General features: G+C 61.6%; 110 protein-coding genes, 1 tRNA gene and 1 riboswitch (2 of these 112 running past the window's edge). Of the genes, 56 read left to right on the top strand and 55 right to left on the bottom strand.

Translation table 11 applies throughout. From position 1 onward, the window contains the following. A protein-coding gene (locus HY17_RS08730) for a hypothetical protein (RefSeq protein ID WP_034765925.1) crosses the window boundary here: on the top strand, positions 1–582 show its 3' portion. 363 nt of this gene lie to the left of the window's left edge; 582 of the gene's 945 nt are visible here — the last part of the coding sequence; its start codon lies off the left edge, out of view; the stop codon is at positions 580–582. Between the two features lie 18 nt (positions 583–600). Here HY17_RS08730 and uvrA read toward each other — a convergent pair whose 3' ends face one another. Continuing rightward, positions 601–3,642 (bottom strand): excinuclease ABC subunit UvrA, encoded by a 3,042-nt coding sequence (gene uvrA, locus HY17_RS08735; protein WP_034765928.1) that lies wholly within the window; start codon positions 3,640–3,642, stop codon positions 601–603. Between the two features lie 159 nt (positions 3,643–3,801). Beyond that, a complete protein-coding gene (locus HY17_RS19340; protein WP_051599857.1) occupies positions 3,802–4,899 on the bottom strand; it encodes a phosphatase PAP2 family protein in 1,098 nt (365 codons plus the stop codon). Positions 4,900–5,182: 283 nt separating this feature from the next. Between HY17_RS19340 and ssb the strand changes: the two genes are divergently transcribed. From ssb to queA, 6 genes are all read left to right on the top strand, one after another. Continuing rightward, positions 5,183–5,665, top strand: a complete 483-nt coding sequence (ssb, locus tag HY17_RS08745) for a single-stranded DNA-binding protein (protein ID WP_034765930.1) — start codon at positions 5,183–5,185, stop codon at positions 5,663–5,665. A gap of 11 nt (positions 5,666–5,676) precedes the next feature. After that, positions 5,677–6,516, top strand: coding sequence for an OXA-1090 family carbapenem-hydrolyzing class D beta-lactamase (blaOXA, locus tag HY17_RS08750; protein WP_081813059.1), 840 nt, complete (start codon positions 5,677–5,679; stop codon positions 6,514–6,516). A 147-nt stretch (positions 6,517–6,663) separates the two neighbouring features. Beyond that, the gene (gyrA, locus tag HY17_RS08755; protein ID WP_051599859.1) at positions 6,664–9,456 is read left to right on the top strand and encodes a DNA gyrase subunit A; all 2,793 of its coding nucleotides are present in this window, start codon (positions 6,664–6,666) and stop codon (positions 9,454–9,456) included. A gap of 41 nt (positions 9,457–9,497) precedes the next feature. Continuing rightward, the gene (gene coaD, locus HY17_RS08760) at positions 9,498–9,995 is read left to right on the top strand and encodes a pantetheine-phosphate adenylyltransferase (RefSeq protein ID WP_034765932.1); all 498 of its coding nucleotides are present in this window, start codon (positions 9,498–9,500) and stop codon (positions 9,993–9,995) included. Positions 9,996–10,148: 153 nt separating this feature from the next. After that, complete coding sequence (locus HY17_RS08765) at positions 10,149–11,021, top strand: peptidylprolyl isomerase (RefSeq protein WP_034765934.1); 873 nt, start codon at positions 10,149–10,151, stop codon at positions 11,019–11,021. 54 nt (positions 11,022–11,075) lie between these two features. Further along, positions 11,076–12,131, top strand: a complete 1,056-nt coding sequence (gene queA / locus HY17_RS08770; protein ID WP_034765942.1) for a tRNA preQ1(34) S-adenosylmethionine ribosyltransferase-isomerase QueA — start codon at positions 11,076–11,078, stop codon at positions 12,129–12,131. On the opposite strand, the gene HY17_RS08775 is transcribed toward queA, so the two are convergent. From HY17_RS08775 to HY17_RS08790, 4 genes are all read right to left on the bottom strand, one after another. Then, a complete protein-coding gene (locus HY17_RS08775; RefSeq protein WP_034765944.1) occupies positions 12,120–12,608 on the bottom strand; it encodes a PaaI family thioesterase in 489 nt (162 codons plus the stop codon). The two genes, queA and HY17_RS08775, sit on opposite strands and share 12 nt — an antisense overlap. Continuing rightward, complete coding sequence (locus HY17_RS08780; RefSeq protein ID WP_034765946.1) at positions 12,605–12,976, bottom strand: tRNA-binding protein; 372 nt, start codon at positions 12,974–12,976, stop codon at positions 12,605–12,607. Before HY17_RS08780 ends, HY17_RS08775 begins: the two co-directional genes overlap by 4 nt. A 7-nt stretch (positions 12,977–12,983) precedes the next feature. Beyond that, on the bottom strand, positions 12,984–13,748 hold the full coding sequence (locus HY17_RS08785; RefSeq protein ID WP_034765948.1) for an SDR family NAD(P)-dependent oxidoreductase: 765 nt from the start codon (positions 13,746–13,748) through the stop codon (positions 12,984–12,986). A 99-nt stretch (positions 13,749–13,847) separates the two neighbouring features. Then, entirely contained in the window at positions 13,848–15,527 is a 1,680-nt protein-coding gene (locus HY17_RS08790) for a DUF262 domain-containing protein (protein ID WP_051599860.1), read from the bottom strand. A gap of 111 nt (positions 15,528–15,638) precedes the next feature. Here HY17_RS08790 and HY17_RS08795 point away from each other — a divergent pair, with 111 nt between their 5' ends. The 14 genes from HY17_RS08795 to HY17_RS08860 all read left to right on the top strand — a co-directional run bounded on the left by HY17_RS08795 (position 15,639) and on the right by HY17_RS08860 (position 30,066). After that, complete coding sequence (locus HY17_RS08795) at positions 15,639–16,472, top strand: fumarylacetoacetate hydrolase family protein (RefSeq protein WP_034765950.1); 834 nt, start codon at positions 15,639–15,641, stop codon at positions 16,470–16,472. 16 nt (positions 16,473–16,488) lie between these two features. After that, positions 16,489–17,223, top strand: a complete 735-nt coding sequence (locus tag HY17_RS08800) for a hypothetical protein (protein WP_034765952.1) — start codon at positions 16,489–16,491, stop codon at positions 17,221–17,223. A 354-nt stretch (positions 17,224–17,577) separates the two neighbouring features. After that, positions 17,578–18,807 (top strand): EAL domain-containing protein, encoded by a 1,230-nt coding sequence (locus HY17_RS08805; protein WP_034765955.1) that lies wholly within the window; start codon positions 17,578–17,580, stop codon positions 18,805–18,807. Positions 18,808–18,893: 86 nt separating this feature from the next. Next, positions 18,894–19,379: a hypothetical protein gene (locus HY17_RS08810; protein ID WP_034765957.1), complete on the top strand. Its 486-nt coding sequence runs from the start codon at positions 18,894–18,896 to the stop codon at positions 19,377–19,379. A 32-nt stretch (positions 19,380–19,411) separates the two neighbouring features. Beyond that, positions 19,412–20,275 (top strand): TIGR01459 family HAD-type hydrolase, encoded by an 864-nt coding sequence (locus HY17_RS08815; protein WP_034765959.1) that lies wholly within the window; start codon positions 19,412–19,414, stop codon positions 20,273–20,275. A 56-nt stretch (positions 20,276–20,331) separates the two neighbouring features. Beyond that, positions 20,332–20,763 carry a MaoC family dehydratase gene (locus tag HY17_RS08820; RefSeq protein ID WP_034765961.1) on the top strand — a complete coding sequence of 144 codons (432 nt, stop codon included), beginning with the start codon at positions 20,332–20,334 and terminating at the stop codon, positions 20,761–20,763. Next, positions 20,764–21,687: a riboflavin biosynthesis protein RibF gene (ribF, locus tag HY17_RS08825; RefSeq protein ID WP_034765963.1), complete on the top strand. Its 924-nt coding sequence runs from the start codon at positions 20,764–20,766 to the stop codon at positions 21,685–21,687. 85 nt (positions 21,688–21,772) lie between these two features. Then, positions 21,773–22,333: a YbjN domain-containing protein gene (locus tag HY17_RS08830; RefSeq protein WP_034765965.1), complete on the top strand. Its 561-nt coding sequence runs from the start codon at positions 21,773–21,775 to the stop codon at positions 22,331–22,333. Between the two features lie 113 nt (positions 22,334–22,446). Beyond that, positions 22,447–22,959: a hypothetical protein gene (locus tag HY17_RS08835; protein ID WP_034765966.1), complete on the top strand. Its 513-nt coding sequence runs from the start codon at positions 22,447–22,449 to the stop codon at positions 22,957–22,959. A gap of 178 nt (positions 22,960–23,137) precedes the next feature. After that, positions 23,138–26,116, top strand: a complete 2,979-nt coding sequence (gene ileS, locus HY17_RS08840; protein WP_034765968.1) for an isoleucine--tRNA ligase — start codon at positions 23,138–23,140, stop codon at positions 26,114–26,116. 58 nt (positions 26,117–26,174) lie between these two features. Further along, positions 26,175–26,705 (top strand): signal peptidase II, encoded by a 531-nt coding sequence (lspA, locus tag HY17_RS08845; RefSeq protein ID WP_051599861.1) that lies wholly within the window; start codon positions 26,175–26,177, stop codon positions 26,703–26,705. A gap of 21 nt (positions 26,706–26,726) precedes the next feature. Next, the gene (locus HY17_RS08850; protein ID WP_051599862.1) at positions 26,727–27,221 is read left to right on the top strand and encodes a DUF3035 domain-containing protein; all 495 of its coding nucleotides are present in this window, start codon (positions 26,727–26,729) and stop codon (positions 27,219–27,221) included. Between the two features lie 45 nt (positions 27,222–27,266). Further along, entirely contained in the window at positions 27,267–28,637 is a 1,371-nt protein-coding gene (locus tag HY17_RS08855) for a pitrilysin family protein (protein ID WP_034765970.1), read from the top strand. A gap of 1 nt (position 28,638) precedes the next feature. Next, entirely contained in the window at positions 28,639–30,066 is a 1,428-nt protein-coding gene (locus tag HY17_RS08860) for a pitrilysin family protein (protein WP_034765972.1), read from the top strand. Position 30,067: 1 nt separating this feature from the next. Here the strand turns inward: HY17_RS08860 and HY17_RS08865 are convergent, their stop codons facing one another. Together HY17_RS08865 and HY17_RS08870 are read right to left on the bottom strand one after the other, a co-directional pair. Next, on the bottom strand, positions 30,068–31,015 hold the full coding sequence (locus tag HY17_RS08865; RefSeq protein ID WP_034766339.1) for an NAD regulator: 948 nt from the start codon (positions 31,013–31,015) through the stop codon (positions 30,068–30,070). Beyond that, positions 31,015–31,632: a YfbR-like 5'-deoxynucleotidase gene (locus HY17_RS08870; RefSeq protein ID WP_081813061.1), complete on the bottom strand. Its 618-nt coding sequence runs from the start codon at positions 31,630–31,632 to the stop codon at positions 31,015–31,017. Before HY17_RS08870 ends, HY17_RS08865 begins: the two co-directional genes overlap by 1 nt. A gap of 179 nt (positions 31,633–31,811) precedes the next feature. Between HY17_RS08870 and HY17_RS20215 the strand changes: the two genes are divergently transcribed. Next, positions 31,812–31,964 carry a hypothetical protein gene (locus HY17_RS20215; RefSeq protein WP_155839937.1) on the top strand — a complete coding sequence of 51 codons (153 nt, stop codon included), beginning with the start codon at positions 31,812–31,814 and terminating at the stop codon, positions 31,962–31,964. Positions 31,965–31,996: 32 nt separating this feature from the next. On the opposite strand, the gene HY17_RS08875 is transcribed toward HY17_RS20215, so the two are convergent. From HY17_RS08875 to HY17_RS08910, 8 genes are all read right to left on the bottom strand, one after another. Then, positions 31,997–33,118, bottom strand: coding sequence for a beta-ketoacyl-ACP synthase III (locus tag HY17_RS08875; protein ID WP_034765975.1), 1,122 nt, complete (start codon positions 33,116–33,118; stop codon positions 31,997–31,999). A 102-nt stretch (positions 33,119–33,220) separates the two neighbouring features. Then, the gene (locus tag HY17_RS08880) at positions 33,221–33,529 is read right to left on the bottom strand and encodes a hypothetical protein (RefSeq protein ID WP_034765977.1); all 309 of its coding nucleotides are present in this window, start codon (positions 33,527–33,529) and stop codon (positions 33,221–33,223) included. After that, positions 33,526–34,134 carry a DNA-3-methyladenine glycosylase I gene (locus HY17_RS08885; RefSeq protein WP_034765979.1) on the bottom strand — a complete coding sequence of 203 codons (609 nt, stop codon included), beginning with the start codon at positions 34,132–34,134 and terminating at the stop codon, positions 33,526–33,528. The genes HY17_RS08880 and HY17_RS08885 overlap by 4 nt, the downstream gene beginning before the upstream one ends. Continuing rightward, the gene (locus tag HY17_RS08890) at positions 34,103–34,915 is read right to left on the bottom strand and encodes a folate-binding protein YgfZ (RefSeq protein ID WP_034765981.1); all 813 of its coding nucleotides are present in this window, start codon (positions 34,913–34,915) and stop codon (positions 34,103–34,105) included. Before HY17_RS08890 ends, HY17_RS08885 begins: the two co-directional genes overlap by 32 nt. A gap of 13 nt (positions 34,916–34,928) precedes the next feature. Further along, a complete protein-coding gene (locus tag HY17_RS08895) occupies positions 34,929–35,474 on the bottom strand; it encodes a biotin transporter BioY (RefSeq protein ID WP_034765983.1) in 546 nt (181 codons plus the stop codon). An 89-nt stretch (positions 35,475–35,563) separates the two neighbouring features. After that, positions 35,564–35,935, bottom strand: a complete 372-nt coding sequence (locus tag HY17_RS08900; protein ID WP_175354485.1) for a GtrA family protein — start codon at positions 35,933–35,935, stop codon at positions 35,564–35,566. A gap of 126 nt (positions 35,936–36,061) precedes the next feature. After that, the gene (locus tag HY17_RS08905) at positions 36,062–36,595 is read right to left on the bottom strand and encodes a VOC family protein (RefSeq protein WP_051599863.1); all 534 of its coding nucleotides are present in this window, start codon (positions 36,593–36,595) and stop codon (positions 36,062–36,064) included. 2 nt (positions 36,596–36,597) lie between these two features. Next, positions 36,598–37,242, bottom strand: a complete 645-nt coding sequence (locus HY17_RS08910) for a carboxymuconolactone decarboxylase family protein (RefSeq protein ID WP_034765987.1) — start codon at positions 37,240–37,242, stop codon at positions 36,598–36,600. Between the two features lie 132 nt (positions 37,243–37,374). Between HY17_RS08910 and HY17_RS08915 the strand changes: the two genes are divergently transcribed. From HY17_RS08915 to HY17_RS08935, 5 genes are all read left to right on the top strand, one after another. Continuing rightward, a complete protein-coding gene (locus HY17_RS08915) occupies positions 37,375–38,715 on the top strand; it encodes a dihydroorotase (protein WP_034765988.1) in 1,341 nt (446 codons plus the stop codon). Continuing rightward, on the top strand, positions 38,712–39,302 hold the full coding sequence (locus HY17_RS08920; RefSeq protein ID WP_051599864.1) for a hypothetical protein: 591 nt from the start codon (positions 38,712–38,714) through the stop codon (positions 39,300–39,302). Before HY17_RS08915 ends, HY17_RS08920 begins: the two co-directional genes overlap by 4 nt. Then, positions 39,299–40,084 (top strand): ion channel, encoded by a 786-nt coding sequence (locus HY17_RS08925; protein WP_034765990.1) that lies wholly within the window; start codon positions 39,299–39,301, stop codon positions 40,082–40,084. The genes HY17_RS08920 and HY17_RS08925 overlap by 4 nt, the downstream gene beginning before the upstream one ends. A 33-nt stretch (positions 40,085–40,117) precedes the next feature. After that, positions 40,118–41,986, top strand: a complete 1,869-nt coding sequence (locus tag HY17_RS08930) for a feruloyl-CoA synthase (RefSeq protein ID WP_034765992.1) — start codon at positions 40,118–40,120, stop codon at positions 41,984–41,986. Positions 41,987–42,065: 79 nt separating this feature from the next. Beyond that, the gene (locus HY17_RS08935; protein WP_034766342.1) at positions 42,066–43,613 is read left to right on the top strand and encodes an acetolactate synthase large subunit; all 1,548 of its coding nucleotides are present in this window, start codon (positions 42,066–42,068) and stop codon (positions 43,611–43,613) included. A gap of 6 nt (positions 43,614–43,619) precedes the next feature. Here HY17_RS08935 and HY17_RS08940 read toward each other — a convergent pair whose 3' ends face one another. Further along, positions 43,620–45,641: a lytic transglycosylase domain-containing protein gene (locus HY17_RS08940; protein ID WP_034765994.1), complete on the bottom strand. Its 2,022-nt coding sequence runs from the start codon at positions 45,639–45,641 to the stop codon at positions 43,620–43,622. Between the two features lie 104 nt (positions 45,642–45,745). On the opposite strand from HY17_RS08940, the gene dapA reads away from it, so the two are divergent. Both dapA and smpB read left to right on the top strand, forming a co-directional pair. Continuing rightward, positions 45,746–46,627: a 4-hydroxy-tetrahydrodipicolinate synthase gene (gene dapA / locus HY17_RS08945; RefSeq protein ID WP_034766343.1), complete on the top strand. Its 882-nt coding sequence runs from the start codon at positions 45,746–45,748 to the stop codon at positions 46,625–46,627. Between the two features lie 9 nt (positions 46,628–46,636). Continuing rightward, a complete protein-coding gene (gene smpB, locus HY17_RS08950; RefSeq protein ID WP_034765996.1) occupies positions 46,637–47,116 on the top strand; it encodes an SsrA-binding protein SmpB in 480 nt (159 codons plus the stop codon). A 4-nt stretch (positions 47,117–47,120) separates the two neighbouring features. Here smpB and HY17_RS08955 read toward each other — a convergent pair whose 3' ends face one another. Then, positions 47,121–47,777, bottom strand: a complete 657-nt coding sequence (locus HY17_RS08955; protein WP_034765998.1) for a uracil-DNA glycosylase — start codon at positions 47,775–47,777, stop codon at positions 47,121–47,123. 71 nt (positions 47,778–47,848) lie between these two features. Here HY17_RS08955 and recQ point away from each other — a divergent pair, with 71 nt between their 5' ends. Then, a complete protein-coding gene (recQ, locus tag HY17_RS08960) occupies positions 47,849–49,681 on the top strand; it encodes a DNA helicase RecQ (RefSeq protein ID WP_034766000.1) in 1,833 nt (610 codons plus the stop codon). Here recQ and HY17_RS08965 read toward each other — a convergent pair. After that, complete coding sequence (locus HY17_RS08965) at positions 49,678–50,478, bottom strand: DUF1109 family protein (protein WP_139068768.1); 801 nt, start codon at positions 50,476–50,478, stop codon at positions 49,678–49,680. The two genes, recQ and HY17_RS08965, sit on opposite strands and share 4 nt — an antisense overlap. Positions 50,479–50,697: 219 nt before the next feature. Here HY17_RS08965 and HY17_RS08970 point away from each other — a divergent pair, with 219 nt between their 5' ends. The 4 genes from HY17_RS08970 to HY17_RS08985 all read left to right on the top strand — a co-directional run bounded on the left by HY17_RS08970 (position 50,698) and on the right by HY17_RS08985 (position 55,347). Then, a complete protein-coding gene (locus tag HY17_RS08970) occupies positions 50,698–51,306 on the top strand; it encodes an ATP-dependent Clp protease proteolytic subunit (RefSeq protein ID WP_034766004.1) in 609 nt (202 codons plus the stop codon). A 108-nt stretch (positions 51,307–51,414) separates the two neighbouring features. After that, positions 51,415–53,043, top strand: coding sequence for an ATP-binding protein (locus tag HY17_RS08975; protein ID WP_034766006.1), 1,629 nt, complete (start codon positions 51,415–51,417; stop codon positions 53,041–53,043). Positions 53,044–53,190: 147 nt separating this feature from the next. Continuing rightward, the gene (locus HY17_RS08980; RefSeq protein ID WP_034766008.1) at positions 53,191–54,921 is read left to right on the top strand and encodes a tetratricopeptide repeat protein; all 1,731 of its coding nucleotides are present in this window, start codon (positions 53,191–53,193) and stop codon (positions 54,919–54,921) included. A 54-nt stretch (positions 54,922–54,975) separates the two neighbouring features. Then, positions 54,976–55,347: a DUF983 domain-containing protein gene (locus HY17_RS08985; protein ID WP_034766011.1), complete on the top strand. Its 372-nt coding sequence runs from the start codon at positions 54,976–54,978 to the stop codon at positions 55,345–55,347. Between the two features lie 52 nt (positions 55,348–55,399). On the opposite strand, the gene HY17_RS08990 is transcribed toward HY17_RS08985, so the two are convergent. The 6 genes from HY17_RS08990 to HY17_RS09015 all read right to left on the bottom strand — a co-directional run bounded on the left by HY17_RS08990 (position 55,400) and on the right by HY17_RS09015 (position 61,978). Next, positions 55,400–56,887: a cobyric acid synthase gene (locus tag HY17_RS08990; protein WP_034766021.1), complete on the bottom strand. Its 1,488-nt coding sequence runs from the start codon at positions 56,885–56,887 to the stop codon at positions 55,400–55,402. Next, positions 56,884–57,645: an ABC transporter ATP-binding protein gene (locus HY17_RS08995; protein ID WP_034766023.1), complete on the bottom strand. Its 762-nt coding sequence runs from the start codon at positions 57,643–57,645 to the stop codon at positions 56,884–56,886. Before HY17_RS08995 ends, HY17_RS08990 begins: the two co-directional genes overlap by 4 nt. After that, positions 57,638–58,627, bottom strand: coding sequence for an iron ABC transporter permease (locus HY17_RS09000; RefSeq protein ID WP_034766025.1), 990 nt, complete (start codon positions 58,625–58,627; stop codon positions 57,638–57,640). Before HY17_RS09000 ends, HY17_RS08995 begins: the two co-directional genes overlap by 8 nt. Beyond that, positions 58,624–59,442, bottom strand: coding sequence for an ABC transporter substrate-binding protein (locus HY17_RS09005; protein ID WP_233348729.1), 819 nt, complete (start codon positions 59,440–59,442; stop codon positions 58,624–58,626). The genes HY17_RS09000 and HY17_RS09005 overlap by 4 nt, the downstream gene beginning before the upstream one ends. A gap of 32 nt (positions 59,443–59,474) precedes the next feature. After that, complete coding sequence (locus HY17_RS09010) at positions 59,475–61,232, bottom strand: TonB-dependent siderophore receptor (RefSeq protein WP_233348731.1); 1,758 nt, start codon at positions 61,230–61,232, stop codon at positions 59,475–59,477. A gap of 255 nt (positions 61,233–61,487) precedes the next feature. Beyond that, a riboswitch (cobalamin riboswitch) is annotated at positions 61,488–61,676 on the bottom strand. 225 nt (positions 61,677–61,901) lie between these two features. Then, positions 61,902–61,978, bottom strand: a tRNA-Met gene (locus HY17_RS09015). 242 nt (positions 61,979–62,220) lie between these two features. Here HY17_RS09015 and HY17_RS09020 point away from each other — a divergent pair. Then, on the top strand, positions 62,221–62,988 hold the full coding sequence (locus tag HY17_RS09020; protein WP_034766031.1) for a hypothetical protein: 768 nt from the start codon (positions 62,221–62,223) through the stop codon (positions 62,986–62,988). A gap of 33 nt (positions 62,989–63,021) precedes the next feature. Here HY17_RS09020 and trxB read toward each other — a convergent pair whose 3' ends face one another. Beyond that, positions 63,022–63,990 carry a thioredoxin-disulfide reductase gene (gene trxB / locus HY17_RS09025; protein WP_034766033.1) on the bottom strand — a complete coding sequence of 323 codons (969 nt, stop codon included), beginning with the start codon at positions 63,988–63,990 and terminating at the stop codon, positions 63,022–63,024. Between the two features lie 108 nt (positions 63,991–64,098). Beyond that, on the bottom strand, positions 64,099–64,950 hold the full coding sequence (locus HY17_RS09030; RefSeq protein ID WP_051599866.1) for a cation diffusion facilitator family transporter: 852 nt from the start codon (positions 64,948–64,950) through the stop codon (positions 64,099–64,101). A gap of 288 nt (positions 64,951–65,238) precedes the next feature. Between HY17_RS09030 and HY17_RS19350 the strand changes: the two genes are divergently transcribed. Beyond that, positions 65,239–65,955, top strand: a complete 717-nt coding sequence (locus HY17_RS19350) for a VOC family protein (protein ID WP_051599868.1) — start codon at positions 65,239–65,241, stop codon at positions 65,953–65,955. Here HY17_RS19350 and HY17_RS09040 read toward each other — a convergent pair whose 3' ends face one another. After that, the gene (locus HY17_RS09040; RefSeq protein WP_081813065.1) at positions 65,956–67,890 is read right to left on the bottom strand and encodes a gamma-glutamyltransferase family protein; all 1,935 of its coding nucleotides are present in this window, start codon (positions 67,888–67,890) and stop codon (positions 65,956–65,958) included. It abuts the gene before it with no gap. Between the two features lie 134 nt (positions 67,891–68,024). After that, a complete protein-coding gene (locus HY17_RS09045; RefSeq protein WP_034766035.1) occupies positions 68,025–68,408 on the bottom strand; it encodes a VOC family protein in 384 nt (127 codons plus the stop codon). Between the two features lie 101 nt (positions 68,409–68,509). Here HY17_RS09045 and soxR point away from each other — a divergent pair, with 101 nt between their 5' ends. Together soxR and HY17_RS09055 are read left to right on the top strand one after the other, a co-directional pair. Next, on the top strand, positions 68,510–68,959 hold the full coding sequence (gene soxR, locus HY17_RS09050) for a redox-sensitive transcriptional activator SoxR (RefSeq protein ID WP_034766037.1): 450 nt from the start codon (positions 68,510–68,512) through the stop codon (positions 68,957–68,959). Then, positions 68,956–69,414: a DUF123 domain-containing protein gene (locus HY17_RS09055; RefSeq protein ID WP_197020253.1), complete on the top strand. Its 459-nt coding sequence runs from the start codon at positions 68,956–68,958 to the stop codon at positions 69,412–69,414. Before soxR ends, HY17_RS09055 begins: the two co-directional genes overlap by 4 nt. 6 nt (positions 69,415–69,420) lie before the next feature. Here the strand turns inward: HY17_RS09055 and HY17_RS19355 are convergent, their stop codons facing one another. Continuing rightward, positions 69,421–69,918 carry a TIGR02301 family protein gene (locus tag HY17_RS19355; protein ID WP_051599869.1) on the bottom strand — a complete coding sequence of 166 codons (498 nt, stop codon included), beginning with the start codon at positions 69,916–69,918 and terminating at the stop codon, positions 69,421–69,423. On the opposite strand from HY17_RS19355, the gene HY17_RS09065 reads away from it, so the two are divergent. Next, positions 69,892–70,794, top strand: a complete 903-nt coding sequence (locus HY17_RS09065) for a D-2-hydroxyacid dehydrogenase (RefSeq protein ID WP_051599870.1) — start codon at positions 69,892–69,894, stop codon at positions 70,792–70,794. The genes HY17_RS19355 and HY17_RS09065 overlap by 27 nt on opposite strands. 17 nt (positions 70,795–70,811) lie before the next feature. On the opposite strand, the gene HY17_RS09070 is transcribed toward HY17_RS09065, so the two are convergent. Beyond that, complete coding sequence (locus HY17_RS09070; protein WP_034766038.1) at positions 70,812–71,795, bottom strand: nitronate monooxygenase family protein; 984 nt, start codon at positions 71,793–71,795, stop codon at positions 70,812–70,814. A 413-nt stretch (positions 71,796–72,208) separates the two neighbouring features. On the opposite strand from HY17_RS09070, the gene HY17_RS09075 reads away from it, so the two are divergent. After that, positions 72,209–72,523 carry a hypothetical protein gene (locus HY17_RS09075; protein ID WP_034766350.1) on the top strand — a complete coding sequence of 105 codons (315 nt, stop codon included), beginning with the start codon at positions 72,209–72,211 and terminating at the stop codon, positions 72,521–72,523. A gap of 76 nt (positions 72,524–72,599) precedes the next feature. Here the strand turns inward: HY17_RS09075 and HY17_RS09080 are convergent, their stop codons facing one another. From HY17_RS09080 to HY17_RS09090, 3 genes are all read right to left on the bottom strand, one after another. Continuing rightward, positions 72,600–73,385, bottom strand: a complete 786-nt coding sequence (locus tag HY17_RS09080; protein ID WP_034766039.1) for an SDR family NAD(P)-dependent oxidoreductase — start codon at positions 73,383–73,385, stop codon at positions 72,600–72,602. Positions 73,386–73,452: 67 nt separating this feature from the next. Then, positions 73,453–73,893 (bottom strand): NUDIX hydrolase, encoded by a 441-nt coding sequence (locus HY17_RS09085; protein ID WP_034766041.1) that lies wholly within the window; start codon positions 73,891–73,893, stop codon positions 73,453–73,455. Continuing rightward, on the bottom strand, positions 73,890–75,161 hold the full coding sequence (locus HY17_RS09090; RefSeq protein WP_051599872.1) for a class I SAM-dependent RNA methyltransferase: 1,272 nt from the start codon (positions 75,159–75,161) through the stop codon (positions 73,890–73,892). Before HY17_RS09090 ends, HY17_RS09085 begins: the two co-directional genes overlap by 4 nt. A 72-nt stretch (positions 75,162–75,233) precedes the next feature. Here HY17_RS09090 and HY17_RS09095 point away from each other — a divergent pair, with 72 nt between their 5' ends. Next, positions 75,234–76,238, top strand: coding sequence for a patatin-like phospholipase family protein (locus tag HY17_RS09095; RefSeq protein ID WP_034766042.1), 1,005 nt, complete (start codon positions 75,234–75,236; stop codon positions 76,236–76,238). Here the strand turns inward: HY17_RS09095 and rsmD are convergent. Beyond that, complete coding sequence (gene rsmD, locus HY17_RS09100) at positions 76,235–76,795, bottom strand: 16S rRNA (guanine(966)-N(2))-methyltransferase RsmD (protein WP_034766043.1); 561 nt, start codon at positions 76,793–76,795, stop codon at positions 76,235–76,237. The genes HY17_RS09095 and rsmD overlap by 4 nt on opposite strands. Before the next feature lie 107 nt (positions 76,796–76,902). Between rsmD and HY17_RS09105 the strand changes: the two genes are divergently transcribed. The 3 genes from HY17_RS09105 to HY17_RS09115 all read left to right on the top strand — a co-directional run bounded on the left by HY17_RS09105 (position 76,903) and on the right by HY17_RS09115 (position 78,926). Further along, positions 76,903–77,685, top strand: coding sequence for an enoyl-CoA hydratase/isomerase family protein (locus HY17_RS09105; protein WP_051599873.1), 783 nt, complete (start codon positions 76,903–76,905; stop codon positions 77,683–77,685). Continuing rightward, on the top strand, positions 77,682–78,146 hold the full coding sequence (locus HY17_RS09110; RefSeq protein ID WP_233348733.1) for a nucleoside deaminase: 465 nt from the start codon (positions 77,682–77,684) through the stop codon (positions 78,144–78,146). The genes HY17_RS09105 and HY17_RS09110 overlap by 4 nt, the downstream gene beginning before the upstream one ends. A 102-nt stretch (positions 78,147–78,248) precedes the next feature. Then, positions 78,249–78,926 carry a crotonase/enoyl-CoA hydratase family protein gene (locus HY17_RS09115; protein WP_034766044.1) on the top strand — a complete coding sequence of 226 codons (678 nt, stop codon included), beginning with the start codon at positions 78,249–78,251 and terminating at the stop codon, positions 78,924–78,926. Here HY17_RS09115 and HY17_RS09120 read toward each other — a convergent pair. Both HY17_RS09120 and HY17_RS09125 read right to left on the bottom strand, forming a co-directional pair. Continuing rightward, positions 78,923–79,855, bottom strand: a complete 933-nt coding sequence (locus HY17_RS09120) for a LysR substrate-binding domain-containing protein (protein ID WP_034766045.1) — start codon at positions 79,853–79,855, stop codon at positions 78,923–78,925. The genes HY17_RS09115 and HY17_RS09120 overlap by 4 nt on opposite strands. 120 nt (positions 79,856–79,975) lie before the next feature. Then, positions 79,976–80,722, bottom strand: a complete 747-nt coding sequence (locus tag HY17_RS09125; protein ID WP_034766048.1) for a sulfite exporter TauE/SafE family protein — start codon at positions 80,720–80,722, stop codon at positions 79,976–79,978. A 148-nt stretch (positions 80,723–80,870) separates the two neighbouring features. On the opposite strand from HY17_RS09125, the gene HY17_RS09130 reads away from it, so the two are divergent. Next, positions 80,871–82,172, top strand: a complete 1,302-nt coding sequence (locus tag HY17_RS09130; protein ID WP_051599874.1) for an acyl-CoA dehydrogenase family protein — start codon at positions 80,871–80,873, stop codon at positions 82,170–82,172. A 77-nt stretch (positions 82,173–82,249) separates the two neighbouring features. On the opposite strand, the gene HY17_RS09135 is transcribed toward HY17_RS09130, so the two are convergent. Both HY17_RS09135 and HY17_RS09140 read right to left on the bottom strand, forming a co-directional pair. Beyond that, positions 82,250–82,855 carry a 2-hydroxychromene-2-carboxylate isomerase gene (locus HY17_RS09135; RefSeq protein ID WP_034766049.1) on the bottom strand — a complete coding sequence of 202 codons (606 nt, stop codon included), beginning with the start codon at positions 82,853–82,855 and terminating at the stop codon, positions 82,250–82,252. A gap of 68 nt (positions 82,856–82,923) precedes the next feature. Next, positions 82,924–85,113, bottom strand: a complete 2,190-nt coding sequence (locus HY17_RS09140) for a sugar-binding protein (protein WP_139068833.1) — start codon at positions 85,111–85,113, stop codon at positions 82,924–82,926. Positions 85,114–85,377: 264 nt separating this feature from the next. Here HY17_RS09140 and HY17_RS09145 point away from each other — a divergent pair, with 264 nt between their 5' ends. Beyond that, positions 85,378–86,049, top strand: coding sequence for a hypothetical protein (locus tag HY17_RS09145; RefSeq protein WP_139068832.1), 672 nt, complete (start codon positions 85,378–85,380; stop codon positions 86,047–86,049). Here the strand turns inward: HY17_RS09145 and HY17_RS19910 are convergent. The 4 genes from HY17_RS19910 to HY17_RS09170 all read right to left on the bottom strand — a co-directional run bounded on the left by HY17_RS19910 (position 86,046) and on the right by HY17_RS09170 (position 89,114). Then, positions 86,046–86,827, bottom strand: a protein-coding gene (locus tag HY17_RS19910; protein WP_197020254.1) for an IS5 family transposase whose coding sequence is annotated in 2 segments (ribosomal slippage) — positions 86,046–86,488 and positions 86,488–86,827 — 783 coding nt in all. Because the reading frame shifts where the segments join, the coding sequence is not laid out codon by codon here. The two genes, HY17_RS09145 and HY17_RS19910, sit on opposite strands and share 4 nt — an antisense overlap. Positions 86,828–87,262: 435 nt before the next feature. Beyond that, positions 87,263–88,486: a Na+/H+ antiporter NhaA gene (gene nhaA, locus HY17_RS09160; RefSeq protein ID WP_051599876.1), complete on the bottom strand. Its 1,224-nt coding sequence runs from the start codon at positions 88,484–88,486 to the stop codon at positions 87,263–87,265. A gap of 202 nt (positions 88,487–88,688) precedes the next feature. Then, complete coding sequence (locus HY17_RS09165) at positions 88,689–88,898, bottom strand: hypothetical protein (protein ID WP_034766053.1); 210 nt, start codon at positions 88,896–88,898, stop codon at positions 88,689–88,691. 33 nt (positions 88,899–88,931) lie between these two features. Beyond that, positions 88,932–89,114 (bottom strand): hypothetical protein, encoded by a 183-nt coding sequence (locus HY17_RS09170; RefSeq protein ID WP_065382915.1) that lies wholly within the window; start codon positions 89,112–89,114, stop codon positions 88,932–88,934. A 103-nt stretch (positions 89,115–89,217) separates the two neighbouring features. Between HY17_RS09170 and HY17_RS09175 the strand changes: the two genes are divergently transcribed. After that, the gene (locus tag HY17_RS09175; RefSeq protein WP_034766058.1) at positions 89,218–90,153 is read left to right on the top strand and encodes a LysR substrate-binding domain-containing protein; all 936 of its coding nucleotides are present in this window, start codon (positions 89,218–89,220) and stop codon (positions 90,151–90,153) included. Positions 90,154–90,690: 537 nt separating this feature from the next. Here the strand turns inward: HY17_RS09175 and HY17_RS09180 are convergent. After that, entirely contained in the window at positions 90,691–91,047 is a 357-nt protein-coding gene (locus tag HY17_RS09180; RefSeq protein ID WP_034766061.1) for a VOC family protein, read from the bottom strand. Between the two features lie 137 nt (positions 91,048–91,184). On the opposite strand from HY17_RS09180, the gene HY17_RS09185 reads away from it, so the two are divergent. Next, the gene (locus tag HY17_RS09185) at positions 91,185–91,883 is read left to right on the top strand and encodes a YafY family protein (protein ID WP_034766064.1); all 699 of its coding nucleotides are present in this window, start codon (positions 91,185–91,187) and stop codon (positions 91,881–91,883) included. 27 nt (positions 91,884–91,910) lie between these two features. Here HY17_RS09185 and ttcA read toward each other — a convergent pair whose 3' ends face one another. Then, positions 91,911–92,804 carry a tRNA 2-thiocytidine(32) synthetase TtcA gene (gene ttcA, locus HY17_RS09190; RefSeq protein WP_139068834.1) on the bottom strand — a complete coding sequence of 298 codons (894 nt, stop codon included), beginning with the start codon at positions 92,802–92,804 and terminating at the stop codon, positions 91,911–91,913. Between the two features lie 112 nt (positions 92,805–92,916). Between ttcA and HY17_RS09195 the strand changes: the two genes are divergently transcribed. Further along, a complete protein-coding gene (locus HY17_RS09195; RefSeq protein ID WP_034766066.1) occupies positions 92,917–93,699 on the top strand; it encodes a transglutaminase family protein in 783 nt (260 codons plus the stop codon). Here the strand turns inward: HY17_RS09195 and HY17_RS09200 are convergent. The 4 genes from HY17_RS09200 to rnhB form a co-directional block, all read right to left on the bottom strand. Further along, the gene (locus tag HY17_RS09200) at positions 93,696–94,118 is read right to left on the bottom strand and encodes a GIY-YIG nuclease family protein (RefSeq protein ID WP_051599878.1); all 423 of its coding nucleotides are present in this window, start codon (positions 94,116–94,118) and stop codon (positions 93,696–93,698) included. The two genes, HY17_RS09195 and HY17_RS09200, sit on opposite strands and share 4 nt — an antisense overlap. A 52-nt stretch (positions 94,119–94,170) precedes the next feature. Further along, complete coding sequence (locus HY17_RS09205) at positions 94,171–94,533, bottom strand: nuclear transport factor 2 family protein (RefSeq protein WP_034766067.1); 363 nt, start codon at positions 94,531–94,533, stop codon at positions 94,171–94,173. Continuing rightward, complete coding sequence (locus HY17_RS09210) at positions 94,530–95,777, bottom strand: NAD(P)/FAD-dependent oxidoreductase (protein WP_034766069.1); 1,248 nt, start codon at positions 95,775–95,777, stop codon at positions 94,530–94,532. The genes HY17_RS09205 and HY17_RS09210 overlap by 4 nt, the downstream gene beginning before the upstream one ends. A gap of 99 nt (positions 95,778–95,876) precedes the next feature. Continuing rightward, positions 95,877–96,461: a ribonuclease HII gene (gene rnhB / locus HY17_RS09215; protein WP_034766073.1), complete on the bottom strand. Its 585-nt coding sequence runs from the start codon at positions 96,459–96,461 to the stop codon at positions 95,877–95,879. 90 nt (positions 96,462–96,551) lie between these two features. On the opposite strand from rnhB, the gene HY17_RS09220 reads away from it, so the two are divergent. From HY17_RS09220 to HY17_RS09230, 3 genes are read left to right on the top strand one after another with little or no spacing between them, the layout of a single operon-like run. Further along, positions 96,552–97,328, top strand: coding sequence for a TerC family protein (locus HY17_RS09220; protein WP_034766075.1), 777 nt, complete (start codon positions 96,552–96,554; stop codon positions 97,326–97,328). A 1-nt stretch (position 97,329) separates the two neighbouring features. Next, positions 97,330–98,301, top strand: a complete 972-nt coding sequence (locus HY17_RS09225; RefSeq protein WP_034766077.1) for a quinone oxidoreductase — start codon at positions 97,330–97,332, stop codon at positions 98,299–98,301. Then, the gene (locus tag HY17_RS09230; RefSeq protein WP_034766079.1) at positions 98,298–98,912 is read left to right on the top strand and encodes a hypothetical protein; all 615 of its coding nucleotides are present in this window, start codon (positions 98,298–98,300) and stop codon (positions 98,910–98,912) included. Before HY17_RS09225 ends, HY17_RS09230 begins: the two co-directional genes overlap by 4 nt. Here HY17_RS09230 and HY17_RS09235 read toward each other — a convergent pair. Then, complete coding sequence (locus HY17_RS09235) at positions 98,893–99,816, bottom strand: hypothetical protein (RefSeq protein ID WP_139068831.1); 924 nt, start codon at positions 99,814–99,816, stop codon at positions 98,893–98,895. The two genes, HY17_RS09230 and HY17_RS09235, sit on opposite strands and share 20 nt — an antisense overlap. A 51-nt stretch (positions 99,817–99,867) precedes the next feature. Between HY17_RS09235 and HY17_RS09240 the strand changes: the two genes are divergently transcribed. Beyond that, positions 99,868–101,226, top strand: coding sequence for an amidase family protein (locus HY17_RS09240; RefSeq protein WP_034766081.1), 1,359 nt, complete (start codon positions 99,868–99,870; stop codon positions 101,224–101,226). On the opposite strand, the gene HY17_RS19360 is transcribed toward HY17_RS09240, so the two are convergent. Then, positions 101,223–102,125, bottom strand: a complete 903-nt coding sequence (locus HY17_RS19360) for a M23 family metallopeptidase (RefSeq protein WP_051599879.1) — start codon at positions 102,123–102,125, stop codon at positions 101,223–101,225. The two genes, HY17_RS09240 and HY17_RS19360, sit on opposite strands and share 4 nt — an antisense overlap. Positions 102,126–102,132: 7 nt before the next feature. Beyond that, positions 102,133–102,345: a DUF2093 domain-containing protein gene (locus tag HY17_RS09250; RefSeq protein ID WP_034766366.1), complete on the bottom strand. Its 213-nt coding sequence runs from the start codon at positions 102,343–102,345 to the stop codon at positions 102,133–102,135. A gap of 157 nt (positions 102,346–102,502) precedes the next feature. Here HY17_RS09250 and recA point away from each other — a divergent pair, with 157 nt between their 5' ends. Together recA and alaS are read left to right on the top strand one after the other, a co-directional pair. Continuing rightward, positions 102,503–103,597: a recombinase RecA gene (gene recA, locus HY17_RS09255; RefSeq protein ID WP_034766085.1), complete on the top strand. Its 1,095-nt coding sequence runs from the start codon at positions 102,503–102,505 to the stop codon at positions 103,595–103,597. A gap of 207 nt (positions 103,598–103,804) precedes the next feature. Further along, positions 103,805–106,444, top strand: coding sequence for an alanine--tRNA ligase (gene alaS / locus HY17_RS09260; RefSeq protein ID WP_034766088.1), 2,640 nt, complete (start codon positions 103,805–103,807; stop codon positions 106,442–106,444). Between the two features lie 51 nt (positions 106,445–106,495). Here the strand turns inward: alaS and HY17_RS09265 are convergent, their stop codons facing one another. Then, positions 106,496–107,878, bottom strand: a complete 1,383-nt coding sequence (locus HY17_RS09265) for an MATE family efflux transporter (protein WP_034766090.1) — start codon at positions 107,876–107,878, stop codon at positions 106,496–106,498. Positions 107,879–108,707: 829 nt separating this feature from the next. Here HY17_RS09265 and HY17_RS09270 point away from each other — a divergent pair. Further along, positions 108,708–109,217 (top strand): hypothetical protein, encoded by a 510-nt coding sequence (locus HY17_RS09270; protein WP_034766092.1) that lies wholly within the window; start codon positions 108,708–108,710, stop codon positions 109,215–109,217. Positions 109,218–109,349: 132 nt separating this feature from the next. Here the strand turns inward: HY17_RS09270 and HY17_RS09275 are convergent, their stop codons facing one another. Next, entirely contained in the window at positions 109,350–109,745 is a 396-nt protein-coding gene (locus HY17_RS09275; RefSeq protein ID WP_034766094.1) for a hypothetical protein, read from the bottom strand. Further along, positions 109,742–110,054 carry the final stretch of a site-specific integrase gene (locus HY17_RS09280; protein ID WP_197020255.1) on the bottom strand. It continues 497 nt past the right edge of the window, so the window shows 313 of its 810 coding nt (coding positions 498–810); its start codon lies beyond the right edge, outside the window — the gene reads right to left on this strand; the stop codon is at positions 109,742–109,744. The genes HY17_RS09275 and HY17_RS09280 overlap by 4 nt, the downstream gene beginning before the upstream one ends.

Consider the following 110,054-nt stretch of genomic DNA (forward strand, 5'->3'; position numbering starts at 1 on the left):
CTGATCGTCGGCCTTATCTGGATCGCACTGTTCATCGGCATGTATATCGGATTAGCCATCACCATCGTTATTCCGGTCGCCGCCGGATTCGCACTGGCGCCAGACGGTGTCATTCTGGCGGTGTTGCTCGGCCTGGTGCTGATGGTTGGCTATATCGTGCTGATCCTGTGGCTTTCCGCGCGCCTCTCTGCTGCCGCAGCCCTGACAGTGAGGGACCGCCAGATCCGCTTCTTTGAATCCTGGCGCGTCACGCGGGGCAAAGGCTGGACGATCCTCGGATCGTGGATCGTTCTGGGGCTCATCGCCTTTGTGGTGCTGATCCTGTTCTACATGCTGCTCGCAGCGCTCGGCTTTGGCTTGTTGTCGGCGCAGGTGCCCGGCCTGATGGACGGAGATGCCTCCGAAGACGACATCTTCGGAGCGATAGCGTCCCCCATGTTCTGGCTGCCGATGCTGGCGGTGGTGGTGGCTTTCACCATCGCGCAATCCACGCTGATGCACATCTTCAGCGGGCCAGCCGCGCTCGCGGCCCGCACCGATCCGGAATGGATCAGCGCGGGCATGCTCGGCGAATTTGACTAGGCAGGGGCAATTCCGCTGCTATTTGGCGGAACTCGTGGCCTTCGTCTTGCGCCCCTTGGCGGGCGTCTTCGCTGGTGCTTTCTTCGCGGCGGGTTTCTTCGCAACAGCCTTGGGCGACGTTGATTTTTTCGCTGCTGTCTTGCTGGCAGTCTTCTTTTCCGCGGCTGCCGGTTTTGCCCGCTTGTTGCGCGCCGCGCGGCGTTCGTCCTGGCGGCGGAAGGTCTCTGCTAGGAACCGTCCGGTCCAGCTTTCCTTCGAGGCGGCGATATCTTCCGGCGTGCCGGCTGCGATCAACTGGCCGCCGCCATCGCCGCCTTCCGGGCCGATGTCCAACACCCAATCGGCGGTCTTCACGACGTCCAGATTGTGCTCGATCACCAGAACCGTGTTGCCGCCATCGACCAGCTCATGCAGCACTTCCAGCAGCTTGCGCACATCCTCGAAATGCAGGCCGGTGGTCGGCTCGTCCAGGATGTACAGTGTGCGGCCGGTTGCCCGTTTCGAGAGCTCCTTGGCGAGCTTCACACGCTGCGCCTCACCGCCGGACAGGGTTGTCGCCTGCTGGCCGACCTTGATATAGCCGAGGCCGACGCGGTTCAGCGTTTCCAGCTTGTTGGCGATGGCCGGCACGGCGGAGAAGAATTTCGCGCCATCCTCCACCGTCATGTCCAGCACGTCGGCAATGGACTTGCCCTTGAACTTCACTTCCAGCGTTTCGCGATTGTAGCGCTGGCCCTTGCAGGTTTCGCAGGTCACGTAGACATCCGGCAGGAAGTGCATCTCGATCTTGATGACGCCATCGCCTTCACAGGCCTCGCAGCGGCCACCCTTGACGTTGAAGCTGAACCGGCCGGGCGCATAGCCGCGGGCCTTTGCTTCCGGCAGGCCGGCATACCAGTCGCGGATCGGACCGAAGGCGCCCGTATAGGTCGCAGGGTTGGAGCGGGGCGTTCGACCGATCGGGCTCTGGTCGATGTCGATGACCTTGTCGAGGTGTTCGAGGCCCTGAATGCTTTCATAGGGCAGCGGCGGGCTGGAGGCGCCGTTCAGCTTGCGGGCCAGCGCCTTGTAAAGCGTTTCGATGATGAGGGTCGACTTGCCGCCGCCGGAGACGCCCGTGACACAGGTGAAGCTGCCCAGCGGAATGGTCGCGTTGACGTTCTTGAGGTTGTTGCCGGTCGCGCCTTTCAGCGTAATCTTGCGCTTCGCCTTTTCGACCACGCGGCGCTTCGGGATGGCGATCTCGCGCGTGCCGTTTAGATAATCCGCCGTCAGACTTTCCTTGCACTTGAGGATGTCCGCGGGTGTGCCTTCGGCGATGATCTCGCCGCCATGAACCCCGGCGCGGGGGCCCATGTCGATTACATGATCTGCCGTCAGGATCGCATCCTCGTCATGCTCCACCACGATGACGGAGTTGCCGAGATCGCGCAGACGCTTCAGCGTTTCGAGAAGGCGCTCATTGTCGCGCTGGTGCAGGCCGATGCTGGGCTCGTCCAGCACGTAGAGCACACCGGTCAGGCCGGAGCCGATCTGGCTGGCAAGTCGGATACGCTGGCTTTCGCCGCCCGACAGCGTGCCGGACGCGCGCGACAGGCTAAGATAGTCGAGGCCGACATCATTGAGGAAATTGAGCCGGTCATTGATCTCCTTCAGGATGCGGGAGGCGATCTGGTTCTGCTGCCTGGTCAGCGTCTTGTGCGCGATGGCGAACCATTTGCCTGCTTCCCGGATGGAGAACTGACCGGCATCGGAAATGTCGAGCCCGGCGATCTTCACGGCCAGCGCTTCGGGCTTCAGGCGTTTGCCGCCACAGGCCGGGCAGGGTGCGGCCGCCTGGAATTTGCCGATCTCCTCGCGCACCCACTGGCTGTCGGTTTCACGATAGCGGCGCTCGAGATTCGGGATGACACCTTCGAACGTTTTCGTCACCTCGTAGCGGCGCATGCCGTCGTCATAGACGAAGTCGATTTCCTCTTCGCCGGTGCCGAACAGGATGACATCCTGAACCTTTTCGGAAAGCTTGTTCCAAGGACTCTTTAGGTCGAAGCCGTAGTGATCCGCCAAGGCCTGCAGCGTCTGGGTCTGGTAGGGTGAGGAGGATTTCGCCCAGGCGGCAATTGCGCCGTTCATCAGGTCGAGATCCTTGTCCGGCACGACCAGGCCGGCATCGATCTTCAGCTGTTCGCCAAGGCCGTCACAGGTCGGACAGGCGCCGAACGGATTGTTGAACGAGAAGAGACGCGGCTCGATTTCCGGAATGGTGAAGCCGGAGACAGGGCAGGCGAAATTGGCGCTGAACGTCACGCGGCGCGGCTCGGTCTCGTCATCAGCCTTGTCGGCGAATTCGGCGATGGCGATGCCGTCGGCGAGGCTGAGGGCGGTCTCGAAACTTTCGGCGAGGCGCTGTTCCATACCATCGCGCACGACGATCCGGTCGACCACGACATCGATATCGTGCTTGAATTTCTTGTCGAGCTTGGGCGGGCTTTCCAGTTCGTAGAACTCCCCATCCACCTTCACGCGCTGGTAGCCATTCTTCAGCAGCTCGGCGAATTCCTTGCGGTATTCGCCCTTCCGGCCACGGACGATCGGTGCAAGCAGATAGAGGCGCGATCCTTCCGGCAGGTCCAGCGTACGGTCCACCATCTGGCTGACCGTCTGGCTCTCGATGGGCAGGCCGGTTGCGGGCGAGTAGGGCACACCGACCCGCGCCCAGAGCAGGCGCATATAGTCGTAGATCTCGGTCACCGTGCCGACGGTGGAGCGTGGGTTCCGGCTCGTCGTCTTCTGCTCGATGGAGATGGCAGGCGAGAGGCCTTCGATGCTCTCCACATCCGGTTTCTGCATCAGTTCGAGGAACTGGCGCGCATAGGCCGAGAGGCTTTCGACATAACGGCGCTGGCCTTCGGCATAGATCGTGTCGAACGCGAGCGAGGATTTCCCTGAGCCGGACAGGCCGGTCATCACGACCAGTTCGCCGCGCGGAATGTCCACGTCGATATTCTTGAGATTATGTTCCTTGGCGCCGCGCACGCGGATGAAGGGGGACTCGGCCATGTCGAGAACTTTCGGGCTATTTTGCTCGTTACGTCTGCAAAACGGGATTTGGATTGGTGCTAGTGCTTATGTGTGTCGCGAGTCCAGCTTGACGACAAGAACAAAGTGTGAACGATATGGAATATTACATATGACGGCAATCCGGTGCGCCAATGCAGGTCAGGTATGGGCAGACCCGCTATGGGAGTTTGGCGCAACTTCCAGCATCCGCTGAAGCGGCAGGCGTCCGGCAACCCACCAGCAGACAGATGCCAGGAGAACCGCGACCAGACCATCCAGTGCATAGTGCCAGCCGAGGATGACAGACGAGCAAAAGATCAGACTGAAAAAGCCTGCCGTCAGCGCTCGCATGATCCGACCCTCACCAAACATCAGGAAAAAGAGAAAGGCGGTTGCACAATGCATACTCGGCATAGCCGAGATCCCACCCACCGCAGGATCTCCCGATTGATAGCTTACAAGTAGCATCTCTTGAGCGTCCAGCGTCCGCAGAGGTGCAGCCGAATGCAGGTGTGCCATAAGCTCCGAATAGTAGTCGGGAACCGTGCCAACGACATCAAAATAGCAGGGCCCGGCTGAAGACAGGACGATTGCCAACAGGTTCCCACCGATGGACCAGGTCATAATCAGGGCGAGGCAATAGCGCAAGCGCCGTGCAAGCGGCAAAGCGCTGTGTATGAAGCACCAGGTCCAGCTGCCGGTCAGCAGGACGGCCCAGAAATCATAGATGACATCAACGGCTCGCAATAGGGGGCGAGCCTCGTGGACCCATTCAAACAGACGCCATGGATCTGTCCCGAGGAAGAGCGCGGCATCCCAGGCGGCAAGTCTGTCATCCCATGAGAAGGGTGCGATTGACGGAATCCGAACCTTGATCGAGGTGTATGCCGTCATGAAAATGGCGAACGTGGCCACCCCCAAGAGGCTCATCAGCGGCAAGGTAATGAATTGGTGTCGTTGGGTCGACCAGATGGATTGAACATAAGCCTGTATGCCTGTGCCTCGGCTCCGGATGATCAAAAGCAGGGCTGCTACGGTAACCAGAAAATGGACAAGCATGGTCGCGATCCGAAACGTGAACTTCACGTAGGTGCCGCTGTGCGCACCTGTGCCTGGGATCCACGTCATCAGGATAATCGACAGTGAGAGCCAGACCGTTGTGGCGAGCGCCACAATCAGGGCGAATTTGGAATCCGGCCGCCGCAGCGGCCAGCGTAAAGCGAAGGTGAGTTTTCGGATATTTTCGGTGAATATCATGCGCGTCTCCATTCGCGCATGAACATAGATTCGTATACTTAAGGTAGCGTTTGCGTTCTATCATATGGCGTCTTCGCGAGTAAGCCGATCTCATTAAGACAGAGACCGATGGCGCTCACAGGAAATTGACTCCGGCTTCGGAACATAATAAGAACTTTTGCTGGGCGTAACAGGTTGTGGAAATCCCGGCGCGCGCAGAAGACTCGTATGCGCCAGCGCCTTACAAGGACAATAATAGTCGAATCGAATACGAAACGGATCAGATCGGAGCGGAGTTTCAACCATGGCAGGATCAGTGAACAAAGTAATCCTCGTAGGAAATGTTGGCCAGGATCCTGAGGTTCGCCAGTTCCAGAACGGTGGACAGGTGGCCAGCTTCACGCTCGCGACGTCTGAAACCTGGAAAGACAAGAACACCGGTGAGCGCCGCGAAAAGACTGAATGGCACCGTATCGCCGTGTTCAGCGAAGGCCTTGTCCGCGTGGTTCAGAACTACGTGAAGAAAGGCTCGAAGCTGTACATCGAAGGCCAGCTCGAAACCCGCAAGTGGCAGGACAAGGATGGGCAGGACCGCTACACGACAGAGGTTGTGCTGCGCGGCTTCAATTCCACGCTGACCATGCTCGACAGCCGCGGCGAAGGCGGCGGCCGGTCTGCAGGCGGTGACTTCGGCGGCTACTCGCAAGGTGGCGGCGGTGCCCGACAGATGAGCGGCCCGCAGGAAAGCTTTGCCAGCCACGATCTCGACGACGAGATCCCGTTCTAGGCCAGTCCGTGATGGTCAGGGCGATGCTCCGGCCTTTGCTGGCAATATCTGCCTTTCTGCTGGCGGCATGCGTGCTGCCAGCGTTTGGCATTGCGCCGCAGAGCATTGAATCATCAGTCAAAAATGTTGGCATAGATCCATCCCGATCTGCCCTTTTGATCGTCCGCCTTGAGGATGGCGCGGAATGGTCCAGCGGCGGGGCGCGGGTGGACCAGCGCTTCGTCGCCGCATCCACATCGAAGATCCCGCACACGTTGATCGCCATTGAAACTGGCGCGGTCTCCGGCCCGGAAGAGTGGTTCGAATGGGACGGGCAGACGCGGTTCCTGCCGGCATGGAACAAAAGCCAGACCCTGGCCGACGCTTTCCGGCACTCGACGGTCTGGATCTATCAGACGATCACGCCGCGCATCGGCAGCGAAGCCCTGCATGGCTGGCTGGCCACTTTCGGTTACGGAAACGCCGATACAGGCGCGTCAGAGGACATCACGACCTATTGGCTGCGCGGCCCGCTCCGCATCTCTGCGCGCGAGCAGGTGACCTTCCTGACGCGTCTCGTGCGGCATGAATTGCCCCTTTCGGCGCGGACTTATGATCTCGCTGTGCCGGTCATGCTGGCTGAGGAGGGCGAGAATTGGCGTATTCACGCCAAGACCGGCTGGTACAGCAGCGATGAAGACCAGGATATCGGCTGGTATGTGGGCTGGCTGGAGCAGGCGGGCGGTCCGGCGCCGGGCAGCTATGTGTTCGCCTTCAACCTGGACGTCATGGCACCGGAAACCGACATTCCGAAGCGTCTGGCGGCCGTCCGTCAGGCACTCGCGGACATTGGTGCACTGCCTGCGCCCTGAGCCTTGTAGTAAAAACGTTTTTTTACCCCGGAATCGCTGCAATTTTCGGGGCTTTGCGGTTTGTTTTGGCGCCCCGAAATGCTAGACAAATAACAGTATTCTGATGCGCGATTCCCGCGCGCCCTCTGCAGCAGACACGAGTTTCTCATGAGCGACGAGACGACCCCTCCGGAAGACCCGGAAACCCCTGAGAACGGCGGTGGTGGCGGTGGCGTCCTGCCGGACGGGATTGAGCCCGTTTCCATCGAATCCGAGCTGAGAAGCTCTTATCTCGACTACGCGATGAGCGTGATCGTCAGCCGGGCGCTGCCGGATGTGCGCGACGGCCTCAAGCCGGTGCACCGGCGGATCCTGTATGCGATGCAGGTCAACGGCAATACGCCGGACAAACCCTACAAGAAATCGGCCAACATCGTCGGCGCCGTGATGGGTAATTACCACCCGCACGGCGACAGCGCGATTTACGACGCGCTCGTGCGGATGGCCCAGCCGTTCTCCATGGGGCTGCCCCTGGTCGACGGGCAGGGCAATTTCGGCTCGATCGATAACGATCCGCCAGCCGCCATGCGTTACACCGAATCCCGCATGATGAAGGCGGCGACACACCTGCTCGCCGATATCGACAAGGATACGGTCGACTTCCAGGACACCTATGACGGTTCCCAGCAGGAGCCGATGGTCCTGCCGGCGCAGTTCCCGAACCTGCTTGTGAATGGCGGCGGCGGCATCGCGGTCGGCATGGCGACGAACATTCCGCCGCACAATCTGGGTGAAATCGTCGATGCCACGATTGAGGTGATCGACAATCCCGAAGTGGACGATGACGCGCTCTGTGAAATCGTTCCCGGGCCGGATTTCCCGACCGGCGGCCTGATCATGGGCATGTCCGGTTCCCGCAAGGCGCTTTTGACTGGGCGCGGCAGTGTGATCGTCCGGGCCAAGACGGATATCGAAGAAGCCCGCAATGGTCGCCAGGCCATCATTGTCACCGAGATTCCCTATCAGGTGAACAAGGCCGCGATGATCACCAAGATTGCCGAACTTGTGCGCGAGAAGCGTGTCGAGGGCATTGCAGACCTGCGGGACGAATCCGATCGGCACGGCATCCGTGTCGTGATCGAAGTGAAGAAGGATGCCAGTGCTGATGTCGTGCTGAACCAGCTTTACCGGTTCAGCCAGATGCAGAACTCGTTCCCGGTAAACATGCTGGCGCTGAACGGTGGCCGGCCGGAACTGATGAACCTGCGCAAGGTGCTCGACTGCTTCATTGCCTTCCGTCAGGAAGTCGTTGTCCGCCGCACCAAGCATGACCTGAACAAGGCACGCGACCGGGCCCACGTCCTCGTCGGGCTAGCCATGGCTGTGGCCAATATCGATGAAGTCATCCGCATCATCCGTCATTCGCCAGATCCGAATACGGCCCGCGAACAGCTGCTCGCCAAGGCCTGGCCGATCATGGATATGGGGCCGCTGCTGGACCTCATCGCCGACCGGCGCACGCGCAAGGGTGACGGCGATACGATCTATCTGTCGGACGAGCAGGCCCGTGCAATTCTCGCGCTGCAACTGTCGCGCCTCACTGGCCTTGGCCGGGACGAAATCGGCAATGAAGCCAAGGGCTTGTCGGAGAAAATTGCCGACTATCTCGACATTCTCCGTTCCCGCCCGCGCATCCGCGAGATCATCAAGGCGGAACTTGCGGAAGTAAAAGAAAAGTTCGCTGTGCCGCGCCGCTCCGAATTCACGGCCGGCGGCATCGACATGGAAGACGAGGACCTTATCGAGGTCGAGGACATGGTCGTCACCGTCACTCATGGCGGTTACGTCAAGCGGACCCCGCTCTCGACCTACCGGACCCAGCATCGCGGCGGCAAGGGCCGATCCGGCGTATCGATGAAGGAAGACGATTTCGTCGTCCAGCTCTTCTCGGCCACAACGCATACGGAAATGTTGTTCTTCTCGTCGGCTGGCATGGTCTACAAGGAGAAGGTGTGGCGTCTGCCCGTTGGCGGGCCGACCTCGCGCGGCAAGGCGCTGGTCAACATCTTCCCGCTGGCCGCCGATGAACGTATCGAAAGCGTCATGCCGCTGCCGGACGACGAAGAGTCCCGCAACGAACTTGACGTCATGTTCGCCACAAAGACGGGCAATGTCCGCCGCAACAAGCTGTCAGACTTCATTCGCGTGAACCGCAACGGAAAGATCGCCATGAAGCTGGAAGAAGATGCCGATGACGGTATCGTCAGTGTGAAGATCTGTTCCGAGAAGGACGATATTCTGCTGACCACGGCCCTCGGCCAGTGTATCCGCTTCCAGGTCACCGATGTGCGTGTGTTTGCCGGCCGGAACTCGACGGGCGTACGCGGCATCCGGTTGGCTGATGGGGATGAGGTCATCTCCATGGGCATTCTGCGCCATGTCGATGTCACGTCCGAGGAGGCGCGCGCCTATCTCAAACATGCCTCGGCCATGCGCCGGGCGGCGACAGGCGAGGAAGAGGAGGTCTCCGACGATGATGAAGAGACCGTCGAAGAAGCCTCGCTCTCGACAGAGCGTCTCGCAGAACTCGGCGCCGCAGAGGAGTTCGTCCTGACCATTGCCGACGACGGCATGGGCAAGCGGTCTTCGGCTTACGACTACCGGGTCACCGGCCGGGGCGGCAAAGGCCTTGTGGCCCAGAACATCTGGGGCCGGGACAAGAAAAAGGGCCCGGTCAAGAAAGTTGCCCAGTCCTTCCCGGTCGATGATGGCGATCAGGTCATGCTCGTCACCGATGCAGGCCAGCTGATCCGCACCCCGGTTGAACAGATCCGGATTGCCGGCCGTTCGACGGGCGGGGTCTGGGTGCTTCGCACGGCGGAAGGTGAACGCGTTGTTTCCGTTGCTCGCCTTGTGGAAGACGCTGAAACCGGTATGGAAGAGGGCGGCGGCGCTGAATAAGCGCCGCTGTTTCACGTAGATTAGGGCCGGGGAGGGCCGCCATGCACCGCGTAGGACTGTATCCGGGAACTTTCGACCCCCCGACGATTGGCCATATCGACATCATTGGCCGGGCACGTAAGCTGGTCGACACGCTGATCATTGGTGTGGCCATCAATGAAGCCAAGAAGCCATTGTTTTCACTGCAAGAACGCGTCGATATGGTGCGGTCGGAATGTGAGAAACTGAACGGGCCAGGCCTGGCGGACATCAAGGTCATGCCCATGCACGGCCTGCTCATGAAATTCGCCGAAGCCTGCGGGGCGCAGATCATCGTGCGCGGTCTGCGGGCCGTTCAGGACTTCGAATACGAATTCCAGATGACGGCGATGAACGAGCAGCTCAATCCCGATATCGAAACGGTATTCCTGATGGCTGATGTGCGCCACCAGGCGGTTGCTTCGCGGCTGGTGAAGGAAATCGCCAGTTTGGGCGGCGATATCACGCCGTTCCTGACGCCGGACGTGAAGCGCGCCTTGATGGAAAAGTACGGGAAGTAATCCTGCAGGGCGGATCCACTGTCTCAGACCGTTGAATCCTGACGTGTGATGCCTGACATTGGGTAACACAAGGCGCCGTCGTGCGCTTGGATGGAGACGTTGCGTACCATGAAACTCGCCCCCAAAAATTTCGCCCCCAGGAAATTCGCCCCAATGGCTCTTGCGGCTTCCGCGCTCGCCTTGTCGTTCACGGCATTCGCAGAGGATACGGCTGAGTCGGTGGCGCCGGCCGAATTCACGGTGGCCGAAGCGAAGGCCGATCCGGCAAACTGGCGGCAGGTTGACCCGGAGAACCTCTTCATCTTCGAGACGACCAAGGGACGCGTCCTGATCGAAGCGTTCCCGGAGGTTGCCCCGAAACACTATAAGCAGTTTGCAACGATCATTCGCTCCGGCGATTTCGATGGCACCGCGTTTCACCGCGTTATCGACGACTTCATGGCGCAGGGCGGCGACATCTTCGCCCTGAAGGGTGAGGATTCCGGTCTGCCGAATCTCGAAGGCGAATTCACATTCCGCCGTGATCCCGTCTCGATGCCGCTTGAAGCAACCATCGGCCCGGAAGACACCGCAAAGTTCGGCTATATCAAAGGCTTTCCGATCGGCACACAGGCCAGCTTTTTCGCCGAAATGTCGGTCGATGGCATGGTTGAGAGCTACATCCCGCACTGCAAGGGCATGGTCTCCACCGCCCGGTCGGAAGATCCGAATTCAGCCAATGCCCAGTTCTTCCTCATGCGCGGGCAGGCGGAGCATCTTGACCGCAAATATACGGCCTGGGGCCGTGTGGTTGTCGGCGAAGATGTCGTGAAAGCTATCAAGCACGGCCCGGAATCCCGTGATGGACTGGTCGACAATCCGGACATCCTGAAATCCGCAAAGGTTGCTGCAGACCTGCCGGAAGCTGAGCGCCCTGAAGTCTGGGTCGAGCGCACCGATGGTCCTATCTTCCTGGCCGGGATTGCGGACAAGGACGACATCGATGTCTGCTCGCTACCTTCCGTCCCGGCGGTGGTGGACAAGTAAGGCCTGCGCCGGGCTTGTTGCGCGGCCCGCCTCTATCTGCGAGACGGGCGCCCCATGGATCTGACCCAATTTCAGTTTGACCTGCCTGAACGGCTGATTGCGCTTCGCCCGGCCGAACCGCAGGATTCCGCACGCCTTCTGGTCGTGCACGGCGACGGACGGCTGGAAGATGCCGGGGTGCGGGACCTGCCGCGCTACCTGAATGCAGGCGATGTGCTCGTCTTCAACGATACGCGTGTCTTGCCCGCCGCCCTGAAAGGCGTGCGCCCGGCGCGGGACGAGACGGGGCAGGACGTTGCCTGCGATGTGAACCTCACCGAGCGGATCGATGGATGCAACTGGCGCGCGCTGGCCCGGCCGGGTAGGCGGCTAAAGGATGGCGACACAATCGTCTTCGCCGAAGGCTTCACGGCAGAAATTACCGGTCATCATGAAGGCGGAGAGATCGGTCTTCGCTTTTCCCTCGAAGGCGATGCGCTGACGGCTGCGCTGGACCGGCACGGCGCCATGCCATTGCCGCCCTATATTGCGCGCCGCCGCCCGGCGGACGCGAAAGACCGGGAAACCTATCAGACGAAATTCGCTGGTGAGGATGCCGCCTCTGTCGCTGCGCCGACGGCGGGCCTCCACTTCACGCCGCGCCTCCTGTCAGAGTGCGATGCGGCCGGTCTTGTCCGTGAGACAGTGCGCCTGCATGTCGGCCTCGGCACGTTCAAGCCGCTTGAAGAGAAACAGCTGGAAGAGAACCGCCTGCACGAGGAATGGCGCCGCCTGACGCCGGAAACGGCCGCCCGCCTGAATGCGGCGCGCGCATCCGGCCACCGCGTTGTACCCGTCGGCACAACGGCCATGCGCACGCTGGAGAGCTGTGTGGATGCGGACGGCGTTTTACACCCGGCCACTGGACCAACGGACATCTTCCTGAAGCCAGGCGACGCCGTGCAGGGCACTGATGCGTTGGTGACCAACTTTCACCTACCGGGTTCCAGCCTGTTCATGCTGGTCTCGGCCCTGATGGGAACAGACGTGATGCGCGCGGCTTACGCTCACGCCATCGCGAACGAGTACAGATTCTACTCCTACGGCGACGCCTGCCTGTTACTTCCCTAGCTGTGAAGCCACATCGGGGCGGAGTTCCGTCATTTCACGGATGGCTTTGGCCGCCGTGATACGGGCGAGGTGGCGGCCCTTGTCGTCACGCCAGTCGGCTTCGACAAGGCCCGTGGTCCGCCCGCGGCTGACAAGGCGGCCTTCGATCGTGATCAGGCCATGCGGCACCGGACGCAGGATGCGCGTCTGCAGTTCCATCGTGGTGAACCACTCGCCATCTTCCAGTGCGCTCGCCATGGTCATGGACACGATATGGTCCGACAGACCTGCGACCCAGCCGCCGAAGACGCGGCCATCATTGATGTCGCGGTCGCCCTCGTTCGGCCACTCGTACAGTGTGCGGCCATAACTGACCTCTTTCAGCCAAAGGTCCGGCCGGATGCCCATGTTGCGGATGCCCGGTGGCAACTCCCATTTACCGCTTCTCAGGCGGTCGAAAAAGGCTTTCTGCTGTTCGGATAGTTCGGTCCGGCTCATGCGAGACGTGCTCCATTGGGGACGGGTTTGTCGGGTGAGAACATGACGATCGCGCCTTCATCATCGGCAAAGCCGAGCGTCAGCACCTCGGACATGAATTTGCCGATCTGGCGGGGCGGGAAATTGACAACGGCGGCCACCTGCTTGCCGACAAGGGTCTCGGGATCATAGTGCACGGTCACTTGCGCCGAGCTTTTCTTCACGCCGACGCCCGGACCGAAATCGATCACCATACGGATGGCCGGCTTGCGCGCGCCTTCAAGCGGCTCAGCCTCCAGTATGGTGCCGATGCGGATGTCCACCTTGCGGAAATCGTCGAAAGCGATCTCGTCCGCCGGTGCGTTCTCAGGTCTGTCGATCAGATGCATTTTGGTCTCAGCAGGTCGCCCCGCCATCGACCACCATCATCTGACCGGTCATGTAGGCGCCCGCCTTGGAGGCGAGATAAACGGCCGCGCCGGCAATCTCTTCCGGTTCGCCGATCCGCGCCATCGGTGTGCCGGCCAGCGAGCGCTTGAGATTGTCCGGGTTCTCCCACAGGGCGCGGGCGAAATCGGTACGGATCAGGCCCGGCGCGATACAGTTCACGCGGATATTGTCCTTGCCATATTCGGTGGCGAGGTTGCGGGCGAGCTGGAAATCCGCCGCTTTCGAGATGTTGTAGGCGCCAATGATAGGAGAGCCGCGCAGGCCGCCGATGGACGAAACGAGAATGATCGCACCGTCCTTGCGCTCGCGCATCTGCGGCACGCACATCTGGATCAGCCAGTGGTTCGAGATGATGTTGTTTTGCAGCACCTTTTCGAACTGCTCATCCGAAATGCCTTCCATTGGCCCGTAATACGGGTTGGCGGCAGCGTTGCAGCAGACAATGTCGATCTTGCCGAAGGCCTTGTTGGTGGCGTCCACCATGGCCTGCAGTTCTTCCTTGGAGGAGATGTTGGCTGGCACGGCGATAGCGGTGCCGTCGCCATGTTTTGCATTGATCTCATCGGCCACTTCCTGGCACGGGCCGGGCTTGCGCGACGAGATCGTCACTTTCGCGCCGGCATCGGCCATGGCTTCGGCGATGGCCTTGCCGATCCCGCGGGAGGATCCGGTGATGACGGCGACTTTGCCGGTAAGGTCGAACAGACTCATGGCGGGGCTCCCTGCATGTTTTGTATCGGCATGCAGGCTAAGCCCTCCGGCGGGCCGCCGCTAGGGGGTCCCTAGGGAAAGCACCCTGACGTGTGTGGTTCAGATGTCCCAGACCTGGCAGAGGATTTCGACCAGCATCTCGGTCCGCTTGCGCACCACGTCCGCCGTCCAGGCATCCTGCTCCTGAAGGTCGCGGGTGAGGGCGAAGTCCATGCCGCCGCCGCCATTGAAGTAGACTTCCTTCTTGGCGCGATAGTCCTGCCGGTCGGCCTTCTGGTTCACCTTGTGGGTCAGCAGCACGAAATTGCCTAGCGTGTCGCATTGCTCGCGCCGCTTGGCAGGATCTGGCCAGACGGTCAGCCAGTGGCTGTCCTCATGGATGTTGCGCGGCAGCACGTGCTCCACGGTGGCGTCGGATTCTGGCGGGATGGTCACGCCATTCTCGAGCGCCGCGTTCAGCCGCAGCGCCATGGCGCGCCGTTGAGCGAATGTCGCAAACCGGCCCAGCATACGCTCACGGGCCTTTTTTGCGTCGGACCGGTCCACCGACAGGGGGCCATTCTTCGCGAACAGCACCCGGTCATTGGTGATGGCCTCCATCACCTTGTTGAAGCGCTTGTTCCTCTGATCCCGGTCGGTGACCACTAGCATGATCACAAAAGACAAGCGTTCCAGCCGGGTAAAGAAGTCCGGTGCCTGCGGGTCGTCGACCCCGCGTTCGACCAGGAATTTGAGGGCCGGCGCCCGCCAGCTGCTCTGGTCGAGGGCGCGCATCTGGTTCAGCTTGTCGCTGACGATCTTCGCGTTCGGCCCGTCTTGCACTTCGCCGGTCGTGATCAGCCGGTAGGCCTCGACATAGCGCGGCAGGACTTCTTCCAGGAAGGTGCGCGGATCGACCTTGGACAGGACCGCCTTCGGGAAGGCCGAGATCAGTTCCCCGCGGCCCGATTTGTCATAGATGGAGCGGATCTGCCGCAGCAGGTCGTCGAAGGCCGAGCCACCAAGCGCGGCTTCATGTTCCGACCAGCGCTCCGCATAGGAGCTGGCTTCCTTGTCGGTGAAGCGGGCGCGCTGGAACAGTTCGGTCTTGATGATATCGTGCGCGTCCGGCTCCTTGCCGCGCGTGTTGAGCACGCGGAACACTTTGAAACCTTGTTCTTTCTCTCCCACGACAACCCTTACCAATGCACAGCGGTTCATCACGACATCGGCCAGGGCGCGCCGGTCTTCGTCGCTCATTGTGCTCAGGCGTTTCATGAATGCGGCAGCGTTGCGCACCATGCGCTGCTGGCTTTCGCTTTCGCCCGGTTCCTTGTCCAGATTCCGTGTCGCGCCCGGCGTCTGGATGGCATCGCGGAAAAATGGTCCATCCATATGGTTCAGCGTCAGCCGCCAGTTGGCGCCTTCGCCCAGCATCGGGCGTGCATCGTCGGCGATCAGCGCATGCAGCATCGCCGCGCGGGCCCTGTCCGGTTCCAGATCCCGCAGCACGGCGAGCAGGATGGTCAGCGTCGTCAGCCTCTGCTGGCCGTCGACAATTTCCAGCACGCCATTCTCGGCGCCATTGATCAGTACGATTGCGCCGACGAAGTGCGGCGTGCCAGTTTCCACCGAATCGATGAGGTCGCCAAGCAATTCGTTTGCCTCGCGCGCTTCCCAGGAATAGCTGCGCTGGTAAGGCGGCATCTGGAGCTGCTCACCCGGCGCGAAAATCGCTCTGACAGAGCTTTCCTGCGCCCGGACGCCGAGGTCGATATTCTGATCCATGCCGTTGTCCATTCTGGAGTCCCCGTGTCTGCCTTCTGACTAGCTCTTGCCAACCCACGCCACAACGCGAGATGAACCGCGTGAAGTGTGTTTCTGGCTGAAGTGTGACGAGAGGGTAACGATATGCATTTGATCAGGTTTCGCCATCAGAGTTCCATCAGATATGGAATACTTTCCGCCCAATCTGTAACCCCCATTCGGGGGACAGGACTGGCAGAAGCCGTCAAGGGTGAGGCGGATGGGGCGCCGGTTCCGCTTTCGGAGATCGAAATCCTGTCACCGGTCGCCCGGCCCGGAAAAATTCTTGGCATCGGCGTGAACTATGCGGCCCACGCCGCAGAGAGCGTCAGCTTCGTCGATACGAAAACGCCGGAAATCCAGAAATGGTTCAACAAGCAGGCGACCGCGATCAATGATCCGTATGCAGATATACATTTGCCGAAAGTGTCGGAACAGCTTGATTATGAAGGCGAACTGGTCGTCGTTATCGGCAAGCAGGGGCGCCACGTGCCACGCGAGCGGGCCTTTGAAATCGTTGCGGGCGTGACCATCGGCTGCGACTATTCGGTCCGCGACTGGCAGCGCGCCAGCCAGACCATGATCATGGGCAAGGGGTTCGATACGCATGCCCCGGTCGGCCCGGCCATCGTCACACTGGATGAGATCGACGACCTCTCCGCATTGGAGGTGCGGACGTTCGTGAATGGCGAGCAGCGCCAGTCGGGTCATGTCCGCGACATGGTCCATGATATTCCCGCCCAGATTGCGCACCTGACGGCTGCTTTCACGCTGGAGCCCGGCGACCTGATCTTCACGGGCACGCCGGCCGGCGTTGGCGCGGGCTTCAATCCGCCCAAATGGCTGAAGGCCGGAGACCGGGTGCGGGTCGAGATCGATCAGCTGGGTTACATCGAGCAACAAATCGTGACAGAGCCCGGAACCACAGTGATCGGCTGATCCGGGAGGTTTTGCCGTGCCGCGCGCCAGCGTTCTCGTCATTCTTGTCTCTATGTTTCTGGCGGCGTGCAGCGGCGGGCAGGGCGCAGACATTGCGGTTTCACCCGATAATGTCCGGAGCGCCGACTTCGCCCTGCTGCCTTGCACGGTTTCTTCGGAAGACGCGCCCTGCCTGCTGGTTGTTGCCGGTGGCAAGCGGGTCCTGTTCGGCACGCCGTCCGGGCTTCGTAAAGCGATGGACGGGAAAACGCTGGCGAGCCTCGACGCCGTGCTTTTATTCTCGCTGCAGGCGGCGGACCTCGAAGGGCTGGACGAAGTGCGCAATGCGGGCTGGACCGCCGGACGGGAAACACCGCTCGCGGTTGGCGGCCCCTCCGGATTGCGAGATGCCGTGGCCGCCCTGAACAAGGCCTATGAATTGTCGGATGCCCAGATCTTTGTCGAAGCATCGCCAAAGGGTGGATTCGGTGCGGCCCTGCTGGGCGTGCTGCCCGGCGAAGGCGACGCGAAAACAGAAGTCTTCAATACCGGGGACCTGGTCGTCACCAAGCTGGAAGCCGCTGACGGGCGGGCCGGTTACTGGGTGGATTATGGCGGCCAGCGCGCCGTCCTGCAGCCTTGCAACATGGACCTCGCCAGGAGATTCAATGAAATCGATGCCTTCACGCTGGCTTGCGGCGAGGAGGCTGCAAACACGTGGCCGCTTCAGAACGCCCAATATCTCGTTCAGGGCGCCAGCGCAGAGCCTTGACTGCAGCCTGAAGCAGCCATTCGCATTCAGAAACAGATTGTGTGCGGAAGCCGAATAAAGGACCGGGGCGCACATTTCTGCGCGCCCCGTGTCTCCCCCGAGACTGCCCCCGCTCCGGCCAATAAGATGGCCGCGGACCGGTGGTGCCGGGTCTCTGTATCCTCGCTATCGGTCAGGCCGGGTCCTGTCCAGTTACGGATTGTATCCGTTTATGACAGGGCCAGCGCATGTGACCTCTCCGCAACAATGTGAGGCGGGATTGCCGGACCACCCAAATTGCGCCACATCCAAGCAATTCGTTAACTTATGGACCATATCTGTTAAGATTGACGAATTGTTTCGGGTGCTGAGCTGATGACATTTTTCTTGTTCCTGCTGTACATCGCAGCCGGCGGCGCGGCTGGATACGCTAGCGCGACCATGCTTCAGCTGGGTCTGCCATTGTCGGTGGGTGCAGGCGTGCTGACGGCAGCAGTGCTCAGCCAGATTCATGTCCTTGTTTCCAATGGCAGTTCGAAGCGTGAAATCGATGCGCGCATGCAGGCCATCGAGAAAGAGAATCGCGATTCCGAACGCCGGATGGACGTCATCGAAGCGCGCACCGATGTGGTCGAGGAAACCGTCAAGCACGAGCTGACCGAACGGCGCGATGCGCTGGTTTCCGAGATGAAACAGCTGGAAAGCCTGATCGACCGCCTGTCGCACAGCTTCGAGAGCCGGCTCGCCGAAACATCGACCAACAAGATCGTCGCGCCGCAGGAAGATGCGATTCTTCGCGATGTGCGCGATGCGCTGAAGGATGGCCGTGTGGACCTGCACCTCCAGCCCATCGTTTCGCTGCCCCAGCGCCGGGTCTCGTTCTATGAAGGCTTCACCCGCCTGCGCCGTCCGGATGGCTCGCTGATCCTGCCAGCGGAATTCCTGGATGCCGGCCGCCGCGCCAACCTGATGGGGCAGATCGACAATTTCACTCTGTTCCGCTGCGTGCAGATCGTGCGCCGCCTGGCAGAACGTGACCGCCGCGTCGGCGTCTTCTGCAACATCGCGGCAAGCTCGCTCGAAGATTCGACCTTCTTCCCTCTGTTCCTTGAATTCATGACGGAAAACCGGGATCTCTCCGGCGCGGTCATTTTTGAGATCCGGGCTGACCGGTTCGAGACCCGTTCGCGCACGATGCGGGACAATATGGACAAGCTGACCGAGCTTGGCTTCCGCTTCTCCATCGATCACGCGCCGGACCTCGGCCTCGACCTGCCGCGGCTCCAGTCAGCCGGTGTGCGTTTCGTGAAAATGAACGGCGCCGCCCTGATCGACCAGCTGCGCGATCCAGCAGGCCCGCGCCCGGTCTCCTCGATCAATCGCCGGGTTGATGGCGAGGAAGTCTCCGCCGTGTTCTCCCGCTATGGCATCACCATGGTGGCCGAGAAGATGGAAGACGAGGCGAGCGTCGTCGAAATCCTCGAATACGAGATCCCTTACGGTCAGGGCCATGTCTTCGGCGCGCCGCGCCCTATCAAGGCCTCGTTGATGGAAGAGACCGCCCCTCCGCGGGAAATGGTCCAGCGCCTCACCAATTTCGGCTGAGCCCCCTTTTTTCCGGAAGGCAGCTACCCTCAAATCGCCCCAATCCCGGTATTCTCTGTCCTCCTTATCGAAGCGGAGGATTGCCTATGCGCGCATTGATTCTGGCGCTCGTTCTCTGGCCCGCGGGCACCGCTCTGGCGGATGTGCAACAAGTCGTCGCGAACCTTCCGGAAGATGTGGAATTCGAGGCGCCGGCGGCGCTTCAGGACATGGCAGAGGGCCCGGTATGGCTGGATCTCACCGTCGCCCCGCCGCTTGATCCGTCGGTACAGCAAGAAGACGGCTCATGGTCCGGTATAGTCTGCGATAGTCATGGCGAAGTCAGCGCGAAGTCGGTCTCAGTCCCCACTGGATCGAACCATTTGCTGCTCGATATCCGCCCCGGATCGCCAGAGCGGCACGCGGCGAACATGGTCTCCTGCAACTATGCCCCGCAGTATTCAGACGAGACCAGCCTCGGCCATGTGATCCGCATAAAGGGCTGCTATTTCGCCAATTCGGTATCCATCCCGACCGCCATTCAGTGGATCCTGAACCCGCTGCCGGCCAGCGACTGCAACGCCGGCAATTGACCGCGGCGCCTCTGCAGCCTACCTCGCCGCGCATGACCGCACCGCAATTCCCGCAAGGGCTCTCCGATATCGCCAGCCGCTACGACACGATCCTGTGTGACGTCTGGGGCGTGATCCACAATGGCCGCAGCGCATTCACCGATGCCTGCGATGCGCTGGTCCGCTTCCGCGAAGGCGGCGGCCATGTCTGCCTCATCACCAATGCTCCCGTGCCGAAGGCGCAGGTGACGCGCTACTTCAAGCCGCTCGGTGTGCCCGATGCGGCGTTCGATGACTGCGTCTCCTCCGGCGATGCGACGCGCGCGGAGTTGGCCCGGTTCCAAGGCCAGTCCGTTTGGCGCCTCGGCGCCGATGAGGGCTGGGAACATGACCGCCACCTCTATGAAGGGCTGGATCTGAACTTCGCAGATGCCGACGAAGCGGACATGCTGCTCTGCATCGGCCTGCGCGACCATGTCGGCGAACATCCCGAAGACTACCGCGAGGAACTTTCCCTCAGCGTCAAACGCGGCATTCCCATGATCTGCGCCAATCCGGACAAGCAGGTGCGCGTGGGCGGCCAGCTCTACTGGTGCGCCGGCGCGCTGGCGGATGTGTACGAGGACCTTGGCGGCAAGGTCATCTATTCCGGCAAGCCCCATCCGCCGATCTACCACCTCGCCATCGAGCGGGTTGAAGCCCTGACGGGCGGCCAGCCGGTCGACCGGTCGCGCATCCTCTGCATCGGCGACAGCCCCGGCACCGACGTGCGCGGCGCCGGCGTGCAGGGATTCGACAGCCTTTATGTCGGCACCGGCCTCAAGGAGCATGGCGAGGATTTCGAAGAGGAAGTCGTCGAACTGCTGGCGGCTTACGGAGAACAGGCGACCTGGGCCATGACGGGCTTAAGGTGGTGACGTCCCGCTTTTAGGCGTGTAACGAAGCCCGTCGAAAGAATCGGAGCATCCCCGGAATGACTGAATTTACCGGCTTCAAATACGAAGACCTCGAAATCGGACAGTCGCACGAAACCGTGCACGAGATTACTGCCGATGACATCCAGCGCTTTGCGGAAGTCTCGGGCGATTTCAACCCGCTGCATATGTCCGACGAATATGCCGCCACGACCATGTTCGAGAAGCGCATCGCGCATGGCGCGCTGACGGCGAGCTATATTTCCGGCATCCTGGGCAACAACCTGCCGGGGCCAGGCGCCGTCTTCGTGGGCCTGAACATGCGCTTCCGCCGCCCGGTCTATATCGGAGACACCGTCACGGCGCGTGCGACGATTGCCGAGAAGATCGACCGCGGCAACCGCGTCGTCCTCAAGATCGAATGCATCGTAGATGGCAAGCGGGTCATTACCGGCGACGCCGAAGTGGTTGCGCCGAGCCGGGAGGCCTGATTGGCCATTTATGCCGACTACCGGGGACTGCCCGCCAGCGCGCGGGGAGCCTCGGTTGCGCTCGGCAATTTTGACGGTCTCCACGCCGGCCACAAGGCGGTGATGCAAGCGGCACAGCAGGCGGGTGGCGGCAAGTTTGCCGTGGCGACCTTCGAGCCGCCGCCCCGCGCCTATTTCCGCCCCAGCGATCCGCCCTTCCGCATCTTCCGGCCCGAGCGGCGCAATAACGCCATTCTGGCTGCCGGGGCTGACCTCGTGTTCGAGCTGCCGTTCAATGGCGAAATGGCCTCCATGACGGACGAGGGCTTTGTTCGCGATGTCCTGGTCGACGGGCTTGGTGTCAACCATGTTTCGGTTGGGTTTGATTTCCGCTTCGGGCGCGGCCGCATGGGCCATGCCCAGCGGCTGGCAAGCCTTGGCCGGGCGCTGGGTTTTGGCGTCACGATCGTTGACGAAGTGATCGAGCTGGAAGGCAAGGCGTCGTCCACTGCCATCCGTCAGGCCCTTCATGCGGGCGAGCCTGAAGTGGCGGCTGAACTGCTTGGCACATGGTGGATTGCCGATGGCGTGGTCGAAAGCGGTGAAAAGAACGGCCGCACGCTGGGCTTCCCGACCGCGAACCTGCATCTCGGCGAACTGATTCATCCGCGCCACGGCATTTATGCCGTGCGGGCGCGGGTCGACCGGCAGGGCGAGTGGCTGGATGGCGTCGCCAATTTCGGGCGCACGCCCACGACCGGCATCCGCGATCCGCTGCTGGAAACGCATATTTTCGATTTCGACGGCGATCTCTACGGCAAGTGGCTGGAGGTCCAGATGGTGTCCTTCATCCGGCCCGAGTTGAAGTTCGACAGTCTGGACGCTCTGGTTGAAGCCATGCACGCAGACGCTGCAGAAGCGCGCAAACGGCTCGCGAATCTGTAGATTTTGTTAGATTTACCTCTTTTCATGCCTCCCGGCGCCCGTCATGCTGGCGCCAGACTGGGGACATCAAGAGAGGGAGTTTCCCATGCGTACTTTCCTTGCCGCTGCAGCTTTTGCCGCTGCCGTATCCATGACCGCTTCGGCGGAAGACTTCAGCGCGGACACGTCACTTGCGGATGACGACCGCGTTGTTCGCAGCGTGAGTCTTGAAGACCTGAAAGCCATTGCGGTTTCCGAGGGGCACACGATCACGGAAGTCGGCGGCGAGGGCGACGTCTCTGTCCGCGCGACTACTGCGGATGGGCTGATCTTTCATCTGATCGGGACAGCGTGCAATTCCGAGTATTCCGACGACTGCCTCGGCATGATGGTCCAGGTCCGCTATGATGACGATGACGAAGTCACGGATGAGGCCATCAATAATGCCAATCTGTCCTATGCCGCCGTATCGACCTGGTGGGACAAGGACGGTGATACGGTTGGCGTCACGCGCTACCTCATCCTCGATGGCGGCCAGCGCATGGAAAACCTGAAGATCAACCTTCAGAACGCGCTCGCGCTCGGCCCGCTCGTCGCCGATGTCATCTGGCCCAGCGACGACGAAGACTTGTACGACTGGCTCTACGACGAAGAAGACGACGAGTAATCTGCCCCGGCACTGCCACATTGCTGACATCGAACGTTGGCAATAACATCCCTAGGTGGGGGCACGTGGCAGTCTGAGGGTGAAGTTTGCATAAGGCATTTGCAGCAGCTGTAATGATGGCGCTGGGAAGCGGCAGTGCGCTGGCGCAATTACCGGAAGATCCGCCGCGTCTGACTCGTGCGCCCGACGTCATGATCAGCAATGTCCGGCTGGACGATCTTCGCCTGATCGTCGACGAAATGGGCGGCACATTCCTCGCCGCAGGCCAAAACGACTCCGGGGCGCCCTTTGTGTTTGCCCGCCTGCCGGATGGTCTGACGCTGGGTATTTATACCGTTTGCGCCGACGAAGCCGCCTCCGATTGCCGGGGCGTCGAATTCATGGCGGCATTCGGGTCTGTCTTGTCCTATGAGCAAGTGACGGAGATCGACCGGGCTTTCAGTGCCGTCTCTGTCTACAAGGCCGACGCGGATACGGTGAACGTGTCGCGTTATGTGATCCTCGACCGCGGCATTACCTGGGGCAATCTGATCGAGAATGCCGCTGTTTTCGATGCGCTCTGCTCGAAAGTGGCCGAGCGTCTTGCCTACGGTCCGCCCCAGTCAACGGCTTCGTCACCCCGCTGAGGCATCGCCCTAGTGACAGGTTAACCTCTGCCTGTTAAGGCGCTTGCCGATGGAACGGATATTCACAATTCGAATTAGCCGCCCGGCTGCGCGCTGACCCCACCGAAGGGTCTGGGCCAGGCCGGGATTTGCTTTTCTGAGCCCCAAACCTCTCCCAATCCGTTCACACTGAAGATCCATGACCGATTCCCTGACCGACCGAGATTATCGCGACACCCTTTTCCTGCCCGCGACCGAATTCCCCATGCGCGGCGGCCTGCCCAAGCGTGAGCCTGACTGGATCAAGCGCTGGGATGACCTGAAGCTGTACGAGCGCCTGCGCGTTGATGCGAAGGAACGGGGCGCAAAGCCGTGGATCCTCCACGATGGCCCTCCTTACGCGAACGGGCACATCCACCTCGGCACGGCGATGAACAAGATCGTCAAGGACATCATCGTCCGCTCCCACCAGATGGCGGGCTTCGATGCGGCCTACCTGCCGGGCTGGGACTGCCACGGCCTGCCGATCGAGTGGAAAGTGGAAGAAGAGTTCCGCTCCAAGGGCAAGACGAAGGACGACGTGCCGCCCGGCGAGTTCCGCGCTGCCTGCCGCGCCTATGCCGAAAAATGGGTCGAGATCCAGGGTAAGGAATTCCGCAGCCTCGGCATCGAGGGCGAGTGGGACAATCCCTACCTCACCATGAAGTTCGAGAGCGAAGCCTCCATCGTTGGCGAGTTCCTGCGCATGGCAATGACCGGCTCGCTGGTTCGCGGCGCAAAACCGATCATGTGGTCCCCGGTGGAGCGCACGGCGCTCGCCGAAGCGGAAGTGGAATACCACGACCGCAAGGTGCCAGTGATCTGGGTGAAGTTCCCGGTTCAGGGCACTGAGGCTTCAGTCGTCATCTGGACGACCACGCCATGGACGATCCCGGCCAACCAGGCTGTCAGCTACAATCCCGATATCTCCTATGGCCTCTACGAGGTCGAGACAGTGATGAGCGAGGAAGAGCTGGGCTTTGCGCCTTACGCCAAGCCGGGCGAGAAACTGTTCCTTGCCGACGCACTGGCTGCGGCCGTCATGGATGGCGCGAAGGTGTCTGCCTACAAACGTCTTGAGGATGTTGATCCCGCGATGCTCGGCAAGCTCTCCCATCCGCTGCACGCGATGGACCCATTCTTTGCCCACGACATCCCGCTCCTCGCCGGTGAGCACGTCACCGACGATGCCGGTACGGGCTTCGTGCACACGGCGCCGGCGCACGGCGAAGACGACTTCAATGTCTGGGTCGAGTCCGGCCACACAACGCAGGAGATCCGCCAGATCGTCGATCCGGATGGTTGCTACACGCCCGACGTGCCGCGCTTTGGCGGCCTCGACATCATCCGCACGAGCGGCAAGAAGCGCGGCGAGCCGGGCAAGGCGAACAATGAAGTGATCGCGGCCCTCGCCGAGAGCGGCAATCTGTTCGCGCGCGGCATGACGACGATCCGCGATGCGCACTCTTGGCGTTCCAAAGCGCCGGTGATCCGCCGCGCAACGCCGCAATGGTTCATCTCGATGGACAAGCCGGGCCCGAACGGAAAGACGCTGCGCGAGAACGCCCTCAAGGCCATCGACGAGACCGAGTTCTTCCCGGCTGCTGGCCGCAACCGCCTGCGTTCCATGGTCGAAGGCCGTCCGGACTGGCTGATCTCGCGCCAGCGCAACTGGGGCGTGCCGATCACCATCTTCGTCAACAAGTCCGGCCAGCCGCACACGGCGGCGCTGCCGAAAGAGCAGGCGGATACGCTGAACAACGCCATCAAGACGGCCATCGCAAAGGGCGGCGTCGAAGCCTGGTTCGATACGCCGGCAGACGACTTCCTCGGCCCGCTCGGCCTGTCGGCCAATGAGTGGGACAAGGTGACGGACGTGCTCGACGTCTGGTTCGACAGCGGAACCACACACGCTTTTGCCCTGCGTGAGCGCGGCATCATCGATCCGGAAACCGGGCAGGCGAACCTCTACATGGAAGGCTCCGACCAGCACCGCGGCTGGTTCCAGTCATCCTTGCTGGAGTGCTGTGCGACGCGCGGCATGGCGCCTTACAAACAAGTGCTGACACACGGCTTCATCGTCGATGCCGAAGGCAAGAAGATGTCGAAGTCGATCGGCAACACGATCGAGCCGGAGCAGATCCAGAAACAATACGGGATCGAGATCCTGCGCATCTGGACGGCTTCAGGCGACTATACCGAAGACCTGCGTATCTCCGATGAAATCATCAAGGGCTCGGTCGAGACCTACCGCAAGCTGCGCAACACGGTGCGCTATCTACTTGGCGCGCTCGACGGCTGGACCGAAGAGGAGACCATCGAGGCGGAGAAGATGCCGGGTCTCGAGCGCTGGGTGCTGCACCGCCTTGCCGAGCTCGATGCACAGGTGAAGGCCGCCTACAATGTCTACGACTTCAAGCGCGTGATGAGTCTGCTCATCAATTTCGCGGGCGTGGACCTGTCGGCCGTCTATTTCGACATCCGCAAAGACAGCCTCTACTGTGACCCGCGCTTCAGCACGATGGATGCGTGGGACGATGCGACAGCGTTCTATGGCAATCGCCGCCGCGCCGTGCGCACGGTCATGGCCGCTGTCCTTGAGCGCCTGCTCACCTGGCTCGCGCCGGTAATGCCGTTCACGATGGAAGAGGCCTTCCTCGAAAGCCATCTCAGCGGCAAGGCGGAGTCAGTCCACCTGCTCCTGTTCCCGGAAACGCCGGAAGGCTGGAAAGACGAGAAGCTTGCAGAACGCTGGGCGAAGATCTTCACTGTCCGCCGTGTCGTCACCGGCGCGCTGGAAGTGGAACGCCGCGAAAAGCGTATCGGCGCCTCGCTGGAGGCTGCGCCTGTGGTGCACATCGCCGATGAAGAGCTGGTGAAGGCCTTCGAGGGCGAAGACCCAGCCGACCTGTTCATCACCTCCGGTGCGGAGCTGGTGAACACGCTGGAAGGCAAGGGCGGCGGGTTCACGCTGGACGATACGCCGGGCGTGGTCGTCTATCCGGGAAAAGCCGAAGGCATCAAATGCCGGCGCAGCTGGAAGTATTTCGACCCGGCCCTCGCCGATCCGGCCTTTCCGGACATTACCCCCCGAGATGCGCTGGCGGTGAAAGCCTGGGACGCGACGTACGGCGAGTGACAAAGCCAACCTGCACGGAATCGCTTGATCTGACCGGGACGGGATGCAATCTCCCCGCATGCAAATGAAACCCGCTCAGGTCTGGCCGCTGGCCATCATCCCGGTCACGTTGATCGCAGACCAGGTGACCAAATCGATGGTTCTGGCGAACGAGCGGTTCCGCGCCATGGAATGCTTTCACAACAGCTTTGCTTGCGGCACGATCGAGCTGCCGGGCCCGATCAACCTCTCGATGGTCTGGAATCGTGGCATGAGCTACGGCATGTTCCAGTCCGAGGGCATTGGCCGGTGGATCCTGGCGATTGTCATGCTGGCCATCGCGCTGGGCTTCCTGCGCTGGCTGATGGTGGCGGAGGGGCGTCTGCTGAAACTGTCGCTGGCGCTGGTGATCGGCGGTGCCTTCGGCAACCTGATCGACCGCGTGCGTTTCGGCGCGGTTGTGGACTTCATCAATGCCGGCGCGCTCCATTTCCCGTGGGTGTTCAACGTGGCCGACGCTGCGATCAGTGTTGGCGCGGTCTTGCTGTTTTTCGATCAATTCGTACTGTCGGGAAGAAAGCCATCCGGGAAACCGGACCGGCCCTCCTAAACTTAGAGGCGAGGACGCCACATGAAGACGCAGCTTTCCCTTCTGGCCCTGGGCGCCGTGTGCCTGGCGACGACGGCCTGTTCCAGTGGAGCAGCCGGATCACGGACGCCGGACGAGTTCCGGGTCGTGACCAAATCGCCGCTCATCGTACCACCTGAATACTCGCTACGTCCGCCGGGCGCCGGCCAGTCCCTCCCGGCTGAAGTCGAAGCGGCCAAGAACGACAATGCGGCGGCCTTCGGCTCGACGCTTGGCGTCAATGCCAGCGCATCTGAGCGGGCCCTCGTCGCAGCAGCTGATGCCAATGCAGTCAGCCCGATGATCCGCACGGAACTCGACTACGAAGAGTTCAAGACGATCCGCAAATCGCCGAGCGTCGCTGACCGGATCATGTTCTGGCGCAAGGACAATGCCGAGGATGCCGAGTCTGCTGCAGCAGACAACGCTACGGGCAACGAGCCTGTGACGATCGAAAGCACCACCGCCAAGCCGCGGGTCAAACTGCCGGGAACCTGATCCAGCCCGGTGCCGGACTTCCAACTCTTGCAAGGGAACAAGCCCATGAAACGGATATTGACCGGAGGGCTCGCTGCCCTCGCTGTCTTCGCCTTGCCGGCATCGGCCGACACTGCAGCGGAGTCTGCTGAGACCTGGACCCCGACCACATTCGAACTCGACAATGGCATGCAGGTGGTGGTCATTCCGGACCATCGCGCGCCGGTCGTGACGCATATGGTCTGGTACAAGGTTGGCGCGGTTGACGAGGCACCCGGCAAGAGCGGGATCGCCCACCTCTTCGAACACGTCATGTTCCAGCAGACCGATACGCTGGCGCCGGGCGAGTTCGATTCCATCGTCTCCCGCAATGGCGGCCAGTCGAATGCTTTCACCAGCTGGGACTATACCGCCTATTTCGAACGTGTGGCCAAGGAGCAGCTCGGCACGATGATGGAGCTGGAAGCCGACCGCATGGTGAACCTTGTGATCGATGACGATCCGGAAGGCGCCTTCATCTCTGAACGGGATGTCGTGAAGGAAGAGCGCCGCCAGCGCATCGACAACAATCCGGGCGTCATCCTGCAGGAGCAGGTTCTATCTGAATTGTGGAAGGACCACCCGTACGAAATCACTGTCATCGGCAATATGGATGAAGTGGCCGCGCTGACTCCGGAAGACGGTCTGAATTTCTATCATGAGTACTACAGCCCGGAGAACGCGATCCTGGTCGTTGCGGGCGATGTCAGCGAGGACGAAGTCCGCACGCTGGCAGAAGCGACGTACGGACAGATCATTCCGACAGGTACAGCCCACGGCCAGCGCAAATGGCGCGACGTGCCGCTGCTGACCGAAGACAAGCTGATTGTCCATTCCGATCCGAAAGTGCGCCAGCCAGTCTGGAGCCGGTATTACAATGGCGTTTCGCAGATCCGCACGCCGCACGAAGCCTACGCTCTGGAAGTCGGCCTTGAAGTGCTCGGCGGCGGCATGACCAGCCGGCTCTACCAGTCACTGGTGGAGCAACAGCAACTGGCCATCAGCGCCGCCTCCTATGCCTGGTCCGACCTGCACGATCCTGGCCCCGCCGTGATTTCGGCGAGCCCCGCGCCCGACGTCAGCATGGACGATCTCGAAACGGCCGTGATGGCGGAAGTCGACAAGGCGCTCGCAGAAGGCTTTACGGAAGAGGAAGTTGTCCGGGCCCGGAACAAGCTTGCCGCAACGGCGATTTATGCCCGTGACAGCCAGTCGACGATGGCGAACGTGTTCGGCTCGACCCTGGCCATTGGCGGCACGATCGAGGACGTCCTGTCCTATCCGGACGATGTCCGCGCGATTACTCCGGAAGAGGCGATCGCTGCCGTCCGCACCGTGTTCGGTCCTGACCGGCACTTCATTGAGGCGCAGCTGCTGCCAGCCGAGGGGGAAAACTGAGATGAAACGCCTGACCATCACCGCCGGCCTGCTGGCCGCGACCAGCCTGTCTGCCTGTGCCTATTTCAATCCGCCTCCGGTGGAGTCTGCAACTGTTGTTGAAGTCGTTGAAGAGCCGGCGCCGCTTGAGGTCAGGGTCCATTCCGGCGACTTCGCAGAGATCCAGCAATTCACGACGCCGGGCGGTGCATCGGTGTGGCTGGTGTCCGAACCGTCGATCCCGATCCTGTCTCTCAACATGGCTTGGAAAGGCGGCGAGGCGAGCGATCCGGAAGGGCTGGAAGGCCTGACCGATGCTGTGACTTATCACATGAACGAAGGCGCCGGCGATCTCGACTCGCTCGGTTTCCAGACGCGGATGGAAGACCTGAACATGAGTTTCGGCTGTTCGGCGTCGAACGACTGGACCTCCTGCTCGGCTTCCATGCTGACGGACAATGCCGAAGACGCGATGGCGCTGATCGCAACGGCGTTTGAAGACCCACGCTTCGATGAAGGCCCGTTCGAACGTTTCCGCCGCGAGCAGCAGGTCGGCCTCAAGACACGCGAGACGAGCGCGGGCTTCCTTGCCTGGCAGGCCGCGTCTCAGGCGCTCTACCCGGACCACCCCTATGCGCGGACGACCTCGGAAGAGAGCATCGCGGCCCTGACGCCGGACCTGGCGAAAGAGCAGATGCGCAAGCTGATGGTGAAGGACCGCCTGCTGGTCACCGCCGTAGGTGCGGTCACGCCAGAAGAACTGGCGCCGATGATCGATGAAGTCATGGCCGGCCTGCCGGAGACTTCGACCTTGCCGGAAACGCCGGACATCGTCCTGCCGGAACTCGAACCGGCAGAACCGATCGTCGTTGACCTGCCGCAGCCGCAATCACTGGTCCAGTTCACGGGCCCCGGCCTGAAGCGGGACGATGAAGACTTCTTCCCGGCCTTCGTGCTAAACTACACTTATGGTGGCGGCGGTTTCGAAAGTCGGCTGATGAAAACCCTCCGTATCGAGAAGGGCCTGACCTACGGCATCTATACAAGCCTGTCGTCGGGCGAGCACCTTCAGACCTGGGGCGGCGGCGGCCAGACCAAGAATGAAAGTGCCGGCGAGTTCATCCAGGGTATCAAGGACGAGATGGAAGACTTCGTCGAAAACGGCGTGACCGAGGAAGAACTGGCCGATGCCAAGGCCTATCTCACCGGTTCCTACCCGCTTGGCTTCGATTCGAATGCCAAGATCGCGAGCCAGATGATGGGCGTGCGCCAGGACGAACTCGGCATCGACTATTTTGACCTGCGCAATGACAAGGTCCGCGCGGTGACGCTCGAAGATGTGAACCGGGTGGCGAAGGAATACCTGAACCCGGAAGACTATCTCTTCGTCGCCGTCGGTCAGCCGGAAGGCATTGCCGCGGAAGAGTTCGAGACCGAAGCGGAAGAATAGGTCAGTCTGCAGACCGGCGCGGGGTCGACAGGCCCGGCGCGCCGGTCGAGATGGCCTGATCGCGGCAGAAGCGGTAAAGCTCGGCCGGGCGCCCGCCCGTGCCGGTTTCCATCGCGCCGGTTCCCTTCACCAGCCCCGTCTTGTCGAGTGCCCGGCGGAAGTTCTGCGTATGCAGGCCAAGGCCAAGAATGGCTTCGACCGTCCGCTGCAAGGCGGACAGGGTGAACCGGTCCGGCATCAGCTCGAACACGACCGGGCGGTATTTGATCTTGCCTCTGAGACGCGAAATGGCCGTCGCGAGAATGCGGCGGTGGTCCGACGCCATGGCTTCGCCAAGTGTGACGTCTGCCTCGGCGAGGTTCGCATCGCGTGCGCACTCGGCGACGAGGCCGGCTTCATAGAGCAGCTCGTAGCGGTCCAGCACCCGCTCCTCTGCCCAGCGTGCGCCATCGAGGCCGAAAGCAATCTTCGCCCGCTCCAGCCGCATCTCCTTGCCGGCGGCCCAGGTGAACAGGCGCGGGGCGATCTGGGCGTCGATCATGGCCGGGCGGCCGTTCCGGTGATCTTCCCAGGGGAAGTAGCGATACCAGTTCTGCCAGCGTGCTTCGAACCCGGCTTCCGCCGGGCGGGCCTCAGGCGTCAGGGCAAGGTAGCCGACCGAGATGACGCGCGAGTCCGGCGGGGCTCCGGCGAGCGTCGCTTCGGGCGTCTCCCGGTCCCGGTCACCGAAGGTGTAGAGCTGTTCGACATAGCCAAGCTCGAAACCCGTCTGCTCCCGCACCCAGCCGCGCAGCGACAGGTCGAACGTGCGGTGCTTGTCCGGGTGGAACGGGCCGAACGGCAGCGCGTCTTCGCTGCCACGCCGCGTGACCAGCACCAGAGGCATGTCATCCTGGATGGCGACCATCACGGCCGACAGGCCGATCAGCAACGGGGATGCGGACCTCATCATGGCGCGCCAATCTCCGTCATGATCTTGTGGAAGCGGTCAAGGAACGCCGCCTGCGCTTCCGGTACCGATTTCGGGGAGAGCTTCAGGCGTACATTTTCCGGCGGAACGACAAACAGCTTGTTGGCCTCTGCCTCTTCGAAGCCGGCCAGCTGTGTCGCCTCGAACCAGGCGCAGATCAGGTCCGCCTTCTTGATCGTCTTCTTCAGGCGCACCGGGGTTACAGGCGGCAGGCCGAAGCGGATGTGGATGGCTTCCTGCAGGCGCCCTTCGACATCCTTGTAGCCGCCGCCCAGCAAGGCCTTGAACGGGGAGATCATGTCGCCGATCACGTATTCCGGGCTGTCATGCAGCAGGGCCAGCATGCTGTGCTTTGCGCTCATGGTCGGGTCCAGCTTTCTGCAGATCCGCTCCACGATGACAGAATGTTCGGCGACGGAGAAGGCATGCTCGCCTTTTGTCTGGCCGTTCCATCGCGCCACACGGGCCAGGCCGTGGGCGATGTCCTCGATTTCCACATCCATGGGCGAGGGGTGAACAAGGTCCAGCCGTCGTCCGGACAGCATACGCTGCCAGACCCTGGGAGCCTTAACGGATTGCTTCTTGCGAACGGTCATTCAGCCCTTCTTTAAAGCATCAGTAATAAGGGTAAAGAAAGGGGGGCAATCTGGTTACAAACCCGCCCTGCGATTGCCCCTATTTCCAAATGCGCTGTTAAGGCATTTGCGCGAAAACTGCTGCACTGACAACAGGGCACGGAATCATCTCCGTTTACCCGATCCATTATAAGGCGGTGATGATGTTCGAGGCAGTGGCACAAACGGCTCCCTGGCAGGTTATGGCGTTCTGTGTGCTCCTGATGGGCGGAATCATCGTTGTCGTCGAGGCTGCCAAGTCCAGCCGCGAAGTCTTCTGGGGCGACCTGTTCAGCGACGACGAGTACGACTGAGTCTTCAAGGGTCGGGCGAAAAGCCTCGCACCCTACGCCGTTTTCTCAACAAACACCGTGCCGGCGGAATAGCCTGCGCCGAACGAACAGATCAGGCCCTTGTCGCCGGGCTTGAAGTCTTCCGAATGTTTGTGGAAGGCGATGATCGATCCGGCAGACGATGTATTGGCGTAAGTGTCCAGCACGGTCGGGCTTTCATCGGCGGTGGCTTCATGGCCCAGCACCTTGGAAGAGATCAGCCGGTTCATGTTGGCATTGGCCTGGTGCAGCCACAGACGGCGAAGATCCGTGCCCTGAAGGCCAAGTTCGCCGAGATGCTCCGTGATCATCGTTGCCACCATCGGCACGACTTCCTTGAACACTTTGCGGCCTTCCTGCTTGAACAGCTTGTCCGGCGCACCGATCCCCTCCGGGGCCGCGCGGTTCAGGAAGCCGAAATTGTTCCGGATATTGTTGGAGAACTCGGTCTTCAGCTTCGTGCCGAGGATCTTCCAGTGGCCGGCCGGCGCGATGCTTTCCTCTTCCACCAGGACGGCGGTGGCGACATCGCCGAAGATGAAGTGGCTGTCGCGGTCGGTGAAGTTCAGGTGGCCGGAGCAGATTTCCGGATTCACCATCAGGACGGATTTGGCTGAGCCGGTTCGCACAAAATCGGCAGCCGTCTGGATGCCAAAGGTGGCCGAGGAACAGGCAACGTTCATGTCGAAGGCGAAGCCGCCGATACCGAGGGCCTGTTGAACTTCGATCGCCATGGCGGGGTAAGCACGCTGCATGTTGGAGGCTGCACAGATCACCGCATCCACGTCTTCCGGTTTGCGCCCGGCCCGTTCCAGCGCCTGACGAGCCGCATTCACCGCGATCTCGGCGAGGACGGAAATCTCTTCATTCGGGCGTTCCGGGATACGCGGGGCCATGATGTCCGGGTCCAGTACGCCGGTTTTGTTCATCACATAACGCGACTTGATGCCGGAGGCCTTCTCGATGAACTCGACCGAGGAGTGGGTCTTCGGCTCAATCAGGCCGGAGGCGATGTCCGCGTCCCGCTCGCGATTCCAGTTGTCGGCCCAGGCATTGTAGGCTTCGACCAGTTCTTCGTTTGAAATGGAATGCGGCGGCGTCCACAGGCCCGTGGACGAGATGACGGCGTTCTTCATTGTGCCCTCTTGATGCACGCCACATGCAAGTCATGCGGCAAGGTCCTGAATCTCTATCCGATTTTCTGTAGCGCGGCTTGTCGGCCGGGTCGAGACACCGGATCAGTCAGGCAGGTGGAGGCCGGAATCACTCGTTTGCTTCGCATCTTCTCGGGAAACGCCAGAGGCTTCCAGAATGGCCTGCCGCTGTTCGGCGGCTTCGCGGTCGGTCTGGATGCGCTCAGCATCTGCGCGTTCACGCGCCTCGATCAGGGCCAGTTCCGTCTTCATGCACTTCTCGCGCTCTTCCGGTCCGGGTGCATAGCTGCACTTGGCATAGGCCTCGGCCTTGTGGCCTTCGGCACTATTGGCAGACACACAGCCAGCCATCAGCGGCAGGGCCGCAAATATCAGGGGTATCGTTCTTTTCATGATGCCATCTCCTGCACTTCGCGGTGACGGGGGCAAGTTACGTCATGGTCATTCACCATGCCAACCGCCTGTGCCCAGGCATAGACGATGGTGGGTCCTACAAACTTGAAGCCGCGCTTCTTCAGGTCTTTCGACATGGTGGCGGACCAGTCGGTGGACGTCGGAGCCTGCCGGAAGTGCTTCCACTTGTTCACGATGGGCGCGCCGCCGACAAAGCCCCAGCAATAATCCGCAAAGCCCTCACCGGCGTCTTCCATGGCGAGGTAAGCCTGCGCGTTACCGATCAGGGCGTCGATCTTTTTCGGGCTGCGGATGATGCCCGGATTTTTCAGCGCCTTTTCGGCGCGCTTCGGTGTCCAGCGGGCGAGTTTCTCCGGATCGAACTGGTCGAACTCCTCGCGGATGGACTCGCGCTTGCGCAGGATGGTGATCCAGGAAAGGCCGGCCTGCATGCCGTCCAGCTGCAGCTTCTCCCACAGCGCCCGGCCATCATATTCCGGCACACCCCATTCGGTGTCGTGATAGGTGCGGTAGAGCTCGTCCGTCAGCGGCGCCCAGGCGCAGGGAAAATCATCACTCACCAGAGGCCTCCGTGCCAAGGGCATTCATTTCGTTGCGTGCCCAGTCAGGTACATCGAAGGTCACGGGCTGATCGTTGCAGGTCAACGGCAGTGATTGATCGAGCACCTTCTGGAGCCGGTCGGTCCGCACCTGGGCGAGGCCGATGGCGCCCTCGACGCTGGTCACCGTGCCGACCGGGGCAGCGGAGAAGATGTCCGTGCCCGCCTCCAGCGCGGTACCATGAACGGTCAGCGTACGCTTGCGGATCTTGCCGCGCCGCTTCATGCGGCTGGCTACTTCCTGCCCGACGAAACAACCTTTCTTGTAATCGATGCCGCCCATCACATCCATATTGATGTCCGTCGGGAACACCTCAGCTGCGCGATAGTCGGCGCCCCATTCGGGCACGCCGGCTGCGATGCGGTTTTCGGCCCAGTCCTCAACTGCGATCATCTCTCCGGCCTCGGCGACCGGAACCCAGCGGCGACCCCAGAGGGCGGGCGAGCGCGGGTCGGTCGCATCATCGGTGCGAACGGCGGCAAGAGTGTCGTCCAGGGCGATCTCGACCTCAGCGCGCAGGCGAAACATTTTCAGGCGCTTCATAAGGTCTTCGGCGGCGTCCTCATGCACATCCACAAGCACGCCATCGTCCGTCCTAAGCACGGTATAGTCCGATATGATCTTGCCTTGGGGGGTAAGAAGTGCACCGTAACGCACCTCGCCAGCGGCCCAATCCTTCACCGAATTCGTCACGGTCCGCTCCAGCAGGGCGATCGTGTCACGCCCGGTCAGGCGTATCAGGCTGCGGTGCGGAAAGCGCATCATCGGCGTCCTCGCCTCATCCCGCCCGGTGCGGGAAAGCTGCCAGCAGTGCGGTCGCAAGGCCGCTCTTTATCAGCGCGCCCAACAGAAACGGCGCAACGCCGGTTGCGAAAGCCATCTCAGGCCCGGTCAGTGCGGACAGCCAGCTCCAGCCCGCAAACAGGATCACCGTGTGCAGGCCGACAAAGCCCACCAGCCTCGAGGCATGCGCGCCGAGCCGGTCACCTTTCGGCAGGAAGCCGGCAGCGAAAGCGACCAGCGGGAAGCTGATCAGGTAACCAGCCGTCGGGCCTGCCAAAGCCACGAGACCCGGCTTGCCGCCGGACAGGACGGGGGCCCCGGTCAGCGACAGGGCAAGCCATGCGAGCACCGTCAGCGCCCCGGCGCGAGGCCCCAGCAGGGCGCCCAGTGTCAGCACCACCATGGTCTGCATCGTCATCGGAACCGGGTACATCGGCACAGAAATGTGCGAGGAGACGGTCAGCGCAGCGACACCGGCAATGCCGATCAGGACCGGACGCAGCAGGGTCTGGCTGTTGGGGCGAGTCTGGGCGAGCTTCATTGGGAGGAGGCCTCGTGTCCGGTGAATGGGGAGGCCGAGTTGTGGGACGCGTCCGGCAATGGGTCAAGCAGCCCTGCTGACACCAGGTGTCAGCGGCGGAACACGAAATAGCGATTGAGCAGGTAATTCGTAGTGAAGGAGCCCGCGACGCCAGCGGCAAAATAGGCGCTGATCCAGATTCCAGCGGGGGACTGCAGCCATTCCAGCACCGCGATAATGGTCACGCGCACTATGCCGGACAGGAGAAGGACACCAATGTTCGCAATCATCCGGCGCGCTGAAAAGCGGGAGGTTTCCTGCCGGAACGTCCAGAATTCATGGACGAGGTAAAACACCGAGCCTACCAGGCAAAAAGAGATCGCCGCAGCGACGGACAGGTCCAGCCCGGCGAGATGATAGAGAAGCAGTGTGACAGCGTAGTCGACTCCCAGCCCTGCCAGGCTGGCCAGGAAATAGCGCACGCCCAGGTTTTCCCGGAGCCGCTTCACCGTTCGCTGTTGATCGTCGTGGTCACGCGCGCGCCTGTACTCGCTACAGATCGTCAGATCTTACGGGGCGAAACCCTAATATCCCCCTGCGGTCAGGCGTCAGCCTTTTCCGCAGCAGGCCAGGGCTGCATTTTTGGCAGGCGGCGGGGAGGGCTTGAACTCGGTTTCGTCCAGCGCGGCGAGGGCGCGTTCACGGTCTGCCGGTGTGAAGCTGCCGGTGGTGGCGCAGAACTCCACAATATTGCCGTTCGGGTCCTTGGTGTAGATCGAGTGGCACCAGTTATGGTCGATCTCCAGCACGTCCAGCCCGGCCGCATTCCAGCGGTCCTTCCAGGCGGCAAGCTCTTCGGCGGTGTCGACCGAAAAAGAATAGTGATTGGTGCCTGGCGGCAGGCCAGCCGCTTCGTTCAGGTCGTACTGGTAGTTTTCCTGCCCCGCCGTTTCGTGCAGTTCCCAGAAGGCGATGAACCGGTTGTCGTCGCCGTCCATCCGGTAGAAGAAGTGCTTGCCCCAGCCGCCGCCGGGGATCGGGCCGACCTCGACCTTTACCAGTTCGAACCCCATGATCCGTTCGTAAAAATCGTGCGTGGCCTTCATGTCCTTCGCCGCGAGCGCGAGGTGATGGTATCCCATGACTATTCCTCCTTCTTGCGGTCCACCATGCTCATGACGTCGTCATAATACCCTTCCGGTGCGGGGACCTCTGTCACCGGTTCATCGACATCATCGTATTCCAGGCGCAGGGCCCGGCTCATGATGGCGTGCATCATGTAGGTGCAGGTGATGTAGGTGAATTCGAGGATCTCTTCGTCGCTGAGATGCTTCTTCAGTGTCTCGAACACGCCGTCGGGCACCCGCCCGCGCTCCAGCACCAGCGCATCCGTATAGGCCAGCAGCGCCCGTTCCAGTTCGTTGAAACAGGTGGCAACCTGCCAGTGCGGTATGGCCTCGATCTGCTCCTCCGGCATGCCGAGATGTCGGCAGGCCTTGCAGTGCTGTGAGAAAACAAACCGGCTGCCAACCGTATAGCCCGCCCGGATCTGGCCCAGCTCGCGCAGCTTCGGATCGATCAGACGGTTCTTGGAACGATAGAAGCGGAAGCCTTCCGTCGTGTGCTCGAACGCTTCCGGTACTATGTTGAACACCGTCCACCAATTGCCGGGCGTGCCCGTCGCCGTGCCAGGCTCTGCGACAGGGTCGCGATCACCGAAGACGATGTTGAAGATTTGTGTGGCGTAGTCGTTCGCTGCTTCTCGCCCTGCTTCTTTCAGCCTTGGCACTCGATTTCCTCCCGTCGCGATTATGTCGTGCGATCTGGGGGTAACGTATGCGTAAACCTCTGCGCGGCCAACAGTCACCCAACGTCATGGAGGCGGGTGACAGGGCGTGCGTGCAAGCGCATATAGGGGCCCATGAGCGAGACTTACGATCTGATCCTTCGCGGCGGCACTGTCGTCACTCCCGGTGGCGAAACACAGGCCGATATCGGCGTACGCGGTGAGCGTATTGCCCGGATCGGCGACCTAACCGAGGCCTCGGCCGGAGAGATTTATGGCGCCACCGGCCTGCATATCCTGCCGGGCGTCATCGACAGCCAGGTCCACTTCCGTGAGCCGGGCATGGAATACAAGGCTGACCTCGAAACCGAGGCGCGCTCGGCCGCGCTTGGCGGCGTGGTCGCTGTGTTCGAAATGCCGAACACCAACCCCGCCACGACGACGCCTGCCATGCTGCAGGACAAGCTGAATCGCGCCGCCGGCCGCATGGATGTCGACCACGCTTTCTATGCTGGCGCGACACACGAGAACATCGACCTGCTGCCTGAGATGGAGCGCATGCTCGGTTGCTGCGGTGTGAAAGTGTTCATGGGGGCCTCAACAGGGGACCTGCTGATCAAGGATGATGAGGGCGTTGAAGCCGTGCTGCGCGTCATCAAGCGCCGTGCTGCCTTCCACTCAGAAGACGAATACCGCCTTGAGGAGCGCCGGGGCCTGGCCGTGCAGGGCGACTGGCGAAGCCACCCGGTGGTGCGCGATGTCGAGGCGGCCGTCTCTTCCACGACGCGCCTCCTGCGCCTCGCTCGCAAGGTCGGCAAGCGCATCCATGTGCTGCACATCTCGACCGCGGAAGAAATGGAAATCCTGCGCGATGCGAAGGACATCGCCAGCGTCGAATGCCTGCCGCAGCACCTGACCCTCGCGGCACCGGAATGTTACGAGCGCCTCAAGGGCTTTGCCCAGATGAACCCGCCCATCCGCGAACAGCGCCATCAGGATGCCCTGTGGCGCGCGCTGAACGCCGGCATCGTGGACGTCATGGGATCCGACCATGCTCCGCACACGAAAGAAGAGAAAGCGCGGCCTTACCCGGCGAGCCCCTCCGGCATGCCGGGCGTGCAGACCACTGTGCCGATTATGCTGACCCATGTGAACAATGGGAAGCTGAGCCTGCAGCGCTTCGTGGAACTCACCAGCGCCGGGCCGCAACGCGTTTTCGGCCTCGCAGACAAGGGCCGGATTGCTGAGGGCTACCATGCCGACTTCACGGTCGTGGACCTGAAGCGCAAGGAACCGATCACTGCCGACTGGTCGAAATCGAAATGTGGATGGACGCCGTTTGAGGGCTTCGAAGCCACTGGCTGGCCTGTCGCCACGATCATCCGCGGCGGCTTTGTCATGCGCGACGGCGAGATCGTAAAGAAAGGCGGCGGTAAGCCTGTGCGTTTCAATGAGACGCTGGAGCCTGCCACTTGATCCCAGCCGCGCTGATGGAAGCGCTGCGCCAGCGCTATGATGAGCCACAGCGCCATTATCACACATGGGTGCATATTGAGGCGCTGCTGGGCCATTACCGCCGTTGGGTGCGGCATTTGAAACGGCCGGAGCCTGTGCTCTGGGCACTCTATTGGCACGATGCCGTGTACGACCCGCAAGCAAAGGATAATGAGGAACAAAGCGCGCAATTGCTGGAACGGGAAGCCGCCGGCCATGTCCCGCCGCATGACATCGGCTTTGCCGCAACGATTATCCGCGCCACCACCACTCACACTGGACCGGAAGGCCTGCCTGCGCAGGATGCCGGAGACCTCGCCCTGTTCCTGGACATGGACCTGTCGATCCTTGGCGCGCCCGAACCTGTCTATGACCAGTATGAGCGGGATATCCGGGCCGAATATTCGTTCGTTCCGGCAGACGCCTACCGGGCCGGGCGGGGGGCAATCCTCGAAGGTTTCCTTTCCCGTCCGCGCCTTTACTTCACCGACATCGCCCATGCAGAATGGGATACAGCGGCGCGCGCGAATCTGGCGCGTGCCTTGCGGGCGTTGGAGCAGGGGTCATGAAGCACGAACGCAAAGGGCTGAACCGGGCCCTTTTCTGGCTGTACGAAGGCCATGGGCCCTGGCCGTTCCGGTTCCGCTGGCTGATGCTGGCCTTCGATTTTGTGACGATCGCCTACTTCCTGTGGGCGCCGTTCGAGCAGCGCGGGTATCACCATGTCCTGCTGGACTACGTGATCGGGATTGTCATCGCCTTTGACTATCTGGCCCGCTTCTACATTGCCCGGCATCGAGTGAATTTCTTCTTCCGGCCAGTAAACCTGGCGGACCTGGTCGTCGTGGTCACGATGCTGGCGCCCTTGCTGGTCTCGAACTTCGCCTTCCTGAGGGTCTTGCGCGCGATGCGGGCTATCCGCGCGTTCACCTTTGTGCGGCGGGTCAAGATTCTGACGCCCTTCTTCCAGCGGCATGAACAGGTCATCGACAAGGTGACGAACCTGATTGTGTTCGTATTCATCATGTCTGCGCTGGTCTACGCTACGCAGGTCGGTCTGAATCCGAACATTCACACCTATCTGGACGCGCTGTATTTTACGGTCACAAGCCTGACCACCACAGGCTATGGCGACGTGCTGATGATCGGGCGTTGGGGGCGGATCCTGTCCATCATGATCATGGTGCTGGGCCTGACGCTGTTCCTGCAGCTGCTGAAGGCGATCATCGAGCCGAACGACAAGGTGGAATATGAATGCCCGGAATGCGGCCTCGTCATGCACGACCGTGACGCGGTGCATTGCAAGCATTGCGGCCATGTGGTCCACATTCCCACACGCGGCCTCGTCTGAGCCGAAAAAACAATAATCAGGGAGAGCCACCGGGTGGCCGACACAGTACATATTCCATTCCGCGAAGTGCCTTACCTTCCGCTGAAGTTGAAGGTGGACCGCCGCGATGATGGCACGATCTATCTCGACAATGGCAACCCGCTGAAGACCTGCCCGCCGCATATGCTGGCGCCGCTGGTGAAATGGGCTACTCAGAGACCTGATACTGTCTGGCTGGCCGAACGGCCGAAGGACGGCAGCGATGGCTGGCGGGAAGTGACCTATGCGCAAGGCCTCGCCACGGTGAAGCGTCTCGCGCAGGGCTTCCTCGATGCAGGTGGCGGCCCGGATTCGCCGCTGATGATCCTGTCGGCTAACGCCGTGGACAATGCGCTGATCAAATACGCCGCCATGTGGGCAGGCAGCCCGGTCGTGCCGGTGACGCCTGCGTACGCCCTCCTGTCGGAAGACCTTGGCCGTCTCAAATACATCGATCACCTGGTCGAGCCGAAATTTATCTATGTCGAAGACGGCGCCGCCTACCAGCGCGGGCTGGACGGTATGGGCATGGACGGCCGGCTCGTGATCCATGGCGGGGAGGCGCCGGAAGGCTGCGACGCTGTCCGAATCGAACAGTTTGGCCGCGCGCCCGGCCCGGAGACCGACGCCGCCTATGACAGGCTGACACCGGACTCGGTCGCCAGCTTCATGATGACCTCGGGATCAACCGGTGAGCCGAAAGCGGTCATCAATCTGCACTCCATGGTCGCTTGTAATGCCCGTATGATCCGGTCTGTCTGGGACGAGGCGCGCCTCGACGAGATCACCGGCGGGCCTCAGGTCATGTGCAACTTCCTGCCGTGGAGCCACACCTATGGTGCCCACTCCATCCTCCACAACATGCTGGACTGGGGCGGTACGCTCTATATCGACGAAGGTGCCCCGACGCCAGCGCGTCTGCCGGCCATGATCCGTAACCTGAAGGATGTTCCGACCACACAGCACACCACCGTCCCGGCCGCTTGGGCCGCGCTGGCGACGGAACTGGAACGGGATCAGGAACTGGCGGATGTCTTCTTCTCCCGCATCGTCTGCATGGCTTACGGCGGCGCTTCGATGGGGCAGGACATCTATGAACGCATTCAGGCGGTCGCCGTGCGCACGACGGGTGAGCGTATCTCGCTTTCAGCCGGCTATGGCGCGACCGAAACTGCGCCCACGGCCTCCAATGTCCACTGGCCGAATGACCGGATGGGCCTGATCGGCCTGCCGCTGCCGGGCAATACGTTCAAGATGGTGCCGAATGGCGAAAAGATGGAACTGCGCGTCAAGGGTGTGAACATCACGCCCGGCTATTATCGCAATCCGGAAAAGACGGCGGAAGCCTTCGACGAGGAAGGCTATTACAAGCTCGGCGACGCGGTGAAATTCGTCGATCCGGGCAATCCCGAACGCGGCCTCGCCTTCGACGGGCGCACGGCGGAGGAGTTCAAACTCTCCAACGGCACGTGGGTCTCGGCGGGTACGGTGCGCGTGCACGCTGTGGCCGCGACCGGTGGGGCGCTTTCTGATGCCGTTGTGTGTGGCCTGAACGAGGCGGACATCACGTTGCTCGGCTTCCTGAACGAAGCCTGGTGCCAGCGTCTTGTGGGCGAGCCCCTGCCGCTGGAAGAGCTGGCACGTCATCCGAAGGTGATCGAGCATGTGAAACTCGGCCTGCAGGACCACAACCGGCATCATCCGAACCCGGCGGCGCGCATTGCACGCGTCCTGTTGCAGCCGATCCCGCCGCGCGCCGATGCCGGTGAGATCACGGAAAAGGGCTATATCAACCAGTCCCGCACGCAGGACCTGCGCAAGGCCGATGTCGAAAAGCTTTATGCCGCAGCGCCCGGGCCGGACATCATCGATCTCAGGCGTTGATCCGTGGCGCCGACAGGCTAAACACGGGCAGACAAGACGACAGGAAGGAAACACCATGCCCGATACACAGGTTCAAACGATGACCGGGGCCGAAGCGCTCGTTTCCACACTGGCGGACCACGGCGTCACTGCCTGTTTCGCCAATCCCGGCACGTCGGAGATGCATCTTGTTACCGCGCTCGACCATGAGCCGCGGATCAAGTCTGTCCTTTGCCTGTTCGAGGGCGTCGCGACCGGCGCAGCGGACGGTCACGCCCGTGTCACCGGCAATCCGGCCATGACGCTGCTGCACTTGGGTGCCGGCTACATGAATGGCGGGGCGAACATCCACAATGCAAAACGCGCCTGGACGCCGATGATCAACGTCATCGGCGATCATGCCGTCCCGCACCTGCGCTATGACGCGCCGCTCACCTCCAACATCATGGGCCTCGCCGGGCCCAATTCGAACTGGATCAAATCTGCCGACAAGGTGGCCGATGCGGGGGAACTCGCCGCGGAGGCGTGGGAAGCGAGTTTCGGGCCGGTGCCGGGCCCGGTCAGCCTGCTGCTACCAGCCGATACAGCCTGGAACGAAGGCGGCAAGCCGGGCAAGACGCGCGCGCGCCCGTCTCTGCGCAAGCCGGATGCGGCCCGCATTGAAGACGCTGCCCGGAAACTGAAAGACGCAAGGAAGCCCGTGATCCTGATCAATGGCACGGCGCTGACGAAGGAAGGTCTGGCCCAGGGCGCCCGTCTGAAAGCGGCAGGCCTGCGTGTGATCTCCGACACTTTCTTCCCGCGTCAGGCGCGCGGCGCTGGCACCTTCATCCCTGACCGGATGCAGTATTTCGCTGAAGCAGCGATTGCCGACCTTGAAGACGCAGACCTGATGCTTGTTGCCGGGACGCAGGTACCGGTCGCCTTCTTCTCTTATCCAGGTAAACCCTCGGTGCTCGTTCCGGAAGGCTGCGAGCCTTACATCATCGGCGGTCCGGAAACCGACAGTGCCGCGATCCTTGGCGCGCTGGCAGATGCCATCGGCGCGAAGGAATCTGCTGAGTTCGCTGAACTCGACATTCCCGGCCAGCCGACAGGTGACCTGAATGCCATGACGGTCGGCATGGCGCTCGCGCGGCATATGCCGGAAGGCACATTCGTTTCCGATGATGGCGTGTCGAACGGCCTGCCTTGTTTCCTGATGACCCAGAAGGCGCAGCCGCACGACTGGATGATGCTGACCGGCGGCGCCATCGGGCAGGGCATGCCGCTCGCGCTCGGCGCTGCGGTTGCCGCGCCGGACCGGAAAGTGCTTTGCATCTCAGGCGATGGTGCTGGCATGTACACGAACCAGGCGCTGTGGAGCATGGCGCGGGAAGAGGCAAATGTGGTCAACGTCGTCTTCGTCAACCATTCCTACCGTATCCTGAATATCGAACTCGCCCGCACCGGCGCAGGCAATCCCGGTCCGACGGCCAAGTCCATGCTGGAACTTGGTGAGCCGGAAATCGACTGGGTCAAACTGGCCGAGGCGCAGGGCGTCGAAGCGCAGGATGCCTTCACGGCAGAAGAGTTCGACACAGCCCTCGAACGTGCCTTCGCCGCCGACGGTCCGCAGCTGATCGCAGCGCACGTTCCGGCGAGGTAAGGCCGCTTATTCCTTCCCGCGTTCCAGGTCTTCCTGGATCCTGATTTCTTCCGGCTTGCCTGAGAGGCGAGAGCGGTAGACCTGCGTGTTCTCCAGGATGCGCTGGACATAGTTTCGCGTTTCGCTGAACGGGATGAACTCCACCCAATCTATCGGGTCCACTTGTCCCGTGCGCGGATCGCCATAGTCCGAGATCCATCTCGACGGGCGGGTCGGGCCGGCATTGTAGGCCGCTGCCGTCATGATGTAGCTGCCATTGAACCGGTTCAGTAGGTAATCGAGATGCTGGCCGCCCAGCGTCATGTTGTAGCCGGGGTCATCGGTGAGCCATGATTTGCGATAGGGCAGGCCGCTCATCCGCGCCTCGCGCGAGGCGGTGGATGGCATGAACTGCATCAGGCCCCGCGCACCGACATAGGAGATCGCGTTCGGGTTCATCTCGCTTTCCTGCCGCGACAGGGCGAGCATCAGCGATCGTTCGACCTGTGGCTCCTTCAGCAGCGGATAGGAAACAACCGGGTAGGCGGCATCTGTTGCGACGATGCCCTTGGCGAGACCCGCCTTGGCCCCGCGAACGCCGATGTCTGGCACATGGTATTCGCTGGCGAGGTTCGAGAGCTGAATGTAGTCCGCTTCGGTCTCCAGCAGGTCATCCAGATGGTAGGCAAAGGTGCGGAACAGCTGCGTCTCGCCCGCTTCCCCCAGCAGGCGCAGAGCCTTCACCATCGGGCGGGCTTCGAACGCCGCGACCTCATCGTCAGTCGGCTTGGCAGCAGGCTCGAAAAAGATCTGCCGGTCGCCGACGCGTTCGGCGGCGAGCTGGCCATAGTAAGTGAATTTATGTGCCGCGGCGTCGAGATAGGCCAGTTGCGCCCGGGCCGTTTCGCCGAGGGCATCTTCTGCCCGGCCCGTCCAGTACTGACCGCGAGACAGGCTAATGGGCGTCGATACACCTTCCGACATCGTCTCGAAATGTTGCAGCGCGCGTTCCGGCTCGCCCTTCAGGCGCAGGGCAATCCAGCCGGACACCCATTCGGCTTCCGCAAAGTCGCTACCTGATGTCATGCCGTGCGGCGATGCCAGCTGGTAGGCGCGGTTCCAGTTGCGATCCTTGAGATCGGTACGCAGCGCGATGGAACGCTCTTTCCAGAGTTTCGAACGGCCGGCGGCAGGAACATCCTTGCCGTCGATCTGGGTGAGCAGCGGAATGGCGCCTTCCTGGTTGCCATGGGTTCGGCGCCAGCGGGCCCGGTCATACAGCAGGCCGGGATTGTCCTTCAGGCTGTCCGGCACGGCGTTGACCAGCGCATCGACGTTGCGCCCACGGCTCGCCAGCGCGATGCGGGCGTCGACCAGTTTGCGATAGTCGGAGCTGAGCAGGGATTTCAGGTTCGAGGCTGCGGTCCGCTGGTTGGTCCAGAGCAGGAATTCAACGCGGGCCTGATGATCGGCCTGGGTCAACTGGCCACCGAAGCGGGCCAGCACCTGGCGCTCCAGCGCGCGGTCCATGGAATTGTTGTGCCAGGCGTCGCGGACAGCCTCGACGGCTTCGTCCATCATGCCGACTTCGCGCAGGGCATTGGCCAGCGCCACTTTGCCTTCGCCGGTACGAGGGCCGGATTTCTTCAGCCAGTCGATCCGTTCTGCCGCCGACAGGGTTGATAGCTCGATGATTTCTTCGGCCCGGGCGCGCATATTTCCGGCCTTAGGCCAGTCATGCAGGCGGGTCAGGGCATCGTTGACCTCGTTGAAGCCCATGCCCGGAACACCCTCGCTGGCGCGTTTCCACATGATCAGGTCGCGCACGGCAGGATCGGTGGCCTGTGCCTGATAACGGGCGACTTCGTTCCACTGATACCGGCCCGCCGCGTCCAGCGCCTTGTGGAGGATCTCAGCGTTCCGCGAGTCGGTTGCCGTCGAGATGTAGGGACGATCAGGTTTCAGGCTGGGCGACTCCGGCAAACCGGCAGCTGCAGCACCGGAAACGGTTACGGCGGCAAACAGAGAAAGCGCGAAGGGTCGGATCATGTGAGTTGTCACCGGGTGTTTATTTATTGGCCAAAGCGTGGGAAGGCAGAGGCGATTCATATATGGATCATTCCAAACAACACCTGAATCGCGGCAAGAATACGATGTTTCATGGCTCAATCCCAGCGCTGGTCACTCCATTCAAGAACGGGGCCGTGGACAAGAAGGCGTTTGCTGAACTGGTGGAGCGCCAGATTGCCGGGGGCTCGGCGGGGCTGGTGCCTGTCGGCACGACCGGTGAAACCTCGACGCTCAGCACGGAAGAGCACAAGGCCGTCGTCTCGCTTTGTGTAGAGGTTGCTGCAGGCCGCGTGCCCGTGATTGCGGGGGCAGGCTCCAACTCCACCGACGAAGCGATCGACTTTGTCGGCCACGCCAAGGCCGCCGGGGCGGACGCGGCGCTGGTTGTGTGCCCGTACTACAATAACCCAAATCAGGATGGACTGTACGCCCACTTCAAGGCGATCAACGATGCCGTCGCCATGCCTGTGATCCTCTATAACGTGCCAGGCCGGACTATAGTGGACTTGCAGCCGTCTACAGTGGCCCGACTCGCGCGTTTGCCGAACGTGGTTGGCATCAAGGATGCGACCGGTGACATGGAGCGCGTCTCGCAGCATGCGGCCCAGATCGGCGAAGGGGAACAGTTCGTACAGCTTTCCGGCGACGACCCCTCTGCGCTCGGCCACCTGGCCATGGGTGGGGCGGGCTGCATCTCGGTGACCGCGAACGTCATGCCGGAGGCCTGTGCCGCCATGCACAAGGCGTTCAATGCCGGGGACTTCGAAACCGCCCAGACCATCGAACGCCGCCTCATCGCGCTGCACAAGTCGATGTTCTGTTCGCCTTCGCCGGGGCCGGCCAAATATGTGCTGCACCGCCTTGGCCTGTGTGAGCCGGACGTACGCCTGCCGCTGACCCCGCCGGACGCCGCCGCGCGCGAGCAGATCGATGCGGCCATGGCGCTTGCCGGGCTTCATGCCTAAATAGGGCCCATGTCTAAGAATACTCAAACCAAGGGCCGCTCCGACGGGATGATCGCGGAGAACCGCCGGTCCCGCCGCGACTATGAAGTGGAAGACACGCTCGAAGCCGGCATCGTGCTGACCGGCTCCGAGGTGAAATCCCTGCGCGAAGGCAAGGCCAACATTGCCGAGGCTTATGTCAGCCCCGAACAGGGCGAGCTGTGGCTGATCAATTGCGAGATCCAGACCTACAAGGGCGCCAACCGGTTCAACCACGAGCCGCGCCGCAAGCGGAAACTGCTCGTCTCGCGCCGGGAACTGTCGAAGCTTTCGCAGGAAGTTGAGCGGGCCGGGCGGACCATCGTGCCGCTGAAATTCTATTTCAACGACCGCGGCATCGCGAAACTGCTGATCGGTACCGCAACCGGCCGCAAGAATTACGACAAACGGAACGTCGAAGCGAAACGCGACTGGGCAAGGCAGAAAGCGCGGATCCTGAAAGAGGGGTAACGGCCTAGCCGATCGCCTCGCGCGCCATTGCGAACACATCCTCGAACATTTCCGCCGTCAGCCGTCCGGTGTTCGTGTTGTAGCGGGAGCAGTGATAGCTGGAGACCAGCAAATAGCCCCGTCCGCCGACAGTCACTTCATACCTTGTTCCGTGTCCAAACGGATGGTCCTTGAGCTTCAGACCGAGCGCGCGCACCGTCGAGTCGTGCGAAATCTTCCCGAGGCAGAGCATGACTTTCAGCTTCGGCAGCGCCTCAATCCGGGAAAGCAGGAAAGGCCGGCAGGCATTGATTTCCGCCCCCACGGGCTTGTTTTCCGGCGGCACGCAGCGCACCGCGTTTGTGATCATCGCGCCGGTGAGGGCGAGACCGTCTTCCGGATCAGCAGCATAGGTGCCTTTGGAGAAGCCGAATTTGTCGATGGTCGCGTAGAGCAGGTCGCCTGCCCAATCGCCCGTGAATGGCCGCCCCGTCCGATTCGCCCCGGTCACTCCCGGCGCGAGACCGATGACCAGCAACTCCGCCTTTTCGTCGCCGAAGCTCGGCACGGCGCCATTGAACCAGTCCGGCTCCTTCACGGCGACAGCTTCACGGTACTCCACAAGGCGCGGGCACAGCGCACAATCCTTCGGGGCTTCGGGCGGGTAGGGCGTCTGTTTCATCCAGCCTATCTGGCCTGATTCGCGCACCCGCCCACTTGCCCCGACTCACGGGGCCCGCCACAACAAGAGCCATGTCTCCCACTCCCACTCTCGACGATGCCCGTGACCTGCTGAAACGGGTTTATGGCTATGAGGCGTTCCGGGGCCTGCAGGAGGATGTGATCTCCGATGCGCTGGCCGGGCGCGACGCGCTGGCCGTGCTGCCGACCGGCGGCGGCAAGTCGCTCTGCTACCAGATCCCGGCGTTGCTGCGCCCTGGCGTCGGCCTTGTCGTCTCGCCGCTGATCGCGCTGATGGCCGATCAGGTAGACGCGCTGAAACAGGCGGGCGTGCGGGCCGAGCGGCTCGACAGCTCGATGGACTTCACCGCACGCGCCGATGCGCTGGATGCGGCCCAGCGCGGCGAGATGGACCTGCTCTATGTTTCGCCCGAAGCGCTCGGCACCGGCCTCGCCGACCGGCTGGCGAAGATGGACATCTCCATCATTGCGGTGGATGAGACGCATTGCGTCAGCCAGTGGGGGCATGACTTTCGGCCGGACTATCGAGCCCTTGGCCGGCTGAAGGATTTGTTCCCCGGCGTGCCGCGCCTTGCGGTTACCGCGACGGCCGATGCGCGGACGCGGGATGACATCCTTGCCCAGCTGAACCTGACGAAACCCTCCGTCCACGTTGCAAGTTTTGATCGGCCGAATCTTGCCCTTGCCGCGGAGCCTAAAGAAGGCAATCGCACGCAGCGGGTGGTTTCGCTGGTGAAGGCGCGGCCGGGCCTCTCCGGCATCGTCTACTGCGCCACGCGCAATGCCACCGAAGATCTGGCCGAGGCGCTGGAGAAAGCGGGCATTCCGGCGCTCGCCTATCATGCCGGGCTTGAGGCGAATGTGCGGGCCGAGCGCCAGCGGCGGTTCCTGCTGGAAGACGGCCTCACCATGTGTGCCACGGTCGCGTTCGGCATGGGTGTCGACAAGCCGGATGTGCGTTTTGTGATCCATGCCGATCCACCGAAGACGATGGAAGCCTATTGGCAGGAAGTTGGCCGGGCAGGGCGCGATGGCGAGCCTGCGGAGGGTATTGCCCTCTACGGCCCGGCGGACATGCGCCGGTCGCTCAGCTGGACCTATGACGGCGACGCGCCGGACGAGGTGAAGCGGGTGCAGATTACCAAGACACGCCAGCTGTTCGCTTTCTTCGATGGCGATGAATGCCGCCGCCTGGCCGTGCGCCGCTATTTCGGGGAGGAGACGTCCGAAACGTGCGGGACGTGTGACATCTGCCGGGGCGAGGGCGGGGAAAGTCATGACGCGACCCGCTGGGCGCAGATGGCCGTGTCCGCCGTGCTGCGCTGCGGCCAACGCGTGGGGCGCGGGCGCCTGATCCAGCACCTGCTGGGGCAGGCGAAGGATGCCCTCGATGAGGAGCTCTCGGCGCAGTCCACCTTCGGTATCGGGGCGGAGCTGCCGAAGCAGGGCTGGAACCGGATATTCGATGCGCTGCTCTATGATGGCATGTTGGCCGAAGGCGGCGATGCGATGCGCCCCATCGTCATGGTGCCGGATGGCGACGCGGCCCGGGCCTTGTTCAAGGGTGAGCGGACGCTGTTCCTGCGGGCCGATCCTGTTGCCGCACGCCGCCGCAAGACGGGCCGGGTGGCTCGTGCTGGGGTGCAGGATAACCTTTCAGAGCGCGATCAGGTCCTGTTCGATGCCCTGCGCCTCTGGCGCACTGAAACAGCCAAGGCGCGCGGCGTGCCGCCCTACGTCATTTTCCACGACCGTACCCTCGCCGAAATCGCCCGCGAGCGCCCCGCGGACGCTGGAGCGCTGCGCGACATAAGCGGCGTCGGCGAGAAAAAAGCCCAGCGCTACGCCGAGGATGTCGCGAGAATCGTCGCGGAAGCGGCCTAGTCGAGTTGGGCTTCCTTTGCCGGGGCGACGCAGAGCGTCAGGCCGCCAAGTCGCAGGATCAGCGCATAAAGGAAATAGCCCGCGCCGACATATTCCATGCATTCCTGCGCGGTGGTCAGCGTCGCTTGGCGGAGCGAAATATCGGCCAGTTTCTCACCGCCGGCCAGTAATTCGGGATCTGCCGCGCTGAAATTGGTGCTTTCAAGGATCTCGATGCCCAGTGCTCCCGAAACGAAGATTGAGCCCGCAACAACAAAGCGGATCTGCGAGGACCGTTCGATTTTCAGGAACCATGGCAGCAGCACAGCCGCTGCGATGACAAGCGCAACACTGTAAGGGATCATCCAGGCATATTCTGGCACCCATTCGGCCTGCAGCAGCTGTGAGGTCGGGCCACTGGTCATTTCGTGCAGGCCGATATTCTCGTCGAAACCGAGGAAGACGAAAATAGCGCAGAGGATCCACCAGCCTGGTACTTGTTCCAGGCTGCCAGGACGGAAATGAGCATTCACGGCCAATAAGGCACCGCAAGCCAACAGCTCAATCGTGGCGACAAGTGTGGGGAAGTTCATCTCTTTGTTCACATTGAACTTTTCCGCCAGGCCCCAAAGATAGTCCCGTCCAAAGCCGAAATTCATGACCAGCACGAACACGTGTGCCGATAGCAGCACGCCGCCTATCAGGAACAGGCCGCGCCCAACATGGCGTGGGCTGATGTGCAGCTCGGTTGCTGCATGTGCCGCGGATTGCGGAGAGAAATAACGGGTCTGCGAAGTCGTGGCTGAAAGTGTGGTCATGAAATAAGTTCGGTTCCAGTGTCCAAGTCTGTGGGCCAAAGCAAAAAAAGTGCCTGATTTGATACGATAGTCGGTCTTATTTCTGGACATCGGTTCCAGCTGCACACCCTTGGCATGCTTTGCAATTCTTCCCCAAGGTTCCCGCATCCCCGCCCTTGACCCGGGCCGCGTGGCACCGCACCTATGACTTCGTAAGAATCCCCGCGAACCGGAGACATCATGGACTATTCTGCCCGCGAGCCGCGCCTCGACGACGAGAATGACGAGAAAAAGGCTTCCGAGCCGAATGCTTTCCTTGAGGAAGCTCTGTTCAAGGCCCGCACGATCTTGCTGACCGGCGGAATCGACTTCCTGCAGGCCCGCCGCGTGTGCGAGCGTTTGCTGGCGCTGTCGTCCGAGAATGACAAGCCGATCCTGCTGGTCCTGTCCTCGCCGGGCGGCCATGTCGAATCCGGCGACATGATCCACGACATGATCAAATTCGTGCCGGCGCCGGTGAAAATCCTGGGCACCGGCTGGTGCGCCTCGGCTGGCGCGCTGATCTATGCCGCGGCGAAGAAGGAAAACCGGTACGCCCTGCCGAACACCCGCTTCCTGCTTCATGAACCGCGCGGCGGCGTCGGCGGCCAGGCAACGGACGTGGAAATCCAGGCCCGCGAAATCATCAAGATGCGCGAGCGCCTGAACCGCATTTTCGCTGAAGCCACTGGCAAGTCCTACGAGAAGATCAAGGAAGACACCGACCGCGACTTCTGGATGAGCGCCAAGGAAGCCGTCGAATATGGTCTCGTCCACAAGATCGTGAGCCATCACAGCGAGATTGTCTGAGCCTGTCAGAGCAGGGGCGGTTAACGCGCTGGTAACCAAAAGTTAGCGGCCTCTCAACAATTCCGGGCGATTGTTTCTCTTCTGTTTGACTGAAGAGAGACGGCCCGGATGCTCGCGCGCGTCGAAGACATTTCTTTGCCGATCCCGCCGGTTGCTGCGGATACCAATTGTGCCGCGGCGCTGAGCCTCTTCCTGTCCGATACGTCCCTGTTTGCCCTGCCGCTGCGGGACGAAGATAGCGCCTATTCCCTCGTGACGCGCGGTGCTGTGACTGAAGCCATGGTCGGCCCTGAAGGGCGCATGGTCTGGGCGTCCCAGCCGGTGTCGATGCTGGCAACCGGGTCTCCGTTCATCGTCGAAGCAAATACGCCCGCTGGTCTCGCTGCCGGGACGGCGGCCACGAAAAATCCGGCCGCCCTTTGCGAGGGCCTGATCGTCATGCGGGAAGGCGTCTATCTCGGCCTTGTCAGCCCGGCGGCCCTGAGCGCGACAATCGCGAAGGAAAATGCCATGCGTGCCCGTACGCTGGGCCAAGCGGCCCGGCGGATGGAGGCCGCCAGGGCGAAACTGAATTCCGCTGCTCGTGAGAAGGCCGATTTCCTCGCTTTCCTGGGGCATGAAATCCGCACGCCGCTGACCGGCATTCTGGGCGTCGCAGACCTGCTGCAGGACAGTGTGTCCGGCGGTGAGCCGAAGCGTCTGGCGCGGACCATCTCCGAAAGCGGCCACCACCTTGAGCGCCTGCTGAACGATCTGCTGGACCTGTCGCGTCTCGAAGCCGGCAAGATGCCATTGCGCGCCGCGCCTTTCGATCTGGATGAGTTTGCCTCCGAGGCCCGCGATGTCTGGCAGCCGCGCACCGAAGGCAAGCGGGTCGCCCTGCGCATCCATGTCGAAGACGGGACGCCGAGGATCGAGGCCGACGCCCTGCGCCTGCGCCAGATCCTGTTCAACCTGCTCAGCAATGCGCTGAAATTTACAGAGCACGGCCATGTCGATGTATCGCTCGCGACATGGCGCGATGAGTCTTCGCTCCGTTTACGGATGAGCGTGTCGGATACCGGCTGCGGTATCTCGGACGAAGACAAGGCGCGCCTGTTTGAGGCCTTCGAACAGGCGAGCGCCACAACCGTGCATACGCATGGCGGATCCGGGCTTGGCCTCGCGATCGCGAAATCTCTGGCGAAAGCCATGGGCGGCGAGATCACGCTGGCCGACAATCCTGACGGTGGCAGCGTGTTCATGGTGGACATCCCAGTCCGCAAAGCCGGACCTCGCCTCGTTGCCAGCCCCGCGCCGGAGAAAACAATCCGGCCTCAGATGGGTAAATTCGATCTTGGCCGGATCCTGGTGATCGAGGATCACGCGGCCAGCGCTCTTGTGATCACCGAAGCGCTGCGCGCAGCCGGTTGGGAAGTTGATCATGCTCCCAATGCTTCGGCGGCCCGGGAATATGTGTTCGATGTCGGATATCAGGCGATCCTGACCGACATTCACCTGCCGGATGAAAGCGGGGACATGATCCTGCGTACCTTGCGCATGACACCGGGGCCGAACTCGGAAATCCCGGTATTGGCCGTGACGGCGGACCTGACCGATGCCCGCCGTATGGCTTGCAAGGCAGCCGGCTTCATCGCCATGATCGAAAAGCCGATCCGTCCCCGTGCGCTTGTCGCAACGCTGGCTGACATCCTGATGATGGGCGATAGCCCCGATGCCTGGGCAAGGGTCGGCTAAGCAGCGCGTTCCCCCTATGTGTTTCTCGCTTCACGGTGTGGTTTTTTGATCACACCAGTTCATTTGCGATCGATCTGACGCGACGAAAAAACTAGCCATCTTACGCCGCATGCGCTGCAGTTTGCGTTTTGGACTGTGGGGATTCTGATGTCAGAAAAAAAAGGCTCACATACTGCGCTCATCGTGACCGGTATTAGTGTTATCAGCGGAATGGTCGGTATTTATGTCTTCCTGAATGACGAGATTCGGGGACGCCTTTTTCCCGACCAGCAGGTAGCGACAAGAAGCGATATCAAAGAACAGTTCCAGCTGAGTGAGGAGCGGATTGCGACGGTTGTGGCCGCTTCGGTTGCTGATGCGATCGGCAAGGCGCAGGCCCGCGGCGACGAAGTCTCTCAGGACGAGCAGGTGCAGTATGAAGCTGCGCTTACCAAACTGCTGACATCAGACGACCCGGCACTGAATGACGCGAAATTCCTCGCGGTTTCCGGAGACGCGGAAGCAGCTGCAGACAACATCGTCACCAGCGCCGGCGCGCCGGCTGAGGCGAGCGATACAGTGCCGGCGAAAACCCGGGCAGAACTGCTGCGCAGCGCCGGTGACATTCTCGCCCCGTCCGACGCAACCAAGGCGCTGGCCGCCTATGAGAAGGCGCTGGAGCTCGATCCCGACAATCAGGTGCTGCAGACCCGCATCCAGAAACTGAAAGCCGCCACCGCCGCGAAGAATGAGGTAAAAGCCATCCCGCGAGCGAGCTTCGAATTTGGCGGCTTGCAGTTCGAATTTCAGGGCTGTGACCAGCCCGAAACACCGCGCTGCGTCTTTTCGGTGATGAACCCGACACCGGATCCGGTCTACCTCAGGCTTGGTGAGCAGTGGGGGGTCGATGAGTTCGGTCGCTGGACGGAAGGAAATCGGAAAAAGATCGAAGCCAATTCGAACGATAATTGGACCGTTCCATCTCTGGAAACGACGCAGATCGAAATCACATTTCGTCGCGCGGCGAATATTTACCAGCTGCTTCGCTTCCGCTTCTCGGTTGGCGGTGTCGATTACAAGAAGGAGTTTCGCGACATTGCGGTTCGTGGTGGCAAGCAGGTCGAGATCAAGACCATGCGCCCGGTCGATCCTGCTCACCCGGAATACGCATATGAGGTCAACGGCCTGCAAGTACATTTCCTGGGATGCTCCAATCCCGACGCCCCCATTTGCCGGTTCGACATGATGAATACCGGAACCGACAATGTGAATGTGAATGTGAGCGACGGCATCATTGCCTATAATAGTCAGGGTGTCAGGGTCACTGCCGCAAAATCCTTGCTGAGCTTGGAAGGCAAGAATGAATCCAACGCCCCACAAGGAGTTGCGTTCACTTGGGAGGTTTCCTTCAATCGCGAAGCCGAAATGTTCCAGTCCTTCTGGCCACAATTGCGGCTGGACTATGATTCCTATGAGCGGGAATTCCGAAATGTCATGATCGGGGATTCGCCCCCGACAGTGAGAACGCCGCGTTATGATCAGGTTGCTTCGCCAGACGACATTTTTGATGTTGGTCCGCTCAAATTTGTCTTTCTTGGCTGTCGTAATCCCGTCAATCCGACCTGTACATTCGACATCGAAAATCCGTCTGATGAGGGCGTCCGGCTTAATATTGATCGACCCAAAGCAACTTTGGCTGATGGAAGCAGCGTCAATGCAAACTCCAGCGTTCTGGAAATGAGGCCGTCCGGGGACGTCTATTTTCCGGCAGGTCTGACGACGACCTATGAAATCGCATTCCGTCAGGAAATGGCTCACATGGATGCGTTGAAACTGAACATGTCGATTGACTATAAGGGGTATTATCCGGAGCTGACGGATATCACTGTCGAGGAGTAGCGGCGAAGGCATCCGGCCAGGCACGTTTACCCTGCGAGTTTAGGCCGATCACCCATGCCTGAGACTGCCCCTACGCCTCCCCGCACCGCGCTCGTTCGCGGATTGGCGCTGAAATGTCCTGCTTGTGGGAAAGGGGCACTCTACCGGGCGTACCTGAAGCCAGTGGACGTGTGCGCCTGTTGTGGCGCACCGCTCGGACAGGTTCCATCCGAGGATGGGCCGGCCTGGCTGACCGTGCTGATGCTGGCGCCATTCCTCGTGACGGTCACATTCTTTGTGTCGATGTCAGACCTGCCGCTATGGATCACCCTCCCGGGCGCGGCAATCACGGTCACCGGAGCCGTCATGCTGGCCCTGCCGCGTGTGAAGGCCGGTTGGATCGCGGTGCTTTGGTCGATGGGGAAAATCGGCTCAAGTCAGGAATAGCGTCAACATGGCCGGAATGCCCGGTTGGCCCATAACTGTGCGGACGTGCTTGTCAGCTTGCGGGATGCCAGCCAGCAGGTTGAGCCATTTGCAGCAGCGCTTCGAAATTCACGACGGCTTCAACTCCGTCTGCCAGACTGTCGAGTGCGTGTTCAACGATGGCGCTGTAACCGGCGCCGCCGAGATCGGCAGTACTGCCAGCACGAGCGAGCCAGGCCTGCCGAAAGGCATCGTTCGTAAACGCGCCATGCAGGTAAGTACCCTCAACAAGGCCATTCGCGCTGCGGGCGCCGTCCGGCATGCCGTCAAGCCGGAACATTGGACGAGCGGTGTCCGTGCCGGTGGTCTGTCCCGTGTGGATTTCATAACCCGAGATGCCTGCGCCATTTATCGCGCACTCTCCGGTGGCCGGTTTGACCTTCTTTCGTGAGGCCATGAGCGTGTCGACTTCCAGCAGGCCTAATCCCTGAGCCTCACCGTGTTCACCGTCGGCTCCGTCAGGGTCCATGATCTGTCGACCGAGCATCTGGTAGCCACCGCAGATGCCGAGCACGCGCCCACCTGATCGGGCGTGCGCGACAATATCATGGTCCCAACCTTGCTGGCGGAGGAAGGCGAGATCACCCAGCGTGGATTTGGTGCCGAACAGAATGACTACATCTGTATCGCGTGGAATGTGCCGGCCCGGAGGGATCCAGCAAAAGTCCACATTCGGTTCCTGTTTCAACGGATCAGCATCGTCGAAATTCGCCATGCGCGACAGCATCGGCGCGGCGATCTTCAATGCGCCGCCGGAGGGGCGTGCAGGCCGGGAGAGCACCACGGCATCCTCGGCCGGCAGTGCGGCAGTTGCTTGCAGCCAGGGTATGACGCCGTGGCACGGCCAGCCCGTGCGTTGTTCAATCGCTCTTACGCCATCATCGAATAGCGCTGGGTCCCCTCTGAATTTGTTGATCAGGAAACCCGTGATCATCGCAGCATCGTCCGGGTCGAGGACCGCTCTCGTGCCGACAAGGCTGGCGATGACACCGCCGCGGTCGATATCGCCGATCAGGCAGACGGGTACGCCGGCGCGGCGAGCAAAGCCCATATTGGCGATATCCCTGTCGCGGAGATTGATCTCTGAGGGGCTGCCGGCGCCCTCCACAATGACGAGGTCATGTGACGCCGTCAGCCGGTCGAAGCTTTCGAGCACCTTGCCCAGAAGCTCGCCGCGGCGCGCCATGTAGTGGGCAGCGTCCATCGACGAGACGGCTTCGCCGTGAACAACCAATTGTGCACGCCGGTCGGTCTCAGGCTTCAGGAGGACCGGATTGAAATCGGTGCACGGCTCCAGTCCGCAGGCCAAGGCCTGGAATGCTTGCGCGCGGCCAATCTCTCCACCGCCAGGGCAGGCGGCAGCATTGTTCGACATGTTCTGGGGTTTGAAGGGAGCGACGCTCAGCCCCCTGCGTTTGGCGATCCGGCAGAGCGCCGCGGTGAGAACGGATTTTCCGACGTCGGAGCCAGTTCCCTGCAGCATAAGGGTTTTCGCTGTCATAGAGTGCCTTCGATTTCGACTGTCCGGCCATCTATACGGGAGCGCACGCCATAGATTTCAGCAAGCCGTTCGGACGTCAGCGTTTCTTCCGGTGGGCCATCGGCGACGATCCGCGACTCCTTCATCCACACCATGCGCGTTGCGTAGCGCGCGGCCAAAGCGATGTCATGCAGAACGACCAGCGCGCCACCACCGTCGTCGACGAACTGGCGGACAATATCCATCGTGCTGAACTGATGACGCGGATCAAGCGCGGCGACGGGCTCATCGGCGACAAGCAGTGGTGCATTGGCGGCAAAGGCGCGGGCACAATGGACGCGGGCCAGTTCTCCACCTGATAGTGTATCGGTGTTTCGGTCGCCCAGGTCTGCAAGACCGCATTGCGCAATCGCCCTGTCGACGGCTTCTGCATCTGCGGGGCTGAGTTTTCCGGGCGCTGCGCCATACGCAAACCGGCCGAGGGCCACGACATCGCGCACCGTGTTCGGCCAGGCCAGCGGACGTTGCTGGGGCAGGTAGGCAACACGGCGGGCGCGCTGCATGGGGGAGAGCTTTTCGCTGTCTGTTCCATCAAGCGTAGCCAGACCCGCTGAACGCTTCTCCAGACCGAGCGCCGCCTTGAGCAGGCTGGTCTTGCCCGCGCCGTTCGGCCCGAGCAGGGCAACAAGTTCCCCGGGTACGAGCCGCAAATTCGCCTCGCGCACCAGTAAAATGGCATCCGCCTTGACGGAGAGGTCTTGCGTGAGGAGCTCAGCCATTGAGTACGCGCCTCTGTACTGCGATCCAGACAAAGGCAGGCGCGCCGATCAGCGCTGCGACCACACCGAGTTTGAGTTCGTTCGAAGTTGGCAGGATACGAATCGCAATGTCAGCGATCATCAGGATAAGGCCGGCCAGCAGGGCGGACGGTATCAGGGATCGTGCCGGGTCGTGCTTGACGAAAGGCCGGATGATGTGCGGCGCGACGATGCCAACAAAGCCGATGGCGCCTGCGAGCGCCACCGATCCACCGGTCGCCAGGCCTGCACCGAGTACGGTCAGAATGCGCTGGTTGCTCAGATTGAGCCCAACGCCTGTCGCAGCTTCTTCTCCCAGTGTTAGCGCCGAGAGGCCTCGCCGGGATGCCAGCAGAATGCCCGCCCCGGCAATTAGGAAGGGTGCAGCCAGTCCGATTTCCTCAAAACTTCGATTGGCAACCGAGCCGAGCATCCAGTTGATCATGTCAGACAAAGAGAATGGGTTAGGTGCGAGATTCATCAGCAGGCTCATCGCGGCACCTGAGAAGCTGGATAGACCAACACCAATCAGGATCAGCGTAACAATGGACCGGGTACGGATGGCTGCCAGCGCAATAAGCGCGGTGGCGGCGAGTGCGCCGGCAATTGCCGAGATGGGCAGCACCCACGGGGATAGCGCGGCCAGCCCGTAATAGAGCGAAAATGTTGCGAAGAGCGATGCTGATGCCGAGACGCCGAGGACGCCGGGCTCGGCAAGCGGGTTCCTGAGCAGGCCTTGCAAGGCCGCCCCGCTAATACCCAGCGCTGCGCCGGTGAAGAAGGCTGCCAGCGCACGCGGCAGACGGATCTGCCAGACAACCAGACGGTCACCGATATCTGCACCTCCAAAGAAGGCGGCGAGAACGCGGTCCGCCGGCAAGGGCGTCGATCCGAGCAGGCAGGCCGTAAAGATGGTGATGAGGCACGCGAGGAGCAGGCCGGGAACCAGGAGCCGCTGCGTCATGACTCACCCCCTTCCGCCAGCGCTTCGATGGCGTCGATCATGAACCACGCGCTGCAGGAGGTCCATGCGCCTTGCAGCTGCACGACAGGACGGCCTTCCATCTGCTGTTTGGCCACGGGATGCTTCATCGCGCTCCACGAATCCGGCGCAGGGCCAGGCCGGTCAAAAAAAGCGGCGGCGATGACGTCCGGCTGCGCATAGGCGAGCCGTTCAAGCGGAAGCGCGCGCCAGCCAGGTTCCTGTTCGAAATTCTTGAAGCCTGCGCTGACGAGCATTTCGTGGATCATCGATCCCGGTCCGCTCGTGACGCCGGCCGGGGTCATGTAGAGTGCGGTCTTGCCGTCCGAGTGCTTCTCTATGGCGGCCAGACGGGCGCGGAACTCTGACACAAGTTCGCGTCCGCGCTCCGACTGTCCGAGGCCATCGGCCATTTGCTGGATGATGCTCGGGATCGAGCCGGATTCCTCGCTGTCGATATGCGTTGTCCAGCCGACGGTCAGCACGGGGATACCTGTCCGCTCGAAGAAGGCTTCAGCGTTTGGCCCGCCACCATACGAGCGGACGATGAGGTCCGGTTTGAGGATGAGCACGTCTTCCGTCACGGGACGAACGGTCTGCAATCCAACGGCCGCTTCGTGCATGTAGGAATAGTCTCTCGCCGCTTCAGGAGAAAGTGCGAGAATCTGGTCGCGGTCCGCGAGCTTCAGGACATACTGATCGGCGCAGTAGTCGAGACTGACGATCCGCATGGGCCGTTGGGCATTCGACGCCTGCGTCTGGGTGGGGACGCCGCAGGCAGCCAGGCCGAATAACATTAGCAGGATCATCAGTCTCGACATTGCGTCACCTAGTAACGCAACCGGATGCCGACAGAGCCGGACAGGCCAGGGGTGCCATAACCGAGAACCTGCTGGTATTCCTCGTCGAACAGGTTTTCAATGCGGCCGTAGAGTTCGACACTGTCAGTTAAGTCATAGCTGCCGGTCAGATCGACCCGCGTCCACCCGTCCAGCGTAGTGCCGTCCGTGCTCGCCTCGTCACCGTTGAACCTTATGAGAACCGCACCGGAGAAGGGACCTTCAGGGTCGAGCGACACGGTCACGTCGCCTGAGTTTTTCGGCAGCCGCGAGAGTTCATTGCCGTCTCCGTCCTCAGCATCGATATACGCATAGTTCGCCGCCACACCGATCCAGTCGGAGAACTGGTAGGAACCGTACAGCTCGACGCCCTGTGACTTGACGAGCGCGATATTGTCGTACCCGGCCGTGTAGGAGAAATCGATCATGTTCTCCGTGTCCTGGTCGAACCATGTGATCCCGGCTTTCGCGCGGCCATCTTCGGATGTCCAGTCAAGGCCGATATCGAAGGCTTCAGAACTTTCGGGCTTCAGGTTCGCATTCGGCTCGGTCAGTCCACAGAAGGTACAGATATAAGTCGACTGGAAGATGCTCGGCGCCTTGAAGCCCTGTCCCCAGCTTGCCCGCACGACGACTTGTTCAACTGGATTGTATGCTGCTGCCAGACGGCCCGTCGTTTCCGACCCGAATGTCTCGTGGTCATCGACGCGGATGCCACCTGTCAGGGTCAGTTTCTCAACAGGTTTAAATTCATAGAGACCAAACACGCCGTCGATGGAGGAGTGCGCGTCATTGGCGGTGGTTTCTTCCCGCTCTGCACCAAAGGAAAGCTTGTTCATGTCGTTGACAGTGAACGTGCCCTGATAGCGATAGATCTGTCGATCTCCTTCAGCGGAATAGCTTTCGGCACCATTCGAGAAATTCTTGCGGGTGATGTCGGAATATCCGACCATCAAGAGGTTCTCGAACCGGTCATCGAAGAGCGGTACTTTCAGTGAGACGTTTCCTGACAGCGTTTCATTCTCGGTACGTTCGTCGCCATCGCCGACACTGCCTTCCGCGCCGAAAACATAGCTGTCATATTCGGCATCCGCGTCGTTCCAGAGAAGCGACGCTTCCAGTCGGGCTCTTTCCGGCAGGTTCAGTCCGCCTTTCGCAGACAACGTCGTGGAATCGTAGGCATCTTCCTCTCCATTGCCATTGGCTTCGTCTGCCTTGGAGATTCCATCCGTGGAAATGCCGCTGGCTGAGAGACGGAGGTCGCCGGTCTCGTTCGCGCTGCCGATGGAAGCACCTCCGCGCAGCGTGTTGAAGGAACCGTATTCTGCATATGCGCTTCCACCGAGCCGTTGTTCCGGCTTTTTGGTCATGATGGAAACAACCCCGCCGATGGCATCGGAGCCCCATAGGGTCGATTGAGGCCCTTTCAGCACTTCAATTCGATCGATATTATCAGTATCAAGATAAGCGAAGTTGAAGCTGCCGTCCGTCACGGATGGATCACCGACCGGTACGCCGTCGATCAGGACCAGGGTCTGCCCGGACGAGGCACCGCGAATGCGTACGCTCGCAGCACCGCCATAGCTCCCATTTTGATTTATTGTGACGCCTGGCGCCGCCGCCACGGCATCGAGGGCAAAATCGAAATCCAGCTTTTCGAGATCTTCTGCGGTGATGATGCTGACGCTGGAGCCGATTTCAGTCTGGGTCTGATTGAGACGTGATCCTTCAACAGTGATCGCTTCCATTCTATTTTCTTCTGTGCTGGATTCTTGCGCGATAGCCGGTGTGATCAGGCTGATAGCAGCCGCACTAAGCAGAGCTGTCCTGTATGACATGGGGGTTCTCCTCATGAGCACCCCGCCGCCCGGAAGACAGGTGCCTATAACGACAATTGCTGGCCACATGGTGCGATCCATGCGGGCGGCCAGGCCGGTTTCCTTGATGTCGTTACAAAAGGAGAGGCATCAGCCTTCCCGCCCGCTGAGAACTATTCCCGGCCTCCGGACGAACGACGCGATGGCAGGTCTCCTGGCTCGCCGATCAATGCTTCAGGCCGCCTTCCCAGAACCCTGAGGTTCCAGTGACTTCATGGCCATCAGCTCCTGGCTGACAGTTGCGGGTACAGCGCCGGAATTACACCGGCTTCCCTCTAGGCCCTTGTTAAGGGCACCATCTGAGGTGCTAGTTGTTGCAGTTGCGAAAGCCTGTCAATAGCGGCTGCGGCAGCTGACGCAAAGGCAACCGCTAGAGGCTCATACCGATTGGGATAAAGTTATTGCCGCTCTGGACGGAGAGTTCGCCAGAAGTGTTCTTTCTTGATGGTTTCAAGAAACGGAAAGACTTGCCGTCCGGAAATTGGGCAAGCGCCAAAAACCGTTTGAAACGTCAAAGTAATCAAAGTGGAAGCTGGCAGATGGTGGTTCGGGGGAGACTTGAACTCCCGACCTCGCGATTATGAGTCGCGCGCTCTAACCAGCTGAGCTACCGAACCATTCGTCGAAACGAAGGGGCCTCATACACGCGGGCGGGCCAGCCTGCAAGCGGGCGATCTGCACCTCGATGTATCGCGTGATCCCAATGACTGCAGTGGCGGTACAGGCATGTGGCCTGCTTCTGTCGCAGCGCCCGGTTCGGCGGGAATATTCCCAGGCGTCAAGCCCGGTATCGGCTGGCATTCCGCACCTTAATGGCGCCTCTTGGCAAGCTGGCAGCAAGCCCCGTAGACTTGATGGCATGAAACGCATTCTGATCGCGTTGATGTCTGCCGTGCTCACTGGTCTTTGCCTGCCCGCCGAGGGTCAGGAGGAGGAGGCGATCGAGGCCTATATGTCAGGCAACTATCCGGCGGCGCTGGCCCGGACCGCAAATGCGCCGGACGCCGACTCCCGGGCCTTCGCGGCACGGACCCTGCTGGCCGAGGCGATCAGCCAGAATGGCCAGCCGCCGGCCGCATTGCTGCAGGATGCCCTGGCCGAGGCCAACCAGGCCCTTTCCCGGCAACCGGGCCATATCGAGGCCCGGCTGCAGAAGGCGATCGCCCTGTCGCTCCTCAGCCGGCCCATGAGCGCCGGAGAAGTGCGTCGCAGCGGCTTTGGCAGCGAAGCGCGCGACCTTGCTGAAGGCGTACTGGCGGAAGAACCGGACAATATTTATGCGCAAGCGTTTCTGGCGGTCTGGAACGCTGAAGTAATCCGGCGTGGAGGGACCCTTGGCGCCTTGGTCATGGGAGCTAGCCTCGACAAGGCCCGGCGTCACTATCAGGCGGCCGTGGCGCTTGCCCCCGGCGACGCGGCGATCCATTGGCAATGGGCTCGCGCGTTGGCAGCGCTGAATGCAAAAAAGTATGATGCAGAGATCAGGGCGGCCCTCGATGCGGCGCAGGCGGCTCCGGTGAACAGCGATCTTGAACGGATTATGCAGGCGCGCGCCGGGCTGCTGAAGCAGGTGCTGGAGACTGATGGCACCGGGGCCGCAGAGGCCCGGGCACTGGACATGCTCTGAGCGTTCCGGCGGTCGTCCTGTGAACGTCTTTGTCTATTCCGCTGCGACGGATTCTGCAGCGGCTTCCTGTTCGGAGAGGAAGCGTTCTGCATCCAGCGCAGCCTGACAGCCCATGCCGGCCGCAGTGACGGCCTGGCGATAGGTCTCGTCGGTCACATCGCCAGCGGCGAAGACGCCAGGAATCTCGGTCTGCGGCGTGCCGGGCTTGGTGATGAGGTAGCCATTCTCTTTCATCTTCAGCTTGCCCTTGAACAGTTCGGTCGACGGTGCATGGCCGATGGCGATGAAGACACCGTGTACCGGCACGAGTTTCACTTCGCCGGTGTTCACATCCTTGATTTTCGCGCCGGTTACGCCGAGCGGGTTCTCATCGCCGACAACCTCTTCCAGCGTGTGATTCCAGACTACTTCGACCTTCGGGTTCTTCAGCAGGCGCTCCTGCAGGATCTTTTCGGCGCGGAAGCTGTCGCGGCGGTGCACGACGGTGACCTTGGAGGCAAAATTGGTAAGGAACAGGGCTTCTTCAACGGCGGAGTTGCCGCCGCCCACGACCATGACTTCGCGGCCGCGGTAGAAGAAGCCGTCACAGGTCGCACACGCTGACACGCCGAAACCCTTGAACTTCTCTTCCGTCGGCAGGCCAAGCCATTTGGCCTGGGCGCCGGTGCAGATGATGATCGAATCTGCGGTGTAGACCGTGCCGCTCTCGCCGATCGCCTTGAACGGGCGGCTTTCGAGGTCGACTTCGGCGATATGGTCGTTCTCGACCTTCGCGCCCATGGCTTCGGCATGTTCCTGCATCTTCACCATCAGGTCTGGCCCCTGAATCTCGGTGAAGCCGGGATAGTTTTCCACTTCCGTGGTGATGGTCAGCTGGCCACCGGGTTGGATGCCGGTCACCACAAGCACATCACGCAGCGCGCGGGCACCGTAGACGGCAGCCGTCCAGCCAGCCGGGCCGGAGCCGATAATCAGGATTTCAACGTGTTTCGTGTCGGCCATGTCGGTACTCCGGATGCGCCTTGTGGAATCGGCTTTTGCACATAGGGCGGGTCGGTCGAGGCTTAAAGGTCCCCGCCGCTCATATCAATGTGACACCGCGCGGAAAGCTCAGCAGGGCTTGGAAACGACTTCCACAGTGGCGTGGGAAACATCGAACCGTTCCGCGAGGCGGGCTTTCACGTCCCGGCGCAAGGTTTCGATACAGGCACCCTCGGCGGCGGTGACTTCCATCGTGATGAGCGGTTTCGATTCCGTCAGCGCCCAAGCATGGATGTGTGAGACGTTCATGACATGCTCAATATGCGCCACGAGGTCTTGCCGTATGTCTTCCGGCGACAGGCCCTCGGGCGTGCCTTCCAGCAGGATGTGACCGGACTGGCGGGCGATGCGGACGCCGGCGACAAGGACCAGCAAGGCCACGAGAACAGACAGGATCGGGTCGGCAGGCGTCCAGCCCGTCGTGAGGATAACGATTGCCGCGGCGATGGCCGCGACGGACCCAAGCAGGTCTCCGATCACATGCCAGAGCGCGCCTTGCAGGTTCAGGTCGTGCTTGTCGCCGCCATGCAGCACCCAAGCGGCGAGAATGTTCACAACAAGGCCGCCAGCGGCCACCCACAACATGATCCCGCCGAGCACCGGCGCGGGGTCCAGCAACCGGTGAATGGCTTCCCAGACGATCCAGCAGGCCAAGGCAACCAGGGCGATGCCGTTGGTGAAGGCGGCCAGCACTTTCATCCGGCCAAAACCGTAGGAGCGGCTGGGATCTGCTGGCCGTTCGGCCAGCTTGTAACCGACCCAGGCCAGGATCAGTGAGGCAGCGTCCGTCAGCATATGTGCGGCGTCGGCGAGCAGGGCCAGGGAACCGGAGATGATCCCGCCCGTCACTTCAGCCATCATGAAAGAGGCCGTCAGGACCGCTGCGATTGCGACGCGCCGGCGTGAATCCGCTGTCGTCATGTCTGCATGGTCATGGGAGTGCCCATGTCCATGGCTGTGCCCATGATCGTGGCTGTGCCCATGATCGTGGCCGTGACCATGCGCGTGGTCATGCTCATGATCGTGGGCTTTGTCCGGCAGGTTGGTGTTCAGGTCGCAACTCATGTGCCTGAGGTGGAATCCTTTCGCGGGAAGGTCAATTCGAGTGTGATAGCGTTGCGTTGCCGGGCCGATTGATTTTCCGCCCTGCCGCTGAGGTTTGTGTGCTAGGTTACCTGAAAACATAACAAAAAAGCCCGGAGGAAATCCATGAGCCCACCCCGCCTGCGCCAGCTTGTGATTGCTGCCAACAGTCTCGACACTGCCGACACTTTGAAGAACGTCCTGGGCCTTGGGGAACCGTTTCCGGATCTAGGCGTGGCGGAATTCGGCCTGGTGAATGCTGTGTTCGCGATTGGTGACCAGTTCCTCGAAGTCGTCGTGCCGACCCAAGACAAGGCACCAGCCCGGCGGTTCATCGACCGGGGCGGCGAGGGCGGTTACATGGCGATCTTCCAGACGGACGATATGCAGGCGCTGCGCACACGTGTCGACGGGCTGGGGATCCGGCGCGTCTGGAACATCGACCTGCCGGACATTTCGGCGAGCCATCTCCATCCCGCCGATATTGGCGGGGCAATTGTCTCAGTAGATGAGCCACGCCCGGCCGGCAGCTGGCGCTGGGGCGGCCCGGGCTGGCGAGACCGGGCAGCACCTGGCCGGTTCACACATGCCGTTCTGGAAACGCCGGATCCGGATGCGCTGGCGCAGAAATGGGGGCTCGTCTTTGGCCTGACAGCCGACAAGCGCCGCCTGTTCCTTGCCGACGCGGTGCTCTACTTCAATGAAGGCCCCGCCGACCGGATGATCGAATTCGGTGTCGATCTTCCCCATGCAGACAAGGCACTGGAACGCGCCGAGGCTGCCGGGCTGATGGTCGACGGGAAAAGCACAAATGTTGCCGGCGTCAGGCTGGCATTCGCCTGACTAGTAACCGTCTGCCACTCCATCCTTGCGCATCTCGGTCGCGGCCAGATAGGCACCACTGTTGAAGTCACGCATAATGGCCTGATAGCCGCCGGCATTGGCGCCGCAGCACTCGATATTCAGACCACGGCGTTCCAGTTCGGCGCGCGTTTCCGGGGGGATACCGCTTTCGAGCGAGACCGTGCCGATATCGGCTTCGCATGCTGCGTCGTCGAAGTCATCGGTTGGTTCACAACCGCCATTATGCTCCCAGCGTGCCGCATCGCCGGCTTCCTGCAAACCCATGTCGAAATCGACGAGGTTCAGGATGACCTGGACATGACCCTGTGGCTGCATGCCGCCGCCCATAAGGCCGAAGCTCAGCCACGGTTCAAACGGACAGGCCTGTTCAATCGGCACCGCCCGGACCTGACAGCCCGGCATGTCCTTCTTGAAAGCAAAGGCCGGAATGATGGTATGGAACGGCCGCTTGCCCGGTTCCCAGACATTCGGGTGGGCCGGGTCGAGGCTGAACAACTGGCCGCGGTCCTGGAACATGAAGCCAAGGCCGTCCGCAACGAGACCTGACCCCATGCCGCGATAGTTCGACTGGATCAGCGATACCATCATGCCGTTCTCGTCGGCGACGGTGAGATAGGTTGTGTCACCATCTTTCAGTTTGGCGTCAGCTGCAGGGAAATCCATACCGGCTTTTACATTGGTCATCGCCTTGCTGAGATCAATCAGACCCGCGCGTTCGGCGTTGTAGCCCTCTTTCAGGAAGACATTCGGGTCGATGCCGGAAAAGGCCGGATCGGCGTAGCCTTTGGCCCTGTCCGCAAATGCCAGCCGCTTGGCTTCCACCTGCGCCATGATCGAGTCCGCCGAGCCAAAGCCCATGTCGCGCAGGTCGTATTTTTCCAGCATCTGCAACATCTGCAGCGCGGCAATGCCTTGTGTGTTCGGTGGCAGTTCGCAGACCTTATAGTCGCCGCGATACGTCGCGCAGACAGGCTCAACCCATTCGCCTTCATGCGTGGCGAAATCCTCGTAGGTCAGAAAACCGCCGATCCGTTCGAAATAGTCGGCCATGATGTGGGCCGTCTCGCCGGTGTAAAACTCATCCCGGCCCTTGTAGGCGATACGCTCCAGCGTGTCGGCGAGGTCCGGATTGCGAAACAGCGATCCTTCTTCCGGTGCGGGCGAGAAATAGGTTTTCTTCGCGTTGTCGTATTCTTCCAACATGCCGCTCTCATAGGCGGGCTCGAAGCGCTTTGGACCGAAGCTCCAGTAAAAGGAGATCACTTCCGGGATCGGCGCACCTTCGCGCGCGTAGCGGATCGCGGGTTCCAGATCGGTGTTGATCGGCAGTTTGCCGAACCGTTCGTGCAGCGCGAACCAGCCATCGACCGTACCCGGAACAGTCACGGGCGCCGCACCGAATGGCGGGATTTCCTTGCCGTCCATAAACTCATCGGCCTTCGCCTGCATCTGTTCCAGCGTGGCGTTCTTCGCGCTGCGGCCGGACCCATTATAACCGTAAAGCTGCTGTGTCTCTGGGTCCCAGACGATTGCGAAGAGATCGCCGCCTATACCGTTTCCGGTCGGCTCCACAAGACCTAGCATGGCGTTCGCGGCAATGGCGGCATCAACGGCTGAACCGCCGCGCTTCATCACATCGAGTGCTGTCTGCGTGGCCAATGGATGGGCCGTTGCGGCCGCCGCATTCGGGGCAACAACGGCAGAACGAACGCCCAAATCCCGCCCCGTCGGCATCCGGTCACCCGGACCCGGCGCAGACAGCTGCAGCAGCGCGTTGCCAATTGTGCCTGCGCTGTCTGTTTCGGCCGGCGTAGGTGCTTCAGCAGAAACGCCGTCGCCAGCCGGATCGGGGGTTGCACATGCGCTAAGTCCTGCCGCCACCATGGCTGCCAGGAGTGTTCGGGCCATTTTCATGACTGATGCCTCCGCTATCTGGCGGTGACCTTAACGCCCTTCGCCGGGTTTTCGAGTCCCGGCCTGGCCAATAATAATCGTCATTCGGGCGCAGGGTGCGGCCGAGGGCTTCGATATAGCTGTGGATCAGACCATCAGACATAGCTGACAATCTCCCATTCGATGCCGTCATGATCATGGAAATAGAACCGGCTGCCGGGATCATATGTCTGGTGGCTATGCGTTTTCAGGCCGGACTTCAGGATCCGTTGTTCGGCGGCGTCCAGGTCTTCAACCAGGATGCCGAAATGGTTCACCGCACCGGTGCGGTAATAGCTTTCTTCATCCATACGGTCCTGCTTCGGCAGGGCATAGAGGGCGATATACTCATCATCGGTGCCGACATGGACGGTGTAGCCGTCGTATTTTGCCGGGCCTTCCCAGCGCACATGCCAGCCGAACAGGTCCACCAGCATGGCGGCTGTCTTCTTCGGGTCTGAGACCGTCACATTCACATGCTCAAACAGGGCGGGTTTCATTTTCTTGCTCCATTCGCTTCAATTCATTGAGTTCTGATTTGACGATCCTAATTCCTCAACTTAACTTGAGGTCAAGCATTTTGGACAAGGAAAAAATCGTTATGAAACAGGGGCTTTTGATCGGGGATGTTGCCCGTCGTACCGGGCTGTCGGTTTCTGCCATCCGCTTTTATGAATCACGCGGCCTCGTGAAGCCGGATCGTCGTCCCTCTGGTCAGCGGGAGTTTGCCCGTGCCGATATCCGCCGGTTGTCCTTCATCCTGATCGCCCAACAGATGGGCCTCACCATCGAGGAGATCGGAGACGTTCTCAGCGAACTGCCGGACAACCGCACGCCGACCAAGGCAGACTGGACCCGCATCAGCCAGCACTTTCGCAAGCGCCTCGATGATCACATCGCCATGGTGGAGCGCCTGCGCAACAGGCTGGATGGCTGCATCGGCTGTGGCTGTCTCAGCCTGAAGAGCTGCGCGCTCTACAATCCGGATGACCGCGCCAATGCCGCCGGACCGGGACCGCGCTTCGTGGTAACGGCGGAGAAGGTGGGGTGACTCCCGGCGCGTCTTTTGAGATGGCGCAGGTCATTGTCGCAGCAGCCCGGCTCGAGGGACAATGGATCACACCCGACAACCTAAACACCCAGGCAAGTCAGAAAGGCGCCTATGTCCTCCTGGTCGGTCTGGACAGGGCGTTACCGGTTGGGGCTAGCCGGCGCAAATCAGGACAATTGCCAGCCGGAACCTATCTCTATGCGGGTAGCGCATACGGCGCAGGCGGCGTTGCGGCCCGCATCGGCCGTCATTTCAGAAAAGACAAGAAAGTTCACTGGCACGTCGATCGACTGACACTGGAGGCGAGCCGCCTTGCGGCATTCATTGTGGAGAATGGCAATGAATGCGCGCTGGCTGAGGCGCTGCTGGAATCGAACAACGTAGCGATCGCGATAGAGGGATTTGGCAGTACGGATTGCCTATCCTGCCGTGGTCATTTGCTGGCAATCGTCTGAGCGGACCTAGTTCGGCTTTTTCGGGAAATAGTGCATCGCCATGCGTTCCGCAATTTCCTGGCCTTCGCGGGCGAAGCGCGCTTCGGCTTCCACGGCGCGGTTGTCGCATTTCAGGTAATCGCGCGTGGTGTCCTGATAGGCCTCGTTGAATTGCGCCACGAGGCTGGAACGGAGGTTCCCGCGATTCGGAGCCTCATAGCTCAACATGTCGGACATGTACTGGCGCCAGTACTGGTCGTCCCGGCCATTGCAGCGGACCCGGATCGCGTGTGCCGAGCCCAGCGCGCCGGCCAGATCGGCAGCGTCGCGGAAATAATCCGGTCCCCGCATCGGCAGGCTCGATTGTGCAGTGCTTGCGCCACAGACCATCAGGGCGCTAAGCAGGACGACATGAAAACGTGCCTTGTTCATGAAAAGACCTTTGCCCGCATCCAGCCTCGGCTCAAGGATGTAGAACACAAACTTGATGTCCTCATTATGACCGATGAAGGACGCTTCTATCATGCGGGCAGCCGCGTGGTGACCGACAAGGTGGAACCTGAGATCGTCTTCGGCAGTCTGGACTGCTTCTTTGGCCCCGCCGCCGGTGTATTCGTGAAGACCGTCACGACCTCGGACCGACTGGAGTGGTTCCAGTCTCCGGCAGCGGGCGTCGACAACGCGGTACTGAAAGCGATTGGCAAGGCGTCGAAACAATACACGACCAACCATACCCAGGCTGAATCCATGGCCGAGTGGGCCCTCTGGGCCGCGTTGGACTTCCTCCGCGAAGGGCCGCTGCACCGGGCCCAGCAGGAGGCGGCAGAATGGAAACGTGTTCAGGCACGCGAGATCGCCGGTAGCCGCTGGCTGGTGGTCGGCTATGGCTCAATCGGTGAAGCCGTCGGCAAACGCGTGACTGCGCTTGGCGGGCACGTCACCGGCCTGCGCCGTTCCCCTGGCCCGGCACCGGGCGCGCAGGAGATATTGCCCATCGGTGTGTTGCCGGATTTGCTGCCGGAAGCAGATATTGTGCTGCTGAGCGTGCCGCACACGTCAGAAACTGAAGGCATGGCCGATGCGGACTTCTTCTCGAAGATGAGACCGGACGCCCTGTTCATGAATCTTGGCCGTGGGGCTCTGGTGAACGAGGACGCGCTGGTCGCGGCGCTGGACAAGGGGCACCCGGCCTATGCCGCCCTCGATGTCACTGGTGTGGAGCCTCTGCCGGCGGAAAGCCCGCTGTGGCATCATCCGAAGATCATGATCACGCCACACGATTCGTCCCAGACCAATGGAACGATCCTTCGGGCGGATGGCACGTTCGTGGACAATCTTCACCGCTACCTGAACGGCGAGCCGCTCAGGAACCTCGTCGACCGGAAAGCCTTCGAGGACTGAGCGGCGATTTCGTCCGTTTACGCGGTTTCCTTCACTTTCAGCCCGGCAATTCGGTCAATCGAGGCTTCGGCATCGCGCATGATGTCGGCCACGATCTCAGCGACGGGTTTGACCTCGTGCACGCCGCCGGCCGATTGGCCCATGGCGAAGCAGGAATTGTCCATCGACAGTTTCGTTTCGTCCGTGATCCCACCAATACCGCCGATGACGCCGGTCTGCGTGGAGTGAATGGCCTGGAACGGGAAAGGCTTGATGTCCTGCGGACGGCTTTCCCAGTCATTGATGTAATCGTTCGTGCGGCAACGCATCGGCTTGCCTGAGTAACAGCGTGTGCGAGTCGTATCGGTGTCGCCTGCGCCGACGACGGCGTTCTTGTACATGTTGGCGGCGTGGGCCTCCTCCGAAGCGATGAAGCGCGTGCCCATCCACACACCCTGCGCGCCGAGGGCGAGGGCTGCTGCGAGACCGCGGCCATCATAGATGCCGCCTGCGGCGACAACAGGAATTTTCACCGCTTCCACGGCCTGTGCCACCAGCGGAAGTGTGCCGACGAGCCCGGTGTGTCCACCGCCTTCACCGCCTTGCAGGATGACAGCGTCGCAACCGGCCTGTTCTGCCTTGATCGCATGCTTCACGGCGCCGCCGACGACCATGACCTTCACATTGGCTTTCTTCAGGCGCTCCATGATCGGCATCGGCACGCCAAGACCAGCCACGAAGGAGTCGGCGCCGCCATTGATGATGACGTCCACGGATTCCTCAAGGCTTTCCGGGCTGGCGGCCAGGAGGTCAACGCCGAAGGGGCGGTCGGTCAGCTCGCGCACGCGTTTCATCTGTCCGGCGATGAAATCCGGCGAAGTACCGGCCATCCCAAGCACGCCATAGCCGCCTGCATTGCACATGGCAGCACAGACTTCGGCGTAGGAAACCCCGCCCATGCCGGCGAGCATGATCGGGTGCTGGACATTCAACATATCTGTCAGGCGGGTTTTCAGGGCCATTTGGGCTTCCTCTCTCTGAATGTTTTATGCATCCGTGCTTACGGCCCGGTCGCAACGTCAACGCAATAGCTGGCGCCACCCCGCCGCGTCTCTGCCCCATTCCCGCCGCGTTCTGCCGTCAGAATACCAGATGGACTGGCAGAATCGCCGGTCCGGCGTCACATGCGGAGACCAGACGGACCGGATCTTTAGATCAGTCCAACTTCGTGAAGGACGCGGCAACCGGCCGACGGGCTTGCCCGGGAACAGGTCCGGTTGCCCCAACTTCCGCCCTTTCCCGGGGGCTCTGGGAGAGGGGGCTTGATTGAGGAATTTGCAGGCACGCCTTGCCGATTTCTGAATTGAGCTATCCGTTTTGCTTGGCGGATGCTATGACGCCGTTCGGTCGAAAGGCCATTAACAGGGGTAAGATCATGAAGAATATCATCACTTTGGGCGCTGCAGCCCTGGCTCTCGCAGCTTGCGCACCGGCGGAAGCTCCGGCTGAAGATACGCCGGTTGTTGAAGAAACCACGGTCATCGAAGAGTCGGCTTCCGACGCTGCCGATGCCGCCGTTGAAGCAGCTGACGAAGCTGCGGATGCCGCTGCTGACGCTGCTGATTCGGCAGAAGAAGCTGTTGGCGAAGCAATGGACGCTGCTGAAGAAGCTGCTGCCGACGCTGCAGACGCTGCTGAGGACGCAGCCGATGCTGCTGCCGAAGAGATGACGGAAGAAACCCCGGAATAACGGGGCGTTCCTTCGGAATTAGATAGGGCCGCTCCTTGGGGAGCGGCCCTTTTGATTTGTGTCCTGAATGTCAGGATCAGAACTTCTGGTAGCCGCCATCGACCAAGAGCGTATCGCCCGAGTGGAATTTCGAGGCATCGGAGGCGAGATAGACGGCGATCCCGCCGAAATCTTCCGGCTCGCCCCAGCGGCGGATCGGCACGCGGGAGATCACCTTGGTCTGAAATGCCTCAGCGCCCTGTGCACCTTCCGTCATGTCGGTTGCGATCCAGCCCGGTAGGATCGAGTTCGCCCGGATCTGGTAGCGGCCATATTCCACGGCGATTGCGTTCATCATGGCGATCAGACCGCCCTTGGTGTGGCCGTAGGACTGGTTCCGTGCCGCGCCCGACAGGGCTGCCAGTGACGCCGTGCCGATCAGGCTGCCACCCAGGTCGCCGGCTTTCGCACGGGTCACCATGGACTTCGCGGCCTCGCGCAGGGTGAGAAAGGCGCCTTCGGAATTGATCCGCTGATTGTAGCGCCAGGTCTCCAGCGTCATCTCATGAAAATTCGGAGCGCCGCGACCAACGCCGGCATTTGCGATGCAGGTGTCGATGCGGCCGAACTCTTCTTCGGCTTCCTTCATCGCTTTGACGACTTCGGCTTCCTCGCCGACGTCCACCTTCCATGCCTTGACCTTGCCGGTGCCGAGTGCGTCGGCCTTTTTCACGGCGGCGTCATTGTCGGCTTCCTTGCGGCCCCAGATGACGACATCGGCGTTTGAAGCGGCCAGCGCCTCCACCATGCCGAGGCCGATCCCCTTGTTGCCGCCGGTGACGACGCAGACCTTTCCTGTAAGGTCGAATGGAGCATAGGTCATGGCTTCCTCCTGAAAGATTCTGGTTTGTTTGTCTGGTGTCACACAAGAGAGGTGACGCTGGGGCCGGTCAAGAGGCTGATTGGCTGGCGATCACGAGCTGCCGGGCCGCTTCGATGATGCGACGGGTCTCGTCCCAGATTTCAAGTTCTGCCAGACGGGCCGGGCTGATCCACTCGGCATGTGCCGCATCATCCCCCGCCATTACCGTACCGGAAACCCACACTGCAGCGTAGTCGAACAGGACGAAATGGCGGGTCACATCTCCCGTTGTGCGGGAGGTGAAGATGCCGTCCACCACATCCACCAGGCCGACCAGCCGGGCGGCGAGACCCGTCTCTTCCTTCAACTCGCGTAACGCCGCATCGCCAGCGCGTTCGCCGAATTCGATCTTGCCGCCGGGCAGGGACCAGCTCCCTGCCATCGGCTTGGTCCCCCGGCGGATCAGGGCGACGTCATCGCCACGGAAGCAGACCGTGCCGACGGCCGGGACGGGCTTCTGATCTGTCATGCACCGCTTCCCTGTTCCAGCAGGACGACCGTCTCCACATGCGCAGACCAGAGGAACTGGTCGACCGGCTGTACCAGCATGATCCGGTACCCGGCATCGACCAGCACGCGCAGGTCACGCGCCAGCGTACCGGGATCGCAAGAGACGTAGGCAACCCGCCGCACGCCGCTATAGGCAATTTCCGCCACCTGCTTGGCGGCGCCGGCCCGTGGCGGGTTCAGCACGATGCCCTGGAAGCGCGCCAGCGTAGCGGACGGGACGGGGTTGCGGAATAGGTCCCGTACCTCTGCCGTAACGGGCTTCAAGCCATGTGCAGCACGGGCGGAAGATTCCAGCGCCTCAATCGCCACAGCATCACCTTCAACTGCGTGAACCCGGGACTCCTCAGCCAGCCGCAGCGCAAATGTTCCGCAGCCGGAGAAAAGGTCTACCACTTCCAGCGCATATTTCAGGTGCTGGCGCACAAGGCTTGCCATGAAGGCCTCAGCCTCAGGGCTTGCCTGAAGGAAGCCACCCGGCTTCGGACGCAGGAAAGCCCTACCGACCTGGATCTCGGGTGTCGCTTGCTGCAACGGAACATCATTTCCGATAGCAACGCGCATGAAACCTGCCGCCAGTGCCTTGGCCCCGGCCATCATCACATCGTGTGGGGCGGCAAAGGTGGCTGTGTCGGTGATGTGCAGGTCCAGCCCGTTCGGCATGGCAGTCACTTTCAGGACCATCTCGCCTTTCAGCGGCGCCAGCGGTCCGGCCAGTTCTTTCAGTGCGCTGATTTTCCGTGTAATCTCCGGCGAGGCGACCGGGCAGGTGTTGATGTCAACAATGTCGTGGCTGCGCCGGGAATGGAAGCCGAGCTGCACGCCGCTTTTGGTGCGCCGGGCAGCAAGAGAAATGCGGCGGCGCGTGCCGGGCGGGGTGACCCAGACTTCCTCGACATGCTGTTCCAGTCCGCGCGACTTCAGGGCGTTGATTACCAGGGACTGCTTGAACGCCCGGTAAGGCCCATCCGCCAGGTGTTGCAGGCTGCAGCTGCCGCAGCTGGCATAGTGCGGACAAACCGGGGACTGCCTCTCCGGTGAAGGCGTCACGATCTCCAGAAGTTTTGCTTTATCGCCGTTAACAGCGATGCGGACTTCCTCGCCAGGCAGGGTGCGCGGCACGGAAACCCAGTCTCCGTCAATCCGCACCTGGCCGTCGCCCTTCGATCCGAGGCGTTCGATGACCACAGTGCTGGCACCGCGGGCATCCGGATCAGGAATAGCAGGCATACCGGGCTCCCCACTGGTTGTGTCCCGATTCACGGGTTAGCACCCAAGGACGGTCGCGAATAGGAGGCTTGAATGGCGAAACCGGCGAAGCAGCCTCTGAGTCTCGCCCTGCAGGGCGGCGGTGCCCATGGCGCCTACACATGGGGCGTCCTCGACAGGCTGTTGGAAGAGAATCGCTTCGATATCCGAGCCATCACAGCGACGTCCGCCGGTGCCATGAATGCTGTCGCGTTTGCCGGGGGCTATGGCGCAGGCGGGATGGACGGCGCGCGGCAGGCGCTGGAATCGCTGTGGCAGGCCGTATCGCACAGCGGCCGGCACGTACGTGCATATGGCGCCAACAATGCGGCCGCCTTTGCCTATGCCTCCGCCCTGCAGAGCTGGGCGAGCCCTTACGACCTGAACCCGCTGAAGCTGAACCCATTGCGCGATGCCGTAGAGGAGGTGATCGATTTCGAGGCTGTCCACGCCTCCGGCCTGCAGCTGTTCCTCAGCGCGACGGATGTGGAGTCCGGCCATGTGAAAGTGTTCACGGGAGACGAGGTGACACTTGATGCCGTGCTCGCCTCGGCCTGCCTACCGCAGACCTTCCAGGCGGTGGAGATCGACGGTCACGCCTATTGGGACGGCGGCTATATGGGTAATCCCAGCATATTCCCGCTGATCTATGCAGGCGCACCGACAGATGTGCTGCTCGTGACATTGAACCCCATCGAGCGGCCCGGCGTGCCGAAACGGGCAGGCGAGATCCAGGAACGCGTCAACGAGATCAGCTTCAACGCTGCCCTGATCGGGGAGCTGCGCGCCATCGCCTTTGTCCAGCGCCTGCTCGATGACGGCATGCTGAAGGCGCCGATGCTGAAGAAATACCGCCGCTTGAACGTGCATGCGATCCGCGGCGGGCAGGACCTGGTGGACCAGAGTCTGCACACCAAATTTGACACCAGCTGGCGTTACCTCACCAACCTGCGCGACAAGGGCCGGGCAGCGGCAGAGACCTGGCTCGCAGACGACGCAAACCTTGTCGGCACGAAACAGTCGAACTGCGACCTGCGGGAGGAATTCCTGAAGGGCTAAGCTTGTTTCAGGAACCAGACCCGGGCCGCGCCATAGTCGCGGGTGTCCAGCACCTCCCAGCCTTCCGGTGAGATCAGCTCGTCCGAGGCGGTCTCCACCACGGCGATGGCATCCTCCGCCAGCCACTTGCCCTCAGCGAGGCAGGCGAGCGCCGGGAGCACAAGGTCCTTGTGGTAAGGCGGGTCGAGGAAGGCGATCGTGAACGGGCTGCCGACACCGGCCGGCTTTTCGCCAAGGTCCGTCGCAGAGCGCCGGTGGATGCGCGTATTCCCGTAAAGGCCCAGCGTCTCGATATTGTCGCGGATCGCCCCGCGCGCCGCATGGTCGGTTTCCACGAACAGGCAGAAGGCGGCGCCCCGGCTGACCGCTTCAAGGCCCAATGCGCCGGAGCCTGCGAAGAGGTCGATCACCCGCGCGCCTTCGATCTCCGGCGCCCAGGGGGCGTGGGCGAGCATGTTGAACACGCTCTCGCGCGCACGGTCCGCCGTCGGCCGCGTGCCCTGTCCCTTCGGCGCGGCAATCGCGCGCCCCTTGTGCTGTCCGGCAATGATGCGCATGGCCTCTCCGTTTTTCCGCCCGCGCCTTAGCACGCCGCGCCGCAAAACACATCCTTGCGCTGCCGCGCCTGCGGGCTCACTCTGCCAGAGAATAATGGGAGGAAGGCATGGCAAACGTAACCACGGAAACCTTGGGGGCGGTCCGCCTCATTCGGTATGCCAATCCGCCGCGCCACTACATGACCGCCGAAGGGTCCGGCCAGATGCTGGCCGCGATCACCGAGGCTGACAGCGACCCCGCCATCCGCGCCATCATCCTGACTGGCACGGACGACGTGTTCGTCCGGCACTATGACGTCAGCGAGATCGTCGCCATCGGCGAGGCGGTGCAGGCCGGGGCGCTGAAACCGGAAGACTTCGAACAGGGCGGCTTTGCCGATATGGTCCGCGCGGTGTTTGAAACGCCGAAGCCGGTCATCGCGGCCATCAATGGCGTCTGCATGGGCGGTGGGTTTGAGCTGGCGCTCGCCTGTGACCTGCGGGTGGCGGCCAGCAGTGTGTCGCTGATCGGCCTGCCTGAGACGCGGATCGGCATCTTCCCGGGCGGCGGCGGCACCCAGCGCCTGCCGCGCATGATCGGTGAGGCGCGGGCACTGGAATTTATCCTGTTCGGCCAGACAGTCGATGCTGCCGGGGCGCTCGAACTCGGCCTTGTCCATGCGGTGGCGAATGACGCTGTGGCCCACGCGACCGATTGGGCGAACGAACTGGCCGGGCGCGGGGCGGAAGGTCTTGCCCATGCCAAGCGTCTCGTCCGGGGTGCGCTGACTTGGGGACTTGTCGAAGGCACCCGGCAGGAACAGCATGGTTTCCACAACGTGCTGAAGGCAGCCTCCGCCATGGCCGCAATGCGGGAATTTCTGGAGACGGGAGAAGACATCACAAGATGAGCCTTGCGCTGACTGATCCGATGGACCGCGCCCTGGAACTGGCACGTGCCGCTGCCGACGCGGGTGAAGTGCCTGTGGGCGCCGTCATCGTCGATCCGGAAACGGGCGAGATCGTCGCCGAAGGTGCCAATGCGCCGATCAGCGGCCACGACCCCACGGCCCATGCTGAGATCATTGCCCTGCGTCTTGCGGCTGCGGCGCGCGGCAATTACCGCCTCACCGGCCTCATCATGTATGTCACGCTTGAGCCCTGCGCGATGTGCGCAGGCGCGATCAGCCTTGCCCGGATCGGCAAGCTGGTCTTCGGCGCCTGCGATCCGAAAGGCGGCGCGGTGATCCACGGCGCGCGCTTCTTCGAACAGCCGACCTGCCACTGGCGGCCGGAGGTGGAGCAGGACGAAGCACGCGGCGAGGCGGCCAGCCAGCTGCTGAAGGATTTCTTCAAGGCTCGCCGAAAGTAGCTGGGGGCTAGCTGAAACCCTGCCTTTCACCCCTGACGCGCCGGAAATGCTTGCTTTCCTTGAGGGCACGCGATGCCTTGTTGGCGAAACAGGGAGATCCACATGACCGCGACCGTCAGAACAGAAAACGATATTTCCGTCGTCACCATGGATGACGGCAAAGCCAATGCGATCAGCCTCGACATGCTGGAAGCGGTCAACGCCTGTCTCGACGAAGCCGAGAAGGACGGCAAGGTGCTGGTGCTGACCGGACGCGAGGGCAAGTTCTCCGCCGGGTTCGACCTCAAATTCCTGGCGACGTCTGATGGCGACGGTGTGCGTAAGCTGGTCACCGGCGGCGGCAAGCTGGCCATGCGCCTCTTCACCTCGAAGATGCCGGTCGTCATCGCTTCGACCGGGCATTCCATCGCCATGGGCGCGTTCATCCTACTGGGTGGTGACACGCGGATCGGTACGCGCGGTGCCTTCAAGATTGGTGCGAATGAAACGGTCAACGGCATGACCCTGCCGGGCTTCGGCGTCGAACTGCCGCGGGCGCGCCTCAACCCATTGTACCTGACCGAGGCTCTGGTGCAGGCACGCCTGTACACGCCGGACGAGGCGGTGCCTGTCGGCTGGCTGGACAAGGTGGTTGAACCCGGCGCTCTGATGGATGCGGCCATGGAAACGGCCACCGCGCTGAAATCCATCGCCAATGGCGCGTATTACGGCAACAAGATGCTGGTGCGGAAACCGGCCATCGACGCGATCATGCCAACGCTGGAACAGTCGACCGTCTAAACCGCGACTATGGGCTCTGCGGGGGCGGCCGATGGCGCTAGTTCCCGCGAAATCTCCCGGATGAGATCCCGCAGCCAGGTCAGCGCAGGGTCCCCGGCATATTCGCGGTGCCAGTAGAGCGTCGATTCCGGCGCAGCGAAGTCGAATGGCAGCTCCTGCAGGACAAGCCCCGCATGTTCCACGATCTGGCGCGGTGCGACGAGCGCGAATTGTGTGTGCCGCACGATTTCCAGCGCCGGCATATAGTTCGGCAGACGGTGCGCCGGGGTGATGCGGCGGCCATGCGTGCGCGCCAGTTCCTCGATTAGGCTTCGGCCTTCCCGGCGGCTGGAGACGGTGATGTGGCGCAGCTCGAAGAAACGCTCGGGAGTCAGTGGTTGGTTCGCCTGCGGATGATCCGGCGACAGGACACAGACATAAGGCGTTTTCAGAAGCGCTTCGCGTTCCATGTCCATGCCGAGCAGGTCGGCCACGTCGATGGCGAGATCCAGGCGGCCGGTGGCGAGCTCGGCCGCGACTGCTGATCTGTGCAGCTGGCTCCACGAAATCCGCACGCCTGGCGCGACCTGTTCGAGCCGCGCTGCCAGGATCGGGGCGATCAGGAAGGCGCCGGCATCGCGGGCCGAGAGATTGAATACGCGAGTCGAGCGGGACGGTTCGAACACCGAACGTGGCTCCAGCCCCGACCGCAACCGGTCGAGCGCCTCGCGCACGGCGGGCATCAGGGCTTCGGCCATGGCGGTCGGCTTCACGCCGCGGCCTTCGCGCACGAATAGCGGGTCTTCGAAATGGGTGCGCAGCCGGGAGAGCGCATTGCTGACCGCGGGCTGGGTGATGTGCAGGAATTCACTCGCTCGCGTCAGGCTGCGCTCGTCATAAACCGCTTCCAGTACCGGTAACAGGTTCAGGTCGATGGACCGTAGGTTCATGGCAAGCTCACAATCATCACCATCTGTGATGTTTGGGCTTCATATAATAAAGTTACCGAATAGTCGAGCCTAGGGCATTGTCCGCTCCGTCGACAGTGGAGTAACCCAATGCGCGTGGCGCTACAGCCAGCCAGCCGCCTTCATCAGCATGACCGCGCCAATTGCGGTGACGAGGTATTTCATGCCGCGCTTGAAGTTCACGTCGCTCATCCGGTCCAGCACTTTGCCGCCAAGCGTGGTGCCGAGCATGGACAGGGGCGCCGCCGCCGCGATCAGCCACCAGGGCGGCAGGGCATGAACGCCCGCTGCCATGAGCACGGGCGTGCTCCAGAAAATGATTTTCACGAAGTGCGCCAGCACCTGCGTCACCGCCTTGGTTGCCACGATGGCGTGGCGCGTCATGTCGGTGTGGACAAAGAACTGGTCCAGCAGCGGGCCGGACACGCCGGCAATCGTATTCAGCGACTGAACGACAAAGCCCGCGCCTTCGGCCTGGAAGCGCTTCTGGATGTCGAGATCGAGCAGTTTTTTTGGCAGCCAGACCAGCATGGCAACGCAGCCCAGCAGCACATAGACCATTTGTTTGTCCGGCCGCCAGCTGAGCGCGAACAACAGGCCGACCGCCAGGACGGAACCCGTCGCGTAGCGGCGGAAGATGTGCCAGTCGATATGGTCCCGCCACAGGAAGGCGCGGTAACCGTTGGAGACCATCTGCACGGCGCCGTGCACGATCATCGCGGTCGCGACCGGCACCAGGGCTGCCAACACACCCATGAAGATGATGCCGCCCGCCATGCCGAAAATGCCCGAAATGAAACTGGTAACCAGCACAGTGACGAGAATGATGGCGGCAGCAATCGGGCTCATGCGCGCGATCTAGACCGGATTGCGATTCGGCGCAAAGCGGCGACCTTCCGCGCGGCCCCGTCAGAAAAGATTGCAAAGAAAGAATTTGCGGCCGGATGGCCGCACGGACTACCAATAGCTCAACGAAACGAAGTGAAGGAGGATAGCCATGGCTGATACTCAGCAATCCATGGACGCAATGGCCGAACTGAATGACCTGCGTATGTCGGAGGAGGCAAAGCCTCTCTACGAACATGTGAAGCGGTTCATCAAGGAAACGGTCGAACCGATGTATGAGGAATTCGAACGCCTCGGCGAGAACAAGACCGACATCTGGTCTTATGCGCCGGGCCAGCTCGAAGCTCTCGAAAAAGCCAAGGACGAAGCTAAGAAGCAGGGCCTCTGGAACTTCTTCCTGCCGGACGCCGAAACCGGCGAAGGCCTGAAGAACCTCGACTATGCCTACATCGCCGCCGAACTCGGCAAGGTGCCGCTGGCGTCGGAAACGATGAACTGTTCCGCGCCGGACACCGGGAACATGGAAGTTCTCGAACGTGTCGGTACGCCGGCCCAGAAGGAGCAGTGGCTGAAGCCGCTTCTCGAAGGCAAGATCCGCTCCGCCTTCGCCATGACCGAGCCGGCCCTGCCGTCGTCGGACGCCAAGAACGTCTCCATGAGCGCCGTTCTGGAAGGTGACGAGTGGGTGCTTAATGGTGAGAAGTACTATATCTCCGGCGCAGGCGACCCGCGCTGCAAGATCATGATTTGCATGGTGAAAACCAATGACGGCCCGGACGTGAACCGCCGTCAGTCGCAGATCCTGGTGCCGCTGCCGCATCCGGGTGTGACCATCGTCGGCCCGATGCACGTCTTCGGCGATCCGGATGCTCCGCATGGTCACATGCACATCCGCTTCGAGAACGTCCGTGTTCCGAAGGACAACATGCTGCTCGGCGAAGGCCGCGGCTTCGAAATCTCGCAGCTGCGTCTCGGCCCGGGCCGTATCCACCACTGCATGCGCTCCATCGGCGCGGCAGAGAAAGCCCTCGACCTCATGGTCGTGCGCGGCATGACGCGTCAGGCCTTTGGCCGCGACCTGATCAAGCTGGGCGGTAACCTCGAAAAAGTGTCTCGCGCACGGATCGAGATCGAAGCCATGCGCATGATGGTCCTCAAGGCCGCCAAGGCGATGGATGTCCTCGGCAACAAGGAAGCCCGCGTCTGGATCTCCATGGTCAAGGCCATGGTGCCGGAGCGCGTCTGCGATATCATCGACGATGCGATCCAGATCCACGGCGCCACAGGTGTGTCGCAGTGGACACCGCTGGCTCGCCTCTACGCCAACCAGCGCACGCTGCGTCTGGCTGATGGTCCGGATGAGGTGCACCATATGGTGGTGGGCCGCGCCGAGACCCGCAAGTACACCGGCGAAGAGGAAGATCCGGCGATGGCCGCTGTCTGGCGCAAATAAGCCAGCAGAGGCCTGATTGCAGGCCAGACTTCAACAAGGACAAATGGCGCGGCCCTCGAATGGGGACCGCGCTTTTTTTATGTTGCAGCGGCCTCCAGCGCGTCCTCCAGCCGGTCGTCACCCCAATAAAGCTCATCCTCGACGATGAAGCTCGGGGCACCGAAAATGCCGCGCTCGAAGGCTTCGTCCACATTCGCCTTGAGACGGTCCTTGTTCGCTTGGGTCTGCGCTCGGGCTAGCGCGTTCGGTCCGGCACCGGCCATCACGGCCAGCCGCTCCAGCAGGCCTGCATCGGCGATATCCTTTCCGTGCGCGAATTCCGCAGAATAGACGGCGCGCGTGAAATCCTCGCCCCAGTCTTCATCCAGTCCGACCAGCGCGATGCGCGCCGCGGCGAGCCCGTTTTGTGGGAAAGCACCAGGCCCCGTTTCCGGCAGGCGCTTAAAAGGGAGGTCATAGCGCTCCGCCCTGCGGGCCATGTCGCGCCACATATATTCGCCCTTCGCCTTGTAGATGTTGAAGGGGGACGTATCCCACCCCTGAGCGGAGAAAACCGGACCCAGCAGAAATGGCCGCCAGTGAACGGCCAGGCCACGCGCTTCGGCAGCCGCGCCGATGCGCATTGCTGTAAGATAGGAATAGGTCGATCCGAATTCGAACCAGAATTCGAGCGCGTGTGTCATCTGCGGCCCCGCTTGTCTCAAGCCGGCAAGCTAGAACCCTACAGGTCCGCAGGAAAGAGGGCGTTGTCCTAGAAGCGGAATGTATTGCCGAAGCGCAACACGGCGCTCGTCTGGACGGAGCGGAAGTTACGGCGGAAATCGTCGCCTTCGATATAGGCGCCGTGGCCGAGGGAAAAGAACACTTCGGTCTGAGGACGCAATTCCCAGTTCACCCGCCCGAAGAAGGACAGGCTGTTGCTGATATTGTCATACTGGGTCTGCGTCGTGACCGAGAGGTCCGTCGAGACGTTGAACACGGTTTCCAGCGATCCAATCTGTACGCTGATATTTCCGGACGGTACGGAAATATCCTCCCGCTTGTAGCCGGCCTTCAGGTCGACATGCGGGTTCGGGCGGAAGTTCACATTGAAATCGTAGCGCTTCGAATCGCCGCCATAGAAATCCTTGAACTCGATCTCTGACGTCGTGCCCCACGAACGGACATAGGAGGACTGAACGCGGAACTTCACGCCATTGTTGTCATAGACGCCGACTGGCACGACCAGCCTGCCGGGCAGGAAGAAAGGCGTATTGATATGCTCTTCGTTCTGGCTGGCGGTGAAAGTCAGGTCGTCTGTCCAGATCGTGTTGGCGTTCAGGACAAGCGAATTGACCGTGGTCTCGGCATTGCCGTCGAGGTCGGTGATGTATTCATGGCTGGTGCCGAATTGCCACCAGCGGAAGTGTCCGCCCGACTGGCGAAACCGCCGGTGCCAGTCGGCACTGAAGGTGCGCGTGCCGGGCCGGTTCACGAAGCCGAGCGCCGGGGCGAAATCCTCGCCAATCTGGCGGGCTTCCAGGCTCCAGGCCCATTTGTCGTTCGGATAGTCGAACTTCGCCCCGAAGGAATCGTCGTCCTCCAGCGTCGAGGAGAAGGTGCGCTGGTAGAATACGTCCGCCTGCATCCGCCCTCCGCCGAAGAAGGACGGCACGCGATAGCTGAAATCGGCCCCGGCCAGCGTGTTGTCCGACAGGCCCGTCGGGTCGCCATTGGTGGCAATAAAGCCCACACGGGACTGGTCCAGCACATCGACGGTGGCGCGAGCGACTGACAGGTTCTGCGACCCGATGGAGCCGGTGCTGCCGGTCTGCGCTGACAGGACACCGATTTCGATGCCGTTGATCTCACCGCTCAGTTTGAGGCCCGCATCCACTTTTACGGACTGGCCATTCACGATGCCAATGCGGCGGGAGAAGAATGGCTGGCCGTTCGGGGCACCAGCAAAGGTCTGGCCTGCGAATTCGAACAGCGCTGCGTCCTGCAGGAAGAAGTCCCGCGTTTCGGGGAAGAAGAGCGAGAAGCGGCCCGTATTGATCTGGCGATCGTCCAGCGGCGTGTCGGAGAAGTCCGTATTTAGCGTCAGGAGGCCGGTCAGGGACGGCGTGAACTTGTACGAGATGTTCGCGCTCGGTTCGATCGTCAGGTCGTCGTCGCGCGGCTGGGCCCAGCGCCGGTTTCCGGCAAGGCCCGCCTGCAGCTGCACGTCGAAGCCCTTGCCTTTGTTGATGTCCTGAATGCCTTGGATATAGCCAGGACGGGCGAAGGCGAACTTGTTGACTGACTGGTCGATCCCGGCCCAGCGGATTTCCTCGTTCGCGTGGGCGTGTTCGCGCGTCATCATCAGGCCCCAGCCGTCGGAGGCCGGGTCGAAGCTGAGCGACCGGAACGGCAGGGAAATTTCTGCCGTCCAGCCATCTTCCGTCAGCACGCTGTCGGCGTCCCAGATGATGTTCCAGGCATCCACGGGCGCCTGTCCATACCGGATCAGGCGCTCGGTGCGGGCACCAAGGGCATTGATGTCGAACCCGAAGCCGGACGTGCCGGTGTTGAACGGGTCAATATAGAAGCGGAACATGTCGTCCCGCCAGATTTCGCCGTCGCGCTCCAGCACAGACGCCAGGATCGCCTCTGGCATGTCGTCCTGTGCATAGATGCCGACATAAAGATTGTTTTCGTCATAGGCGAAATAGACGCGCGTCTCGACGCTGGGCGGGCCGACATTCGGTTCCACCTGGTAGAACTCCGTCACCTCGGCCGACTTCGACCACATGGCCTCATCCAGCTTGCCATCGATGACCGGGGCTTCGTTCGTGTCGATCCGCACCGGGCGGACCGTGGGCTGATAGGTGGTGAAATTGCGGACCGGCGGTTCGTCTTCAGCCATGGCCAGCCCGGCGCCGGACAAGGCGATGTAGGCGCCCAACATCCATCGATGCACGTCGATTTCCTCCCGGTACTTTACCCGACCGCCTTTGACGTATCGTTCTCTCGCTGCCCGTCGAATAGGTAGCGTCGCGCGGCAGCGCCAGCCCTTCTTTCGTTGCAGCCCGACATTTCTGCGAGTGCCTGAATTTCAGGCATGACGCTGCCATGGCTCTCCCACCAGACCTTGCGGAAGTCTGCAGGGACGGCTCTAACTTTCCGATCAGGGGTATGATGGAGAGAGGGTAGACGGATGAAGGTGTGGCAAGTGAGCCGTCGCATGCGCCAGATACACAATGTGCTGGCTCTGGTCGTGGGCACCCAGATTCTCCTCTGGATGGTCTCGGGTCTCTATTTCACCCTCTATCCAATTGAAACGGTACGTGGCGCACATCTGCGGGCGCCGGTGGAGCAGGTGCTGAACGTGCCGCCGGGGGGCTGGGTGCCGCCTGGGTCGCTGGCGGAAGGGGCGCGGGACGTCACGCTCAAACCCTGGCTTGGCCGTGCGGTCTATGTCGTGGAGCGCGGCACCGGAGCACGAATGTTCGACGCCGTCACTGGCGAACAGCTGAGCCCGTTGGGCGAGGCCAGTGCCCGGGCCGTTGCACAGGCAAACTGGGGCGGGCAGGGCACGTTGGCATCCGCGGAACTGGTCGACGCCGCCCCCTCCGAATCCGGCCGCGAGGGCGAGCCCATGTGGCGGATCGAGTTTGAAGGCAAAGACACGGCCACATTCTGGGTCACGCCGGATACAGGCGAGGTCCGCGCTGTGCGAACCGGCGTCTGGCGGTTGTTCGACCTGATGTGGGGCCTGCACATCATGGATTGGTCTGCCCGTGTAACCATCGCCAGCTGGTGGATGAAGGCCTTCGCCTTTGGCGGGCTGATGATGTCGCTTGCGGGCGCCTGGCTGCTCGTGCGGCGCGTTTCCATGGGGACATTGCTCCGCTAGGCGGCGTGGACAAATTTGAGCCAGTATCTGGCTGTGGCGATGTGGACCATGCCGAGGAAGCTGTTGGCCAGTTGATCGTATCGGGTGGCGATGGCGCGATTGATCTTGAGATGGCCAAACATGCGTTCGATGCGATTGCGCTGTCGGTAGAGCGCCTGGTCATACTCGATCTTCACACGGCGGTTTGATCGGCCGGGTATGACGGGTTCAATCTTCCGCTCTGCGAGATCGGCGCGAATGGTATCGGCATCGTAGCCTTTGTCCGCAAGGAAGGCCTCGGGTTTGCGTTCGGGCAGGTCGATCAGAGCATCATACGCCTTGCAGTCCGCTGCTTCGCCACCAGTCAGATGGAAGGCGAGCGGTCGTCCGAGGGTATCTGCCAGGCAGTGAAGCTTACTGGTGAACCCGCCCCGCGAGCGGCCAAGAGCGCGCCGATGAGTCCCCCTTTTCCGCCCGCTGCCGAGACATGGGCGCGAACTGTGGTGCTGTCGATGCTGTAGTGGCCGCTGTCTGCCATGACCTCGGCGAGCATCACCGCAACGGTCTCCCAGACCCCGGCTTCGCTCCACCGGCGGAACCGCCGATAGATGGTATTCCAGCTGCCATACTTGGGCGGAACGTCGCGCCATGGCGCGCCGCACCGCAGTCGCCAAAGGATTCCGTTAATAACTGCGCGGTTCTGCTCGGGACGCCTGCCTCGGCCACGGTTCTCAGGCTCAATAGGCAGCAAGCCCTTCAAAATGCGCCATTCTGCTTCGGTGAGATCGCCCCTGCTCAAGCCTGCCTCCAAAAAGCAGCCTTGAATCAACCCCACGCAGCTACGTCAACGGATCTTGCACGGTTTAGCAATTACCGATCATTTTCGAAATGCGCCGAGAAAGTCGCCCTTGCCTCGCTGTCGGAAATGACGTGCGCTTCACGCTCATTCTCTTCCCACCATGCCCCGCACGTCTGGCATCGTCGCAAATGCGCGTGAGCCTTCAGACTTGTCGCGACATGTTCGGGCAGGTCGCTGCGACCTGATAAAATCCCGCGCCGACATGTTTCGCAGCCGCTGTCGTTCCAATCGCTCATGCTTTAATCTTACGCACGTGAGTGCGCCTGGCAACGATCACGTAATGGCAAACGAACGGAGAAATTTGTCCACGCCGACTAGCACAGTTCGTCAGAAAGGCGCATTCCGGCAATCCTCGGGATTGCCGGAGGCGCGCAGTCATTTTTGCAACTGCATCCGTGTGTCCGGGATGTTCCGTGCCACCTGGGTTTCACCCAACCGGCTTGCGAAACGCAGCACGGTGAAGCCCAGCAGTCCGGACGCAATGGATCCCATCAGGACGCCCAGGCGGACCTGATCCAACTCGGCGGCTGTGCTGAAGGCGAGGCTGCCGATGAACAGGCTCATCGTGAAGCCCACGCCGGTCAGACAGGCGACGCCATAGACCTGTACCCAGCTGACGCCGGACGGCAGTCGCGCAATGCCAGACTTCACCGCCACATAGGTCAGGCCAAACACGCCGAGTTGCTTGCCGAAGAACAGGCCAAGCGCAATACCGAGCGGGACCGCCCCGGTCAGCGCGTCCAGGTCGACCCCGCGAAGGTCCACACCAGCATTGGCAAAGGCGAAGACAGGCAGGATCATGTAGGCGACCCAGGGATGGAGACCGTGCTCCAGCTTGTGAAGCGGCGACTGCCCGCTTTCCTTGCGCGGGGACAGCGGAATGGCGAGCGCCGTCAAGACGCCGGCAAGGGTCGCATGCACGCCGGACTTCAGTACACAGACCCAGATGAACATTCCAACCAGGACATAAGGTGCGATACGCTTGACGCCCATCCGGTTCATGAGCAGCAGGCCGGCAAATCCCATGGCTGCCAGGCCAAGCGCCTGAACCGAAAGCTGCTCTGTATAGAACAGGGCGATGATCAGGATCGCGCCGAGGTCGTCGATGATCGCGATGGCAAGCAGGAAGATCTTCAGTGCGACCGGCGCGCGCGTGCCAAGCAAGGCTAGAATGCCGAGCGCAAACGCAATGTCGGTTGCCGCGGGGATCGCCCAGCCGCGCAGGGTCTCCGGGGACGACATGTTGAGCATGACATAAAGCAATGCCGGCCCGGCCATGCCGCCAATGGCGGCCAGCGCCGGCAGCACGGCCTTGTCGAAGGACGACAACTCGCCTTCCAGGATCTCACGCTTGATCTCAAGTCCCACCAAAAGGAAGAAGACGGCCATCAGCCCGTCATTGATCCAGAGCAGCAGGGGCTTGGCGATTTCCAGCGCGCCAACCTGAACGGCCACCGGCGTCGAAAGAAAGCCGCCATACCAATGGCTGAATACGGTATTGTTCGCGGCAATCGCCAATGCAGCCGCCAGCATCAGAATGAGGCCGGCAGCGCTCTCAAGTCTGAGGAAATCCTGGATACGGGCGACAACTTTGGTCATGAACAATAATCCTTGTGCGCAGGGTAGCGGGGTCTGGTGATTGGCAAAAAGCAAACGATCCCGCCGGCAGTCCCCCCTGCCTGGCGGCTGAGGGTGTCGGAGAGTAGGGACCGGACAGAGGGAGCTGCCGGGGGATCGTGACGGCCAGGAGTGTTGGTCCTGTCAGGGGCAGGTCCTGGACGTGTTCAGGTGTGTGGGAGGGCTAGTCGTCAAGAAAGCCGAAGCGTTCCTTGCGCCGCCGCAGGCGGCCGCCTTCGCCTTCCCACCGACCGATGGCTTCGGTATCCTTGCGGGTGCGAATGCGTGCCGGAGCCAACTCGCCTCTGCGGGGGCGCTCTTTGCGCTCCCTGGGCTCTGCAAAATCGGCCATTTCCTCGAGGAAGTTCGTAATCAGATCTTTGAGGACAGACATTGTCTTTACCTTTTTCTATGCGCTGATTGGAACTCAGGCGGCCCGCCGGATACGGCGCCGGCGGCGGCGGTACTGGGAGGGCGTTTCCGCGATACTCTTGCTGTACCCGTCCGCTTTCGGACTGTTGTCAGTGGCATCCATGAACCGGCCGCCACGGCCCGGACTTGCCGGGCCAATCTGGCTCCCCGTCCAGAGGTCGTCGGTCAGTCGATACATTTGATTTGTCTCCTTTTGGCTCTTGCGATGCACCGGATATGAGGCCATATCCGCGATAGCACAAATCGAATGTATCTTTTCATCTGATAGGTTTTTCCGAAGTATGAGGCCAACCCTTCGCCAGCTCCAATACATTGTCGCCGTCGCGGAATCGGGCCGGTTCCGGGATGCCGCACTTCAATTGGGCGTCAGCCAGCCCAGCCTTTCCGAGCAGATTTCGGATGCAGAAGCGCAGCTGGGCGTGACACTGATCGAACGCGCCCGGACCGGTGCCGTGCTCACACCGGCAGGGGCGGAAGTCGTGCGCCGCGCACGGATTGTCCTGACTCAGGTGGAAGATCTGAAAACGGTTGCACGGCAGGTCGCCGGTGACCTCGCGGGGCGCTACAGGCTCGGCACATTGCCGACCATCGGGCCTTATCTGTTGCCGAGCGCCGTTCGGGAGCTGCACCAGCTCTACCCGGATCTCCGACTGGGCGTCCGGGAAGAGCGGACGATCGACCTTGATGAAAAACTCAATGACGGCCGGCTCGACATGATCATTTCGACGGCTGAGGATCATCTGAATTCAGAGTCCATGCAGCTCTTCGATGAGCAGCTCTATGTCTGTACAGCATCGGACGATCCGATCGGCGGAGGAGACGGGGCGCTGAAGCTTTCGGCGCTCAAGGGCCGGGAAGTGCTCAGTCTGGGGTATGGTCACCGCCTCAGTACGGTGGTGCAGAAACTGGCCGAAGCAGCAGGCGCCCATGTGTCGACGGAATACGAAGGCACCTCGCTTGACGCGATCCGGCAGATGGCAGGCATGGGCGCAGGCATTGCAATTGTTCCCAGTCTTTATGCCGTGATGGAGGCAAGCAAAGACCCGGACCAGATTGTTCGTCCAATCGATCATCCCCTGGCGCGCCGCCAGATCAGCCTGGTGTGGCGGTCCGGGTCTCCTCTTGAGCAAAACATCCAGAAACTGGGACTGGTTTTCCGGGATGTGGCGGCGGATCTTTTGCCGCAGGCAGGAAAATCGGTGAAAGGAAAAACCTAACCAGCATTCAGTTTCATTCGATTTTACTTATCGTGCCCTTTCGTCCACCTTCCGGTTACAGACAAAATGGAAGGATCCGAAAGATTGGTGTACGGTATTGTTCAAGTTTTGCCGGCTCGGCCAGTTTCAGCGCGCAGTGAGTCATCGCGCACAAGTGCAGATGACCTGCGGACTGCGGCGTTTGAATGCCGGTGGCCGATAAGCCCGGACAGCCTGCGCGAGGTCATCCTGTCACGCGTTGACTGGGGTCCGTTTGACATTTCTTGCCGCAGGGACCCCGAGAGCGAAGACCTGTGTCTGTGTACCGTTCACTATACAGGCCCCCTTCGGGAGCGCCCGCACCTCATGGCCAGCTTCTGGCATGTGATGGAGCAGTTTTCGTTTTATGCGGGCCGGGTGCGCGAGCAAGAGGGGCGCATGGGATACAAAGATCGCATGCGCGTAACTGGTTCGCGCTAAAGGTCCGCCGCCGCTTTGGCAGTTTGTGCGGGCGAGGGCAGGCTCACGGCCTCTAACGTCCGGTTCCCCCGCAGGGGGTCAGTCGGAAAAGCACAGCTTGTTTCCATCAAGGTCTCTGACATAGGCGGAGTAACGCGGTCCACGCTGGCCCGGCGCACCTTCGCAGGTGCCGCCGAGGTCAATGGCCCGTTCATGAAATTGTCTGACCGCTTTGGCGGTCCCGACACAGAAGCCCACCATGGTTCCATTCCCATTGGTGGCAGGCTTCTCGTCAAAGGGCAGCGCCGCCGCAAATGCAAAATCCTCACCCAGCCAGTAGGTCATCCTGTCTGACGGGGAGACACGCTTCAGGCCAGACGGCACGAAGAGCGCATCGTAAAACCTCGTGGAGGCGGTCATGTTGTTTGTTCCGAGAACGACATAGTTCATTTTCATGGCGGGATCTCCTGTGCGCCGATGACAGGATATCACCGGCCTGGTTCCTGGTGTGTCCGCCTCTTATTGATAAATACGACATTTTATGTCCTATTTCTTAGATGGCGCGGACGAACACGACAGGCAGGTTGAGGCGGATGGAATTGCTGGCCGTCCGGCTGAAGCAGGACGCGCATTGCACGGTCAGCGATCTGGCACGCCAGTTCGGGGTCAGCGAGCGAACGATCTCGCGAGATCTTTCCCTCATGCGGGATCAGGGCATGCAGATCGACGCCGACCGCGGAAGGGGCGGAGGTGTCCGGCTGGACCGCAACTGGGGTGTTGGTCGGATCAACCTGGCCTATTCGGAGGCAGTCGACCTTCTGATCAGCCTCGCCGTCGCAGAGCAAATGAACTCGCCCATGTTTCTGGCGAATCTGGACTCGGTCAGGCGGCAATTGGTGGCCTCCTTTTCGCCGGCAAAACGCGACACGGTGGAGCACCTGAAATCTCGCATCCTCGTGGGGGTTACGGCGTCGACCTATGTCCAGGCGGGGACCGCATCGCCGCCGAAGCCGGTCGTTCAGGCCTTGCATCAGGCGTTCACCGATCAGGAGATGCTGGAGATACGATATCAGAGAGAGGATGGTGAGACGTCCAAACGGATCATCGAACCGCACTACCTTCTGCTGAAATACCCGGTCTGGTACGTCGTCGGATTTGACCATTTGCGGAAGGCGCCGCGCACATTTCGCTGCGACCGCATATTGGCCGCGTCAAGAACGGGTACCCATTTCCACCTTTTGCCCAAGGAAGACTTCCCGCTGATGCCGGATGGAGACGAATTGGTGATGTGATCGCCTCCGGCCTTGCAGGCCGGTTCGTCAGAACGGCACGTTCGGGTCGTCCTCGCCTTCGCCGCCGGGGGCGAGGCCGAGGAAGTCGAAGACTTTCGGATCGTGCAAATGGCTCGGCCGGACGGTGGCGAGGGCGTGGGCCATCACCTGGCGGACGCCGGGTTTCTTGCGTTCCCATTCGGTCAGCATCTGTTTCATCGCCACGCGCTGCAGGCCGTCCTGGCTGCCGCACAGATTGCACGGGATGATCGGGAAATTCATCGCGACTGAAAACTTTTCAAGATCCTCCTCCGCCGCAGTGATCAGGGGACGGAGCACCATGACGTCGCCCTCGTCGTTCAGCAGCTTCGGCGGCATCGCGGCGAGGCGGCCGCCATGGATGAAGTTCATCATGAAGGTCTCCAGCGCATCGTCGCGGTGGTGGCCAAGCACAATGGCCTCGCAGCCTTCCTCCCGCGCGATACGGTAGAGAATGCCCCGGCGCAGGCGCGAGCACATGGAGCAGAAAGTCCGCCCCTCGGGCACCTTGTCGGTGACAATGGAATAGGTGTCCTCGGTCACGATACGGTAGGGCGCGTCTATCTTCTCCAGCCATTCCGGCAGGATGTGTTTGGGAAAGCCGGGCTGGCCCTGGTCGAGGTTGCAGGCGATCAGGTCCACCGGCAGGGCGCCCTGGTATTGCAAATCCATCAGAACGGCGAGGAGGCCATAGCTGTCCTTGCCGCCGGAGAGGCAGACCAGCCATTTCGGCCGGGAGGCGTCACCGCTTTCCACCGCGCGCCGGTCAACCATGCCATAGGTGTCGATCGCCTGAAGGGCGCCGCGCACCAGTCGCTTGCGCAGCTTCTTGAAGCTCACCGAATCCGGCGTCTCCGCGAACAGCGGCGGCGCACCGGTGAAAGAGGTCACATCATCTGCCATGGCGTGCAGCTTTGCCATGGCTGGGCGCCAATGCACAAGCCCGGGAAGACGGCAAGCCCGGGCTGTGTCATGAGGGGATCCATCAGACTTGTTTCCAATTCCGGAGGCTTTCATGAAGCTGCACGTGTCGTCAGACCTGCGCTATTCTTTCCAGCCCGGGACAGGGGCCGTTGTTTCGGTTCATGCGGCGACCTCACCGGACCAGGCCGTCATATCGGAAAACCTTGAGATCGACCCGCTGCCAGAGCTGGTCTTCGATCCGGCGGATGCTCGCGGCGAGCGCCGGTTCCGGGGGGAGTTCTCCGGCGATGTACGCATCCGGTACGAAGCGATTGTCGACAATGGTACGCGATCTCTCCTTCCATCCGGAGCGACCCGGCACGCCTGGCCGGACCTTCCGACCGAAGCGCTCGTCTTCCTGTTGCCCAGCCGCTATTGTTCGTCGGACCGGTTCATCTCATTCGCGGAGAGAACGTTCGGAACGATCCCGCAGGGCGGCGCCATGGTGCAGGCGGTGCTGAACTGGCTTTCCGAAAACATCGAGTATGCGTTCGGCATCAGCAGTTCCGACACGACAGCCGAGCACACATTTGTTGAGCGCAAAGGCGTTTGCCGCGACTTTACCCATCTCGGCATCACGCTTTGCCGTGCGCTCAATATTCCGGCCCGCGCAGTCAGCGCCTATGCGATGGGGCTCGAGCCGCAGGATTTCCATGCGGTGTTCGAGGTGTATCTTGAGAACGCCTGGTGGCTCGTCGATCCAACCGGGCTGGTGCCGGTGGAAAATCTGGTCCTGATTGGTGTCGGGCGCGATGCTGCGGACATCGCTTTCCTGTCTACCTCGTCACCCTGCAGCCTGATCAGGCAGACTGTGAAGGTCTCGCCTGCGGTCTAGGTGAGGAACGGAATCCGGAACCAGCGCTTGATTTTCCACCAGCGGCGCAGGCGCTTGTTGTTCGGCGCGTCGTTGGCCCCGCGCGGGATCAGGATATCGTTCATCCGCGGCTGGTAATTCCGGATCAGGTCTTCCTCAACGCGCGCCCGGTCGGCCGGTTTTTTTACAACCATTACATGGCGTTCGGTCGCCCCGCGTTTCCACCACGCTTCCCACCAGCGCTCATGTCCGATCAGGCGCGAGCGGAAATTGGTGGCCTTGCCGATATACAGCGGCTCCAGGAAGAACACGAAGCGGCGGCGCACAAAGATGTAGATTCCGCCCTCATCCGGCAGGCCCTTGCGCGTCAGCGTAATATTGAATCGGTACGGCCGGCCGGACTCGCCCCACCAGGTATGCCAGCCAAACAACAGGATCATGGGTCCCTCCACGTCGATTCCGCGAAGCTCGGCTGAGACGGTTAATGGGCGGTTAACCCTCTGGCATCTGGTGAACGTAGACTTCGTTGTGCGTGATCAGGCCGTCTTCGATGATGACGAGGTCAAACCCACGCATCAGGCCGTCCTTGCCGCCTTCGCCGATATGGCAATACCAGCGGCCGCAATAGCCGCCGGGGATCGGCCAGGTTTCGTCAGGCTTGTAGACCATGGGCGGGGTCGCGCCGAAGAGGCCCGTCAGATAGGTCCGCAGCTCGTCCCGGCCCTGCAGGCCCCCGGCGGTTTGCGGATCCTTGTAGACCGTGTCCGGCGAATAGAAGCTGACGAGGCGCTCGACATCCTTGCGGCTCCAGGCATCCAGCCAGCCGGCATTGAAACCATCGATGCTGAAACTCATGCGGCGGTCTCCGTAGCTTCGCCCAGCACGCGGGCGCGGTGGGCTTCGGTAAAGAATTCCGGCGGCACGGTTTCGGGTCCGGCCATGATGGCGATACCGTGAATGCCGAGGCTCGGATCCTCGGCTTTCCGCGTGTGATAGGACAGGCGCCGGGCCTTGGCAGTCTCCCCGAACTCCATGTCGAGGATGGCCTGCAGTTGGCCTGCGAAGCGGAGCCGGCGCATGCGCTCTGCACGTTCTTCGGCATAAGAGCTGAAATCTGGTGCGGCGCCGTCTGGCGTCTCCTTCAGGATCTCAGACACGATACGCACATCGCGATAGGTGATCGAGAGGCCGAGGCCATTGATCGGGTCGTTCCAGCCCGCCGCATCTCCGATGAGCACGCAGCCCTGGGCAAACGGTTCATCCGTCCAGCTGTCATTGTTGAAATAAGAGTAGAGCGGCCCCGCGGGCGTACCGTCCGCGAGCGCGGCGTTGTGTGGGGCGCATTCCATCCGGAATGCCTCGAGGAACCGTGCAGGGCCCTCTTCGCCCGCGAAGCGGCCTTTCTCTTCCAGTGCATAGCCGCCATAGACCCGCACGCGACCGTCGCCCTGCGGGAAAGCGAGGAAGCCGAAGCCGCCCTCGGTGCCGATGGCCTGCCGCTTCGGATCCCAGCCTTCAACGTTCTCGACCAGCAGGCCGGTGAACCAGTGGTGCGGCCGGTCCTGATGCAGCTGGATGCCGGCGGCGGCGCGCACCATGGATTGCCGGCCTTCCGCGCCGACGATCAGGCGGGATTCAATCGTCTGCTGCTTGCCGTCATGTGTGAAGGTGACAGACGGCGCTTCGCCGAGCGTGACGGACTCGACGTTCACAGGCCGCAGGCAAGTCGCGCCCGCCGCCGCGGCGGCATCGTAGAGCATCTGGCAATGATGCGGATGGCCGATGCAGAGCGGACCCGGAATATCCGGGATCAGCATGTTCAACGGCAGGGGCGAAGCCTCGCACAGTTCCGGCGGCAGGCTTTCGTCATAAGTGATGTGTTCCGACAGATGATGCCCGCCCGCCGCGATCAGCGTGTCGTAGAGGCCGACGCGTTTCGTCTCCACCACGCCCCAGGGCGCAATCCATTCGCCGCGCACGCGGTCTTCGAATTCTTCGGATTTCTCCAGAACCAGCACGCTGCGCCCCGCCCGGGCCATGACGGTGGCCAGCGCGCTGCCGCCGATACCGCCGCCCACAATGACAAGATCGTAAAACATCGGTTTCCTCCATCCGGCCTCTGACGGGCCTTCAAAATGGAAGATGCCTCGAAGGCTGAGGGCTGACAAACCCTGACGCGGGGGAGGCCTGACGGGGCGTCAGGCTGACAGGCTCGCCTTGCGCACCGGGGCAAAGCTCATTCGGTGGCAGGGCGCCGGGCCGAGACGCGTCAGCGCTTCGGCGTGCGCTGCCGTGCCATAGCCCTTGTGCTGGGCAAGGCCATAGCCGGGATGCGCCGCGTCCAGATCCTGCATCAACGCGTCGCGGACGGTCTTGGCGAGGATGGAAGCGGCGGAGATCGCAGGCTCCTTCAGGTCGCCCTTCACGATCGCGCGGGCATCGCAGGTGAGACCGCCGGGCAGGGCGTTGCCGTCGATCAGCGCGAGGGACGGCGCGTGCTGCAATCCTTCCACCGCGCGCCGCATGGCAAGGAAAGTCGCCTCGCGAATGTTCAGCCGGTCAATCTCCTCGACGCTCGCATGCGCCACACACCAGGCCATCGCCCGTTCGCGGATCAGCGGAGCGAGGGCTTCGCGCTTTGCTTCGGACAATTTTTTTGAATCCGTCAGGCCTTCGATCGGTTGGGCAGGATCAAGGATCACGGCTGCTGCCGTCACCGGCCCGGCCCAAGGGCCACGGCCGGCTTCATCCACGCCGCAAATGAGGTTTCCGAACAGGTCCATGGGCCGAACAGATCGCGAGTCGGGCTTGCGCTCCACCGCGCAGCACGGTTCAACTGCCGCGAACGGCGGCTACCTCCGGAGACCAATCCCATGACCGAATTACTTGCTTCACCGGCCTTCTGGGGCAGCCTTGCCACCCTGACCTTCCTGGAAATCGTACTGGGTATCGACAATCTGCTGTTCGTGTCCATCGCGACCGGCAAGCTGAAGGGGGACCAGAAGCGGACGGCCACCCGCATCGGCGTCTGGGGTGCCATGGTGCTGCGCATCGCGATGCTGGGCCTGATCTTCTGGATCCTGCAGCTCGACAAGTCGCCTCTGTTCCACCTGCCGCATGCGCTGGCCGTCTTCGTGGCGAACGGCAGCACGGAGGTCATGCATCACGTCGAAGAAGTAACGCTGAAGGACCTCATCCTGTTCGGTGGCGGTCTGTTCCTTCTGTGGAAAGGCACGCAGGAAATCCACACCGCCGTGGAGGGCACCGGCCACGAAGAAACGACGGCGCAGGGCAGCTTCAGCAGCGTGGTCATCCAGCTGTTCGTGATCAACATTGTCTTCTCGCTGGACAGTGTGATCACCGCTATCGGCATGACGGACCTGCTGCCGGTGATGATCGGGGCCGTCGTCCTGTCGACCTTTGTCATGGCCGTCGCCGCCACCCCCCTGGCAAATTTCATTGCAGACCACCCGACGACCAAGATGCTCGCGCTGGCCTTCATCCTTCTTGTCGGGGTGGCGCTTGTGGCCGACGGTCTCGGCTTCCATATTCCGAGAGGCTATCTCTACTTTGCTATTGCATTCTCGCTGGCGGTGGAGCTGCTCAACATTCAGGCGCGGAAACAGGCGCCAAAAGCTGGAGGACACTGACATGCACGAGCCTTACCGGATAATCATGCACGAAACCGGGGGCACGGACGTGCTGAAGGTGGAGCACTTCGAACCACGCCAGCCGGGCCCCGGCGAAGCTCTGGTCAAGCAGGCGGCCTCCGGCCTCAATTTCATCGACACCTATTACCGCACCGGGCTCTACCCGGTGAAGCTGCCCTTCGTGCAGGGCTCCGAAGGGGCCGGCACGGTGGAGGCGGTCGGCGAAGGCGTCACCAATGTGAAACCGGGTGACCGCGTCGCCTATCTCGGCGCCGGCACTTACGCGACGCACTTCACCGGTCCCGCCGCCCGCATGGTGAAACTGCCGGACGGGATTTCGGAAGAGGACGGCGCAGCCGTCCTTCTGAAAGGCCTGACCGCCTGGATGCTGTTGTTCGAGATTCGCCCGGTGACCGACCGCGATACCGTGCTGATCTGGGCGCCTGTCGGAGGCGTCGGCACCGTGCTGACGCCATGGGCCGCCAGCCTCGGCGCGCGTGTGATCGCAGTCACCTCGACACCGGAGAAGGCCGAGAAGGCCGAAGAGCTGGGCGCGAGCGACACGATTGTCGGATACGAGGATGTCGCAAAGAAAGTTCGTGAACTGACGGGTGGTGTTGGCGTCGATGTCTCGCTCGACAGCGTCGGCAAGCGCAGCTTCGAAGCCTCGCTGTCCAGCCTGAAGAAGCGCGGCTGGATGATTTCCTACGGCAACGCGTCCGGCGCGGCAGACCCGATGCCGCCGGGACGTTTAGCCGCCGGTGGGTCGCTGATCCTGACCCGGCCGTCCCTGTTCAGCTTCATCGAGTCTCCGGAAGACCTGGCCCGCGGCGCACGCCATCTGTTTGCCGCCATGAAGACCGGCACTTTCGGCGCAGACATCGGCCAGCGCTTTTACATGAAGGAAGCCGGCAAGGCGCACGAAGCCCTCGAAAGCGGCAAGACCACCGGCGCCACGGTGCTGATGCCATGAACCGGGCCGGTCGTCTGGCGGCCGGTCTGATCTTTGCCCTGCAGCTGGCCTATGCCATCGTGCTGGCCGCAGGACTCGCGGCGCTTCCTTCGGCGGAGGCGCCGATTCCAGACCCGTATTTCACGGCGATGGAGCTCCTGATCCTGCTGATCGCGCCGCTCCTGGTGATCCTGATGGCGGCTTTGCATTCAGCGGTGCCGCAGGCGGAAAAGCTCTTCAGCCTCTGTGCGCTGGTGTTCATGGCCATGTGCGCGGCGGTCACCTCGCTCGTCCATTTCCTGATCCTCACTATCAGCCGTGACCTGCCGGGAAACTGGGACAGTGTGTTTGCCTTCCGCTGGCCATCAGTGGCCTACGCGGCGGACATTCTGGCATGGGATGTCTTCTTCGCCCTGTCGGTGCTGAGCGCTTCGCGCGTATTCCGGTCTCCGGGATTGTCCCTGTGGACGGGCCGGGTATTGCTGGCCTCCGGAGTCTTGTCCCTGCTGGGCCTGCTCGGCGTTGCGACGGGCGACATGCAGGTGCGTAATATTGGCATTCTCGGCTATGCGGCGGTCTTCCCGGTGGCCGCCCTGATGATGCGGAAAATGTTCAGCCAGCAGAATTTCTGACGACTTTCCGGTCTTCGTCGATGTGGATCTCCGCGCCGGGGCGCCGTCCGCCCGCCAGCATGCGCCGCGTAAGGCGCTCGTAGTGTTCGACAAAGCGGCGGACCCAGTCGCGCCGTTCGTCCGGCATGGGTTCGCCGCGGGCCGCCCACAGCCCGGCTTCCTGCTGAAGGCGCCAGCCGAGGATGCAGTCAAAGTCTGGTGGCACGATATGGCAGAAGCCGTCCGCCGCATCCCAAAGGTCGCTATAGGTCCCTGCCAGCGCCGATTCCTGATGCCGCCGCCAGTCGCCGGTGCGGTCTTCCGCCTCGACCGGGTTGAGCGGCGCATCCATGGCCGCGCGGGCATCCGGCAGCGCCCCCATCAGCCAGCCTTCGATCACGATGGCAGCCGGGCGTCCGGTGAAACTGTTCCAGTCAGATACTGGCGTGCGGTCATCCTTCAGCTTGTTGAACACCGGCAGGAGGGTTTCCGTTTCGCAGACGGCCGAACGCAAGGTGGAGACCGTCTTGGCCAACAGCGTGAGATCGTGCGTGCCCGGCGGTCCGCGCGTCATGAACAGGGGGCTGATGCGGCGGGCGAGTTCCATCCGTTCGGCGTGGGTCAGGTAGAAATCGTCTATACTCGCACCGGCAATGGGCAGGGATATCGTTTCGGTCGCCTTTGCCAGTGCCGTCGATTTACCGGACCCTTGTGGACCGGACAGCATCAACAGCGGAACATGGCCTTCAGGTGCGGCCGCAATCGCGCGTTCGATCCATGCGCGTACGGCGCTGGCAATTGTGTTCACGGCGCGGCCCCCCTTCCGTCCGAACCCTCTGGCTTTGGCCTCATCGACTTTGGCCTCATCGACTTTGGCATGGCACCATCCGATCACCATGCTAAGGTTGATGAGAACCAATCTCAAAAAGAGCCTTCTGCGTGCGAAGTGCATAGTCAAGGGCCGGGAGGACACGGAATGGCCAGCGGAAACACGAATCTGGAAACTGCCACAGCGCTGGACACAGCTGCGCTGGTTCGAAGCGGTCAAATCAGTGCGGTAGAGGCCTGCGAGGCGGCCATCGAGCGGATCGAGGCGAAGAACGGCCCGCTGAACGCCGTGGTCGTCAAGGACTATGACCGTGCGCGCGCCGCCGCAAAGGCCGTGGATGAAAGCCGCACAGCAGACGACGCCCGGCCATTCCTGGGTGTGCCGATGACGGTGAAGGAAGCCAATGATGTCGCGGGCCTGCCGACGACCTGGGGTTTCGAAATGTTCGCGAACTTCCAGCCGCAGGAAGATTCGCCACCCATCGCCCGGCTGAAGGCGGCAGGCGCCGTGATCCTCGGCAAGACGAACGTGCCAGTAGCGCTGGCAGACTGGCAGAGTGTGAACCCGGTTTATGGGCGCACGGTGAATCCCTATGACCACAGCCGTACGCCAGGCGGGTCTTCCGGTGGATCAGCCGCGGCACTTGCCTCCGGCATGGTGCCGCTGGAGCTTGGCTCGGACATCGGCGGGTCGATCCGCTTCCCTTCAGACTTCTGCGGCGTCTGGGGACACAAGCCGACCTATGGCATCGTACCGTTGAAGGGGCATAACGTGCCGGGTACGGATGGTGTGGATGTGCCACTGGCGGTGGTCGGCCCGATGGCCCGCAGCGCGGCGGATCTGAAAGCCGCGCTGGAAGTTGTCGCCGGATCCCTGAATACCGGCTGGAAGCTGGACCTGCCTGCAGCTCGGCACAGCGCGTTGAAGGCCTTTCGTGTACTCGTCCTCTCGGCGGACGACATGCCGCCCGTCGATGACGAAGTCGCCGCCCCGATTGAAACGCTCGCGGGCGCGCTGGAGAAACTCGGCGCCACGGTTATCCGCAAGGTGCATGGCCTACCGGACTTTGCCAGCGTGCATGAAGACTATCTACGACTGCTGAATACTGCGATCATGCGCGGCACGCCCGACGCCCGGCCCATCGATGCGCACACCTACATGAACCTGCTGGACGCCCAGTTGAATCTTCAGCGCCAATGGGCAAACTTTTTCCGCGACATTGATCTTGTCCTGTCGCCCGCCTTCAGCACGGCGGCGTTCCCGCATACGGACGAACCGGACTGGAGCAAGCGGTCAGTGATCGTAAACGGGCAGGCCGTGCCCTATGCGACGCAGCTGATGTGGGCGGGGCTGGCGACTTTTCCTGGCCTGCCGTCGACTGCCGTACCACTGGCGCGCACATCGGAAGGCTTGCCGACAGGCATGCAGGTGGTCGGCAATCTCTATGAAGACCGCACGACGCTGGCATTTGCAGAATTGCTTCAGGCGGAAGGGCTGTCGGCCTAGTCGGTGACCGGCAGGTCCAGCAATAGGGCCGGGTCGATATAGAAATCGCCGCCCCGGTTGCTCGCTTCCGGATTGCGCCACTTCACGGCCCAGTGCAGGTGCGGGCCCGTGGTGCGGCCGGTGTTGCCGGATTTTGCCAGCAGGTCGCCGCGCGCGACCGTGTCGCCTGCTTCCACGTCCACTTCCGACAGGTGCATGAACACCGAGACGAGGCCATGGCCATGGTCGAGGAAGATCGCGCCGCCCTCATAGTAGAGGTCGGGATCGGCGAGGATCACCGTACCGGCGGCCGGAGCCACGATTGGCGTGCCGACCGGTGCGGCCATGTCATAGCCCTGATGGACGGAGACGGATTCGCACGGCTCGCCGGTTACCTTGCTGACGCCGATATATTTCCGCGTCGGGCCGAAGGGCGATGAAGCCGGTGCGTCAGCGGGTTTGATAAAGCCCGTCAGGGCGCCGGGACCGTCATTGAACGTCGCGAACGCGTCCTGCTTCTTCACCCAGGAGCGGGCGGCATGGGCTTTTTGTTCTTCGCTGCGCGCATCGACCTTGTCGCAGTCAAAGCCCTTGATTGTGCGGAAATCGTCATGGCGCGTTTCAATGGCCAGATCGCCGAACGTGCCTGTGTCCGATGACCAGCCGATCACCGAAGGCGCGTCGGTCGCGATACCGAATTGGGCAGAGCCTGATTTCCCGGCGGTCAATTTCCGGCCCGCGACCGTGAACACGGTGCCTGGCGCGCCATGGCAGATGATGAGCCCGCCCTGAGTCAGCACACCGTCGCAACTTTCCTGGGGTGCCGGAGGAGGTGTGACGGCTGTTTCGGCTCCAGCCATCGGCGCAGCGAGGCATGCACCTGTGCACATCACCACCATCAGGAGCATGTCACGCATCATGCGTGCATCAGTCCTTCGCCGGGACCATGCGGGATGAGGCGGCGTCCGCATCCCAATAGGCTTCCTGCCGGTCGACACTCCAATAGCGCAGGGCCTGGACCGGGATTTTCCGGCTGGTAACGGCGCAGATAACATAATCGCCCGGTGCGAGCACTTCGATGTCGGCATCGAGATAGCGGAGGCGGGCTTCGCCGGCGGGTTGGCTGGATCGTTTAAGCATGGGCAGGAGCATGCCTGAAAGCCGCTTGAAAGAAAAGAGCAGCCTGCAGGAAGTTTCCTGTTTGTTCCGCAGAACAAACGTGGTACACACGATTCAGATGAGGCGACCGGGGGGCCTTGCCAAAAACACCCCCATAGTGGACCAAAGGAGACGACTCATGGCGAAACCAGCGCTGCAACTCGTGGACAAGGAAACCGGCGTGGACAAGCAGAAGGCTCTCGAAACGGCGCTCAGCAATATTGAACGGTCCTTTGGCAAGGGCTCGGTCATGCGCCTCGGTGACAAGAAGGCCATGGATGTCGAAGCCGTTTCAACGGGTTCGCTCGGGCTGGACATCGCCCTCGGCATTGGCGGCCTGCCGAAAGGCCGCATCATCGAGATCTACGGCCCGGAAAGCTCGGGCAAGACGACCCTGTCGCTGCACAGCGTGGCCGAAGCGCAGAAGAATGGCGGTGTGTGCGCCTTTATCGACGCCGAACACGCGCTGGACCCGGTCTATGCTGCCAAGCTCGGTGTGGACCTGGACGATCTCCTGATCTCGCAGCCGGACACGGGTGAGCAGGCGCTTGAAATCGCCGACACGCTGGTACGGTCCGGCGCGGTGGACCTTCTGGTCATCGACTCCGTGGCGGCCCTCACGCCGCGCGCCGAACTGGAAGGTGAAATGGGCGACTCGCTGCCTGGCCTGCAGGCCCGCCTGATGAGCCAGGCGCTGCGCAAGCTGACGGGGTCGATTTCCAAGTCGAAATGCATGGTGATCTTCATCAACCAGATCCGGATGAAGATCGGCGTCATGTTCGGCAGTCCGGAAACCACGACCGGCGGTAACGCGCTGAAATTCTACGCCTCCGTCCGCCTCGACATCCGCCGCATCGGCGCGATCAAGGACCGGGACGAAGTGATCGGCAACCAGACCCGCGTCAAAGTGGTGAAGAACAAGGTGGCCCCGCCTTTCCGGCAGGTCGAGTTCGATATCCTCTATGGCGAAGGGATCTCCAAGACGGGTGAACTGATCGATCTCGGCGTGAAAGCCGACGTGATCGAGAAATCCGGCTCCTGGTATTCCTACAATGGAGAGCGGATCGGCCAGGGCCGTGAGAAAACTCGCCAGTTCCTGAAGGAGAACCCGGCCATTGCGGACGAAATCGAAGATGCCGTCCGTCGCAATGCCGGCCTGCTCGCCGATGAGCTGCTCTCGGCCGGCATGGAGAACTCAGAAGAAGACGATACACCGGATGCTGCCGAGGGCTGATCGGGGCTGACCGGCCCGCTCTCTCGCGTTTTCCCTGCAGAAAGCGTCCTCTCAGGGCCGGTTTCCACTCTCTCGTCCGGCAAACTGGCCCCTTTGTGGTGCGCCAATCTTGGCGTGCGGCAAAGGGGCCTTTATATCGCGCGTAAAGGCCCCGCGCCGGATTCGGCGTTTCGGGACAATTTTATACGCCGAGGACCCTGAGATCATATGACCAGCGTAAACCAGATCCGCGAAGCTTTTCTCGCCTATTTCGAGAAGCACGGGCACACCCGCCGGGCGTCTGCGCCGCTGGTGCCGCAGAACGATCCGACCCTTCTGTTCGTGAATGCCGGCATGGTGCCGTTCAAGAACATTTTCACCGGGGCCGAGACGCCGGACTCCCTGCGTGCAGTGACCTCGCAGAAATGCGTCCGCGCCGGCGGCAAGCACAACGACCTCGACAATGTCGGCTATACGGCCCGCCACCACACTTTCTTTGAGATGCTGGGGAATTTCTCCTTCGGCGACTATTTCAAGGACGAAGCCATCGCCTTCGCCTGGGAAATGGTGACGAAGGAATTCGGCCTCGATCCGAAGCGCCTGCTTGTCACGGTCTATTCCGAGGACGACGAAGCCGCTGCTATCTGGAAAAAGGTCGCCGGGTTCGACGACTCCAGGATCATCCGTATCTCCACCTCGGACAATTTCTGGTCCATGGGCGATACCGGTCCGTGCGGCCCATGCTCCGAAATCTTCTACGACCATGGTGAAGACATTCCCGGCGGTCCCCCTGGCAGCCCGGATGAGGATGGTGACCGGTTCATCGAGATCTGGAACCTCGTCTTCATGCAGTTCAACCAGCTGGCTGGCGGCAAGCGCGAAAACCTGCCGAAACCGTCCATCGACACCGGCATGGGCCTGGAGAGGATTTCCGCCGTGCTGCAGCACGTTCACAATAATTACGAAATCGACCTGTTCCGTAGCCTGATCGAAGCGGAAGAAAGCGTTTATGGAACAAAGGCGGCGGGCGACAAGCTGGCCTCCTTCCGCGTCATTGCAGACCATCTGCGAACGTCCGCCTTCCTGATCGCCGACGGCGTTCTGCCGTCGAATGAAGGCCGCGGCTACGTTCTGCGCCGCATCATGCGCCGCGCCATGCGCCACGGCCACTTGCTGGGCGCGCGCGAGCCGGTGATGCATAAGCTGACCCCGGCCCTGATCAGCGAAATGGGCGAAGCCTATCCGGAGCTCGGCCGCGCCAAGGCCGCCATCGAAGCTGCCCTGGAACAGGAAGAGGCCCGCTTCCAGCGCACGCTGGGCAATGGCTTGTCGCTGCTGGAGAAAGAAACCGAAACGCTGAAGGCAGGCGCCGCCCTGCCGGGCGAGACCGCCTTCAAACTGTACGACACTTATGGCTTCCCGCTGGATCTCACGCAGGACATCCTGCGCGCCCGCGGCATGACGGTCGATGTCGATGCGTTCGATGCTGCCATGGAAGTGCAGCGCGAAGGCAGCCGCGCAGCCGGCTTTGCGTCCGGCGATCAGGCAACGGATGAAATCTGGTTCCGCGTCCGCGACAAGGCCGGTGCCACAAAATTCACAGGCTATGGCAATATGGAAGGTTCCGGCAAGCTCGTTGCGATTGCGGCTGGCGGGGCGCTGGCCGACACGCTGTCGCCCGGCCCGGCAGAACTCGTCTTCGACACGACACCATTCTACGCTGAATCCGGCGGCCAGGCGGGTGACCATGGCGAGATCGTCTTCGAGGGCGGCGCGCGCTTTATCGTGCGCGACGTGCAGAAACGCGCCGGTGACGTGCATGTTCATATCGGCGAGCTCGTATCTGGTACCGCGAAGACCGGCGCCAAGGCGCAGCTGCATGTCGATGCCGTCCGCCGCAAGGCCGTGATGGCGAACCATTCGGCGACGCACCTGATGCACGCCGCCCTGCGCAAGGTGCTGGGCGAGCATGTCACGCAGAAGGGCTCCCTCGTGGAGGCCGATCGCCTGCGCTTCGACTTCTCGCATGGCGGCCCGCTCAGCGCGGCCGAGATCGAGGCCGTGGAAGACGAGGTCAACGCCCAGATCCGCGCGAATATGCCGACCGGCATTCAGGTGACGTCACCGGAGAAGGCCATCGAGGCAGGCGCACTGGCGCTCTTCGGCGAGAAATACGGCGATGAAGTCCGTGTGCTGTCGATGGGAACGGGCGACGACCGGCGCTATTCGGTCGAGCTTTGCGGCGGCACGCATGTGGAACGCGCTGGCGATATCGCCGTGTTCGTCATCACGTCGGAAAGCGGCGTGTCCGCCGGTGTCCGCCGGATCGAGGCTGCCACAGGCGCCGAAGCGCTCGCTTACCTGAAAGGCCGTGCCCAGATCGGCGCCGACATTGCCGACAGTCTGAAAGTGCCGCTGAAAGACCTGCCGAAGCGTGTCGCCACGCTGGGCGAGGAAAAGCGCAATCTTGAGCGCGAACTGGCCGAAGCGAAACGCAAGCTCGCGATGGGCGGCGGTGGCGGTACCCCGGCTGGCCCGGAAGAGATCAATGGCGTGAAGCTGCTGGCCCGCGTGGCCGAGGGCGTCGGCGGGAAAGACCTGCGCGCCCTCGTCGATGAAGCGAAGACGCAGATCGGCTCCGGCATTGTGGCCTTTGTTGGCGTGGCCGATGGCAAGGCCGGAGTCGCCGTGGGCGTCACGAAAGACCTGACGGACAAGTTCTCCGCTGTCGATTTGGTCAAGGCCGCGTCCGAAGCTGTTGGCGGCAAGGGCGGCGGCGGCCGGCCCGACATGGCCATGGCCGGCGGCCCGGATGGCTCGAAAGCCGAAGACGCCCTGAACGCCGTCCGCGCGATCCTGAAGGGCTAGGCATCGCAGCAAAGATATAAAGGCGGGCCGGTTCTCCCGGCCCGCCTTTTTCTATTGTACCGGGCTGAAGACGGCTTGCTGCTGCGCGGCTTTGAACACCGGAATGGCCAATACCGTCGCCATGACCAGGGCCAGCGCATCCGACACCGGAAACGCGAACCAGATCGCCTGTGCGCCTTTCACCACAGCGAATGCCGCGATCATGGCGGGCAACAGGACGAAGGCTTTGGACAAGGTCAGCAGGCCCGCCTTCTGCGGTAATCCAATGGCCTGGAAGTACATCGCCAGCGACAGGACTGGTCCGGAAAACATGTAGAACACGCCCATGGGCCGCAGAATGTCTGCCACAAGCTCAATGATTTTCGGATTGCCGATGAACGCCGCGCCTATGATGTGTCCGCCTGCCAGGAACAACACTTCCACGCACATGCCATAGACCAGGGCGGTCAGCATGGCGATCTTGAGGACACGCCGTACCCGGTCATGCAGGCCTGCGCCCCAGTTGTTCCCGGCGATGCTTTGCAGGGCCAGCGCGATGGCCATGCTGGGCAGGAAGGCAAAACCGAGCACGCGGGTCACGATGCCATAGGCGGCGATCGTGTCCGCATAGCCTGCACCGGCCGTCAGGCGCAGCGCGAGGATGACGCACGAAGACACAAGCGCGATGCCGATGAAGCTGAGGCTGAGCGGCGCGCCGAGCCCGGCGAGCGTGCCCCATCTCCCAGTCCAGCGATGGCGGCGCAAGGCAGACAACGGCACCGCGTCTTGCCCGCGTCCGCGCAGCAACACGAGTAGGAAAAGCCCGAAGACCTGCGCCAGCACGGTGCCCCAGGCAGAGCCTGCCACGCCGAACTCCATCATGCCGATCAGCACATAGTTCAACGCAATGTTCGCGAGCGTCACGCCGACGGACAACAGGGCGACGAGCCCGGCCCGGCCTTCGTTCCGCCAGATGTCCGCATGCAGACCGAGGGCAAACTGAACGGGCACCGCAAACACGGTGATCGCCATATAGGTGTATGCCATGCCGGCGATGGCCGGATCGGACGCGGAAAGCTGGTCCGCTACCACGCGTCCGCCGCCGAGAAAGGCGATCATCACAAAAGCTGCGATGGAAAGGGCCAGGCCATGGGCGCGGGCGACGGTTGCCCCGGCGCCGTCGGTATCGCCTGCGCCTAATTGGCGGGCGAGCAGGCTGGACATGCCGCCGCTGACCAGGTTCGTCAGCGCGATCAGCACCATGACGGCGGGAAAGACGAGGCCAATGGCCGTCATCGCATCCGTACCGACGAAATGGCCCAGGAAGGCCGCATCGATAATGTTGAGCAGCCCGTTCATCAGCATGATCAGCATCATGGGCAGCGCGTTGAGCACAAACACCCGGCCGGGTGGCAGATGCAGGAAACGATTGTCGGGCGATGGTCGTGAAGACATCACACACTCCTCAATGGAGGCATTCCGACTGGGATGGGGGCCTGCATTACCCACCGTCGAAATGCATCGAGGGTGAGGGATAGATGTCTTGAAAGAGCTTCACCGTGACGAGACGTCTGCAGGCGGCAGGTGCTCAGGACCTTGTGGGGGCCAATAGTCCGGTCCGGGGCGGTCTGTCAATCGGGGATCGGGGGGTGAGGCAGCAAGAGCGCCTGCTTGCGCGGCGCGCATATCTTTCCTCTTTTTGATCCACCGGATCAGGCGAGGCTTTCGCTTGCGCTTCAGTCATTCTCAAACTGAAATCGATCCGCCGGATCGATTTCTGCGGTTGCGCGTCACCATTTGAGAATGGTCGGAGTGAGAGGATTCGAACCTCCGGCCCCTGCCTCCCGAAGTTCGTGACTCCCTAATGAAAACAACGAGATAGAAGAGCACTGTCTCTAGAAGGACAGTGCTCCATCTTTGAAAACATTAGAAAAAATACCTGAAATTACAACGAACGTGTCTCCGAGACAAAAGTGAGACAAAATCGAGACAACCATCCACAGGTTTGTCCACAGGCTGTGTGAGTGAGTGTGTGCTATTCTGTATACGTATGAAAAATGACAAACACTACACTAAGCCCTTTGGCTGGGGTGCCTATACGCCTGAAAAGCTACTAAACACCATTGACGGTGTTCGTATCAAAGGCAGGAAGTGGGCTAGACCAGTTCCGTATTGGAGCTTCATCGAAAGACTAAGACAGGCATATGACGTTCTTACGTATCGAGCTGATGCTCTATATTGGAAGGAACGATACGAAAAATAGAGAACGTTAGGAGGTCGCGTAGTGCCAATCGAACTCGCTCAATTCATTGCATACGTAACGCTGACGCTAACCGGCATAATCGTTGCCATCGTTTCGCTTCGGTTTTCATATCGCCAGAACTTTGGTTGGGAGCCAGTCATGATGGTGACTAAACATGGCTTACAGGGTGGCGGCGGTGAAGATGGATACACCATCAATGTGGACTTGGAATTCTGGAACAGAAGAACTTACCCGTTAGTGGTGAGGCGTATTGAGGCTGATTTTGAAGGATTGGGCTTCGATGCTGGTAGAATTAAGAGCCGACCAATTGGCCAGTGGAATTTATCAAGTAGCGGTAGAGCCTACATTACGAACAATCATGCCGTGCCAGGCGGTGGTCACATCACGACAACAATTGAGGCACCAATCCCGAAGCAGTCTTTGGATAACTTGAGTAGCGACGTGACCATGACTGCCACGGTATTCGACCCGAGGCGAAACAAGACGTCGCTTCTGAAAATCAATCACGTCTATCAGCTACAATCGCAGTGAATAAGCGAGACAAATCCGAGACAAAGGTCCACCCGAGTGTCGGGAAAGTGGCCTAAGTCATTGAAAAGAATGGTCGGAGTGAGAGGATTCGAACCTCCGGCCCCTGCCTCCCGAAGACAGGCGCTAGCGGCATCATGACTGTTCATCCGTTGTTTTTGCTGCCGGTTCTGCGTCATCAGTGGCCAGTGTTTCAGATTCGTTCCCAGAGGGACGCGCATTATGCGCGCTTCCCGGCTTCAGCACGAGAACGGGAGATGGGTAAGCAATTGAAAAAGCCTCGCCCAGTGTCTTAGCGAGGTGGTCAACGACCTTCTGATCGTCCCGCGTGCTGGCCAGCAGACGCATAGCGCGCTCTTGAAGGCCTCTGGCAATGTGTTCTGCGACTGAAGCACGAACACTCTCAATCTTGGCCTGATGCTCCTTCATCAACTCGTAGGCCTGTTTGTAGGTCGGCGTTTCGATGAATTTGCGCCACTGCTCGTCACGAAGCTTGCCTGTGGCCTCCATATCAATGTCGCGATTAATCACCCCACAATCCTCCTTGTTACCGACATTCCATACGTCTCGCTGAACCGGATATAGTGCCGCTGCACCGTCTCAATCGTATCGTCCAGAAGCCAAGCGGCATCCGCGAACGATCCGCCATTGGCAATCACGAATGACGCAGCCGTCCGGCGCATGTCGTGGATCGTCACGTCTTCGATGCCTGCCTTCTTCTTGCAGGTCTCCCATGCGCTGCGGAACTTGGTGACCTTCTTCCCATTCCAGCTTACCACGTATTCGCAATCGGCTGTCAGGGCCGCTGTGCCGAGCGCCAGCGCCAGAGACGCATTGCAG

Origin of the sequence: Hyphomonas sp. CY54-11-8, assembly GCF_000682735.1 — a bacterium.
Taxonomy (GTDB): domain Bacteria; phylum Pseudomonadota; class Alphaproteobacteria; order Caulobacterales; family Hyphomonadaceae; genus Hyphomonas.

What these genes read in the sequence shown, in the direction of transcription:
- uvrA (WP_034765928.1), bottom strand. Translation starts at nt 3,642, where the DNA reads ATGGCCGAGTCCCCCTTCATCCGCGTGCGCGGCGCCAAGGAACATAAT.
- HY17_RS19340 (WP_051599857.1), bottom strand. Translation starts at nt 4,899, where the DNA reads ATGATATTCACCGAAAATATCCGAAAACTCACCTTCGCTTTACGCTGG.
- ssb (WP_034765930.1), top strand. Translation starts at nt 5,183, where the DNA reads ATGGCAGGATCAGTGAACAAAGTAATCCTCGTAGGAAATGTTGGCCAG.
- blaOXA (WP_081813059.1), top strand. Translation starts at nt 5,677, where the DNA reads ATGGTCAGGGCGATGCTCCGGCCTTTGCTGGCAATATCTGCCTTTCTG.
- gyrA (WP_051599859.1), top strand. Translation starts at nt 6,664, where the DNA reads ATGAGCGACGAGACGACCCCTCCGGAAGACCCGGAAACCCCTGAGAAC.
- coaD (WP_034765932.1), top strand. Translation starts at nt 9,498, where the DNA reads ATGCACCGCGTAGGACTGTATCCGGGAACTTTCGACCCCCCGACGATT.
- HY17_RS08765 (WP_034765934.1), top strand. Translation starts at nt 10,149, where the DNA reads ATGGCTCTTGCGGCTTCCGCGCTCGCCTTGTCGTTCACGGCATTCGCA.
- queA (WP_034765942.1), top strand. Translation starts at nt 11,076, where the DNA reads ATGGATCTGACCCAATTTCAGTTTGACCTGCCTGAACGGCTGATTGCG.
- HY17_RS08775 (WP_034765944.1), bottom strand. Translation starts at nt 12,608, where the DNA reads ATGAGCCGGACCGAACTATCCGAACAGCAGAAAGCCTTTTTCGACCGC.
- HY17_RS08780 (WP_034765946.1), bottom strand. Translation starts at nt 12,976, where the DNA reads ATGCATCTGATCGACAGACCTGAGAACGCACCGGCGGACGAGATCGCT.
- HY17_RS08785 (WP_034765948.1), bottom strand. Translation starts at nt 13,748, where the DNA reads ATGAGTCTGTTCGACCTTACCGGCAAAGTCGCCGTCATCACCGGATCC.
- HY17_RS08790 (WP_051599860.1), bottom strand. Translation starts at nt 15,527, where the DNA reads ATGGACAACGGCATGGATCAGAATATCGACCTCGGCGTCCGGGCGCAG.
- HY17_RS08795 (WP_034765950.1), top strand. Translation starts at nt 15,639, where the DNA reads ATGCATTTGATCAGGTTTCGCCATCAGAGTTCCATCAGATATGGAATA.
- HY17_RS08805 (WP_034765955.1), top strand. Translation starts at nt 17,578, where the DNA reads ATGACATTTTTCTTGTTCCTGCTGTACATCGCAGCCGGCGGCGCGGCT.
- HY17_RS08810 (WP_034765957.1), top strand. Translation starts at nt 18,894, where the DNA reads ATGCGCGCATTGATTCTGGCGCTCGTTCTCTGGCCCGCGGGCACCGCT.
- HY17_RS08815 (WP_034765959.1), top strand. Translation starts at nt 19,412, where the DNA reads ATGACCGCACCGCAATTCCCGCAAGGGCTCTCCGATATCGCCAGCCGC.
- HY17_RS08820 (WP_034765961.1), top strand. Translation starts at nt 20,332, where the DNA reads ATGACTGAATTTACCGGCTTCAAATACGAAGACCTCGAAATCGGACAG.
- HY17_RS08830 (WP_034765965.1), top strand. Translation starts at nt 21,773, where the DNA reads ATGCGTACTTTCCTTGCCGCTGCAGCTTTTGCCGCTGCCGTATCCATG.
- HY17_RS08835 (WP_034765966.1), top strand. Translation starts at nt 22,447, where the DNA reads ATGATGGCGCTGGGAAGCGGCAGTGCGCTGGCGCAATTACCGGAAGAT.
- ileS (WP_034765968.1), top strand. Translation starts at nt 23,138, where the DNA reads ATGACCGATTCCCTGACCGACCGAGATTATCGCGACACCCTTTTCCTG.
- lspA (WP_051599861.1), top strand. Translation starts at nt 26,175, where the DNA reads ATGCAAATGAAACCCGCTCAGGTCTGGCCGCTGGCCATCATCCCGGTC.
- HY17_RS08850 (WP_051599862.1), top strand. Translation starts at nt 26,727, where the DNA reads ATGAAGACGCAGCTTTCCCTTCTGGCCCTGGGCGCCGTGTGCCTGGCG.
- HY17_RS08855 (WP_034765970.1), top strand. Translation starts at nt 27,267, where the DNA reads ATGAAACGGATATTGACCGGAGGGCTCGCTGCCCTCGCTGTCTTCGCC.
- HY17_RS08860 (WP_034765972.1), top strand. Translation starts at nt 28,639, where the DNA reads ATGAAACGCCTGACCATCACCGCCGGCCTGCTGGCCGCGACCAGCCTG.
- HY17_RS08865 (WP_034766339.1), bottom strand. Translation starts at nt 31,015, where the DNA reads ATGAGGTCCGCATCCCCGTTGCTGATCGGCCTGTCGGCCGTGATGGTC.
- HY17_RS08870 (WP_081813061.1), bottom strand. Translation starts at nt 31,632, where the DNA reads ATGACCGTTCGCAAGAAGCAATCCGTTAAGGCTCCCAGGGTCTGGCAG.
- HY17_RS20215 (WP_155839937.1), top strand. Translation starts at nt 31,812, where the DNA reads ATGATGTTCGAGGCAGTGGCACAAACGGCTCCCTGGCAGGTTATGGCG.
- HY17_RS08875 (WP_034765975.1), bottom strand. Translation starts at nt 33,118, where the DNA reads ATGAAGAACGCCGTCATCTCGTCCACGGGCCTGTGGACGCCGCCGCAT.
- HY17_RS08880 (WP_034765977.1), bottom strand. Translation starts at nt 33,529, where the DNA reads ATGAAAAGAACGATACCCCTGATATTTGCGGCCCTGCCGCTGATGGCT.
- HY17_RS08885 (WP_034765979.1), bottom strand. Translation starts at nt 34,134, where the DNA reads ATGCCCTTGGCACGGAGGCCTCTGGTGAGTGATGATTTTCCCTGCGCC.
- HY17_RS08890 (WP_034765981.1), bottom strand. Translation starts at nt 34,915, where the DNA reads ATGATGCGCTTTCCGCACCGCAGCCTGATACGCCTGACCGGGCGTGAC.
- HY17_RS08895 (WP_034765983.1), bottom strand. Translation starts at nt 35,474, where the DNA reads ATGAAGCTCGCCCAGACTCGCCCCAACAGCCAGACCCTGCTGCGTCCG.
- HY17_RS08905 (WP_051599863.1), bottom strand. Translation starts at nt 36,595, where the DNA reads ATGGGATACCATCACCTCGCGCTCGCGGCGAAGGACATGAAGGCCACG.
- HY17_RS08915 (WP_034765988.1), top strand. Translation starts at nt 37,375, where the DNA reads ATGAGCGAGACTTACGATCTGATCCTTCGCGGCGGCACTGTCGTCACT.
- HY17_RS08925 (WP_034765990.1), top strand. Translation starts at nt 39,299, where the DNA reads ATGAAGCACGAACGCAAAGGGCTGAACCGGGCCCTTTTCTGGCTGTAC.
- HY17_RS08935 (WP_034766342.1), top strand. Translation starts at nt 42,066, where the DNA reads ATGACCGGGGCCGAAGCGCTCGTTTCCACACTGGCGGACCACGGCGTC.
- HY17_RS08940 (WP_034765994.1), bottom strand. Translation starts at nt 45,641, where the DNA reads ATGATCCGACCCTTCGCGCTTTCTCTGTTTGCCGCCGTAACCGTTTCC.
- dapA (WP_034766343.1), top strand. Translation starts at nt 45,746, where the DNA reads ATGTTTCATGGCTCAATCCCAGCGCTGGTCACTCCATTCAAGAACGGG.
- smpB (WP_034765996.1), top strand. Translation starts at nt 46,637, where the DNA reads ATGTCTAAGAATACTCAAACCAAGGGCCGCTCCGACGGGATGATCGCG.
- HY17_RS08955 (WP_034765998.1), bottom strand. Translation starts at nt 47,777, where the DNA reads ATGAAACAGACGCCCTACCCGCCCGAAGCCCCGAAGGATTGTGCGCTG.
- recQ (WP_034766000.1), top strand. Translation starts at nt 47,849, where the DNA reads ATGTCTCCCACTCCCACTCTCGACGATGCCCGTGACCTGCTGAAACGG.
- HY17_RS08965 (WP_139068768.1), bottom strand. Translation starts at nt 50,478, where the DNA reads ATGACCACACTTTCAGCCACGACTTCGCAGACCCGTTATTTCTCTCCG.
- HY17_RS08970 (WP_034766004.1), top strand. Translation starts at nt 50,698, where the DNA reads ATGGACTATTCTGCCCGCGAGCCGCGCCTCGACGACGAGAATGACGAG.
- HY17_RS08975 (WP_034766006.1), top strand. Translation starts at nt 51,415, where the DNA reads ATGCTCGCGCGCGTCGAAGACATTTCTTTGCCGATCCCGCCGGTTGCT.
- HY17_RS08980 (WP_034766008.1), top strand. Translation starts at nt 53,191, where the DNA reads ATGTCAGAAAAAAAAGGCTCACATACTGCGCTCATCGTGACCGGTATT.
- HY17_RS08985 (WP_034766011.1), top strand. Translation starts at nt 54,976, where the DNA reads ATGCCTGAGACTGCCCCTACGCCTCCCCGCACCGCGCTCGTTCGCGGA.
- HY17_RS08990 (WP_034766021.1), bottom strand. Translation starts at nt 56,887, where the DNA reads ATGACAGCGAAAACCCTTATGCTGCAGGGAACTGGCTCCGACGTCGGA.
- HY17_RS08995 (WP_034766023.1), bottom strand. Translation starts at nt 57,645, where the DNA reads ATGGCTGAGCTCCTCACGCAAGACCTCTCCGTCAAGGCGGATGCCATT.
- HY17_RS09000 (WP_034766025.1), bottom strand. Translation starts at nt 58,627, where the DNA reads ATGACGCAGCGGCTCCTGGTTCCCGGCCTGCTCCTCGCGTGCCTCATC.
- HY17_RS09005 (WP_233348729.1), bottom strand. Translation starts at nt 59,442, where the DNA reads ATGTTATTCGGCCTGGCTGCCTGCGGCGTCCCCACCCAGACGCAGGCG.
- HY17_RS09010 (WP_233348731.1), bottom strand. Translation starts at nt 61,232, where the DNA reads ATGGAAGCGATCACTGTTGAAGGATCACGTCTCAATCAGACCCAGACT.
- HY17_RS09020 (WP_034766031.1), top strand. Translation starts at nt 62,221, where the DNA reads ATGAAACGCATTCTGATCGCGTTGATGTCTGCCGTGCTCACTGGTCTT.
- trxB (WP_034766033.1), bottom strand. Translation starts at nt 63,990, where the DNA reads ATGGCCGACACGAAACACGTTGAAATCCTGATTATCGGCTCCGGCCCG.
- HY17_RS09030 (WP_051599866.1), bottom strand. Translation starts at nt 64,950, where the DNA reads ATGACGACAGCGGATTCACGCCGGCGCGTCGCAATCGCAGCGGTCCTG.
- HY17_RS19350 (WP_051599868.1), top strand. Translation starts at nt 65,239, where the DNA reads ATGAGCCCACCCCGCCTGCGCCAGCTTGTGATTGCTGCCAACAGTCTC.
- HY17_RS09040 (WP_081813065.1), bottom strand. Translation starts at nt 67,890, where the DNA reads ATGAAAATGGCCCGAACACTCCTGGCAGCCATGGTGGCGGCAGGACTT.
- HY17_RS09045 (WP_034766035.1), bottom strand. Translation starts at nt 68,408, where the DNA reads ATGAAACCCGCCCTGTTTGAGCATGTGAATGTGACGGTCTCAGACCCG.
- soxR (WP_034766037.1), top strand. Translation starts at nt 68,510, where the DNA reads ATGAAACAGGGGCTTTTGATCGGGGATGTTGCCCGTCGTACCGGGCTG.
- HY17_RS09065 (WP_051599870.1), top strand. Translation starts at nt 69,892, where the DNA reads ATGACCGATGAAGGACGCTTCTATCATGCGGGCAGCCGCGTGGTGACC.
- HY17_RS19355 (WP_051599869.1), bottom strand. Translation starts at nt 69,918, where the DNA reads ATGATAGAAGCGTCCTTCATCGGTCATAATGAGGACATCAAGTTTGTG.
- HY17_RS09070 (WP_034766038.1), bottom strand. Translation starts at nt 71,795, where the DNA reads ATGGCCCTGAAAACCCGCCTGACAGATATGTTGAATGTCCAGCACCCG.
- HY17_RS09075 (WP_034766350.1), top strand. Translation starts at nt 72,209, where the DNA reads ATGAAGAATATCATCACTTTGGGCGCTGCAGCCCTGGCTCTCGCAGCT.
- HY17_RS09080 (WP_034766039.1), bottom strand. Translation starts at nt 73,385, where the DNA reads ATGACCTATGCTCCATTCGACCTTACAGGAAAGGTCTGCGTCGTCACC.
- HY17_RS09085 (WP_034766041.1), bottom strand. Translation starts at nt 73,893, where the DNA reads ATGACAGATCAGAAGCCCGTCCCGGCCGTCGGCACGGTCTGCTTCCGT.
- HY17_RS09090 (WP_051599872.1), bottom strand. Translation starts at nt 75,161, where the DNA reads ATGCCTGCTATTCCTGATCCGGATGCCCGCGGTGCCAGCACTGTGGTC.
- HY17_RS09095 (WP_034766042.1), top strand. Translation starts at nt 75,234, where the DNA reads ATGGCGAAACCGGCGAAGCAGCCTCTGAGTCTCGCCCTGCAGGGCGGC.
- rsmD (WP_034766043.1), bottom strand. Translation starts at nt 76,795, where the DNA reads ATGCGCATCATTGCCGGACAGCACAAGGGGCGCGCGATTGCCGCGCCG.
- HY17_RS09105 (WP_051599873.1), top strand. Translation starts at nt 76,903, where the DNA reads ATGGCAAACGTAACCACGGAAACCTTGGGGGCGGTCCGCCTCATTCGG.
- HY17_RS09110 (WP_233348733.1), top strand. Translation starts at nt 77,682, where the DNA reads ATGAGCCTTGCGCTGACTGATCCGATGGACCGCGCCCTGGAACTGGCA.
- HY17_RS09115 (WP_034766044.1), top strand. Translation starts at nt 78,249, where the DNA reads ATGACCGCGACCGTCAGAACAGAAAACGATATTTCCGTCGTCACCATG.
- HY17_RS09120 (WP_034766045.1), bottom strand. Translation starts at nt 79,855, where the DNA reads ATGAACCTACGGTCCATCGACCTGAACCTGTTACCGGTACTGGAAGCG.
- HY17_RS09125 (WP_034766048.1), bottom strand. Translation starts at nt 80,722, where the DNA reads ATGAGCCCGATTGCTGCCGCCATCATTCTCGTCACTGTGCTGGTTACC.
- HY17_RS09130 (WP_051599874.1), top strand. Translation starts at nt 80,871, where the DNA reads ATGGCTGATACTCAGCAATCCATGGACGCAATGGCCGAACTGAATGAC.
- HY17_RS09135 (WP_034766049.1), bottom strand. Translation starts at nt 82,855, where the DNA reads ATGACACACGCGCTCGAATTCTGGTTCGAATTCGGATCGACCTATTCC.
- HY17_RS09145 (WP_139068832.1), top strand. Translation starts at nt 85,378, where the DNA reads ATGCGCCAGATACACAATGTGCTGGCTCTGGTCGTGGGCACCCAGATT.
- nhaA (WP_051599876.1), bottom strand. Translation starts at nt 88,486, where the DNA reads ATGACCAAAGTTGTCGCCCGTATCCAGGATTTCCTCAGACTTGAGAGC.
- HY17_RS09165 (WP_034766053.1), bottom strand. Translation starts at nt 88,898, where the DNA reads ATGTCTGTCCTCAAAGATCTGATTACGAACTTCCTCGAGGAAATGGCC.
- HY17_RS09170 (WP_065382915.1), bottom strand. Translation starts at nt 89,114, where the DNA reads ATGTATCGACTGACCGACGACCTCTGGACGGGGAGCCAGATTGGCCCG.
- HY17_RS09175 (WP_034766058.1), top strand. Translation starts at nt 89,218, where the DNA reads ATGAGGCCAACCCTTCGCCAGCTCCAATACATTGTCGCCGTCGCGGAA.
- HY17_RS09180 (WP_034766061.1), bottom strand. Translation starts at nt 91,047, where the DNA reads ATGAAAATGAACTATGTCGTTCTCGGAACAAACAACATGACCGCCTCC.
- HY17_RS09185 (WP_034766064.1), top strand. Translation starts at nt 91,185, where the DNA reads ATGGAATTGCTGGCCGTCCGGCTGAAGCAGGACGCGCATTGCACGGTC.
- ttcA (WP_139068834.1), bottom strand. Translation starts at nt 92,804, where the DNA reads ATGGCAGATGATGTGACCTCTTTCACCGGTGCGCCGCCGCTGTTCGCG.
- HY17_RS09195 (WP_034766066.1), top strand. Translation starts at nt 92,917, where the DNA reads ATGAAGCTGCACGTGTCGTCAGACCTGCGCTATTCTTTCCAGCCCGGG.
- HY17_RS09200 (WP_051599878.1), bottom strand. Translation starts at nt 94,118, where the DNA reads ATGATCCTGTTGTTTGGCTGGCATACCTGGTGGGGCGAGTCCGGCCGG.
- HY17_RS09205 (WP_034766067.1), bottom strand. Translation starts at nt 94,533, where the DNA reads ATGAGTTTCAGCATCGATGGTTTCAATGCCGGCTGGCTGGATGCCTGG.
- HY17_RS09210 (WP_034766069.1), bottom strand. Translation starts at nt 95,777, where the DNA reads ATGTTTTACGATCTTGTCATTGTGGGCGGCGGTATCGGCGGCAGCGCG.
- rnhB (WP_034766073.1), bottom strand. Translation starts at nt 96,461, where the DNA reads ATGGACCTGTTCGGAAACCTCATTTGCGGCGTGGATGAAGCCGGCCGT.
- HY17_RS09220 (WP_034766075.1), top strand. Translation starts at nt 96,552, where the DNA reads ATGACCGAATTACTTGCTTCACCGGCCTTCTGGGGCAGCCTTGCCACC.
- HY17_RS09225 (WP_034766077.1), top strand. Translation starts at nt 97,330, where the DNA reads ATGCACGAGCCTTACCGGATAATCATGCACGAAACCGGGGGCACGGAC.
- HY17_RS09230 (WP_034766079.1), top strand. Translation starts at nt 98,298, where the DNA reads ATGAACCGGGCCGGTCGTCTGGCGGCCGGTCTGATCTTTGCCCTGCAG.
- HY17_RS09240 (WP_034766081.1), top strand. Translation starts at nt 99,868, where the DNA reads ATGGCCAGCGGAAACACGAATCTGGAAACTGCCACAGCGCTGGACACA.
- HY17_RS19360 (WP_051599879.1), bottom strand. Translation starts at nt 102,125, where the DNA reads ATGATGCGTGACATGCTCCTGATGGTGGTGATGTGCACAGGTGCATGC.
- HY17_RS09250 (WP_034766366.1), bottom strand. Translation starts at nt 102,345, where the DNA reads ATGCTTAAACGATCCAGCCAACCCGCCGGCGAAGCCCGCCTCCGCTAT.
- recA (WP_034766085.1), top strand. Translation starts at nt 102,503, where the DNA reads ATGGCGAAACCAGCGCTGCAACTCGTGGACAAGGAAACCGGCGTGGAC.
- alaS (WP_034766088.1), top strand. Translation starts at nt 103,805, where the DNA reads ATGACCAGCGTAAACCAGATCCGCGAAGCTTTTCTCGCCTATTTCGAG.
- HY17_RS09265 (WP_034766090.1), bottom strand. Translation starts at nt 107,878, where the DNA reads ATGTCTTCACGACCATCGCCCGACAATCGTTTCCTGCATCTGCCACCC.